The following is a 115343-nucleotide window of genomic DNA, read 5'->3' as shown; positions in this document are numbered from 1 at the left end:
ATGGTAATGCGGACCGCTTTTTCTCCTAAATCCTGCGCATAGAAATGAATGTTCTTATAAATATGTACGGCAATGTGGGGGTATGCCAGAACCGCCGCCTTAAAGTCTTTATCCAACACGTGTAAAATCATTTTACCGTAGACTGTTGTTACAAAGTCGCGGAAGCTAAGACTCCCGGTATTAAGCATTTCGGTTTTTACGGACGCGGAGGTGGTATCTTTGAGGGCCTTGAGTACATGCCTAAGAATGGCCTTATCTCTGGCAATCGGGATGTCAGCAAAAGCATTGAATTCAAGCTTATCACCATATTCTGACTCCAGGCGTACAATAGCATCTTCACCTTTTTTCTCTCTTAAAAGATTGATATGGCTATTGACGAACATCCCTTTAATCATTGGATTCTTATTGCGGTAGCTAGTGCTCATCTTGTTCCTGCCATTGCCATCTGAGGCATGGCTTTTCGTGGTTCACGCACGCTATTGAATTCTTATTCATAATCTCCCAAATATTTCACTGATTACCGATCTATATTCAACCTATCGTACAGTGTCTGAATATAGGTCCTGCTCACCGGCACAGTTCTTTCTCCAACCTCAATGATCTCACCATCCACTTTACTTATCTTTTCAAGGTTCACAATATAGGATCTGTGCACCTGCATGAATTTGCCCTCCGGTAAGCGATCAACAATATCTTTCAAGCGCATGGGGCTTTCGAACGATTCATCTTCGGTCTTTACGATTACACTGTTATTATGGCTTTTGATCAGGCATATTTCAGTGAATGCCAATCGTTTCCACAACCCATCAACCCTGATAAATAAACTGGCGGATATATTTGGTTCCTTATCCAGTTTCTCCTCCATCACCTTTTGTACCTTCTTAATTGCTTTTACAAATCGCGAGAAGGTGATCGGTTTCTGAAGGTAATCAACCACATCATAGTCAAATGCCTCCACTCCATACTCGCGCTTTCCGGATATCATCACCACCTTAGGGGCGGTATCATCGAATGAGGCGAGTAACTCAACACCGGTCATTCCCGGCATTTCCACATCCAGGAACAAAAGATCCAGTTGCTGGAATGCACGATCGTCACTTAGTGCCGAGAAAACGTCATGGTAGGTACCTTCCAGATGAAGGAATTCTATTTTACTGATGTAATGTGTAAGGATTTCGCAAAATACCTTATCATCATCCAGTATGGCTGTTTTAATGAGCATAGTGCAAGCGCCGCTTTGCTTTAAAATAACCGGAGGAAAGGATTACTTGAATAAAATTACATAATCAAAACCTACCCGGCTAATTTTACGACGCATGCGTTACGCGGTTTCAAACAATTTGTTACTCCGTATTTTTTCAGAGCAACCAGCCACCCAATGCCAATCCAACAATAAAACAAAGAACGCCTGCAAGCATCATCCTGTTTCTTCTTCGGACGGCTTGCTTTTTTTCCTTAAATATTCTGAGCACGGCTTGCTCAACCCTCACATGGCATGCGTGCTCCTTGGCCACGTATTCGGTAATACCATTATTAAACAGTTCAGCCACAATCATTACCTCCTGCTGGCTGCTCATCATGATCACATCCGTAGAGGGAAGCGTTCGCCTGATCGTGCGAAGCAACGCCAAACCGTCCATTGCCTCCTGATTCTGATCATTCAGAAAATAATCCAGGATGACAATGTCCGGTTTGAGACCAAGGTGTTGCAGACACTCCTCGCCACTTTCAAATGAGTAGATCTCGATTTTTGGTTTTTGAAGATCCTGACATCTGGGCAGCCGCTGGAGATAATGAGCCAGGAGGGTTCGCGCAGAAGAAGAGTCTTCGACAATAAAGATTCGGTATTGCGCATCCGAATCCCAGGTCAACTCTCCGAGGTAAGGTTGGTTGGTTGTTGTTGCTAAGGTTTCCATAACGATCCTCCTGTTCCTTCTTAATGAGCCATGGTGTAAATCAAACCAATTGCAAAGACGACCAGCAACACCACGGCATAATACATCATGTTTCGTCTTTTTTTGCGTTTCGAATTTTCTTTATCCACAATTACCTTGCGGACCGAATTCTGTACTTTTCTTGCACTGGCCGGTCCTTTTTTCTTGATGTAATTGGATGCACCGGCTTCAACAAATTCCCTGACAACCTCAACATCCTGCTGGCAACTCACAATGATCACTTCAAGTTTGGGCAGTTCACTTTTCATGGATTTAAGGAGTTTCAGCCCATCCATGTTGTAACGATAACCGTTGCCGTCCAGATGATAGTCCAATACAAGCACATCTGGTTTCAACTGTAGATTTTGCAAACATTCTTCTCCGGATGAATAGGCATAGAAGTGACAGTTGTCCAGTACGTCCTCTTCATGGGTATTTTTCATGGTTTGCACCAGCATGGTGCGGTACACATCCGAATCATCGACAACAAATACATTATATGTGTCTTTTGTATGCATATGGTTGGAGTCGACACTACAGTTGTTATTCCTGATTATTTAACCTTAAATCTTTTTCTTTTGAAAGAATCCACCAAGGAAGGTATCACCATGGTAAATACGATTCCCAGAAAGAGTGCGCTTACGACAAAATAGGGCAGCAACTCCGAAAAAGCATAGCTGACAACGAACACACTTCCCACCAACACGATTAGAAGGGCAATGAACCCGGCCCTGGCCCTCTGCTCCTTATAACCATCCACAACCTGGTTCATTTGTTTGGAAACAACCCCACCAATCCGTTTCAAAAACCTTTCGTCACGAGGTATAAAATCCACCGCCCCCCGCTTCATCAAGTTCACAGTCAGATCCACGCTGTTCATGGAAGAATACATAACAACCGGTACGCTGGGATGTTTGGATTTGATCTGTACCAGCATGTGATCACCATTCATTTTATGTGAATAACATGCATCCAGATTATAATCGGCCAACACCAGATCCGGCACTTTCCATTCAACTGTTCTCAAACAATCTTCTGCAGTATTGAATGTACGCACCTTGCACTTCACTTCACCCCTTAGTTTGTGCTTGATGATTTCCAGGTTGGTGGTGTTGTCATCAACCAGGTAAACGGTCATGTTTTCTAGCTTTTTCATTTCGGACGACTTGTTGATTCTATCCTATTCAACGCCAAAGTTTAGGCACCGATCACACCGAAGGGGTGAACTGCAAAAATCAAATGGTGAAATTCTTCAATCATCTTGTGAACAACACCAACCCCGCAGGCAAGGATATTGCAAGAAACTGAAGAACAATTAATTAACAATAAAACTAAGGTTCCCAATCGTGTCCTTAACAAAGCCCGTAGGTTAATTCTGTTAAAAAAAATTTCAGGGTATTTTGAATTATTGTTGGTGAGATTGATGAAAATTTATATCTTGTTTTCCTGTAATGACAAGGGTTTTAAGGGGGAAATGAACCCGATAATTGGATCACATGTATTGCGCAACCCTTTTGAAATTAGCCCGTATAATTTTCTGTCCAGTCTTGGCATGGGATTATACAATTAGGTTTCTTTTACAATTGATTTTTAGGTAGTGATTACAAGTACGGCATGTTGCCATACGTTATGTTGCGTATGCCAATGTGAGGTACAGCAGGATTCGTATGCCTGGCCTGGACATGTTAGCTATGTTCAACTAAAAACTAGGGCCATGAAAAAACTGTTGATTCTCAGTGCAGCTTCTCTGCTATGGTTGGGTAATGCTTGGTCTACCACTTATTATGTAAACACCGCAGGGAGTAATTCAAATTCAGGATTATCGGAGGGAAATGCGTGGCGAACCATCACATTTGCCGCCGGATACAATTCACCGGTACGGCCGGGTGACATTGTTTATGTAAAGGCCGGTAATTACGGAGCGGAATATGTCAGTTTCATTCAGAACGGAACATCAGGCAGCCCGATCACATTTGAGGGCTATACCAATGTACCGGGAGATGCTCCGGATCTTAACTTTTCCATGGGTGATGCATTGGATGCATCCGTCATGCCGTTGCTCGACGGAGGAAACCGGGCAAACGGCAAGATCGGAATGAATCTCGCCGGTGGACATTCCTACATTGTCATCAAGAATTTTCAGATTACCAATTATTCATATGGTGTCAATTCGGGAACAGCCCATCACATCACACTGGATAATGTAATCACCACATCCACGGGCGATATTAATGATTCCTATTCCGGCCGTGGGATCCAGTTCGGTTCCTGGAGCACAGCCGTGTCCAGCTATAATACCGTTCGGAATTGTATTGTGGTAAATTCGGCCGCAGAAGGCCTCAGCATCAACGGAGATTTTAATACGGTTTTCAATTGCAAGGTGTACTGCAACGAAGGAGAAATCGGGTCAGGCAACAACGCAGCCACCGACTACTACTTACTTGTTGACGGTAACAACAACACCATTGAAGCGTGCTACGTTGAGCGCATCGGAGATTTGGCCCACTATGGCCATGGCATCGGCGCCAAATGGGATTGCCAGAACAACTACTTCCTGAACTGTACCGCTGTGAACATGACGGAAGACTTCTATGTTCGACACAGAGGTGCCAAGTTCAACACTTTCAAGGGATGCCACGCCATTACCGGTCGTGCATTTGTGGTGCGAGACGGCGCCAGCTACAACCATTTCATTGATTGCCGTGCCGATGATGTCAAATCCGGTTTCCGCTTCATGGATACATCCGAAGACGGTGGTGCACAATATGCAGGAAGACACAACACCTTCGAGAACTGCATCATCAATTCCGCATACCTGGGCATTCATTTTGATGATTACGACCAGGTTTCCATTGCAGACAGCAATACGTTTGCATACTGCACCTTCAATAACATCGATTACCTGTTCTATTGCGGAAGACAAAATGCCAACAACCAGATGATCAGTTGCATCGTTGCCAATTCAGGCAGCCTGAAGGGCGGTTCGTACGCATTGTCATTCGCTTGCTCTTATACCAATTTCTATGCAAATAAATTTTCTACTCCTTCCGGAAGCGGTAACATTTCCACTGATCCCTTGTTCGTAGATGAGGCCAGTGGCAACTTCCACCTGCAACCGGGAAGCCCTTGTATTGACAAAGGCGTACCAGCACTGAACGTATCCAATGACTTCGACGGCACACAACGCCCTTATGGAAGCGGATATGACATGGGGGCATACGAGTATGCACCGGTACAACCTTTTTCGGTAAAAGAAAACACCACCAACGTTAAATGTAATGGTGGAAGCGACGGAACAGCTACTGTCATTGCCTCTGGCGGCACCATTCCTTATACGTATTCATGGAACAATGGTCAGGCCACCCCATCAATCAGTGGCTTGAAAGCCGGCAAGTATACAGTAACCGTTACCGACGCAAAAAGTCTGGTGAGTAGCATTACCATTACCGTTACTGAACCCACGGCCATATCCGTTACCAATATCAACAAAACGGATGTAACCTACTGCGGGCTTTCAAATGATGGCGCCATGCAGGCCAACATCACAGGTGGCGTTGCACCTTATAGCTATGAGTGGAACACCGCACCGGTACAAAACTCGGCAACTGCAACCGGTTTGGGATCCGGCGCCTACACATTGGTCGTAACAGATGCAAACGGATGTACCCGGTCATTCACCGACAGTGTTCCTTGCACACCACCGGTGGACCTGACCTACAGCCACACCAATGCAAAGTGCAATGGCAGTAACGACGGCACGGCAAGTGTAAACGTAACCGGAGGGTACCCTCCCTACACGTACATCTGGACAGACGGCCAGACCACCGCCACAGCTACCGGACTGAAGGCAGGCTCATACAGGGTAACTGTATCCGACTCTAAATACGGCGGCTACCTCCAAACGGTCAATGTAAATGAGCCAGCGGCCATTGTTGTGGAAGACATGATCCGTAATGAAGTTTCTTCCTGCGATGCCAACGACGGCTCTCTCCAGATTGCCATATCAGGCGGTAAACCCGGCTATACTTACCTGTGGAATACCGTTCCGGCACAAACCACATCCAAAGCTACAGGTTTGACCACCGGTACATACACCGTTGTTGTAACGGATGCAAGCGGATGCAGCATTGAAGTTTCTGAAACACTTTCATGTGCTTCACCTTTTGCCGTAACATATGAGCAAACCGATGTAAAATGCAACGGTGGATCCGATGGCAATGCCACTGTAAATGCAAACGGTGGAGCTGCACCCTATTCATACCAATGGAGCAATGGGGAGTCTACCCAATCGGTATCAGGACTGAGTGCAGGAAACTATGTGGTCACCGTCACCGATGCGGTCGGTGCCAATGTTATTGAGAACATTTACATCAGCGAACCGGATGCCCTGCTTATCGACAGTGTGTCACACAAAGATGCCAGCGATTGCAATATCAGCGACGGCGAACTGGAAGTACACATGTCCGGTGGAGTACCTGCTTACAGTTACGAATGGAATACAAATCCGACCCAATACGGAAGCGTAGCAACCGGACTTCTTCCCGGAATGTACACCGCCATTGTTACGGATGCAAACGGATGCGTAACCGAAGTAACAGACAGCGTGGGATGCCCTCCACCGGTAACCGGAACAGATGACAATAACTCCACCGGCATGTTTCGGGTATACCCCAACCCAACCCACGGTGTGGTTCATATCAAGGGTAGCGACATGCAGTCTGTATATCTGACAACGCTTACGGGCACCGTAGTCACCCGCGTTGAGCCCAACAACCCGACCAGGGTTACGCTTGACCTGGATGCACTTGGATTGCCCCCTGGATACTACTTATTGTTTATTCAACAATCTGATCGAACGATTTCGGACAAGATCGTTTTGAGATAAGCAGCGATCCTTTCGCACGCAACATTCACCCTTGTGTCCGGATGTACCCCCTCCGGCACAAGGGTGTTTTTTTACCCCGGGCATCAATCATGCAAAGCATCCGAATTGCAAGAATGCCACAAAGGCTCTAAGGCAATGGTTCGTTGTGGGAACTTTTCTTGGCGACCTTGTGCACCTGGTGGTAAAAAATCGGACAGAGCCTTCAGAACCTACCTGTCGATGCACAGGCCAGTGTCATGGCAGGCAGGCATGACCACCGTCTTAAACGCCGGGTTTCTAAGTTGAACTAAAAACAACAAGGGTTTGTTGAGAACTCCCTAGCGGGCACCGATGGCATTTGCTGCTTGATCCATGGTCAGCACCTTTACCTGCTTTTCTTTGCAATAGGCTGCAGCTCCCTCCAACATGGCCGGGGTACATCCGTAAATGGAAGGTTTATTTTCCACATCATGGGTAAAAAAAATCAGCCATCCCTTGAGTCGAATGGCTTCATCGATCAGGTTGTACACATCCTGCATACGCATCTGCTCACCCAACTGATAGGCCCTGAGATTGATCAGGTCTATCACACCGTGATTGATTCCGCTGTTCACCCCCCTTGCGGTTTTAAACCGGTTCTTCACCGCTTGTTTGGCTGTGATGGTTTGCTCTCCGTATGGGTAGGAGAAATTGGTAAAGGACAGACCCTCGATGCATTCCTGCATCCGTTGGCGGTTTTTATCCAGATCTTCCCTGATTTGCGCTTTGCCAGATTGATAAAAATGGATGTGATTGTATGTGTGGCACGCCAGCTCTCCTCCTCCATCCACCACTTGTTTCAGGTATTTCGGGTTGAACTGCATTCCGTCGGTCCGGTTGTGATCGTAAAAACTCAGGGCCACGTAATAAGTCCCCTTGTAGCCAAATGTATTGAGGATACGCATGCCTTCTTCCATACCGGAATCAGGCACATCATCAAACGTAAAGGTCACAATAGCCTCAGACAGGTTCAACGGAAGCTTCCTGTTCACGATTCTTTTGGCTACCGCCCTTCTGACCTTGTTGTAAATGCTCATGATTTTTCTTTATCCAGAATCGCCTTCAGCTGTGCCACAAATGTGTTTGCAATCACCCGATGGGCAGCATGGTTCCAGTGCCCTCTCTCATTGCTCACTTGCCAGAAATACGGATCCACACCCTGATTTTCCAATTCTTTCAACGCGGTTTTCACATCAATGATGGGTGCGCCATTCACCAGGGACCGGATCTGTTCCTTTCGCTTTTCATTGATATCCAGCAGGAAGATCACCCTTTTATCCGAAGCAAATTTACGGATCACGGCGGCATCCACCTCATCTACTTCCCTGTCGATCTTCGCATCCGCTTCTGCTTCATTTTCCGATGGGTAGAATTTATCCAAAACGATTTCCTTGAACTCTGGAATGCGATTCTTTGCCCGATAAGTCAGAAACACGAGTGACGAACTTGTCAGAAACTCCAGCTTGGAATAGTTCTTTACAAAGGGTTTATGCTGAAAGTCCGTGTTCAAGGTGAGGGAATCGCCGGTAAGCTCATAAAAAGGAATGTAGCGGCCTTCGTTGCCCAGGCTTCTTTCGTTAATGAAAACCACAAAATAATCCGGGTGATATTTTTGTTCCAGTTCTTCCTTGATATATAATGCTTCCCTGAGCGGCATGGTTTCCTTGCCGAAATTGAAGAGATGCACATTCCGCCTTTCTCCCTGCAGTATGGCTTCGGAGAGCGAAAGAAAATTATGTCGGTAAAACACCTGTCGTGCCGCAATGAAGCTATTTCCCAGCACCGCAAGTGACACATCATTTTCGCCATTATCATGAAAAGCAGGTCCGAACCAACCGTCTTCATTGGTCCTGGCCAGCCCGAATCCCTCATAGTTAAAGATGGAACAGCACATTTTATCCGGCATGTACCGTTCGCCGTTTTCCTGATCAATCATAAGGATGGGCGACATAATTCCACCGAATTTCAGGATCAGTCCGAACGTCAAACAAACAATACCGAAGCCGATTCCGAACAGCAATATGGATTTGATTTTTTTCATTTCTCCTGGTACCGCTTAAAATTTAAAGTAAATGAACGGCATCGGTTTCGACTGGTAGAGATACATCATTGTAAAGAAAAACGTTCCGGCCATTACACCATACCGGAGCGGCACCGACAATATCCTGTCCAACTCCGTTTCCTTCCGCGTGGCATACAACACCAGGTCCATGGCCACGATCAGTACCAGGTAAGTGAGTGTGGTCAACACAAACCAACCGGTATATTCGCTTGTTTCCCAATGCCACATCTTGGAGAAGAAGATGCGCGTTGTTTCCCAGGATGTGGATCTGAAGAACAACCACGTGAACAGCACCAACACATATGTTCCTGCCATACTCAGCGCGGAACGGAATGAAACGGGCCATACATTCTCCGCCTGAATGGATCTCCCTTTTGAATACATCTTATGCACCGCCAGGTACAGACCGTGAAGTCCGCCCCAGATCACAAAGTTCCAACTGGCACCATGCCACAGTCCGCCCAACAACATGGTCAACATGAGATTCACGTATGTGCGGGTCTGACCTTTGCGATTACCGCCCAGCGAGATGTACAGGTAGTCGCGTAGCCATGAAGAAAGCGAAATATGCCAGCGCCTCCAGAATTCGGTGATGTTATGTGACAAATAGGGTTGTTCGAAGTTTTTCATCAACTCCACGCCAAAGAGTTTCGACGTGCCCCGGGCCACCATGGTATACCCGGAGAAGTCGGCATAGATCTGGATGGAGAACAAGACAAGGGCACTCAGCAGTTCAATGCCTTTGTAGGCTTCCATGTTTTCGAAAATGTGATCTACGAACCGGCCGGTTGTATCGCCTATCATCACTTTCCTGAACAAACCCGACACGATCAACGGGATGGCTTCATACACCTGTGCGCGTGTGGGCTTCAGGTTGCGTGACAATTGAGGCAACAATGCACTTGCCCGACCGATGGGACCGGCCACCAATTGAGGAAAAAACGTTACGAACAAACCGAAGTCGATGATGTTCTGCGAAGGTTCGATCTTACGACGATAAATATCTATGATGTACGAAAGGTTATGGAACACGTAAAATGAAAGCCCCACGGGCAGGATGATGTTCATGTGAATGAAGTCGAGTTTGAACCCCAATCCCGCTGATACATCCCGGATGTTATCAATAAAGAAATTGAAATACTTGAAGAACCCAAGGATACCCAGGTTCACCACCAGGCTAACGATCAGGAGTCGTTTCCGCTTCGCCTCCCCTTCCGTCCTATGAATAGCATTGCCGATGAAGTAATCCACCAGCGTTGTAAAAGCGAGCAGCGAACAAAACCGCCAATCCCAGTAACCATAAAAGAAATAACTGGCGATGAGCAGGAATACGTTCTTGCTTGTTTTGTTGGGCAGTAAATAAAATACGGGCAGGACTACGCCCAGGAAAACGAAAAAAATAAAAGAATTGAAAATCATGGGAAATAACTATCTCAACGGTTAATGAATATCCGGAACCATTCTTCCAGGTTAATCCACTTCCAAATGTCTTTGGAGAAATTGCCTTTGCCTTCAATGTGCGCCTGGTACTTTTTCTGGCAATCTTCCACATTGAAATATCCCCTCTGTTTGAAAGCGGCGGAATGGAGCATATCCTGAATGTAGGCCTGGAAAGCCTTCGACCTGAACCATTCATCAGACGGGGTGGTAAAACCCTTCTTATCCCTGCGGTTGTAAATGGCAGCCGGTAAAATATCCCGCACGGATTCACGCATGATGTATTTGCTCACACCGTTTTTCAACACGAGGTCGGGCGGCAGTGATAACGTCTTCTCAACGAGGTTGTGGTCAAGGAACGGCACCCTGGATTCGATGGAAAACCGCATCGAATTCAGATCGTCCCATTTCAGCAAATGCTCCAGTTTATGTTCAAAATGTTGCAGGAACGAATCATGCAATGTCCGGGGATCATACAGGTCACTGGAGATGGTTGAAACGTTCTTGTATTTTTCATAGAATTCGGTAGAGATGCTTCCATACGTCTTGCGACCTGCGTACTTCTTCAGGCCCTGCGGCAACAGGTAAAACAGAAAATACGCATAGGCATCTTTGGAAGGGTTGCGTTTGCCATAACCGATCAGTTCCCGGCAAAGCGTGATCCATTTCAGGCTGCGAAGCAGTTCCTTGAAATACCCCCCGTAAAAGTAGTTGTATCCGCCCAGCATCTCATCAGCCCCTTGCCCATCGAGTGTGACCGACACGTTCTGGCTGGCCAGCTGCATCACCTTGTATTGCGAGTAGGGGCTCACGCCCGGAATGGGTTCACATTGCGCGGTTACGAAACCCTTGAACTCATCATAAAACGTTTCAGCCGTGGGCTGTATGTAGAACATGTTGTTCAACTCAGCCTGGAAGGCGTTGATGAACGGACTTTCATCCGCCCAGGAACCCTTTTCGAAAACAGCTGAAAACGTTTTGACTTCCTTCAGGTTGAAATCGTGATACAACACGGAGGTAACAGCTGATGAATCGATGCCGCCACTGAGACAAACTCCCACCGGTACATCGCTCCTCAGTCGCAACCCAACGGATTTCCTGAATTCTTCCCTGTATTGCCCGGGTGTCATGGGCGACGGGTAGCGTACCTGTTCTTTGAGATCGTACCACTTTCGGATATCCACCTTGCCGTTGCGAATGGTAAAGCAGTGGCCGTGGTGAAGTTTGTGAACGGAATCGAAGAAGGTCTCGTCCGACTGATCCGTGCGGTTATAAACCAGGTATTCGTAGAGCGACTTCTCGTTGGGGGTCAGTTGGTCTACCAGGGGCAACACCGACTTGATCTCGGATGCGAACACGAACCTTTGTTCATTCCGGTAGATATAAAACGGCTTGATTCCAAAACGATCCCTGGCTCCGAAGAGTGTTTTCTCCCGGGTATCGTAGATGGCAAATGCAAAATCACCGTTCAGACGCGGCAGGCATTGCTCACCCCATTTGATGTAAGCAGCCAGTAATACTTCCGTATCGGTTTTGGATCTGAAGCTGTACCCGTCCTTCAACTCTTCGCGGAGTTCCACATAATTGTAGATCTCGCCATTGAACACGATGGCATAACGGTCGTCGTTGCTGAACATCGGTTGGTGCCCGGCGGAAGAAAGGTCGATAATGCTGAGCCGCACATGTCCGATTCCCACGTGATCGCGAAGGAACATACCTTCATCATCCGGACCGCGATGCTTGATCCGGTTCATCATGTCTTGTATCGCTGCCGGATCAACAGCTTCCGACGAAAAGTTCACTATACCGGCTATCCCACACATATGCTATCCATCGTTTTGTACATTGCTTTAAAGGATGTACTCACCGTATGATCAACCATTTCACCAGGTTCTTGGCATTCTGGTATACCAACTCCGTCACCCATGGCACCATAGGGTCGTTCCATCTTTGGGGATGAACGGTAATCATGACCTGTTCCGGCAATGCATCTATATTCTTAATGATATCCTTTGTCTTTCTGAAATTGAACTGATGCGGTGAGTGGACCTTATCCCGTATGCTCACCTGGTCGCCGTTCCATTTCCGGCCGGTATCCGTCAGGTAGCAAAATGAATTGAAGTTCAGGTCGAGATAAGGTTCACCGATGATATCGAAATCCTTGTACTTGTATTTCTCCCAGACCTTCCTGTTGTCCCATTTACTGGTGGGGCTACCATGCATACAGATGGTACGCACGGGATAGAACTCCCTAAAATACTTGAGGTTCTTTTCGAAATTCTCCATGGCTTTTTTGAAATCCCCACGGGCCAGTGCAAGATCCTCGTAATGGTATCCGATCTCATGCCCCATCTCGGCAATGGCACGAATCACTGCGGGATCATTGCTCTGGCGAACAATCCGGAAATAGTATACCCCCCGGATCCCCAGTTTGTGTTCGATCTCAGCGGTATGTTGAGAATTGAGGGGCTTATCGTCCACATCATGGCGCATGATGACGATCTTACCTTCCGGTGATGTGGTCAGGAATTCCTCGAACGTAACAAAGCGGTAGCCTTTCTGCTGAAGGGCAACCAACAAATGTTCATATGATATTAATGTAAAATCTCTTGCCATAAAACGTGGCTACAAATGGACGCTAAGATAAAACTTAAGCAAACTTCTTTTCCTTTAATGTTTGGTCCGGGAGCAATTGCGCATCGTGCATGCTGGCCGGATAGTTTTCCACGAAATTGACCATCCAATCGGTCAAATCGGTTTTTTGTTTCAAAATACTTCTTGTCTTTTCGGCGAAAGCCTCCTTGTACGAAGGCTGTTTCACCAACTCCACCGCTCGCTCAACCAGTCCGGCACTTTCCCTGAACAATTCAATCAGGCCCAGTCTCACCTCTTCATCCAATGTTCCGGCCTGCGCAGTACTGATGCACAGCGAAGGTGTACCCAGGAAGGCAGCTTCCGCAGCCATGGTCAGGCTTTCACTCACAAGCAGGCTGGCATTGTGCAACACGTCATGCATCATGGCGGGGTGCACCCTGAATGCATATTCTTTCAGGTCGTCCGGCAAAGCACTTTCCGAAGATATGATTATGCGGGCATATTTCGATAATTCCCGGACAAGGTTGTATTTATCTTGTTCTGAAAGCCCTTTCAATCCTATATCATGACTTGCGGTCCAGGAAACGAAGCGCAGGATCACATACCGTTCACCTGGCGCAAAACCTTCCGGCAGTTGTTCTGCAGGTTTGAACCTGTTGGGGTGCAAGGCACCTAGTTCAAGAAAACCATCGAAACGTATGTGTTTTTTTCCGAAGTCCTGCTGGAACACCTTCGGGGTCAGGATGGCTTTGGTGAATGGAACATACAGCATGTGCTGCATTTTGTTATGGTCAGTATCATCCAGGGCGATGTGGGGTTTGCGCATCAACCAGGCCACATGAGCCGCATACATGGAGCCGGCGCTGATAAACATGTCGGGTTTGAACTTCATGGCTTTTCGCCAAACGAACCAATCCGCCTGCAACATATACATCATCTTGCCTATCAATCCATCCTTACCTTTTCCACGGTTGAGATAGGGCAATTTGTAGTAGTCAAGCAGTTTGAACGCAACCTCTTTATCTCTTGATATCAGGCAAAACACGTGTCCTTTCATCTGCATCAGCCAGATAAAATGCTTGAAGTAATGCACGTGGGCAGGGTGGCCTATGTCGATCAGGATTCGCACAGAATCAACGAATATATTTATATAATTTCATTCCAGCTTTACCCACCTGGAACAACAGGGGTTTGTGAACCTTCATGTACCTTCCGAAACTCAGCAATTTCCCACCGAACTTCAGTTTGTACGTCCTGACGGCATATTCCTTATCCGGTTTGCCGGCACCGGCGAAGTCATAAATCTTGATACCCTGCTCCTTCCCCCACAACATCATCTTCCAGGGAGTGATGTCGCTGGGCTGGTATTTGGAATACTCCCTATCGATTGCCGCGTACCAGTCGTACATGCTGTCTTTATAGATCAAGTACACCCTGCAGCCGATCATCTTATCATCCATAAAGCATCCGACGAGGTGGGCCTTCTCTTTCAGAAAGTCTGCAGTATTCAGGAACAAATCCGGATGAGGCGCAGGCAGGTTGACCCGTTCGTAGGTATCCACGATCATCTCGTAACCGCGCATAATTTCTTCTTTGGAAGTAATCTGTCGCACCACCAGGTTTTTATTGATGGCCCGTTTGATGTTGGAGTATCTTCCCCGGTGCAGCGTCTTTCGCATATCATCTTCAGACAATTGCAGGTCGTTGTGTATGGTGAGGTGTTCCACATAAGAGAACCCGGCGTCGAGAAAAGCCTGGTTCAGGGCACTTATATCAAACAGGTTGCGAACCTCGGTATAGATGGCGCCTGCTTTTTTGATCTTCTTGCAATAGGCTGTGAACAACTGGCGGGCAATGGCAAGGTCATCGTTTTTCACCAGCGGTCCGCCGGTCACGATGGACCTGGTGGAGAAGAACTTTTTCACACCGGGCTCCATCAGGATGGTATAGACCATCAACCCGGCAATGTCGCCGTTATCATCCACGAGCGCGATCACCTCGGCATGGTTATCGGATGTAGCCCTGAATACATCGTACAGTTCTGGCGTTTGAAAAATATTTCCAGACGGATGTCCCAAAACAAAATCCGCCCACTTCTTCCGATCCGGTGTATCTGTTATTTTCATGATCACTAGGAAATATTACACGCGTTTAATTGGTTATTTGAATGTGTTTTGATAATCCGGATCCTGTTTCATGACCTTGAAGCTTTCCGGGTAGTTTTCAACGAACCACACCATGAAGGCGGTTACATCAATCTTGTCCTTGATCACATCGATCGACTTCTGTTCGAATTTCCTTTTGTAATCTTCATCTTTCACGATATCAAGCGCCCTTTCAATTACGCCGTCGCTTTTGCGGAAGATCTCAATCAGCCCCAGCCGAACCTCTTCATCCAGGGTACCTGCCTGAGCGGTGCTGATGCACAATGAAGGCGTACCCAGGAACACAGCCTCCGCCGACATGGTGAGGCTCTCACTGACCAGCAGGGAAGCACCTTTGAGCACATCATGCATGTATGCGGGATGGGTGCTGTATGCATAGCCTTTCAGGTCATCGGGCAATGCCGCTTCGGAAGAGATAACCACCCGGGCATACTTCGACAGCTCCCGCACCAGCCTGTATTTTTCTTCGAGTGACAGGCCGGTGAGCCCGATATCATGACTGGCTTGCCAGGACACGAACCGAAGCACAATGTATTTGCCGTCTTTGCCCAGCTCGGCTAGTTCTGCAGCTGCCTCCGGATTGGGTTTGAATCTTTTGGGATGCAGGGAACACAACTCCATGAACCCGTCGAAACGAATTTGCCGGGAGCCCTGGTTCTTCAGGTATACCTTGGGAGTAAGGATGGCCTTGGTGAAGGGCACATACATGATGTGACCGAACATGTTGTGGTCGGTGTCATCAAATGCGATATGCGGTTTTCCAGAAAACCATGCCACCTGCGCGGCATAGGGCGAAGCAAAACTCAGGAACACATCCAGATGTTCGTGTTTCGCCTTTTTCATCAGGAAGCGGTCGGCTTTCAGCATATAGGAAAGCTTGCCCCGGATACCGGTTTTCCCTTTCCCCCTGTTCGTATAAGAAAAGCCGTAGTAATCCAGCAGGGTCAGCGCCACTTCCTTATCCCTGGCTGATATGGTCACCTCGTGCCCTTTCTCCTTCATGATCCAGATGAAGTTCTTGAAATAATGCACGTGGGCCGGGTGCCCTATGTCGATGAAGATTTTCACGAAGGTTGATTTGATTGTTTGGGAGCATAATGGTCGTAAAACCGGATCAGCGGTGCAAACTCCGCGTTCCGTTTCAGCGCCGTTTCGATGATACGTTGGTAGGCAGCCTTGTATCCCGGGTATTCTCTATCGTTGTAAACCCTGTGGTGGAAGTTCACCACCAGCACCGCATCGTTGCGATCCACTTCATCCAGCAGGGCTTCGTATTGTTCCCACTTGTCTGCGGCCGGCATGAAAGTCACATCCATAACCGCCATGGGGAACACGGTGAATGCGGTTCCGTTGGGTTGGAACGGTTTGATTTTCCCATCCACAAAACCGATGTCATAGTTGGAGCCCCAGGATGTATCGTACACGAAGCCGAGTTCTTCGTGGATCTTCCACGTGGTATCGTCCATGTTGAGGTGGTGCTGACGGGTGCCCTTCACCGGGTGCCCCAGGATAGACTCGAGCCGTTGCTTTTCCCTGCCCAGCAACTCCTTGTTGTTATAAGACAGGAAAGAACCATGCACCCCGATCTCCCAACCGTTGGCATCCAGGTAACGAACGGCTTCCTGGATCTTGGGTTCAAACAGGTCATAACGACCGACAGCCAGGGCGAAGGTGGAGGGCTTGAAAGGATTGAAGCGGATGCTTTCATCCAGCATAAAAAAGGTAGAGCGCACGCCGTAGGAATCTTCCAGGGCGGCGATGTCGTAGATGTTCCAGTACGGCTCCTTTTTGATGGGAGGCGTCATGTGGTACAGGGCATCGCCGATTTTCCCCTTCATAAGGCTCTTGGCAAAACCCGTCAGGTATTGATAGGTTTTCCTGGTGCGATCCACATCGTGTGTCAATGATACCCTCAGCACGTCTCGGTTGATTTATCGTTTAAAACTGAACAAGCGTTGATAATGATACGTCCGGATAAACTTCCCCAGGCCCTTGTCGACCAGCCTGGGTTTTCTCCGGATCCACGAGCCGAAATATCCCCGAAGGTAGCTCATACTTGCCGATATATACGGCTTCTTTTTCATCATGAAAGCACCACGAACCAAGGTAAGCCATACGTCATTTCGTTGGCGGTAATGGGTGATCCCGTTGTTGTAAAAGAATTTGAGCGACTTATACTCCGCCGCTTCAGGCCGGTGGTGCTTCACCGGAACGGGTATGTTGGCCACCTTCCAGCCCAGGTATTGGGCATGCAGAAGGTCGAGTCCGTCCCAACCGTTCTCTTCCACAAATCCGCCGATCGCATCCCAGCAGGGCTTACAGATCGCTTTCAAGGCACCCTCCACCCTGGGATGGCGTGCCACCTTCATATCAAAATCACCTTCATTTTCTACGATGATGCCACCGCAGATGCCGACCTTGGGATCTGCATCAAAGGCTTTGGCAATGTATTCGAAATAGCTCGGAGGGAATGACAGGTCTGCATCCAGCTTTACAATGAAACCATAGTCTCCGGCGGGTACATTCGCATAACCCTTGTTAAAAGCCCGGATCACCTTTGAGCCGTAGGAACGTTGTTCACCTTTATTGTCGAGGGTCATGACCGCGATCCAGGGGAAGCGGTCGGCATATTCCTTCACGATCTTCCCGGTATTATCGGTGGATCCGTCGTCCACAATGATCCACTTCTCAGGCTTCAATGTTTGCTGAGCCATGGAGTCGAGTGTGAGCCGGATGTAGGCTTCCTCGTTCTTCGCAGGTGTGATCACATAGTATTTCATTCCTAATTCCTAATTCCTAATTTCTAATTCCTAATTCCCATCACTCCACTTCCACCGGCGTCATCCCCAAACGCCCCAGCCTGTCTTTATAAATGATATGCATAAACATGATGCTGAGGAAGAACGGGTACTGAAACAGCGATTGGCTGAACCCCAGTAGCAGGATCACGGCAAAAGCCAGCGGTGCGAATCCTTGAGGAAATGAGTGCGACAGGCACATGGTTTTGAGCGTTCTGAAATAGTTAACCAAAAGCGTAATGAATGCAAAGATACCGTAAGTTGCGAGGAGATCGGATAACCCATTGTTACGATGTTGGTCATCACTGAAAAAAGTGAACTCCCGCCCTCCAAACCGCATCTCTCCTTTTCCCCATCCGATGAAGGGGCTGGTTGCCCAGTCCTGCACGTCGGCATAGGCGCTTCCGAACCTGGAACTTGGGTCATCTTTCAGCTCCATGTTCTTTTCCACCTTCTGCCCCAGAAAATCGAAACTTACGAACATGAGGATGGATACGGGCACCAGCATCGACACCATGAACAACCGGTTGGATATTGTGCCTTTCACGAGGTAAAAGGATGTAACAATCACGAACAATGCCGCATACCCCGTGGTAGAGATGGTGGTGATCACAGCGATGGCGAACACGATGTTTTTCTTGTTGATCAGGGTTCCGGTGCGGATCACGTTGAAGATGATCGCAAACAACAGGAACACCCCGTATGCACCGGGTTCCCAGAACGGACCCGAATTGCGGAACTCTTTCAGCACAGGGTGAAACGTGTATATCATCACCGTGGGCTGATGGTCATAAAACGGGTTGTCTTCGGTACCCAGTCCGAGTGGCGGAAAAAACGGACATATGCTGCTTTCGAAAAAGCCCCTCACATTATTGGATAACACGGAAGGCACGTAGAACACAAACCCGATCAGGGTAAGCACATAAATGATGTTCACGTAATACCGGGTAAACTTCCTGTCGCAAATTGTAACGGTAAGAATGGCCAGAAAGAACCGGGTATAACTTCCGATGAAAGTGGCAATGGCAATGTCATAGATGAAGATATCCTGCAGCACCTCCACGAAAAAGAACACTGCCACAATGGCCAGGTGTTTCGGATTGAAGGGAATGCTTCTTTTCAGGAACACGAACAGCACAAACATGCAAAGGAATACAGAATTCAGTGCCGACTTGAAAAAGAACGGCATACCGCTAACCGCAACCAAGCCGAACACCGCGGCGTAGTTGACAAGTTCTTTCATCGGTAATGCCAGTATCCTTCTGAGCATAGCGCTAATTTTTTCCGTCCACCACCTTATTCAGGGATGAGTGTTTGTACTTGATGTAGACGTACGGGATCACAGCCACTGCCACGAAGAAATAAAACGGGAACAACAGTTTGTACCCGAATCTCCACGACATATTCAACTGGTTGAAGAAGTAATTGGAGGAATACCGGTTTTTGAAAATATTGCGCAGGTAGGCACCGAAACTCTTCACCAGCCGGGGATTGCCGCCGCTGGTCAGCTGCATGTTTTCCAGCACGTATGCATCATAGCTCACGAACACTTTCACGCCTTTGCGGGCGGCACGGAGCACGAAATCGTAATCGGAATTGTATTGAGGAAATGTCTTGTCGTCAAAATAGTTCAGGCGTTTCAATACATCGGCCGGCATCACCACGCCACGGGTGGGTAATGTGATGGATGGCACATAGCCTGTAAGTTCACCCGGTTCCATGTATGTGAACGGGGGCACGTATTTGTGGTACTTGAGCAGCAGGCGGTTCTGGCTCTTGAATCCTGAAAAGGTGATCAGTCGGGGTGTACTCACGGAAAACGACGCCGATCCCATGATCACGTTTGCCCCTGCATCGAAATAACTTTTGGTGATGTCGCGCAGGTAATGATCCGGAAGTTGAACGTCGTCATTCAGGGTGAGGATGATATCCGACTTCAGTTGTTCAACGGCATAGCGGCATCCCTCGTTGATGGAGCGTGTGAACCACCAGTTGCCGTCGCCGGATACCACGTGCACCTCGGGGTATTCATCCCGGAGCATTTCCAGGGTACCGTCGGTGGAACCATCCACCACTACCACCATATTGAACCGCACGTCGGGCTGCTGTTGTGCCTTGAGCTGCCCGAGCAACTGCGAAAGCTCCCGCTTGCGGTTGAACGTAGGAATAACGGCTGTCAGTAATTGTTGATTCGTCATTGTCTTCATTGCTTTTCGGACTGCATCGCTTCTGCATTCCTTAATATCCTCCTCACCTGCCAGGGCGCGATCACCGGCCCGTAAAAACTACAAATGATGGTGGCCAGGATGATACCTGCCACGCCCATGCCCCACATCACGGCAAACAAATAGGAAACCGGGAAAAAGGCTGCCATGCCGATCAGGTTCACGATCATCTGCAAACGTATATCTCCGATGCCGTTAAGCAACATGATAAAAATGTTACCAAATGATGTGACCACCACAAAAATCATCATGAACAAAGAAATATCGAAATCCACCGTCACTTCATCCTTCACCCAAAGGAAGTACATCTGCTTGGAAAAAATCAACATAACTACCGCCCCGACAACCATAAGCAACCAGATGCGCAAAAGCTGCCGGATAGACTTGGTGATCCATGCAAAATCCCTTTTGGTATAGGCTTCGGTATAGGCCGACCAGAATGGCGACATGATGATGCTGAAAGCCATGGTGAGGATACCGAAATAGCGGAATGCCACCGTGTATGGCGGCACCATTCCGGGTCCGAAATAGCGACTGATAAGAAAGTTGCTCATTTCATAAAACACCAGGATCGTCACCTGGATGATGAAAAACTTCACACCCAGGTTCAACACGTCGCCGAGCGCCTTGAAATCAATGGCACTGAATTTCGGATAGTACGCACGGAAGCTGGTTCTGTAGTAAAAGAGATTGATGACCAGCAACACAAGTACTGGCATGGTAGAGAACAGCAAAGCCACCTGGTAAAGCGATCCGTCTCCGAACTGCTTCAGCAGAAGCACACCCACCAGGATCAGAATGTTACCGAGCATGGCGTTGAAGGAAACACGCGCCGGTTGTTGGTTGGCCAGGAATATGCTGTTAATGAGCTGCAAAATGAACTGGATGCAAAACATTAGGAACACCAGCAAGGTAATGGCATGCATGTCTTCATCAATATCGGACGGGATATTGAGCAACTCGTACCAGTTGATGAAATGATTGGCAATGCTGAAGATCAGAAACACCACCATGCTGAGCGCGGCAATGGAAACATACGCTGTACTCACGTAGGACTGCGCCTTTTTCATATCATCCTTTGCAAAAGATTCTGCCAGCTTGTTTCGCAAACCGTGTCCAAGTCCGATATCGAAGAAATTCACCCAACCCATGATGGAGCCGATGGTAAGCCATAAGCCGTATTTGGTAGGGCTCAGATAATGAATGGTCAACGGTACAAGAAGGATGTTGATAACCATGCTCACGCCTTTGATGGCGAAGGAGCTGATGATGTTCTTGATCGCTTTGACGGATCGGGCGTGCGTGCCGGAGAGGAATTTGTTAAAGAAGGATAACATGGCTATTCATAATTGACCCGGCCTTTCAGCTTGGCTTTCAGGACATTTTTAAGCACGCGAAAATAATGAAAAGATGAGCGCGGATTGATGGGCACATCCAGTGCTTCCGGCCACAATCGCATCACGATGTTGCGGAAGAAGGTGAAATCGGGTTTGCTTCGGAAGGCAGGATCAACGGCCAGGATGATATCCAGCAATTCCCGGTTGTTATAAGGTGTTGCCGATTCATATACCATATCCGATTCGAGCTGGCTTTGTGCCTGCCAGCTACCCATTCGGTGTTCCCAGTAAAACATATCCAGGATATCGTAGCCATGGAGGGCATCGGACGTTGTCAGTTCTTCGTACCATTCATGCATGCGTACATTCACAAATGGCAGCTTATCCCAGTGCGGAATCCTGTTCACGATATCGGAAGCAGATGTCACGGGTTCGTGCGTACCATGCTTATAGTAAAAGCAGCGCCCAACTTCAGCACAGTTGCCTTTCACAGCCACCCTGTCAGACGGGTATTCTGCTGACATGCCGTGCGAGATCACGCCCCAGTCGCACAGATGCGCCATATCCGAATTGGCATTGTATACCGCTGCAAACCCGGGATCCACTTCCTTGCGGCAATCGATCACATGGTGTTTGTAACCGAATGCGGAGAGGATCTTCCGGGGCACTTTCAACTCAGTCGAACCCTTCTTCAGTTTGCGGTACTGCAGGGTATAGAAGTAAATATCATCGGCAACGGGCTTGCAGGCACTCAGGATGGTTCGGGAATCGAAACCGGCCGTGAGGGCCAGGGCAAGTTTAAACCTGTGGTGATATGCCACTGCAGACTTCCTCAGCAACTCGGACGCCTTCTCCACCGCTTCCTGCATGTCCATTCTTTGCAACTGTCGAACGGGCCAGAAACGCACCTGTGTGTAATTCCTTACATCCAGGTAGTGGTTGGGCACCAATTGCTGAACATCTTCAAACAACGATATTCCACAGGGAATCCAGTGTTCCAGTGTAGCCTTTTTGAAAACGGAAGCCTGGTACTCATCGAACCGTTCTCCTTCCTTCAATGGCAACACATGTTTCAGCAGCAAGGGCTGGGATGCCATATACAGCTGACCGTTTGTGCGCGTATAAAAAACGGATTTCAGTCCGCATGCATCATGAAAAACATACCATTGATCGGCTTTGCGAACGATCAGCACAAAGCGCCCCGGATAGCGGTAAAGTTTCTTTGTGATTCCGTCAACGGTTGTATCACCTGAAAGGAAATCTTTGAGGATGTCTTTGTTCTGGTGGTTCGGCTGGTCGGGATCTATGATGTGACCGACAAGTGCGAGTTCGGTATCCGTTGGTTCATTCCCGGCAACATCCACCTGGATCAGGGGATGCGCATACAGGTGGTTCCCTCCCAGCCGCACATGCTGCCAGTGTTCCAGTTGATCACAGGTAACCGGTGAAAACAGAAATTGTCTTGCGCCGAATAATTCATGTGTAGAATTTGCCATAGCCTGTTGCGAATGCTGTACCGGGATTTAGTGATCATCCCCCATCTCCATCACATCTTCATTCGCGATTCTTCACTTTTAAGTTATAAGACACTTCACGGGAACCAACCGACGGGTTCATGCACATCTTACCTTAACACGGCATAGCAAGGCTATGCTTTCTTATTAAAGTATTTGTTGTCTCTGCCGTAAACGGTTCCTGTCACATCCACGTCGTTCAGCAGGCAGTAGACATCTTCCATTTCTTTGGATTTAATTTCACCAACCAGGTTGGAAAGACCGGACCGCAGGGTTACGCCCTTGCGTGCGACAATGATTTTCATGTCGCTGTATTTCATCAACACAAATGTTTCACTGACCAACCCGGCGGGGGCGGTATCGATCACCACGTAGTCGTATGACACCTTCAACTGATCGATCAGGTATTGCGTTCGTTCCGAGTCAACCAGCTCTGCTGGGTTTTCCGGCACATCACCTACGCTGATACAATCAAAACCCGGAATACCGGTGGGTGCGATGATGGCATCCACATCATCTGTGTCACCATTCAGGAAAGCGACGAGTCCGGGTCGTTCGTTATTGAACGGTTCGTAAGCATTGGGACGTCTCAGGTCAAAGTCAATGATTACCGTTTTACGCTTAGCCAATGACAGGCTGTGCGCCAGGTTAAGCGAGCAAAACGATTTACCTTCTCCGGACATGGATGAGGTGAACAGAATCACTTTATGTTGTTGGTCGGATGCGAAAAACTCCACGTTGGTACGCAATGAACGAATGGATTCGGAAACCGGTGATTTCGGTGAATCTTCGAGGATGGAGAGTTCTTTCTGGCCTGACTTCCGGTACACGCGTCCGATCAGTGTCAGACGTGTTACGGACAGCAGCATCTGCTCATCCAGGATGGCGTTATTAAGTATGGTTTTGATGCCCAGGAAGAAAAACGGCAGTGTAAATCCGGCGAATATGGCCACGAGGTAGTTAATGGCTTTTTTCGGGGCCACGGGATCCATCTGGGTCAGCTTGGCACCTTCAAGGATATCGTTGTCCGGGAGATTGGCGCCTCTTGCGATCTGTGCATCCGCCTTTTTGCGAAGCATGTATTTGTAGACCTCGTCATTCAGGCCTTTCTTACGCTCGATGCCCCCCAGTTCCCTTTCGGTTCCCGGCAGCCGGGTGATCTTTGAGTTTTCCTCATTCAGGCGGCTATCCACTGAAGCCAGCAAAACGTCATTGGTTTTCACCATGTACTGAATGTACTCCATCAGGGCTTTTCTCCGGCCCATCATTTTGTCCTGGATGGTTTTGAAATAAGGGTTCATGGTTTTATCCCCTTCCACCATGTTGTTCTTTTCGATGCTCAGCTTCAGGTATTCTTCAATCATTCCCGCGAGCACAGGATCATTCACGCCCATGGAAGAGGGCATGGCAAGGTTCACCTTGCCGTGATCACCGTCAACATTATCGAGTACATAATTGTAGTATTTGTCACGGGATTCCAGTTCAGCTTTCTGGCTTTCCAGGTCTTCCACATTTTTAAATGCCTGATCGGAAACGGTTTTCATTTCCATCACTTTGTGGGCTGACCGGAATTTTTGCAGGTCTGACTCATTTTCGGTCAGTGTTCCTTCAATGGAAGCAATCTCGCGATCAATATATTTGATGGAGTTCTCAGCCATGGAACTTTTCTTATCCAGATTGCGCAGGACATAAGCTTTGGTAAGCTCATTGATAAAGTCGATGCCACGTTGCGGGCGTTTCACCTTCAGTTTGATACTGATGGCCTGGATATCTTTCCCTACCTGCTCCACGGTAAGTTCCTTTTGAATATCGTACATCAACCGGTTCAGGTCATTGAACTTGAACTGGTACCGGGTTTCATTGGCAAAATGGGCGTTTCTTTCAAGGTTCCGGTAAACGATCAGGCTAAGGGCCGGGGTTATAATGGTGTCTCCGTACTTGTACTCTTGATCGATGCCGAAAGGGTCGGTTGTTGACTGCTCTTCCCTGGCGTAATTATAGAGATCTATTTCGCCATCCGGCTTCTCAAGATGTAACCGGAACTTTTCATTTGATACGGGAACAACATCGAACTTCACCCCGAGCGGCTGCACATGTTCCCGATCAATCACCACCCGAAAGGGACAGTCATCGTAGAGTTCGATCTTTCGGATCGTGTTGGTCACCGCATTGTAACTGACTTCCGCATGGGTTTGCTCGAGGGCCTGATGAATCAGCTCAAAGGACTTCAGCTTGCGGATTTCCTTGTTGATATCACTGGTCGGGGTAAAAATGGAGAACGACTTCATGAACTCATCCGAGGGGTCGCTGCTGTGCCATTCATCAATCAGAATCAGGCTTCCCACCTCATATACCGGCTGCAGATACCAGTTCACGAAGTACGCAAGGCTACCGAACCCTACAACCGATAAAGCGAAAAAATACCAATACTGCTTGAGTTTCTGCAGGGCATATTTGACGTAATAAAAACTTTCGTGCGACTGTCCGCTCTCCATTCTTCTAGCGCGAATTAATATAGTTCAAATAAAACACCAGTACAACCATGGCGGTATTTCCAACCGACAAAATGAGTGAATACGGTACCTCCTTCATGCCGAAGCGGCGAATCTTCAAGGGAGACACATAAATAACATCGTTGGGACGCAGGTAATAGTATTCCGACTTGAACACCTGGTCTTTGGTGAGATCAATCCGTCTCTTCTGGATTTCACTTCCATTCTCGCGAATCAAAATCACTTCGTTTCTGTTACCGTATTCTGAAATGTCTCCCGCCATCCCAATGGCCTTGAAAATGTTCAATTGTTCGGATGTATACGAATAAGTTCCCGGGTTGTTCACCTCACCGAGGACGGTTATGGAATTATTGACAAAACGAATGGAAACAATGGGAGAACTGAGCACAGCTTTCAGATGCTCCTGTAACACTTTTGCGGCCTCTTGGAGGGTATAGTCACTCACTTTCACCTTGCCGATAACCGGAAGCAGGATATACCCGTTTTCATCCACTGTATAGGAGGTGACTGCAAGACTGGCATCTGTGATCGACGTATTGATCTTATTTTCTTCATTGAAGAAATTGTACTCCGGGTTGTCAATAGATGTCACCCGAACGTACAGCATGTCAAATGGGCTGATCTTGAGTCGTTGTTTTGTACCCGTCCAATTTTCCAGACCACTTTTGGTCTCATTGGTGGATTGTACATAAACTGTTTTTCGCTGGGGAACGCAGGAAGCCAAAGCAAATAACAATAAAATCGCGGCAAATAATCTGTTCATAAAAGCACCTCCGGTATCAAGGGATCAATCAAGTATGGCAATTGGTTTTACTATCGTTTTTCTGAGTGACTGATTTCAGGCACTCAACTTTCTTTTTGTGACCATATTGTATATGGCCATCCAAAAGTATTTGAAGTTAACCAAAACACCATACTTTTTCCGGCTATGCAGATAAATTCTTTCTGCCCGGACGACGCCATCAAACCCCGTTAACCCCAATGCAACGTTAGGCGGAATGCAGCCGGGACGGTATTTGATACGTTCCTTCTGAAGATCCTCAGGAAGCGATTTAAAGCCAAATTGAGTCAAGGGTCTCACCCCCACGATCGCCAGCTCACCTTTCAACACATTAATCAACTGTGGTATTTCGTCTATATGCAGCTTGCGAATGAGCTTACCCCAACTGGTAATGCGGAAATCATAGTTTGGTTTACCCACGTCATTATAACCATTCATCTTCACAACATAATCCTGAATGTATTCTGAATAAGGGTGCATCGTCCTGACCTTGTAGATACCAATCATCTTTCCACCTTTACTTACACGCCTCATTTTAAGCAGCAGGCCATCGGGAACATTCTTCTTCTTGCTCGGAAACCCTGTCTTCATGGCCGAGAAATACATCAAATTATTGGCTTCTTCATAACCAATGATCTCAAAACCGGCATGACTCAACCTACCCAGTACTTCTGCTTTTGAAACCACAAAATAGCGGTTGCGAGACAGAAGAGAATAGACCGACTTGGTGAAAGACAACCTGGCAAAAACCCGGTTCACCATAAAATCAAACATCCACATGACTTTAGCCGAAATCCAGCGATGTCCTTTGCTGAACCGGATCCAACGATGCTTGGTGGTTTCCACACAACCAATATAGATGCCAGCATCCGGTAACACACTGTTCACCAAGGGGAAATAAGTATTCAAATCATTCTTGTAGTTAATCACACCCAAATCAATGACAGTCTTAATCTGACTGGAATTTGAGAGCGACACCTCATAGGTAATATCCGTTGATGAAAGCAATAAGATCGTCCGGTCACTATTGAGCGGAGCCTGTTCAGTTATAAACCTAAGGATGTCTTCCCCGGCCTCATCCTGAATAATCTTTTTTAGTTTTTGTTCCTTTTTGCTGAATTCCTCATCATGACTACTGGCTTTGCCCTGTCGGGAAAAAAACTTCAGCACCTTTTCAGTGCTCTCGGAAAGAAAAACCTTCTTTATCTCCTCATCCAGTTGAGGAGAACCAACCGACGCTACCATCTTCTCTTCCATGTTAACTAAGATCTTTTGACATTCAACTGCATCAAACGACAGGTAAAATTACGTACACTGATAATGACACACACTTCTCACCAGTGGATTTTCACACCTGACAAATTCCATTTTGAATGTAATTATCTCAACTGCTAAGTGATAATTTACACAAAAATACGACATACACATCTGAAAAAGAGAAGCATCAACTGACAAATTTCCTCTTTAGCGTTGCTCTTTTTCATTTTTGAAAAGGCAGGTTCATCTCAATGAACACCGGATATGCATCTGCTTTATTTTTTAGATCAACACAACCTTAACCTCGATCAAAACCAAACACACCTTTCCAATAGAGTAATTCTACTTTGTCAAATATCCTGATCGATTACGGACGCAAACTACCATATCTAACAGAAAAACAATAAATTACATTTAATTTTATTCAAAAAAAACGGTTATTCTTACGCATGGCAAACACATAAGTTACCTATATGCCAAAAAGAACGAACCACAAAGCCTTCAAATGGCCAATTTTAACTTTTTTTTGCATCTATTTCTTTCTAGTCGAATTTAAATACAAACAGGAAAGATCACTCACAAAATATCCATACATATCAGATAACCAGCAATATAATAGAAATTAATGTATGATGGAACCACACTTAAAACATGCCATTTTCTTGGTAACAAAAAGACATAAACAGATTCCTACGCCCGGCACAGATTTTATAGGTAGTTCGCTTAGGGGAGTATACCATAATAAGGATTCAAGGTTTCACGAAAGAATGAATAAATATTTTTGTTATTTTTTTTAAACGTGATGTATTTTTTAATCACTTTTTAACCTACCGGAGATCCTAAGAATTAACCAAAACTAGCTTGATCAAAAAGCACCTTGCACCTTGCTTACATTTAAGCCCCCTGAAACCGCTTATCTTCATCCTTCTCAAACCACAATACAAACACATCTCAATCCCCTACTCCTACTGGCCGTGTTTGTTCATTACCCGATTTTCCAGTAGATTTAATAACGGAATATTCCGCCCAATGAGCTAAATATCAAATTGGTAACACAATCTGCATGCTGAAAAAACTTCTGTTTCAAGTGGTATGCGTTTACCTAAGCTTTCAAGTTAAAGCACAGGAATTGCAATGGATTGATGCGTCAGTAAGGATTGACCGATCCATTGCCACTGCTGTTGTACGCGACGAATCTGACCGCATCTACATTACGGGCAACTTCCGAGACACCCTTATTTTTGATACTGATACCTTTGTAAGTCGCGGCAACAGTGACATTTTCGTTATGGCCCAAGATACGTTGGGCTCAACCCTTTGGGTCCGCACCATTGGTAGCGCCCTTAACGATGAAGCTTCAGCACTGACGATTGATAAACTTGGGAATATCGTAGTTACAGGAGGAATCAATGACTCGGCTTTCATAGACACAACCTTAATTTCAACCCAGAGCCCAAACCAAACCTTATTCATTGCGAAGTTTAACCCTCAGGGTCACTTGCAAAGCGAAGTCCACATCCCCAACATGATCTTTTGCATGCCACAGGATCTGCAGGTGGATACAGACAATAGCCTGGTCCTGACCGGACAGTTCTATGGAAACATAAACAAAGACAATGTTTCACTGCCCAATCTGAGTGGAAAAACATTCTTCATACTGCAGGTGGATCCCTCCGGTATTTTCCAATGGGGAGCCATGTGTTCCGGCAGCGGAAATAACGGATCCAAAGTAGCTATTTCACCTGACGCCTATTATGTTACAGGGAGCTACAGCGACGGCGCCACCTTCGAATCAACTACACTGCACGCGTATGGCAGCAACCACAACCTATTTGTTGCGCGTTACGAAAAGAACGGCTCCTTGAGCTGGATCCGACATGTAACCGGCCCCGGAGAAGTTCACGGAAACACCATTTCAGTAAACAAAAACAATCGCATCATGGTTGGCGGAGATTATGCCACTTATTTGGATAGCCTCGATTATCACAACAAGGGCAGCTACGACGTGCTTCTTCTTGGATATACCAATAATGGAAAAATGATATGGGCCAACCACTTTGGCGGCATCAATCAAGACATCCCCAGGGCAGCCTCTACAAATGGCAACCTTTTCTCAATAACCGGCATGTTCAGTGACTCATTGCACCTGGATGATACAACATTGGTATGCCCAGGCGCGAATTCCGCATTCATATACACGGTCGATGAGAACGGCAAGCGAGTATGGATCCGGCAACTGGCTGGCACGGCAACGGTTGACCCATACGGAATTCATTACCGTGAAAATAAGATATACGTATCCGGTTACTTCTACGACAATATCATTGCTGAAAACCACAACATTCCTTTCGATACCATCAATGCCGGCGATTTGAACAGTCACTACTTTTCAGCATGCCTTCGCGATGAAACCAACCTCATCAATAGCGCACCGGCCACAGAAACAGCCAAGCAAGCCATTCGGGTTTTTCCCAATCCAAGCCATACAGGCAATTTCCACCTGGTGATACCAAGAGAAAATGTAGCAGAATCCATTGTAGTGAGAGACATACTTGGACGAAAAGTACCATGCAGTATTCACCCTCAAACAACATCCGTTTACCTCATATCTCTGCAGGAACCCTTTCCTCCCGGATGGTACTTTGTACAAACCTCCGGAAAGAATGATTTTTCTGCAGCAACCAGAGTCATGATTGAATAAACTATGCTATCAGAAATTAACATAGTCAACTTTTTACGAACGGGAATTTTTGTCACACTCCTTGTTCTTATGGCTCAATCCAGTACTTGGGGGTGCGATGGACATAGTGCTATTTTTAACGGATATAAAAATCTGGGTAATAATATCTACCGGATACAATTCAACATTTGTATTGATGAAACAAACGGCAAAAAACCCAACAAAGGGTGGCTATTATCCATAACCGGGGGAACAATTCTATCCACATCACCAGACACAATTAGCAACATTCAAAATGGTGGGAACACTTCATTCACACCCGTAATTACTGGAAACGAAATCCAATGGGGTTGCCTGGAGTGTATGCATGATTCCACCGGAAATATTTTCATTCCAATACTTGGCAACAAAGAGTGTTTTGAAATCACGGTTGACATCCAGGGAATTCCATCTGAATGGAGGTTGCTTGGAAACTATATTGGCACTGAACAGGGGTGCATCGTGGATGGCCCCGGTTCGTGTGATCATCCAAATTGTGTAAGCCAATCTACATCCGGAGGAACCTGCCTTTGTAAAGCATGTTATGATATTGTACATGGATGCATCAGAAATGGATATGAATATTGCTGCGCCAGCGGATTCTTTCCAGACTTTGTGGGTGTTCACCCCCCTGCATCACCTGCAGAATACTTACTAAATGCGTACCCGAATCCTAGCAAAACAGGAACTTTCCAGCTGACAGCGCCTACTGACAACACGATAATGAATATTGTTGTTCGCGATGTTTTGGGAAGACTGATACCATTTACATCAAAAACCATCCAACCGAACACGTACGAGATCTCAATCAATACCGATTCCAACACCGGCTTGTACTTCATACAGGCAACCGGCGAAAATGACTTCAACGCTTCAACACGCATCGTGATCCAATAACAAACCCAGGCAACATGAACCACGCAACGCACTCCTCCAGCATCAAATGGTTTGCAGTACTTTTGATGCTTATTTCCATGCATGCACGCTCTCTTGCATGTGATGGAAACAGCATGGTATACAACGGATATTCCGACCTAGGCGGCTGCGTGTATCGCCTTCGATTCCATGTTTGCATTGACGAAACCAACGGAAAAAGAGCCAACAAAGGATGGATGCTTTCTATCACTGGAGGCACCGTTTTAGCCGCTACACCTAATCCGCTGGTGAACTCCAATAATGGAGGCGGCACATCACTGACTCCCAAAATAACCGGCAATGATATTGAATGGGGCTGCATCGCCTGTATGTACCCCGCCACAGGTCCCACATTTATCCCGATCCTGGGCAACCGCGAATGCTTTGATGTAACGGTGGATATTCAGGGAAGTCCGACCAGCTGGATTGCCTACGGAAACCTGATCGGCGTGAAAGAAGGTTGTGTGGTGGACGCACCAGGTTCATGTGACCACCCCAACTGCGTAAGCCAATCCACCACCAATGGCACATGCCTCTGTAAACTGTGTCAGGAAATCAACCATGGCTGCATCAAAGGCGACTATGAATACTGCTGCGGCCAGGGCAATTTCCCTTCCTTCCCGACCTGTTGCATTTTACAAACCTCTACCTCCACAGTCGACATCCTTTGTGACGGTGACGATGATGGAAGCGGCACCGTTACGGTTTCTGCCGGTACCGGACCGTACGATTATCTCTGGAGCAATGGAAAAACCACATCCACCATCACCGGATTGACTCCGGGCACCTACACAGTAACCACCAGCAGCAGCGACGGCTGTGAAGACATTCAAACCATCAACATCATAGCTCCACCACCACTTACGCTTTCTCTCACACCAACTGACATCCCATGCGCAGGCGATAACAGCGGTTCAATTACATCCGATTATGGAGGCGGCACACCTGGCTATACCTATGTCTGGAGCAACGGCGCCACCAATTCCAACGTCTCCAATGTTGGTCCGGGAACCTATGCGCTCACGGTAACCGACGCCAATGGTTGCACCATCACCTCGGATGCAACCGTAACAGAACCCGACCCTCTTACCCTGAACATGCCTTCAGATCTGTATGTATGCTCGGATGACACCCCTACAAGCGACCTCACCTGCACACCGGGTGGCGGCACACCAACATACACATACAATTGGTCGAATGGCGGCACGTCTGCCACCATCACGGTCACCAATGTGGTCAACACGAGTCCAACATATACAGTCACCATTACGGATGCCAACGGATGTACAATTACAGACCAGGTAACCGTATACGTTTCATGCAACCCATCCGTCGTACTCAACGACACCACCCTGTGTGAAGGTGAATGCGCCACGGTGAAAGAGAACGCATTCGGAGGCGATCCGCCCTACCAATATCAATGGAGCGACCCCAGCCTGTCAGGACCCGGCCCACATTCGGTGTGCCCTCCTGCGACCACCCAATACTGCGTAACCATTACAGACGGCAATAACGTTACCGCAGAAGCTTGCATGACGGTAAACATCAATCCCCCACCCACCCTGACCACTTCAGGCACAGGTTCGGTTTGCGGGCAATGCAACGGATCCGTTTCGGTTTCTGCAAACAGTACAGGACCGTACTCCTACATGTGGAGTGATGGATGCACATCAGCAACCTGCAACGACAAGTGCCCGGGGTCTTATGACGTAACGGTGACCGACGGAAACGGATGCGTTAACCAGGCCAGTCAAACCATCGGCAATATTGGTGGCCCCACTATCTCAGCAAGCGCAACAGACGCAAGTTGTGGTGGAATATGCGACGGAACCACCTCGGTAACCATCACCTCGCAGGGCACGCCGCCTTACACCTACATATGGAGCAATGGATGTGACCAGACCTCTTGCACAGCCGTTTGTGCCGGCACCCATACCGTAACAATCACAGATGGCAATGGATGCATTGATGTGGCCACCACCACAGTAACCGAACCTGTACCGGTTGTCAGCTCCGTTACCACATGGGATGAAACTTGCGGAAATTGCCAGGGCGCCGCGTCTGTAAGTGCATCCGGTGGCATACCCGGCTATCAGTTTGTATGGGACTCCGGCAACACGTCTGACAACCAAGACTCGCTATGCCAGGGTATTTATTATGTAACCGTAACAGATTCACACGGGTGCCAGGTGATTGATACCGGTGTTGTAAACAACATCATTGTTGATCCGGCCGCAGATTTCCTACCCGATCCTGTGACCGTTAGCATCATGAATCCGGTGGTCAACTTCATCGACAAATCCTCAAATGCAATCACCTGGTTTTGGGATTTCGGTGATTCCACAACATCAACCAACACCAATCCGACCCACGTGTTCGCAGACACGGGTTGCTATCTGGTTAGCTTGTTTATTGAGAACCAATACGGATGCCACGATACAATCCGGCGTACCGTATGCGTAAAAGACATCTCAGCCATCTACGTACCGAATGTCTTTACGCCCAATAAAGATGGCGTGAATGACTACTTTACCGTGGGATCATACAATTACTGCCAATTTGAAATGTACATCTTCGACCGGTGGGGCAACCTCATCTATTCCACCACATCCCTCGCGGGGTGGGACGGAACCGCCAATGGTAGTACGGAAATCGCGCAGGAGGATGTATATGTGTGGTTAATCAAGGCACAAGATTGCAATGGCGAACAATGGAAACGTGTAGGGCGTGTGAGCCTGATCCGATAAAGATTTGATTAAGACCAATTTCTCATCCAGTTGACGCATTAAAAACAGTTTGTATGAAAACACCTAGAAACAATGAGGACTTTGGGGTACTCCTCTCCAATCCACCCCGATCCGAGTCCGTTGACGTGACTCCCAAATCAGGCTATACAACCGCCTGTTACCGCAATCAAAAATCTCCCATAGAAAAACACATCAACCTGATGCTAGCGCTGGTGCTCACATGGGGCATGAGCATGTTCTGGAGCCCCACGATACAAGCTCAGCAGGAAACGGATGATTTCGAAGCAGGCCAGATTTATGTCAAGCTCAAAGACAATGTCGCCTGTCGTTTTGCCAAACAAACCAGCGAAAGCGTGGCGATCGAAAGCCTTCCTGCATTGGTACCGCTGACTGAAAAGTACGGAGTAACAGCACTGGCCAGGCCATTTTACTTCTCCAAATCGGATGTACTGGCACGCACCTATACGGTCACTTTCTCAAAATATGAAGATGTGATGCAACTCATCCACGATCTGGAACAGGATCCGACTGTTGAGTATGCCGAACGCATACCGGTCAAGCATCTCGACTACAGTCCGAACGACCCCCTTTACAGCCAAAGCAACATGTGGCACCTGTTCAAGATCCGCGCGGCCGAAGCATGGGACATCACCAAGGGCGACCCGAATATCATCGTTGCCATGGTAGACGGCGCCATTTCTGTTGAGCATTCCGACCTGAAGCCGGTCATATGGAACAACGCCGATGAAATTCCCGGGAACGGAAAAGATGATGACAACAACGGTTTTGTGGATGACTACCGCGGATGGGATTTCGGCCAGAGCGACAACGACCCGAGTCCGGAATCAACCACGGGAAACAACTGGAACCACGGCAGTCATACATCCGGCATTGCCGGGGCTGCTACCGACAACAACAACGGCATCGCCTCCATCGGTGCAGGCATCACGCTGATGCCACTCAAAACCGGATATGAATGCGGAGGCGTTTGCCTGAAGAACACCACCCAGGCCATCACCTATGCCGCTGACAACGGTGCGAACGTGATCAGCATGTCGTTCGGTTCAACCAGTTCCAGCCAAACCGAACAGAATGCCATCACATATGCATACAACAAAGGATGTGTACTGGTGGGCTCTGCCGGCAACACCGGAAGCCAAAGCAACAACTATCCAGGCACGTATACGGAAGTGATCGGGGTGGCAAATACCACCGAGAACGACACCAAGAACTCGGGATCAACCTATGGAACATGGGTGGATCTTTCAGCACCTGGCACCAACATTTACAGCACCGGATACCCGAGCAGCTACTACAACAACACGGGCACTTCCATGTCAGCTCCACTTGTATCAGGGTTGGCCGGCCTGATGCTTTCCGCCAATCCGAACCTGACACCGGCGGAAGTGAAGCAATGCCTGAAAAGCACTGCCATCAATATCGACAACCTGAACCCAAGTTATGCCGGCAAACTGGGGTCGGGACGTATCGACGCGCTGGGAGCTGTTCAATGTGCATCCCAGGGCACAAGCCCCACAGCTAACTTCACCTCCTCAACCGGTGGAAGTTGTGACGGTGTTATTTCCTTCACCGATAAATCATCCAATGCCACCAGCTGGAGTTGGAATTTCGGTGACGGCGGGTCATCCACCCAACAAAATCCAACCCATACCTACACCGCCTCCGGAACCTACACGGTCACGCTCACCGCTACCAATACCAATGGTTCCGACAGCAAATCGCTGACGGTCACCATTTCCCTCCTCACAACACCCACTACACAAGGAGATGTGACATGCAACGCAGGAACAGTCAACCTTTCTGCAACCGGGGGCGGTACAGGTATTACTTACCACTGGTATGATGCCGCTTCAGGTGGCAATCTGGTGAACACCGGCACCACCTACAACCCGAACATCAGCTCAACCACTACTTACTATGTGGCTGCAACGGATGTCCAGGGTCCGCAAAGCGCAGGGCCTTCCGACAACTCCATTGGTGCCGGCGGCTATTTCACGGCCAATTCAGATCACGGGTTGTTCTTTGATGCGTTGCAGGACATCAAGCTGAAGTCGGTAAAAGTGTATGCCAATACTGCGGGATCGCGCACCATTGAAGTGCTGGATGCACAAGGCGGCAACGTGCTTCACACCATCACCCTGAACCTGCCGGCCGGGGAAAGTCGTGCAGATCTCAACTTTGACATTTCCGCAGCATCCGGCATGTTCATTAAGATATCCGGTGCAACGATTGACCTTTATAGGAACAGCGCCGGTGCTTCTTTCCCGTATACCGTCAGCAACGTGGTTTCCATCACAGGAAACAGTGCAACGGACGCGGGCTACTACTACTATTTTTATGATTGGGAAGTACAGTTGCCAGGCTGCGAAAGTGCCCGTACATCCGTAACCGGTACGGTGGTAAACCTATCCAAACCTACGATCACTTCAGATGCAACCACCCTCACTTGTGACCAGTCCGGCTTAACATATGCCTGGTACATGGGGGGCAGCGTGATCAGCGGAGCCAACGGCATGGTATACACCCCTGCACAGAACGGTTATTACCAGGTAATGATCACTGACGGAAACGGGTGTACGGCACTTTCCGATTCGGTGTACTGGCAACAGGTGGGCATTGCGGATGATGACCTGGCAAAGTCCATCCACCTGTATCCCAATCCCAACCAGGGGGTATTCAATATAGATTTCAACCTGGGGGCTCCCGCCCACTGCAGCGTTGTTGTAACCAACCTGCTGGGTGAAAGGGTGTATGCAAGTGAGCAGGAGGTAAACGGACACCTGCATCAGATCATTGAAATGAGCAAATTAAACAAGGGCATGTACCTGGTTCAGATTCAGGTCGACAGCCGGTCGATGACTAAAAAACTGGTTATCAACTAACCGCTTGCATGATTTCTCCCGTAAGGGCCTTCCCGCTTAGGTGGGAGGGCCTTTTTGTTTCAAAAAAAAGGCGGACAATGTCCGCCTTTTCATTTATTCACTTGTCGTTCATCACGCCACTTCCTTTGAAAGGAAGCTGAGGATCTTGTTCAGGGTTGCACTCGGGCGCATGGCTTTTGAAGCAAGTGCATCGTTCGGGTGATAATACCCGCCGATGTCCACCGCGTTGCCCTGAACGGCCAGCAGCTCTTTCACAATCTGCCCCTCGTTTTCCGTCAGGGATTTTGCAATCGGCGTGAAGATCGTTTGCAGCTCCTTGTCCTTTGACTGAGCGGCCAACGCCTGCGCCCAATAAAGGGCCAGGTAGAAATGGCTTCCACGGTTGTCGATTCCACCAATGGAACGTGTGGGCGATTTATCATTGTCGAGGAAGGTACCGGTGGCTGCATCCAGCGTTTCGGAAAGCACCTTCGCCCGTTGGTTGCCGGTTACATTGGCCAGGTGTTCGAGCGAAACGGCCAGTGCCAGGAATTCTCCCAGTGAATCCCACCGGAGATAATCTTCCTGGAGGAATTGCTGCACGTGCTTCGGGGCTGAACCACCTGCTCCTGTTTCGAACAATCCGCCTCCGTTCATGAGAGGTACGATAGAAAGCATCTTGGCACTTGTTCCGAGCTCCAGGATCGGGAACAGATCGGTGAGGTAATCACGCAATACGTTTCCGGTCACAGAAATGGTATCCTTGCCTTCCTTGCTTCTCTGCAATGAGAACTTGGTGGCATCCACCGGAGACATGATGCGGATATCCAGTCCGGATGTATCATGATCTTTCAGGTATACTTCCACTTTTTTGATCAGTTCTGCGTCATGGCTTCTGTTCTTATCGAGCCAGAAGATGGCGGGGTCACCGGTTGCACGGGCGCGACTTACGGCCAGTTTCACCCAATCCCGAACGGGAGCGTCTTTTACCTGGCACATACGGAAGATATCACCGTTGTCTACAGGTTGCTCAAGAACTACATTACCGGACGGATCCTTCACCTGCACTTTTCCTTTTGCTTTGATTTGGAAAGTCTTGTCGTGAGAACCGTATTCTTCCGCTTTTTGCGCCATCAGTCCGACGTTGGAAACACTGCCCATGGTTGCCGGGTCGAATGCGCCGTTTGCTTTGCAAAAGTCAATGGTGGCCTGGTACACGCCGGCATAGCAGCGGTCGGGGATCACAGCTTTGGTATCCTGTTGTTTTCCTTCGGCATTCCACATTTGTCCGGATGCCCGGATCATGGCTGGCATAGATGCGTCTACGATCACGTCGCTCGGCACGTGCAGATTGGTGATGCCTTTATCGGAATCCACCATGGCGAGGGCGGGTCTTTTGGCATATTCTGCCTGGATAGCGGCTTCAATTTCATTGCGTTTGTCGGCTGGCAGGCTTTGTATCTTGGCATACACATCGCCGATGCCGTTGTTGGGATCCACACCCAGCTGTTCGAAAGTGTCTTTGTAGGTATCAAACACATCTTTATAAAACTCATACACGGCGGCTCCGAAAATAATCGGATCGGAGACCTTCATCATGGTTGCTTTCAGATGCACGGAGAACAGCACGTTGTTTGCCTTTGCGTCGTTGATCTGTTCAGCCAGGAATGATTTCAGCCCGCCCATGCTCATCACGGATGTGTCAATCACCTCTCCGGCTTTCACCGGGGTTTTATCTTTCAGCACGGTTGCACTTCCCTGCTCGGGAACGAACTCAATGGTGAGGTCAGCGGGTTGTTGAATGGTGACAGATTTTTCGCTGCCGAAAAAATCACCGGATGTCATGCTTGCAACGTGGGACTTGGAGGCCGACTTCCATGCGCCCATGCGATGCGGGTTTTTCTTCACATAATTCTTTACGGACTTGGGAGCCCTTCGATCGGAGTTTCCTTCGCGCAGCACGGGATTCACCGCACTACCCTTGATCTTATCGTATCTGGATTTGATGTCCTTTTCTTTATCGTTACCGGGTTCTTCCGGGTATTCGGGCAAGGCAAAACCCTGCGCCTGCAGTTCCTTAATGGCTGCGTTCAATTGCGGCACAGATGCGCTGATATTAGGAAGTTTGATGATGTTCGCCTCAGGGGTCTGCGCCAGTTGTCCGAGTTCAGCCAGGTCATCCGGGATGCGCTGACCGTCTTTAAGGAATTCGGGGAAAGTGGCCAGTATCCGGCCTGCCAGGGAAATATCCTTGGTAATCACTTCAACACCGGCGGGTGCGGTGAACGCCTGAATGATGGGTAGAAATGAATAAGTCGCCAGGGCCGGCGCCTCATCTGTCTTCGTGTAAATAATGCGGGGTTCTTTGCTCATGATTCGGATTATTTTCAAACACTAAACAACTACAAAAGCAACCTGCGGCTGCTGTAACAAGGCCATGAAGGTACCAATTTAAGCGATGCATCCGATTCTGAATTTGGATTTAACTCCGAAGTCTGAGGCAAAAAAAAGACCGGCCTCAGAAGAAGCCGGTCTTTTTACTTTACTAACCAATCCAATTTATTTTACGGTGTAGATATCACCCGGATCATCAGGATCGTTGGGGTCGGTTCCGCCGTCGCCACCCGGACAATTCAGGTTGCCTTTGTTTTTTGAACCGTCTACATAGTTTTCGTTGATCGTACCAAGGGCGGCGTGTACATCTTCCAAAGTATATGCACTTACACATCCGCCCAGGATTTTATTTCCTTCAGCAAGCACCTGATCGACGGTCATACCGTCCATTGCACCACCTATGATGGTTGCATCACCCAGACGGTTGGGGCTCGGAGAGAAGTTGCTGTCATAATCATCCATGGTTACGCTGATCGTGGCTGCCACGAGCTGACCTGCCAGGTTACCCATGCCTGCAACCGGATCGGTATAGCTGGCGGTGAGCACCACTGAATTACCTCCTTGCGGAAGGAAATCAGAAACGGCCTGTGCACTGGTCAGCGTGATGGTATTTCCACATCCAACCGTAAGCCCGATTGGGAATGCTGCATCAAAGTTAGCAGCGAGATATGCGCCCGGGTTGTTTCCATGAGGCGTAGAACCCCAGCCACCCATGGTTTGGGTGCGGAACTGGCAGCTATCTACAGTTGTGCTGTCGTTGGTATTGTCATTATCATCGTCATCGTCCTTGTCATCTTTCGGGCCAATCACGTGATCTTTACTCTTGCCTTTGTTATTGTGATTGAAAAATTCACCTTTCTCGCATGCTCCGAATGCAAAGAGAGCGGCCAGCAAAAATAAAAGATATTGCTTTTTCATAGGAGAATGGAAAACCCAAGTTGGTTACGTAAGTCAAATATAAGAATCTTCGCATTTTTATAAAAACAAAAACCAATCTTGTTCTACAAAAATTAGGATGCCGTTTTTACAGCCCCTTGATCCAGCCCCCGTCAACAGCTAAAGAAACGCCTGTTATGTAGCTGGCTTTTTCACTAACAAGGAATAAAACTGCGGCTGCAAACTCATCGGGACGTGCAAATCTCCCCAGTGGTATCTCGGATGTTGCATTCGCAAACTCCGGATTGTTGGCAATCAATTTTTTTAACCGATCCGTTTCCGTATAACCAGGCATCACGTTGTTCACAGTGACCCCATATGCACCCCATTCGTTCGACAGGGATTTCATCAAACCTACAACTGCGGTACGGATGGCGTTGGATAACATCAGGGTATCGACCGGTTGTTTAACTGCCTGGGATGTGATGGTGATGATTCTTCCCCACCCCCGTTCTTTCATGCCACCTGAAAATCCGCGGATAAGTCCGACCACACTTGCGAGCAACAATTGATAGGCCTGGTCCCAATCCTGTTGTCTAAGTTCATCAAAACAGCCTGCACGCGGTCCGCCACTATTGGTCACAAGGATGTCTACATGGCCGTATTGTTCAAGGGTCTGGCGAATCATGTGATCCCTGTCTTCTTGAACCGACAGGTCTCCGGCCAGCGCCAGCACAGGATGACCGCCTGTCTTTTCAATCTCCTTCCGGGCCTGCTCCAATACATCGGTATGCCTGCCGCTGATGATCACATGAGCACCCTCAAGCGCGAGTTCGAGCGCGACAGCTTTTCCCAGTCCCTGGCTGGACGCGGCTACGAAAGCCACCTTGTTTTTCAGTCCGAGATCCATGGTTATTTTCTGAGGTAATCGTCGGTACCATCCAACCAGTCCTGCCTGGGTGGCGACCAGGTATCCACCTCTTCTACATCACCGATCATGAGTGCTTCATGCGGAAGATTGGCGGGAATCACCACCACATCGCCGGGGTTCAGGTCGAGTGTGTATTCCTTATCGGCGCCGAACCAAAACCGCATGGTACCGGATATGCAATGCGTGATCTGTTCGTTTTCGTGGCTATGCAAGGGCACGAGGAATCCATCTTTGAACTTCATCCGGGCCACCATGGTTTTTTCTCCGGAAATGATTTTGCGGTGCATGGAAGGTGTGACTTCTTCGGTTGTCACATCTTCCCAGTTTATTTTTTTGATCATGCTCAAGGCTTTGTTGCGAAAATAAACAAACCGGCTTAGTGGCAGTTTTCGCAATAGGTTTGTCTGAGCTTATCGTCGCCCAGAAGTTGGAAAGTGATCCCACCGTTAAGATTGGATCTGAACATATCACAGAACCGGTCGCGATCGGTATTGATGGCATTCAGCAAAATAGAGCGATATATCTTATGATGCGTCCGTTCGGGGTTGATAATGGTCAGGTTCAGGTAAAAGAAAAGCGGTTCTTCGTGGGCACCGATCTGTTGCACATACTCATGTAAAATGCGAACAGCAAGATCAAACTGCGCATAATTGCTGAAGTACTTGGACAGATTGAAGCGGTCGCTGTGGCTCAAATCCAGAAACCGGTAATTATCCTGAACGAAGTGGATGGATGTATTCTTGGCTGTATAGTCCTTCTTCCGCATCAGGTAATCGGTCTCAATCATATGAAAATTGATAAGCAACCGCTTGACCAGTGTTTTATCGATTCCCCTTGCCGAAAGTCTTGTGATCTGTGTAGATAGCTTGTTGGGATCAACCCTGTTGTCGTCTTTCAGCCAAGCCATCAACTGAAGTACGCTCAGGTTATAAGACACATGTGCATCTTCCGGAAGCAACATTTGCAAACGTTCGAAAGTAGCCAGTGCGGTATCCAGTTCTTCGGGGTGCATTTCAAACCGGAAGGCGGCACGGTTGGCGTGAAGAGATCCATACTCAGCCGTCATGGGCATCTCCACGGATTCAATGAAGTTTTCAGGTAGTTCCTGGTTGGATATCTTTGAATAGATAGCAGCCTGAAGGGCGATGGCCTCCGCCCGATCGTGTCGCTTAATCGCCGCTTTAAAAGCTTCTTTGAGGGAAGCTGCATTCATGTCTTCGTAGTGTGTTTTGCGGTCCATCTCGAGGCGAATAATGGCCTTGCGATGTTTGGCAAGCATAGGTTCCAGGTCTTGCTCCACCTTGTCGTCCTTGAATTTTTCCTTGATTTCCGGTTTGGACAACTTGGCCATGGAAGCGTACGGTGTCTTTTCCACATCCCGGAAAAATTCCACCCAGTTCTCCATGGCCTTCACGGTAGGCTGGATGTCATGGTGCTGCAATTGCTCAAGGGCTTTCACCATGCTTTCCGCCCGTTTGTTCTGTAGCATGATGTTACGGTCGGTAGGCCCTTCTACTGAGGAATACGCCTGAACATCCATCTTCCTGATCACATAATCGGATAACCTGAGGGAATCATAAAGGGGCTTGATATCTTCGGGACGATAATCATACCTGTCTTTCTGAAAAGGCACTACGAATGTCAGCTGCTTCGTAGACACAACCTCCCATTTCTTCCCGGTGGCTTCCTTGACATATGCAGGCGGAGGCAGCGTATCACGGTAGAGGCCCATGCTCAGCAAATCCCATTTGAGATAAGGCAACCGATAAAACAGCGAATAATGGCACAAGCTGCGTTTCTGAAGCAAAAGAAGATTCAACTCAAGTTCCTTGTCGCTAAAGGCAGCCGGAAGCGGCCCCAACTCAACCCTGACCACGCCTTTGGCATCTTGTGTCTTTTTGGCGCGAAGCTCTTTGCCATAGAGCGGCTTCATCAGGGTTCCCTTGTGCACATATGAATTGGCAAAATTCGGCTCACCCTGACAGGCAAACTGTTCTTTGGTTACGATATCCACCGCCAGTCCCGTACTATCTTCCGCGAACAATGCATCGAATGCCTTGACATCGGTCATCATGAAAACCACTTTCCCGTCTTCCACCTGCAAACTGTATTGTTCTTCGACCGGGAACTGTTGTAAGACCTTAATAATAGGAGCGCACACCACTTCCTCCAGAACGCCGGGGTCTTTAAGTCCGAAGTTCTGGTCGTTCTGTGCCTCGGTGGGCGGGGAAAAAAATAGAAAAGGGCATGTAATCAGAGCAATGGAAATCGATCGTGCAGCTACTTTCATCATACGGGGGTTTATTCATATCAACAACAAAAAAGCCAACTATTGATCACCCGGTTTGGCAGGTGCCGGAGTGCTCATAGACGGCGCCTGGTTCTGGTGAAGGTGACAATACCCGTTCAGATTACGGGTCATATTCTTACATCTTTTTCCGGAATTGGTCAATCCTTTGCATTGTACAGCCACATCCCGTTTATCTCCATCATCGTTGTCGTCAGACGGGGTGCCTGCATCAAGCCATTGGAAAGAATACAGGGGCAATGAGGATTCAATCAGTTGCTCCTGGTCATCAGGAAGTGCAGGAAAGAAGTCGATGCCGGTTGCTTTCTCCACGCTATCAATGGTTACGGCAAATTCCATCAGGCTGCCATCCGAGCTTTGCGCAGGCAAGATAAACCCTATCCCTTTTGCTCCGGGCGCCTTGTATTCCAGGATTACTTTGAAAAACGCGTCGGGTACCGAAACGCTGTCGGAACCGATAACTGGTAAACCATCCTTGAGCAAAGGCCCCGTAACTACATACACGGCACCTTCCTCTTTTGCCCATGCGCGCACCTGCGTTTCCAATCTTTTCCATATACCGCGGTTGAACCCGGCTGTTTGTGGCGACACGTTGCTATACAGGAACGACTCTTTCATGGTAATCTCCGTAGATGACATGTCCAAAGCCGGAGCCATATGTCCTCGGTCATAACCAGCCCCCTGATAGTCCTGATCACTTGCAGTGCCCGTAGTCACCAATGCATCTTCCTGGAAAGTTGCATTCCGCTCCACCGGATTTGCCAGGGCCTCAGCTGTAAGTATGTACGCCACCCATTGGGGTTGTTCGTGCGGTTCCGAGTATCCCAGCGAGTATCCGGTATGATGTACTACCTGGATTCCCGGCAGTGCAGAGGGCTCCATGGACAACGGCGAAACGGACGGCTGGATCTGAAAAAGCGCATCATCTTTAGCATCCTTCCATGTATGGTTGCTATACAGCAATACTTGTCCACCTGTTGTGATAGTAGCTTGTTGTTGGGCACTGATCCCTGAGAAGAGACCCGGAACAACCAAGAAAACCATTGCATAAACCGGGGTGCGCAACCAGTGTTTTGCGATGCTGAACATCATGGGAGCAAAAGTTGATTGAAGGCCGGAAGTTAGCACTTTCCTTGCATGATGTTCCCAACGGAAGGGATAAACAGGTGAGCAGGGCTGAAAAACATTGACGTGACAAGGATTTTAAAATGATAAAATTTATCTCAAATTAAAGAAAACATATTGATATTATTTATCGTAATCTTACAACAGCAAAACCACAACCCTATACCCATCAGACAAAAAGCAAACGCAGTTAGAGAATGAACCGACACATCATTCATATGGACCTGGACACGTTTTTTGTGTCATGCGAACGCCTCCTGGATTCCAGGCTGAATGGGAAACCGGTACTGGTTGGCGGGGGTGGAAACCGGGGCGTGGTGGCCGCATGCAGTTATGAAACACGTGCCTATGGCGTTCATTCAGCTATGCCCATGCGGCTGGCTCAGCAGCTTTGTCCACATGCCATTGTGATCCGGGGAGATGCTTCCACTTATAGCAAGTTCTCCAACATGGTTACGGACATCATCCGGGAAAATGCACCGGTGTACGAGAAATCATCCATTGACGAATTCTACCTGGACGTCAGTGGCATGGATCGTTTTTTCGGTTGCTACCAGTGGGCCCGTGAGTTGCGTGAAAAGATCATGAAGGAGACAGGACTACCCATTTCATTTGGCCTTTCCACAAGTAAAACCGTTGCCAAGGTGGGTACCAACGAGGTCAAACCCAACAACCACATAGAGATCAACAAAGGACTCGAACAATCGTTTCTCGCCCCACTGACCATCAACAAGCTCCCCATGGTCGGGGAACAAACCCACAAGATCCTGAGAAGCATGGGCATTGAATTCATCCATACCATGCAGAACATGCCCCTGGAACTGGTGGAGCGCGTGCTGGGAAAAAACGGGAACATCATCTGGAAAAAAGCCCGGGGCATTGACAACAGTCCGGTTGTCCCCTACCATGAACGCAAGTCCATTTCGTCGTCACTCACCTTTGAACACGACACCATCGATGTGCGGAGACTCCGGGAGATCCTGACAACCATGGCTGAGAAACTGGCATACTACCTCCGGAACGGTAACAAGCTTACGTCATGTGTAGCCGTCACCGTGCGTTATTCCGACTTCGACACCCGCAGCAGGCAGAAACAGATCCCTTACACCTCATGTGACCACACCCTGATTCAACAGGTACTGGAGCTATTTGACCAGCTGTATGACCGCAGGGTACTCGTCAGACTAGTGGGCGTGCGGTTCAGCCATCTGGTCGGAGGAGGTTATCAAATCAACCTGTTCGATGACACGGAAGAAATGATCAACCTGTACCAAGCCATGGATAAGATCAGAAACCGGTTCGGACAACAAGCTGTCAAACGCGCATCCACAATGGATACAAGGGGTGTGGGCATGATGACCAATCCGTTCAACGGAGAACCACCTGTGATACCTGCCCACCGGCGGCAATAAAACACCATGTGATGCTGGTAAACTGCCATACTTATTACAGCTTCAAATACGGCACCCTTTCCCCCAGGCAACTCCTGCAGGCACTTTCAGAAAGAGGCCACAACATTGCAGCACTCACAGACATCAACAGCACATCTGCCTGTGTGGACTATGTTCGCCTGGCACCTGAATACGGCATCCAACCGGTGCTTGGTATTGATTTCCGGAACGGCGCACAACAACAGTACATAGGACTTGCCCGGAACAACAACGGATACAAAGCACTGAACGAACACTTCATCCTGCACAGCCACACCCAAACGCCGTTTCCAAACCACGCACCCTCCATCCCCGACACCTTCATCATATATCCGCTTCAAAACACTTCTCCCGAATCATTACAGAAACACGAGTTTGCAGGCGTAAGACTCTCCCAACTCAGACATCTGCCCTTTTCCACCTGGAAGAACCATGCACACAAACTGGTGCTGCTGCAACCCGTCACCTTCCTGGACAAGCGTGGATACAACACCCACAGGTTGCTGAGAGCAATCGACAACAACACCCTGCTCAGCAAACTAGCAAAACAAGAAGAAGCACCACCCGATGAAACCATGCCATCCCTTCGGGAATTGCAAATCATGCTTGAACACCATTCTCTGATTGCAAACAACACCTGCCGGATCCTGGAGCAGTGCACCATTTCATTCGAGTTCAAAACCCCTAAAAACAAAATGCACTTCACCTCTTCATCCACCGAAGACATCGCTTTGCTTCGCCAACAATGTAAAGAAGGGATTACATACAGATATCCGCACATCACCCCTGAGATCATTGCCCGCATGGAGAAAGAGCTTGATGTAATCTGCCAACTCCAGTTCTGCGCTTATTTCCTGATCAACTGGGACCTGGTACGCTTTGCACGCCGGCACAATTACTACCATGTGGGAAGAGGAAGCGGCGCAAACAGCATGGTGGCCTTCCTGATCGGCATCACAGATGTAGATCCGCTGGAACTGGACCTGTACTTCGAACGATTCATCAATCCCAGCCGCAACAGTCCACCCGACTTTGATATCGACTTCTGTTCCCGGGACCGGCAAGCCATCACCCAATACCTCTTTGACCGGCACGGCTGGAAGCACACCGCGTTGCTCGGGGCATACAACACATTCCAATATCGGTCGGTGATTCGTGAACTCGGCAAGGTATTCGGACTTCCCGCACAAGAGATCGACAAACTGCAAACACTTGACCATCCAAAGCAAGCTGATGACATGGGAAAACTGGTATTGCAATACAGTCATCTCATCCACGACTTCCCCAATCACCTTAGCGTACATTCGAGCGGCATCCTGGTTTCACAGGAAGCGCTGCATACGTTCACAGCCACCACGATCCCTCCCAAAGGATTTCCCACCACACATTTCAGCATGCTCGAAGCGGAAGACCTCGGCTATGCCAAGTTCGACATCCTTGGGCAACGGGGCTTGAGCAAGATCCAGGATGCCATCACCATCATAGAGAAACAACGAAACACCAGAATCGATATCCATGACATTCAACGGTTCAAAGAAGATGAACAGGTACGCCACCTGCTTAGAACCGGCATGGCCATCGGTTGCTTCTACATTGAATCCCCGGCCATGCGCATGCTGCTTACCAAACTCCAGGCAGATGATTACCTGCGGCTTGTAGCCGCCAGTTCCATCATTCGGCCCGGCGTTTCAAAAAGCGGCATGATGGGTGAATACGTGCGCAGGTACCGGTATCCCGAATACAGGGTTTCAGCCAGAGAGCAACTCCCCGAGCTGTACGACCTGCTCCATGAAACCTATGGCGTGATGGTATACCAGGAAGATGTGATGAAAGTGGCCCACTACTTTGCGGAGCTGACGATGGGAGAAGCAGACATCCTCAGAAGGGGCATGTCGTGGAAATTCAAACAACGCAATGAGTTCCACAAGGTACGCGACCGCTTTTTCTCCAACTGCAAAGCGAAAGGTTACTCCGAACCCGTTATCGCAGATATCTGGAAGCAGATCGAAAGCTTTGCCAACTATGCCTTCGCAAAAGGGCATTCCGCGTCTTATGCGGTGGAAAGTTTTCAGGCACTGTATCTGAAAGCTCACTTTCCCCTGGAATACCTGACGGCTACCATCAACAACGGAGGCGGGTTTTACCGACCCGAACTTTACATCCATGAAGCCGTTATGCTCGGCGGAAAAGTGGAAGCGCCCTGCATCAACAGCAGTCACATGGCCGCCACCCTCCATGGCAACAGCATATACCTGGGATTGGGAATGGTCAAAGGACTGGATGAGCAGGTGATCCGTAAGCTCCTTGCAACACGCGACTACGAAGGTCCGTTCGGGAGCCTGCAGGACATCACCAACCGCATGGAGATACCACTGGAACAATTGCGGATACTCATCCGGATAGGCGCGCTGCGGTTCACCAAAAAACCTGCGAAGGAACTCCTATGGGACGCGCATGATTTACTCGGCAACCGGAAGCGCTCAGCGCCCACCCCTTCCCTTTTCAGGGAAACCGCACGGAAGTTCACCCTTCCCGAACTGTTTCACCACCCACTGGAAACGGCCTACACAGAAATGGAACTGCTCGGATTTTCCCTCTCCACATCGCCCTTTGAACTGGTCACACAACTTCCCGAAGACAAGATCCCCGCCGACAAAATGAAATACCATGTGGGCAAAATCATAGAAATCACGGGCTACCTGGTACATGTCAAACATACCCAAACGGGAAACGGACAAAAGATGAGCTTCGGCACTTTCATTGACAGGCAGGGGCATTGGATTGACTCGGTGCAGTTCCCGAATATCTCACAAAGGTACCCCTTTCGCGGTCCGGGCTGTTACCTGATAAAGGGTAAAGTGGTGGATGACTTCGGCTTTATCACGCTTGAAACCATCCAGCTGCACAGACTTGAATACAATCACATGGACGAGGTACCTCACCGGCTGAAACTTCCTTCTTCCTATGACACGGGCCGTGTGATGCCATCATCAAAAAAACGTTAAGCAAATGCATTCATCCCGGCACAAACATCACTGTTCGAACAAACCAAACCGGTCTGGCTATAAAATAATTTGATCCTCATTCATCGGCTTGTCATCCAATCATACCGCTGCAAAGGAACCCAAGCAGGCCATCATCGTAAAAAGTTCACGTTTCATACATTCGGGCATTTCCATTAAATTGGTCAAATGAGAAAGGGAATTTATTTCATGATGATGGGCCTCATCGGAATGGTTGGGTGCCAGCGGAACACCAGTTATACAATCATAAACAGAACCGAGAATTTCTCATCCATCAATGGCAAATGTCATGTGGAATACAATTACCCCCTGTTGTTGCAAGGGAAAGGAGACACTGTTTCACTGGCGTTGACAGGCATCAGGGGCATCGAAGAGTTTGAGCGGTTCATCCAACGATTCAGTGAAGGTGATTCGGCCCTTTCCGTACACGTAAATTACGAAGTGCTTACCGAAGACGACACCCTTATCTCCATTGAATACCTGACCAAAATGGAGGGGCACGCGCTCAACATTTACCACAGCGTTACCATTGACCCGCGCAACATGAAACGGTACAGCCTGAACGACTTGTTTACAGGTGATTTCATGGGTGTCATCCGCGAACATGTGCAAAACTACACCCAGCAAAACAGGGTAGACATGGATTTCATCACCTTTGAACAGGAAGCGGCATCAGCACCGAAGAATTTCACCATCACCCCGGAATACCTACAGCTGTATATAGGCGCAGAAGGAGAATTTCATGGATATCATCGTTTGAAGATCCCCCTGAAAGAATTAAGCCTGAAGCAAGGAAGCCCTAATCTTCCAAAGTAAGGCTGACCGGACAATGGTCGGAGCCGTGCACATCATTCAGAATTTCCGCCTCAGTGATCCGGGACTTCAGCATGGAGCTTACAAGAAAATAATCAATCCTCCACCCAACATTTCTCGCACGCGCACCAAAGCGAATGTTCCAAAAAGAATACTTGATTTCTTCCGGATGCAGCGCCCTGAAACTATCCACCCATCCCGATTGCATGAACTGCTCAAAGCCATCTATCTCCACTTGTGTGTAGCCCGCCGTTTTGTTGTAATTGTCTTTGGGCCTGGCCAGATCGATCGGTTGATGGGCCACATTGAAGTCCCCACCAATAATCACCGGCTTGGATGCTTCAAGATTCTTAAGGTAGGCAAGAAACGCGACATCCCATTTCTGCCTGTAAGGGATTCTCTTTAGTTCCGCCGATCCGTTCGGAACATAGACGTTCACCACAAAGTAGCTATCAAACTCCAGGGTGATCACACGCCCCTCCTGGTCATGTTCGGTATCACCGATACCGTATTTAACCGACAGCGGCTGATGCCTGGTCAGAATCGCCGTACCGGAATAACCTTTCTTTTCAGCCGATGTAACAAACAATTCATACCCGTCTATCATGCCAAACAGAGCTTCGCGCACCTGATCATCCTGGGCTTTGGTTTCCTGCAGCATCAAAACATCTGCGTTGAAACCTTCCAGAACGGGAAAGAAATCCTTTTTTATGACAGCCCTTATCCCATTGACATTCCACGATATAAAGTTCATCTCCGGTTTTGTTTTGCGACGAAGGTATGATTTTCATGCCAATCGATGAATTGCAGACCCCCAGGCGCATACCTCATAACACTTCATACAAGGATCTATCCTCCATTCCCGAAGTGTTCCTGTTTTGTTCACAAAAAATCAACTTTTTATTAAGCAACGAAAACCCGTACCGCAACAGCATTTTATTCAAATCCGAATTGACAAATATTGTATGTTAACAACTGACATAAAACGATTTAAATTAACAAAAAAAACTCGATTCGGAAAATTTATTCAATTAAAAAACTAGCTTAAGAGAACCTGATTTTCTTTCTTTGCCCGGTGAAAAATTTACACCATTAATATCCCTATCTCACATCACATTTAAACCAAGGAAGTTTATGAAAAAAGGATTCTTGTCTGCCCACAGGAGGACGGTTGCCTCTACCTTTTCTGTAGCCGCCATGTTGGTCGCTCCTGCCGCATTTGCTCAGGAGGGTTGGACCACATTGGCCACACAGGACGGGGTAACAGCAAGCGCACAGATCCAGGAATGCGACGGCGCATCTTACTTCGTCGTTCGGCTGGAAAACACCAATGGAAGTGCACAAACCGTGGGTTATACACTGACCCTTGCCGATGCACCGGTGATCCCACCCATTTCCGATACCAAAGAAGTAGCAGCTGGTGCTTCGGTTGAAGGAGAATGCGGCAACACAGCCAATACGCTGACCATTGCCACACTCGAAAACGCCGACAGCCTTGATAAGCTCTCCGTAACCCTAACCGTATCTGAATAATATTCAAACAAAACGACCCATGAAAAAAATAAGTTGGCTTTTCAAAACCGTCTGTGCAGTGATGCTGGCGGTGATGGCCGTACCGACTTTGTCTCAGGCACAATTGCCTGATAGCAAGGGGAACGATTTCTGGTTGGCATTCCCGCGTAACTACACGGCAAACAGCCCACTGCAGTTGTTCATCAGCTCTGAAACCGCTTCAAGCGGAAATGTGAACATCCCCGGTACAGGCTTCAGCACTTCATTCACCACCACGCCTGGTGTTACCACAACGGTCTCCATTCCTGCTTCAAACCAGGTAATGACTTCCAACGGTGTTGAAAACAAAGGAATCCACGTTACTTCCAACAACGAAGTAACCATTTACGGTCTGAACCAGATCAGCTATACCACAGATGCATATCTGGGTATGCCTACAGACATTTTGGGTACAGACTACATGGTGATGTCATACACAGGATTGAGCGCAAGCTATCCTTCGCAAATGACTGTTGTAGCCACACAAAATGCTACAACCATCACCGTTACTCCCAGCACGTCTGCTGGCGGTCACGCCGCTGGCGTAGCCTTCAATGTAAGCCTGAACCAAGGCGAGGTGTACCAATTGGGTGGCACAAATGGCGCAGACATGAGTGGCAGCACCATTACCTCCGACAAACCCGTAGCGGTTTACGGAAGTGTGGTTTGCGCCAACGTACCTACCACCTGCTATGCATGTGACCACTTGGTAGAACAAATGCCTCCTTTGTCTGCATGGGGTAAGAACTTCGTTTCCGCTCCCCTGAAAAACCGCAGCGGCGGTGACGTTTTCCGTATCCTCGCTTCTCAGAACAGCACCAGCGTAACCGTAAACGGCGCACCGGTAGCTACGCTGAACAAAGGACAGGTACACGAAATGACCATCGCTACAAATGCGGTGATCACTTCAAACAAACCCGTATTGGTTGCTCAGTTTGCACGCGGCAGCAGCTGCGATGGAGCAGTAGCGGATCCCTTCATGATGTTGATCCCTCCCTACGAGCAATTCCTGGGTTCTTACACCGTATCTACACCTGCAAGCGGTTTCTCTTATCACTTCATCAACCTGGTTGTGCCTCAGATCGCAATCGGTAATGTAACGCTTGACGGTGGTGTGATCCCTGCCGGTAGCTTCTCAGCCATCGGAGCCAGCGGCTTTTATGCAGCTCAACTGACCGTTGCAGCCGGAACACACAACCTGAACAGCAACTACCCGATCGGTGTACACAGCTACGGTTTCGGTAACTACGATTCTTACGGATACCCCGGCGGTCAGTCACTGGCCCCGATTGGTTTCGTAAGCTCAATTACCCTTGCTCCCGTGAATGGCGGTACTTCCACTGTTGGCGGTCAGCACTGTGTAACCGCTACGGTTCTGGACCAGTACGGCAACCCCGTTTCAGGTGTTCGTGTTGACTTTGCCGTAACCGGCGCCAACAATGTTTCAGGTTTCGCATTCACCAATGCAAGCGGTGAAGCATCTTATTGCTACAACGGCAACATGAGCGGCACTGACGACATCGTTGCCACCACCGGCAGCCTTACCAGCAACCATGGTTCCAAAACCTGGCAGTGCGGTACGGTTACCTTCACTTACGCTTCTGCAGTATGCGACAGCAGCAATTCCAGCTCCATCACCTTTACTGGTGTATCCGGTGGTGTTGCTCCGATCAGCTACTCAATCAATGGAGGCACCACCTATAGTGCCAGCGCATCTTTCACAGGCCTGGGCTTCGGCTCTTATGACCTGATGGTGAAAGACGCAGCCGGTTGCACTTCCGCTACTTCAGGTGTTACATTGGCTGATGGCGAAGCACCGAATGCTGTTTGCAAGAACATCACTGTTCAGCTGGATTCAAGTCACCTTGCATTCATCAATGCATCTGATGTGGATGGCGGCAGCACAGACAACTGTGGCATCGCTTCCATCAGCATCAACAAATCAACCTTCTCTTGCGAAAGCCTGGGCGCCAACACGGTGATCCTGACTGTTGTAGACGTAAACGGGAACTCTTCTACCTGCGCTGCAACAGTAACTGTGAAGGACGATTTCAACAAATGCTGTCAAGGTCCTTCGGCTGTTTGCCAAAACATTGCGGTTTACCTCGATGCTACCGGCAACGCTACCATTTCCGCGGCTGATGTAGATGGCGGAAGCACTGCTGAATGCGGTCTGGCTTCCATGACCATCAGCAATTCCTCTTTCAATTGCAGCAATGTTGGCCCCAACACGGTTGTACTGACTGTTGAAGATGTGAACGGCGAAACATCCACCTGCAACGCAGTTGTTACGGTGAATGATTCTACTCCTCCCACTGTGATTGCACAGAACCTCACCTTCTATTTGGATGCTGCCGGCAACGCTTCGGTAACAGCCAATGATGTAGACGGCGGTTCTAGCGACGCATGTGGCATCGCCAGCCTGGTTCTCAACAACGGTTCATTCACCTGCGCAAACGTAGGCGACAATGAAGTTGTTCTGACCGCTACCGACAACAACGGCAACGCCGCTTCCGGTAAAGGCACCATCACCATTCTGGACTCTCTGCCACCCAAAGTGGTTGCCCAGAACATCGTTGTGTACCTGAACGGATCCGGCAACGCTACCATCACCGCTGCTGACGTAGACGGTGGTTCAAGCGACAACTGCGGTGTTTCCCTGTCTATCGATAACAGCTCATTCGGTTGTGCCAATGTTGGTGCGAACACTGTTGTGCTGACCGGCACTGATCCTAGCGGAAACACTGCGTCTGCAAGCGGCACCGTAACCGTTAGAGATTCCACCAAACCGGCTGTTATTGCGCAGGACATCACCATCTTCCTTGACGCTACCGGCAATGCTACCATTACCGCTGCTGACGTAGACGGTGGTTCAAGCGACAACTGCGGTGTTTCCCTGTCTATCAACAACGGCACATTCAGTTGCGCTGACCTGGGTGCGAACACTGTTGTTCTGACCGGCACCGATCCAAGCGGAAACACTGCGTCTGCAAGCGGCACCGTAACCGTTAGAGATTCCACCAAACCGGCTGTTATTGCGCAGGACATCACCATCTTCCTTGACGCTACCGGCAATGCTACCATTACCGCTGCTGACGTAGACGGTGGTTCGAGCGACAACTGTGGTGTTTCCCTGTCTATCGACAACAGCTCATTCGGTTGTGCCAATGTTGGTGCGAACACTGTTGTGCTGACCGGCACTGATCCTAGCGGAAACACTGCGTCTGCAAGCGGCACCGTAACCGTTAGAGATTCTACCAAACCGGCTGTTGTTGCACAGAACATCACCATCTACCTCGATGCCACAGGCAATGCCACCATTACCGCAGCCGATGTAGACGGCGGCAGCACTGACAACTGCAGCATTGCTAGCCTGTCTGTTGACAGAACAGCATTCACCTGCGGTCACACAGGTACCAACATTGCAGTTCTGACTGCCACTGACAACAGCGGCAACAACGCTTCTGCCATGTCAATCGTTACCGTGCTTGACAGCACCGCTCCTTACATCAGCTGCCCGGGCGACATCTCCGTGGTTTCTACCCCGGAAGATTGCGATCCCCAGGTATCATGGAGTGATGTGGTAGCCGGTGACAATTGCTCTTACGCTGTAAGCAGCACACACAACAGCGGCGATGAATTCCCGCTCGGAACCACCACCGTTACCTACACAGCTACCGATGCTTCAGGAAATGCTTCTTCCTGCTCATTCAATGTGACTGTTACTCCACAAACGCTGACTGCTTCTCTGAGCAGCCCGACTTACAATGGCTATAACATCTCTTGCAACGGCGGAAGCAACGGCAGCATCTCTACCACCGTTGGTGGCGGTTGCCTGCCTTACGCTTATGCATGGAGCAATGGTGCTGCAACTGCAGATGTTAGCGGACTGTCAGCTGGTGATTACCAACTGACCGTTACCGATGCAAGCGGACAAAGCGTTGAATTGTCCATCACCCTCACCGAGCCTTCAGAACTGGTGGCCGATGCAGGCAACAATGGTACCGTATACTACGGTTACCAACCTTATGGCTGCACAAGCCTGAGCGCCTCTGCTCAAGGTGGTGTACCGGGATACTCCTACAGCTGGAGTACTGGTGAAACCACTGCTTCCATCAATGTATGTCCTTCCGCAACTTCGATATACTACGTAACAGTAACCGATGAAAACGGTTGCACCGCAGTAGATTCAGCCACTGTTTGCGTAATTGACGTACGTTGCGAAAAAGGTGGTAAAGCCATTGTCATGTATGAAGGCGGCAAAGTAATGGTTTGCCATGTAAGCGGCAACGGCAAAACCCAAACACTGTGCATTTCACCAAATGCGGTTGCCGACCACCTTGCCCACGGTGATGCGCTTGGTTACTGCAACGACGTTCACAATTGCGATTACGTGAACGAAAAGCAAACCAACTCTATGGTATGGGAAGGTATCCAGAATGGTGCCGACCTGGAAGTATTCCCGAATCCTTTCAGCCAGCAAACCACCATCCGTTTCAACATCGACAACGATGATCACGCAACCATCACTGTCTACAACATCAGCGGACAGCAGGTTCAGGTGATCTTCAACAAAGACGTTGAGGGTGGATACATCTACCAGGCTCAATTCGATGCACAAAACCTGCCCGACGGCATCTATGTGTACCAATTGATCACTGAGTCAGGTCTGGTGAAAACAGGCAAGATGGTACTCCGGAAGTAATCCGGGATCATGTCTCCTGACATAATAAAAACCCCTCCGTCATTGTGACGGAGGGGTTTTTTATTTGTATGCTTTCAGAATTGAATTACCGGTTCGAAAGTCCGTGCTGCCGGATCAGATCCGCTTTCGTGGCACGGTAAGATCGATTCACCAATGTGCGTACGGATACAATGCCCGAAATGGCATTGGTAAGAAAGATTTCATCTGCGTCGTACAATTCATCCGGCACCACTCCCCTTTCCTCTGTTTCCATTCCAAGTTCCTTACCCCAGACCAATACCTGTTTGCGCATCACACCCGCTACACAACCCTCACCGATGGCAGGCGTAACCAACCGATTCCCGCAAACCAAAAACAGATTCGACGAAATGGCTTCCGCCACCCGTCCTTTCCCATTCAGCAGAATAGCATCATCATATCCTCCTTTGCTGGTTTTTACCGCGGCCCACACTTGTGGCAATCGATTGCATGTTTTCAGATGAGACAATGGGCCGGAATCCACCTGTGCATCCAGAACCATCACCCTTCTTTTTTCTCGCACCAGCACCTCCGGTAAAAGGCCTGCTTCCATGATCCATGATGCAGCATATTCCGTTGGCAGATATAACCCACCTTCATTGCGATACACCTGCAGCCGGATGCGGGCACGTTCCAGGCCTGCCCGAGCGGTCAGTAGCTTCACCTGCTCCGTCCAATACGCCGTATCACCACATTTTTCCAGCGTCATTTCAAGAACGCCCAAACCCTCATTCAACCGGGCCACATGATCATTTGCGAACCACAGCCTGCCATCAGACCAATACATGGTCTCAAACAAACCATCGCCATAACGGAATGAGCGATTGAAGGAAGATAACACCGGTTCTTCCGAAGAACGGATTTCACCATTTACCAAAATAATGGAAGGGTTCATGACGCCTGAAGGATGCGGTTTGTAACAGCCGTGATATCTTCATTGGATGCCACCAATATGCCCTTTACCCCTACCGCTTCAGCCGCCCGGACATCCCGTTCACGGTCACCAATAAGAAAAGACTTACCCGCATCCACATCAAAACGTGCAAGGGCTTTTTCAATCATTAACGAGCCGGGCTTGCGGCATAGACATTGACCGGAATCGGGGTGATGCGGGCAAAAATAAAACGCTGCTATTTCGATGGATTTTTCCCTGCAGGCTGCGAGAAACATCTCATGCAGCCGCAACGCGTCCGCTTCCTTGTACAAGCCTTTAGCTATACCACTTTGGTTGCTAACCACGACCAACAGGAAACCCGCCCGTTGTAATCGCCATAGGTTTTCCAGCAATCCGTGGTTCAGTTCAAAGTCTTCCGGCAAGTAGGTATATGCTCCGCGTTCTTTATTGATTACGCCGTCCCTGTCCAGAAATATGGCTTTGTTTTTCAACCGAAATACTTGTATTTGATCAGCTCCCAGAAGTTAACAGCTATCTGCTTATCCAACAACACGGTAAACAGCATGCCATATACAGCTCCGAAAAAATGAGCATGGTGGTTGATGTTATCGCGGCCTTGCTTACCCATGTACCATGAATACCCGAGGTAAACCACCGCAAAAAGAATTGAAGGCATTGGAATGATCCCATACAATGCAACCTGGCCGAGCGGATCAAACAACACCTGCGCAAACAGCACGGCAGATACCGCACCGGACGCTCCCACACTGTTGTAAACCGGATTGTTCTTCTGTTGCTCATAGCTTGGAATGATGGACATCACCACCGAACTCGTATACAACAACACATAAAAGAGCATGCCAATGGGACCGAAGTAAGCCCGATATTCCAACTCTACCTGTTGTCCGAAGGAATAGAGCACGAACATGTTCACGATCAGATGCATCCAATCTGCATGCAACAATGCATATGACCCAAGTCGGTACCATTGTTTCTGATTGCGGGTTACATAGGCATTGAAACGCAACCTAAGAAACAGCTCATGATTGGAAAATGCCTGAACCGATACCAGTCCTGTAATGACGATAATGACTAGGGTTATCATGGCTCTCCCTTATTTACCTGAATGATTTCAGCGCAAGTGCCACACCCTGCTTACTTAGAACGTTCCAGGGCCTGTTCGATATCCTTAATGATATCTATGATGTTCTCAAGCCCCACGGAGACACGCACGAGTCCGGGTGTAATTCCCACCGCCATACGCTCTTCATCGGAAAGTTTGCTATGTGTGGTAGATGCGGGATGTGTGGCTATCGTACGACTGTCGCCCAGGTTGGCGGTCAGCGAAGCCATTTCCAGCGCATCCAGGAATTTCTTTCCACGTTCAAGTCCGCCCTTCACCTGAAAAGTCACTATGCCGCCGCCCAATTTCATTTGCCTTTGCGCTATCTCATACTGGGGGTGTGAAGTCAGGAATGGATACCGCACCCACTCTACTTCGGGATGACTGTCCAGGCAGGTTGCCAACTTGTGGGCATTGGAACAATGTCTTTCCATCCGAATAGCCAATGTTTCCAAACTCTTACTCAGCACCCATGCATTAAAAGGCGACATGGACGGGCCGGTGGTACGTGCAAACTGGTAGATCTCGTCTATGTATTGCTTGCGGCCCACCACCACACCTCCCATCACACGACCCTGACCGTCGATATACTTGGTGGCAGAATGAGAAACAATGTGCGCTCCGTAATCCATGGGTCGTTGCAGGTAGGGCGTAGCAAAACAGTTATCTACATTCAGGATGAGGTTGTGCTTATCCGCCAGGTTTCCCGCCCACTCCAGGTCAACAATATCCAATCCGGGATTGGAAGGAGTTTCCAGGAAAATCATCCGGGTGTTGGGTTGAATGGCCGCTTCCCATGCCTGTGGTTTATCTGCATCCACCAGGGTATGTGTGATCCCAAATCGTGAGAGAACATTGGCGAGCATGGTATGAATGGCACCGAAGATGGATCGTGAGGCCACGATATGATCACCTGCCTTCAGCACACCGGCGAAAGACGCAAAGATCCCGGCCATACCGGAAGCGAATGCAAATCCCGCCTCCGCCTCTTCCAGGGCACACATTTTTTCTACCAGCTCTGAAGTGTTGGGATTGGAGAAGCGACTGTAAATATTACGATCTATCTCTGATGCAAAAGCAGCGCGCATTTCTTCCGCATCATCGAAAGTAAAGCTGGAGGTGAGGAACATAGGTACCGCATGTTCCTTGAATTGGGTTTTTTCTGCCTGGTTCCGGATGGCCAGGGTTTCGAATTCTTGAAAATCACTCATAACACTAAGCTTCGGAGTGAACCTCCTGGTTGTTTACAAATACGGAAAAGGTGATATGCGCGTGGGCCTCCAGTGTTTTGGCGACCGAGCAGTACTTATTCATTGACAAGTCGACCGCACGCCACGCCTTTTGTGGGTCAAGCGGGCCATCCAGGTAAAACTTCACATGAACTTCCTTCCACAGGGAGGGCTCTTTGCCAGCTTCCCGTTCACCTTCTATCTCCATGTGAAAATCATCGATCTGCTGTTGCTGTTTTTTAAGAATCATAACGATATCAATACCGCTACAACCGCCCAATCCCATCAACAAAGTCTGCATGGGACGAACCCCTTTCCCCTGGGCGCCCAGGTTGGGGCCGGCATCCATAATAATGCTGTTTCCGTCTTCGCTGGTCGCTTTGAATCGGAAAGCGTCATCTAGTCTGTTCAGTTCAATTTTCATGGCTGGAAATCAAGGCTCCAAAGATACGATTATTGAACACATCCGTGTGAATCCGGGTCTTATGAAGAAAGTTCACGGGTGGTTTCCTAATCGGATAGCATTTCAAAGCTTATATTTGTGCCCCAAAACAGGTATTATTTTACCATCGCAATTGCATGAACCCGGCGCAAACATATCACCATGCCGAAACTTTCGAGCTGGAACGCGGAGGACGGTTACCGGCCCTCGACATTGCCTATCACACCTACGGCGAGCTAAACGCCATGGGCAACAACGTGATCTGGGTCATGCATCACCTGACCGCCAATTCCGATGTGGCAGACTGGTGGTCGGTGTTGTTCGGTGAAGGAAAACTCCTTGACCCGAGCCGGCATTTCATTGTATGCGCCAACAACCTCGGCTCATGCTACGGAACCACCGGTCCTTCCTCCCTCAATCCTGAAACGGGCCAACCCTACCTGGACACCTTTCCTCCCATTACAATCAGGGATATCGTTCATGCACACAGGTTACTGAAAGACCACCTGGGTATCCGAAAAATCCATACGGCCATCGGAGGTTCCATGGGTGGATACCAGGTATTGGAATGGAACAGCATGGAACCCGGTCTGTTCGGATGCAACATCCTGCTGGCCACCAATGCAAAGGAAACATCGTGGGCCATTGGTGTTCATGAAACACAGCGGATGGCCATTGAACTGGACCCCAACTGGAAAAAAGGGAACATCGGTGACGCTGCGCAAGGTTTATCTTTGGCCAGGGCCATCGGCATGCTGACCTACCGCAGCTTTGAGATATTCAAACAGGCCCAGACCGATGATGACGACCGCCTGGACAACTTCAAGGCCAGTTCTTATCTCCGTTACCAGGGAGATAAGCTGGTCAAGCGCTATAATGCATATTCATACTGGGTGCTGACCCATGCGATGGACAGTCACAACCTTGGTCGTGGCCGAGCTTCCATTGAAACCACGCTTGCAACGATAACCGCACCAACACTCATCATGGGCATCAACAGTGACATCCTGTGCCCGGTCTCAGAACAACAATACCTGGCCGACCACATGCCCAACGCCACACTTGAAACCATTGATTCCACTTACGGGCATGACGGTTTCATGGTGGAATCCGACCAGATCCAGCAAAAGGCACAGGCCTTCTTTAAGAAATTATCTACCTTGCCGGGCTGATGATGTCACCCGATGGTCCTGAAGGATGGGAACCTTTGAAATAGCCATATACGTTCTGATAGGACTGGGTACGATCCTGGCCTTTGTCACCTACAGGCTTCTGTCGGAAGACAAGAAGCGGAACAAACGTGATGTGCGCAAAATCAATGCGATCTATGTGTACATCATTTTCTTCATGGTGATTTGCCAGGTGGCGATCCTGGATCATTTCTCCAACAATTCCAAAATCACCGTCACAAACATGGACGGGCGGAGCATTTCGGTGGCCAACCGCAAAATCATTTTACCCTGGGACGAATTCTTTCACGAAGACACCACGCAGTTTTATTACAGCAAAGAAGACGGATTCAGCTTCAGACTACCGGAAGGCATCAGACCTGAAATTGAAAGGGTCCACGGTTTCGATGCCTACCTCAAGGGCGTTAATTTTGAAACATCTCCGGAAAACATGGATGCATTCCTTTCATTCAGCCGGATGAAAATGGCCCTGGGCTGCCTGGTATCGGATTACCAGGAGCGTCCTTACGAAGAAGCATTGACATGCTTCCGTGAAAGCACAGGAATTTCCAAGTTCGGTTCCATCCTCAAGAAAAGTGTTTCCACCAAATGGGAAGTGGCGGCACCGATTAAGATCGGCCTGGAACCACGCAGCCGCCCGATGCTGGCCAACATATTCCTGTTGACCGACTCCAATGCAACGGACAGCAGTGCCAATTCGCTTTCCCTTTCCTTCATCCCCTACTTCGGCGTAACGGTATTCGAAAGGTCTGAGAATGAAACCACCGATCCGGCTTTTTCACTGGCCAACTACTTCATCTCCACCGCAGCCAACCTGATTTATGACGTGGAAAAGCTGGTTGCGGATGAGAACAACATCCTGATGGCAAGCAAGCTTCAACTCAAACATGTTCACTTCGGAAGTAAAACAACAACACTGGATATCCATCGCTGGATGGAACTGGTGCAGCAGGAAAACAAGGTATATCTGATCGAGATTGCTTACAGTCCGCAACTCGACCCACGTGGCATGATCTGGGACGACCTCAAGCAGGCCTTCGAGTCGTTCAAATGCTACCACTAGACCTATCAATCCAAGCCCATTTGCCACCCTTGCATTATTTGGAATCCAACACCAATTTTCTACCTTTAGGCCTTTCCCAAGGATTCATGCCAAACGCATTCCAAATGAAGAAACACATTTACTCATCGGCTTTGCTTGCACTCCTGACATTGGCAAGCATACAGGTATCTGCGCAGGAGGAAGAAGAAATGCAACATGTCGGGCCAGACATGCGCATTTCAGCAGGAATCACGTTCGGCAGCTTGTCATACTTCGGTGACATCGGCTATGGCACACACAATGACCTGGTCAGTTTCGCCACGGAACGAAGGATGTTCGGACTCATAGGGCAAAAAAGACTGACCGATTACATAGGCGTGTCCGGGAATCTTCTTTTCGGAAGAATCAGCAAAAGTGAACGCTCCAATCAACCCAGCAGAAATAAAAATTTCCTGAGCAACATCATCCAGTTGGACGGACAGCTCATGCTACATTCCGACAACGACCTCACCCTGGCCTATGACATTGAGATGGCTCCCTACCTGGCCGCCGGCGTGGGATTCATGTATTTCAATTCCAAGACCGACCTGAAAGCCGGAAACACCGACTATTATTACTGGACGAATGGCAAGATCATGAACAGGGCCGAAAACGCCCCGGATGCCATCAATGCCAAAGAGATGAACCGCGACTATGTTTACGAAACCAAACTGGATTCATCCCATGCGGCATTCACGTTTCCGCTTACCCTCGGTGTTACCTTCAAGCTGCACGAGAATGTACAGGCCGACATCAAAGGCTCACTCTATTTCACCACAACCGACTACCTGGACGGATATGACAATGGTGTGACCGGTGGCGTGGACATGTTTTCCATGGTGGGCGTATCCGTTCGCTATTTCCTTCCCGAATTTTAATCGCCTACACCCGGAACTCCGGTATTTTCACATACAAAAAGGCCTTCCGTCAATGACGAAAGGCCTTTTGCTTTATAAGGGAAAAGATACTTTGAAACTTAATAAGGTGTAACGATGTTACCGCCATCCAACACCTTCTCGGGAACCAGGGATAACACCGGAATGTCAGACTCACTGATGATTCTCTGGGCCGTGGATCCCAGGAACAGGTCCGTCATTTCAGTCTCTTGCTGGGTCATGATGACGATGAGGTCGCCTTCTACCCTTTTGGCATAGTCCACAATAACATCCGCCTCTGTTTCCTGGCCCTTCAAACCTTTCACAATCTCTGCATTGCATGAAATACCCCGTTCCTGGATGAAGGCTTTTACTTGTTGCATCTGGCGGTTCAGCTTGTTCACAATGAACTCATCCTTGGTGAACATCGCAGAAACGATGGCGATCTTGGCATCGAACATTTTAGCGAACATCACCGCCTTGTCAACCTTTTGCTTGGTTTCCTTGGTCAGATCCAGGGGCAACACAATCAGGTCACACCCATCCCGGTGGTGTTTGCCCCGGATGGTGATGACAGGACAGCTGGTTTGTCTTACGATATGCAACGCATTGGATCCGATCAACATGCCTTTCAGACCAGGTGCTCCGCCACTGGTGCCCATCATGATCAAAACCGTGTTGATCATTCCGGCTACCTCCAGTATCTTCTCATACGGCTTTCCTTTGGCAATCAACGAATTCACACGCACTCCCGCCTTCTCTTCAGTTTGCTTTACCAAGGCATCCAGTTTCGACTGGATTTCAGCGGTCACTTCATCCTCATGTTTCTGAAACAAACCGGACAAAAAACCATGCTGCTCAATCACTTTTAACAAGGTGATCTCGGCATCCAGCATTTTCGCCAGTTTGTATGACTGGGACAAAGCAATCAACGACTGATCGGTAAAATCAACCGGTACCAAAATTTGTTTTGTAGACGCATCCATGAATCAACAGTTTTAGAATAGGGCACAAAATTAATACATCGGCATGTGGCACACAAATAAATCGGTACATTCCCTCATTCATCAATATATACAAGCAATTGATTTTAAGTTGATTGTGCAGCAAATAAGGTTCATATAAGGTATAAGGATTCTCATTTAATCAAAAGACCGGTGTTGAAAAAATGGAAACGGGCAGTCACTTGTACCCGACCGATGAACCTAATTTTGTAACAATTCAATTGTTCATGATGCAAAGTGTTGATGCCCTGATTCAATTACTCGACGACCCTGACGAAGGGGTATTTTCGCATATAGAAAGTGTTTTACGGGGTTATGGTACCGCCGTGCTTCCACAACTCAGTGCTGCTCAGGACGGCAGCAGGGATAAGCTGCTCAAGCACAGGATATCCAACCTGTTGAAAAGGATCTACCAGGGAGAAGCCTCACAACTCCTGCAGGACTGGGTGATTAGTGATCACCGCAACCTATTGAAAGGTGCACACCTGGTATCCCAGATTGCAGCCCAGGATGCAGACTACGACAAACTGAGCGATCGCTTTAACCGTCTCACAAGGGATGTTTGGATAGAATTCAATGAAAACCTCACGGCGCTTGAAAAGGTAAGAGTTCTGAACTATATCCTGTTCGATGTACATGGATTCAGTGTCACACAACCGCCGTTCCATGCCCCTGAAGAGCATTGCATCCACAGAACCCTTAAAAGAAAATCAGGCAGCCCGGTGGTATTATCCATCCTGTACGCGTCCCTGGCCAGCAAACTGGGCATGCCCGTACACACCATCAGTCTACCCGGACAATTCATTCTTGCCTATATGGATGGAGAGTCTTTTATCCCTACAAAAACCAAGTCTACCGATGTGTTGTTTTACATCAATGTATTCCACAAGGGTACGGTCTTTTCTGCAAGGGAAATCAAAAAGTATCTGCGCAAGATGAATGTGAAGCCAGACCCCAGTCACTTTTACCCGGGTTCGAACATCCAGGCCATTCAACAACTCCTCAGAAGCCTGGAGTTCTCCTTTGAAACAACCGGCAGGCAGGATGAAGCCATGTTGGTAAAAAATGCCCGGGAAAATATGCTCATCCCCGTACCATCCGGAGGAATGTCCTGAAGAGGATACCCAGGTCCGTCATCAGATTGTGGTGGTTCACATACTCCAGGTTAATGGCCAATTTCTTGGGCATGATTTCTTCAATGTAGGTTCGCTCAGGGTCCGATGACTGTGCAAGCAATTCATTTTCCTCAAAATAGCGTATGGATGCATGATCGGTGATTCCGGGCCTTACATCCAGCACGCGTTGTTGAACTTCATTGTACATGGCCACGTAGCGGGGCACCTCCGGGCGGGGACCTACCAAACTCATATCTCCCTTCAACACGTTAATCAGTTGGGGCAGTTCATCAAGCTTTGTCTTTCTCAGAAATCTTCCCGCTCCTGTGATGCGGTTATCGGCGAACCCAACGGTTAGCAACCCTTTCTTGTCAGATCCCGGTCGCATTGACCTGAACTTCAGCAATCGAAATACCTTCCCCCCTTTTCCGACCCTTTCCTGTTTATAAAATACGCCGCCCGGACTATCGAGCCCCACCCAAATCGCCAACACCAGCAAAACCGGAGAAAGCACCATCAGAAGGATCAGGGAACATATAAAGTCAAAAAAACGCTTCATCCGTTACCGTTAGGCGTTGGTCAGTATATGCTGCACGCAAGATATCAGTGTATCGGTGACCCGTTCCGCATCCTGATCAGACAAGTCATAGTAGACGGGCAGGGATATCTCATGACTGAAGAGATCATGAGCAACCGGGTAGTCATCAATCGTATACCCCAACTGTTTGTAGTATGCCAACATGGGCACAGGAATGAAGTGCACATTAACCGACACGCCCCTGGCAAGCATTTCCTGGAGCAAACGATCTCTTTCCTCTTCCCTGAAACCCTTCAGACGCAGGGCAAACACATGAAAGGAAGATACGCGATCTGCCGTACGAAAAGGAGGTAAAACCGCCCAATCCTGCTGAGATAGCGCCGCAGCATATCCCTTAAATATTTTCTCACGCCTTGCCAGGGTTTCATCATATCGTTCCAATTCCACACATCCCATGGCGGCCTGAATATCCGTCATGTTGCATTTATAACCGGCTTCGATTACATCATAGCGCCAGCTGTTTCCTTCCATTTTAGCACGAGCATCTTTGTTCTGACCGTGCAATGAGAATATGTTAAGGTAATTGTACACCTCCTGCGGATCAAATGAATCCGGCAAACTGAATGCGATGGCACCACCTTCCGCAGTGGTCAGGTTCTTCACTGCATGGAAAGAAAAGACGGTGGCATCTGCGAGTGCTCCCACCATCCGGTTCTTATAGACACCTCCCAATGAATGGGCGGCATCCGCAAGCAGCATGGGTCGTCCTAATTTTTCCTGGTTGGGGTGCGCCGGGGTAAACATCTCGCAAACAAGGGGCTCACTCAGCAATGCAAGCAACGCATCGTAGTCGCAAGGCCATCCCGCAATATCCACAGGAATGATCACCTTGGTGTGAACGGTCAGGGCCTTTCTCACTGCTTCGGGATCCAGCGTAAAATCTTCCAGCACATCCACAAACACCGGAGTAGCTCCGCAATGAACAATCACATTGGCCGAAGCACAATAGGTATAAGCCGGAACAATCACCTCGTCACCCGGGCCCACACCGTACCATCTCAGCATCAGTTCGAGTCCGGCCGTGGCAGAATTCAGGCACAACACCTTTTCCACATTGCAGTATGCCGCAAGCATCTGTTCGAACTGTTTTGTCTTGGGGCCGGTGGTGATCCATCCCGAACGCAACACTTCTGTCACAGCATCAATGGTCTTCTGGTCAATCCGAGGTGGCGAGAATGGTGTTTTTTTCATTGGAATTGAGCATCAGCAGATATGGCATCCTTCGGTTGCCTGTCTGCATGACACCAAAAGAAGAAAAAAGCATTAAAGAATGCAAAATACACAACCCCGGCCTGTTTTTCCAGCATGGACTCGGAGAGCAGGTTAAAAATGAATGTGATCAGAAACACGAGGTAGATGTAATTGCTTTCCCTGATTGCACGTCGAAAGGGATAGACAAGCATCAGCAACAACAACACGATACCGGGTATACCCAGGGCACACCATGTTTGCAGGTACTGATTGTGGGAATTGAGTTCGTGCTTCAAGGCACCGGTCATTCCAAGCCGTTTGTACATGGCCAGCAATTCATCCTTCACATCGCCTGTTCCCGTTCCCCAGGGTTGATGTTCTTTCAACACTTCTTTTGACGCATGCCATACCAACACGCGCACGGCCGTGCTTTCCACTGTGGTTTTATCCAGCTTGTCATGGTTCAACAATGATTCTTTGATCAGGTGCAACCGATATGCCGTATGAGGAACGGCTACATAAATCAGCACCGAACTCCCTACCGTAATGAGCAACATGGTAACGATGGTCTTCCACCAACCGAAACGTTGTTTGGCAAAATATGCGAAGGTGATCAGATGCACCATCACCATGGTTGCCATCCCCGCTTTGGAATAAAGCATCAACACAAAACCGGAGAACACCACAACCAGCGACACCCACATAGCATAAAAGCCTTTTCCTTTTTTGCTCCGGTTTGCACGAAGCAAAAAGTAATAAGCCATGGCGATCGCGAGCGAGACATACAATGCAAAATATGTGGTGTGTTGATGCAACGACAGGTCGGCGTAAAAGAAATGATTCTCTCCTGTTCGGAGCCAGTGAACACTCGCAACCCCCAGGCATTCCAACATAGCGGTAAAACAACCGGCTATGTATGCCAGCATCACCTGGTATACATCGCGCAACACCGGCCTGGGTATCCAGGACATCAGGATGGGCAGGAACAAAAGTGCCGACTTCGTTTCAAGGTCGTGCCGGGCATATTCCATGTTCTGCGTATACAACAAGCCGATGCCGTGAAACAGGAAAAACAAGGGAAACACAATCAAGCCCTTCCTCCTGGCGCCCTTCCCCAGACCCTGGCGGTAGTATTGTTTCCAAAGCGTTACGACAAAAATCAGCACGATGAGCGAAGGCAGAAACCAGGGCATGCTGGGAATTGCAAATGCAAGTGCTGCCACTGCAAACTTCCACGGTTGTTGTCTCAGGATCTGCAACCAGGTTTTCACCGCGAGCTCTTTTGATGTTTGGGTGAAGGATTCTTCTGCAGTAGCAGAAACCGGAACACGCCTTCCAGGTACCCTGTTCCATATGCCAGGTGAAGAATCCAGAATGTGAACCATACCCTCAATGCCACCAGGGGATTCCAGGATTTCTTAAAAGCGAACAGCAACCCAATTCCCAGGTAAGACAGCATCACACCCGCCCATGGACGCGGGAACGTGAACAGGGCAACGGGAGTTGTTAGCAGGAACAATACAAAGAAGGCTGGCACCAACTGTCGGATAGAGGTCACCGCGCGGTGCTTCCGGTTGACAAAAACCTTCCAGTATCCGTATTGATAGTATTGCCGGAAGAGATTCCGGTATCGGGCCCTGACGTGGTATTTGGCACGTATGGCAGGTGAAAGGTAGATCCCGAATCCGCCTTTCTTCACACGATAGTTGAATTCGTCATCCTGGTTGCGCGTCAGATCCGCATCGAACATCCCCACGCGCTCGAATACTTCCCTTTTATAAGCCCCGAAGGCAACCGTATCCACAAAGCCTTCTTTGTTACCCAAACGGAAAAAAGCATTGCCCACACCGAACGGAGACGCCATCGCCAATGAAACGATCCTGGAGGTTTGGTTTTGATATACATTCTCCAATACACCTCCCACACAGCCGATGTTGTCACCTTTGGTGAATGCCTCCACACATTGGTTGAGATAATCCGGATACACCTCAGCGTGGGCGCCCAGGATCACAATCACATCCGAACCCATTGCTTCACGGATCCCCGTATTGAGTGCATTCGGCGTTGTTTTCAGGGGATTATCCAGCAGGTGAATGAAGTGATGCCGTCCGGCATATTCGATCACAATGCCCCGGGTACGATCACCGCTCAAACCGTCACAAACATATACCTTCAAATTGTCTTGCGGATAGTCGAGCGCAAGGATGGCATCCAGGCACCGACCGATGTATGCCTCCTCATTCCGGCATGGAATCACCACGGATATTTCGGGCAACACGGTCATACCACTTCCAGGGCTTTTTTATAAAACTTCACCAACTTCTCTCCTTCCTGATGCCAATTGTACATCTCGAGAACAGCACGCCTCCCGTTGCGACCCATGATACGCGCACCTTCATCATCCGATAGGATCTTTTGCAAAGCGGCAGCTATGTCACCGGCATTTTGCGGGTTTGCGCATACGCCACATTGATTGCCTTCCACAATGGCCTTCCACAATGGAAAGTCGGAAGCCACAACAGGCACACCTGCCGCCATGTATTCAAACAGTTTGATCGGCAATGATTCCCGGTAGTTGTCTTGCGGGTAAAGGGTTACCACGCCCACTTTACTCTCCGCCAGGATGGAGGCCACTTCCCCCCGGTCCACAAACCCGAGTTCCTTCACCTTCTTCCAACCGGGTAGTTGTTTCACTTCATCTCTCAGGGAGGCCGGTGAAAACAATCCGGCCAATACAAGTTGCGCATCCACGTGTTCCATGGCCTGCACCAGTTCAACGATTCCCCTCACCCGGGTTATGCTACCCAGATACGCAACCTGCCGGCGGCGGGATGTCCAGGGAACATCTTTGTCGAATTCAACCAGCAAAGGGTAGTTGCAAACCGTGACGGTGTTGGGATTGACTTGCTTAAATCTTTTCAGGATAAGCGGAGTAGCAGCCACAACGCCCCAGATACGTCGAACCACCTTGTTCTCGTACCGTTCCAGGTAACGCGAAAGCGGGTCACGCATCCAGCCTGGGATGTAGTACTTGCTTTTCACCTGTCGCGGCAGATCTTCGTGGGAATCGTATATGACTTTGGCACCTGTCTTCGTCATCTTCCCGGCATAGCGCAACAGGTCGGGGTCGTGAAAATGGTAGATGTCGGCATTCAGCGAACGCGCCTTCCTCCATACCGCACCCGCCGATCCGAGCAAACGTTGCCTGCGAGACAGGTTATCGGGCAATCCGGCACCTATGATGGTTACGCCGTTTTTCACCTCATTGATCTTCCAGGGCACCACAAGAAAAACGTCGAAGCCGGCAGCAGCCAGCGTACTGCATTCTTTATGAAAAATGCGAATGTCTCCAGGCTGATGTGCGGAGGTGATATGACAGATCTTAGCCAAGTTTCACATCAAATGCTCGTTCCCATTTCGCGAGGTTCACCAGTCGCCACAATTGATTCAGGTCCATACGATCTACCGGCAAATCATTCGTGATCTGTCGCACCAGATCCGATGCCGCCAGCCACTTGCCCAATTGTTTCCTGTCCTGTAACCATGTGGATGCAGGTGCCTCGAACCCAAATTTATGTTTTCTCCATGCAATTTCATTCGGAAGAATCTCAGCAGCCACCTGCCGCAAGGCATATTTGGTCCACCCTTTTCTGATCTTCTGCTCAAGGGGCAGTGACACGGCAAATTCCACAAGGCGGTAATCCAGGTAAGGCAACCTGCTTTCAATGGCAAAATGCATTGAGTTACGGTCTTCATAGCGCAGCAGGTGCGGAAGCTGTGTTTTTGAGAGTTCAAGCACCTGCAGCGACTGCACATTGGCATACGATGCGCTGATCTCCCTTAAGACATTGGCATCCGCCCGGTCCAGCCATTCGGACTTCACGAATGAATACCGTGTTCTTTGTCTGCGCCATCTCACTTCAGGCATGGAAAAATACACCTGATAAGCCAGCATGCTGGGCAAACTGATCCGGGAATGGCGCGCTGCCTGTATCATGAAAGATGCCCTTCCCATGGCATTGCGGGTGCGAGCCGCCGCCGGGTAATAGCGTTCATATCCGAGAAGGGTTTCATCGCCTCCCTGTCCGTCCAGCATCACTACCAGACCGGCTTCCCTTGCCGCCTTCATCACAAAATATTGCATGATGATGGAAGGGCTTCCGAAAGGTTCTTCCTGGAGTTTCACCACCTCATCCAGCAAGGCGTCAAAATCGTTTTGTCCGGGCTCGCACACCCGCCAATCCAGGTTGCTCTTCTGAGCCACCATCTGTGCGTAGCCACTTTCATCATTGGCTTTCTCTGTGGATTTTGCGGTGATTGCCCGGAAGGGTTCCGTGGATTTCTCCTTGTGCAAACCCGCTGCCAGTGTGGCAACCACCGAACTATCGAGTCCGCCACTCAGACAAGTTCCCACGGGCACATCCGACCGAAGGCGCAAACGAATAGATGACATCAGCAACTCCTTGTAGGATTGCACGGCATCCCTTTCGTTCATTTTAGCCACATCAGACAGCACCCGTATATGATAATAGGCATGCACCTCCACGCGGCCTGATCTCAGATCCACTGACATGTTATGCCCCGGCATCAGTCGCAAAACACCGGAAAAGAAGGTGTTTTCGGTGTGCTCTTCCAGTCCGAGCACCAGGTAATCTGCCAACACTGAAGGGTGTACGGTTCGTGACTCCGAACATGCAAGCAGTTGCCGTATCTCCGAACCAAAGCACAACCGCTGCTGTGTTTGCAGGTAATAAAAGGGCTTGATCCCGAAACGGTCCCTGCTGCAAAACAGGCGGTGTTTGTTCCTGTCAAGGATAGCAAAAGCCCACATGCCATTGAAGTGATCCACACATCGGTCGCCCCACTGTGCGTATGCGGCCAAAATCACTTCCGTATCGGTATGGGTATGAAAGATGTGTCCGTACCTGCCGAGTTCTTCTTTTATTTCAAGGTAATTGTAGATTTCGCCATTGTGCACGATGGATAGATCGCCGAATGTCATCGGTTGTGCACCGGCATCGCTAAGATCGAGGATGGCCAGGCGGCGATGCCCCAACGCTACGGTCCCTTCCACCAGCATTCCTTCTCCGTCGGGGCCCCTGTGCGCGATCAGATCCATCATGGCCTGCACCTGTTCCCTGGCGGGCTGGCTTCCATCAAAATTTACAATACCCGCTATCCCACACATAAGCGTTTGCGGTTATCGAAACGGAGAACAGGAAGGTAAGGGTTGAGGACCATGAAGAGCAGGTTGATCACCACCCACCCTCCGGAAAAGAGCAAGGTGGAAACGGCTGAGGAACTCAGCATGATCACAGGAAATAAGTTGAAAAGAATCAGGTACACTTCGCGGTTGTGATATAAGCGCGTCAACAGGGTAATCAGCACAGCCAGTACAATACCCGACAGGAATACACCCCTCATGCCGAAGTTGGCATAGTCATTCACAAAGCTGGCAACATTCACCGTTCCGGTAAGGCCAAGGGCTTTGTACTCGGGAAAAAGCTCATCGTACAGCTTCCGGGAGTAATCCACATATTCGCAACCGGTAAGGGGTTGAAGGAAGCGATAACCACATCCGTTCAGGTAAGGATAGTGCGCCGGAACCAGGTCGAACCACTCCCCCGTAACCTTACCCGGCACATAAAGCACCCGTTTCGCCAATCCTTTGAGACCGGTTCCGAAGGGGTTCTCGATCACGGGCAGATCCCTTGCCTTTCCTCTCCCAAGGAGCTGGGGATTTGTCACCAGCAAAAGAATCACAATTCCCAAGACCGACAAGCATGCAACTCCCGCCAGGCGCAACCACTTGCGTTCAAGCAACAGGATGCATAGCAACGGCATGAAGATGGTCACCATGAAACTTTTCTGCATCAGCATCAGGGCGTAAAACATTCCGATGGCCGTCACCAACCCCAACATCATCTTCCGTTTTCGCAAATACATAAACACAATGGAAAAAGGCAGGATGGCCTTGATCACAAAACTGGACAAGTAGTTCATCAGGGCGCCTGAACGCGCGATAATCGACTGCCTCACAAGTGCGGTTCCTACAATGTCTTCCTGGAACCATGCTTCAACCAGCGGCCATCCATGGAGTTTGATCAGGTGTACAGTTGTGGCCAGAAGAACGAAGGACACGAGCCCCCATTCCACCCAACGGGCACGGACCCAGTCGGGCATTCGCACCCGGAAAGGGTTTCCGAATCCTTTTCGATCGCGAAGCAGCACCACCACACATCCGAAGGTAAGCACATGAATGCTCCACTTTTCGAAATGCCGGAAACCGGAAAAAGTGGCCAATCCGATCAGGATCCAAAACATGACCGCACCATAGAGCAACGGCAGGATAAAATCTTTTAATCGCAGGTTACTTGTCATTTGGTCAGGGAAGATTCATAACGGTTCACAACCAACAGGGCAAGATACAGGTAAATCAGGTACATCACCGACTCAATGGCCACATACAACCACAAAAACTGGCGGATGCTCAGGACCCCAGCGAAGAACAAAACGGCGATTGCAAAGAAGTACACACCCTGCCAGATGCTTCCGGTTTTGATGGCACCCAACGCCGGGAATACAATGCTTAGGGGAGAAATAACAAACTTCAATGCAAATGAAATGGCCAGGAAACGTGCGTGGTAGCCGGCCATGCGCCAGGGTTCGCCGAATGCCCACGCAAACAGGTCTTCCGCTGTGAGTTCAATCACTGCAAGGTATACAAGTGCCAGCAGCGAAAGTACGCCCAGGGTTGACATGAGCATCTTCCGGATGGACTCACCCGCCTCTTTTTTTCTGGCGATGCGCTGGAACAGCACTTGTGACAAAGAACCGGACACCAACAGCAACGGGCTCCCGATCACCTGTCGGGAAAAATTAAAGAAAGACGTAACCTGCTGCCCGAAGAAATTAAACACCATCATCACGGGTATGTTCAGGCTCAGGCTATCCGCCAAAGCAGGCAAAGCATTGTATTTGGGATATTCGGCGTAGCGGCGAGCCATCTCGCGCATATGACTCAGGTTGATGTTGCGCATGGCATAACCTATACGTTTCACCTGAACAAACCCGGCAATGAAAAGCAATCCTTTGCCAATCAGATCAGACCAGATCAATCCACCGAGGTTGGCATTTTGCCAGCCCATTCCAACAGAAGACGCACCGGTGGCAGATGTCTGGACCACCTTATTTACAGATGAAAGCTTGTACTTCTCATCCCTGATCAACAAAAAGGAAACGCAGCGGTAAGATGCCATGAAGAATACGGCAACCGGCACCCATATCAACCAGGGTTCCACATCCGGGCTTTCAAACTTCAGGCTGATGAAATGGGACAACGGCCACACGAGAATGGCAGTGATCAGCGATAGCAAACCGGCAACCACAACCCCGACAGCGGCAACATGAGCGGCGTCCCGCTTCTCAGAAGGCAACATAACGGCCATGTCGTACCTTCCTGAATACACAACAGCCAATGGAGCTACCATGCTAAGGAAAAGGTAGTACGTACCGAAGTCGGCCGGCGAATACAAGCGGGTAAGCACCGGGGACAGCAGAAGCGGAATCACCTGTGCAATGGCCGTACCGGAAAACAGCACGGCCGTATTCCTGAAAAGACCGGAGCCTATCAGATTGCGATTTCCCATCAGGGCTAAGATAACAAGCGTACCCCTGGAACCAAACCTACAATGAGCAATTGACTACTTGGCAATGCTCACCGACCGCTTTTCGCGGATCACGGTTACCTTCACCTGTCCCGGGTAGGTCATTTCCGTTTGAATCTTCTGAGAGATTTCGAACGAAAGTGTGTCGGCTTCTTTATCGGCCACCTTGTCGGCATCCACAATCACACGCAATTCACGACCGGCCTGGATGGCATAGGTATTCTGAACACCCTTGTAGGACAGTGCCAACGCTTCGAGATCTTTCAATCGCTTGATGTACGACTCCATCACCTCACGACGGGCGCCGGGGCGGGCGCCGGAAATGGCATCACACACCTGAACGATGGGTGAGATGATGCTGGTCATTTCCACTTCATCATGGTGAGCACCGATGGCATTACATACATCAGCATGTTCCTTGTATTTCTCTGCGAGCTTCATACCCAGTACGGCATGCGGCAATTCCGGTTCGTCGTCGGGAACTTTTCCTATGTCGTGGAGCAGTCCGGCACGCTTGGCCTGTTTCACATTCAGGCCCAGTTCAGAGGCCATCACAGCGCACAGGTTCGCCACTTCGCGGGAGTGTTGTAACAGGTTCTGTCCGTAGGAAGAACGATATTTCATTTTACCCACCATGCGTATGAGTTCAGGGTGAAGACCATGGATGCCCAGGTCAATGGTGGTGCGTTTTCCGGTTTCGGCAATTTCTTCTTCCAGGTTCTTGCGGGTGCGGGCCACAACTTCCTCAATGCGGGCCGGGTGTATGCGGCCGTCGGTTACCAGCTGGTGTAAAGACAGGCGCGCGATCTCACGGCGAACGGGGTCGAAGCATGACAGCAGGATGGCTTCAGGCGTATCATCAACGATGATTTCCACACCGGTGGCTGCTTCCAGGGCACGGATGTTCCTTCCTTCACGGCCGATGATGCGGCCTTTGATCTCATCACTTTCAATGTTGAATACGGTAACGGCATTCTCAACTGCCTGCTCGGTGGCCACGCGTTGGATGGTTTGCACCACGATCCGTTTGGCTTCCTTGTTGGCAGTCAGCTTGGCCTCATCCACGATGTCCTTGATATAGGCCAGGGCTTCGGTTTTGGCCTCTGCCTTGAGGGCTTCCACGAGCTGGGACTTGGCATCCTCGACAGACAAACTGGAAATGGCTTCAAGTTGCTCCACCTGACGGCGGTGCATTTTATCCAGTTCTTCCTGTTTCTTGTTGACAATTTCGAGTTGATGAGACAGGTTGTCCTTTACCGCCTTCAGTTCGTTCTGACTTCTTTGAAGGTCTTCCTGTTTGCGCGACAGATGTTTTTCGTTCTGCCGGGCTTTGTTCTCCGAAGCCTCCATTTTACGGGTGCGTTCATTGATCAGCTTCTCATGTTCTGATTTCAACTGAAGGAACTTTTCCTTTGCCTGCAGGATCTTCTCTTTTTTGATGACCTCGCCTTCGGCTTCCGCATCTTTCAGGACTTGCTCGCTTTTCTTTTCAATGGCCTTTCGCAGGAATACGGACGCGATCACACCACCTAACACGAGCCCCAGGATGACCGAAACGGCCACGGGAATAATTGCTATTTCCATTTCTACAATTCAATAATTGGTTAAAAATCACTTGTGGTGGGGTAAAAAAAAACCGCACCGTTCATTCGAGGCGTTTTAAACCCCGTATAGACATATATGGAGCTGCCAGATGCTTCGAACTTCCACTGTCCCGAGGGATCCCGCAAGCGGGTGAGGCCTGTCCTAGGCACCTATAAGCTTGTCTCCAATGAGTAATGTGTTGAGTTTAAATACTCATTCAAATGAAGCGGTGCGGATATGTTGCGGCTGTGGCCGCTTATACAAAGAACGTTATGTATCAGGTTTCCAGAAAACGATCTGCGAGGGATTCGGTTTCATTCAGTTTGTTTTCAACCTCCTGCCGCTCGTTGTTCCATTGATCCTTTGTTCTCAGACAATCATGAGCGAATTCAAGCGCACACATGGCCAGCAGGTCCTGCTTATCGCGATGTGCATATTTGCTTTCATAATCCTTGATCCGCTCGTTAATATCGGCTGCGGCTTTCCGCATACCGTCCTCATCTCCGTGCTGAATACTAAGAGGGTAAATTCTTCCGGCAATCGTCAGCTTTATGGAAAGAGTATCCTGAGACATCGGTGATCCGTTAATTGTCCAGTAACGCTATACATTTATCTACTTCCCGCACCAGCTCCGTGATCTTCTTTTCCATCTCTTCCTTTTCCATTTGCACGGAAGACCCGCTGATCTCATCTTTTACCTTGCTTTGCACATCAACACTCATTGCCTTGATTCGCATTTCCTCCAACTCTTTTTCCAAGTGATTCACCTGGTTCACCAACGCCTCTTTTTCCTGCAACAACCGGCCATGCAATGCAATCAACCTGTTTACTTTTTCTTGAACCCTCTCTGCCGTTCCAATTAAAGTCATTTCGTACGTGTGAAATTTACGAGTATTTCCACAGGTCAAATTTAAAATTAAATTTTGAATTTGATCACCCCTCCCTTTCAAGATCTGGTTGTTGAAACATTGGTGAAAATTTGCGTCCGACAATGTATTCACAAGATTACATTTGTGCAACCCGAGGTATTTATCACCAGAATTGAAGATGGGCAAGAAGATACGAGGCATATTGCTGATAACCACACTGACGTTCTTTTCGGTCGGATTTGTTTTCCAGGAACGTGACCGGATCGAGTTTCCTCAGGGTTATTTCATTTCTCCGCTCAAGATACCGATCCTTCTGGCCGGTAATTTCGGCGAGATCCGCAACAATCATTTTCATGCCGGACTCGACATCAAAACAATGAGTCAGGAAGGGCAACCTGTGCTGGCCATTGCAGACGGCTATGTATCGCGCATCAACATTTCCTCAACGGGGTACGGAAAAGCATTGTACATCACACACCCAAACGGATTTACTTCGGTGTATGGCCACTTACAGCGTTTTGAAGAACCAATCGCTTCTTACCTGAAACAACAACAATACGAACGGGAGTCTTTCGAAGTCGACATCAATGTGGATTCGAGCCAGCTAAAACTCCACCAGGGACAAGTTGTTGCTTATTCCGGTAACACCGGTGCATCCGGCGGGCCGCACCTGCACTTCGAGATTCGTGAAACATTAACCGAATTCGCCTGCAACCCGATGTTGTTCGGTTTCGATATCGAAGACAACATCCGGCCGGTGATTACGGCACTGAGGATGTACCCGATCGGAAAGAATTCCACGGTCAACGCCCAGACCGGCCCGCGAAAAATCACCCTGATGGGCTACCGCGGACACTATACCGCATCCACGGTGACTGTTCGCGGCCCCTTTGCACTTGCCATTGAAGCCCGGGATGTGATCAACAAAACAGACAACACCCAGGGCATTTTTTCTATTGAAGTGCAGAAAGACGGTGAACGTGTATTCTATCACGACCTGGACAAATTCGGATTCCACGAGAGCAGGTACATCAACAGTTTTGTGGATTACGGGGAGAAAAAGCGGACCGGCCGTGTGTACCAGAAATGCTTCCTGGACCCCAACAACCGACTCAGCACATTCCGTAACGTAATCAACCGGGGCATCATGTCCCTGGAAGATGACAGCACCCACCATATCAGCGTAATTGTGAAAGATGCCTATGGCAACACTTCCGACATCGACCTCAAGGTGCGAAATACGGCCGGGCCTCCTCCTCCTGCCAATGCCACCCTGGAAGCGGTACCACAGGCCATCTTCCCTTACCAACAGTCGAACGACTTCGACACAGCAGGTTTGAAGATGCACATGCCCCCGAACATCTTTTACGACACCATCTATTTCAACTACCACAAGGCACCACCCAAACCGGGCAGCTGGTCTGTTACCCACGAATTGCAACAATCAGATGTTCCCGTGCATGGTTTTTACACCCTCTCCATTGAAGCCCCTGATCTGCCGGAAGCACTCCAGCAGAAGGCATACATCGCCGCCGTGGAAGACGGCGGTTACAAATCATACCAGGGAGGAACCTACCAGGATGGATGGGTAACCGCATCGGTGAGAAGCTTCGGCAACTTCGCCGTGATGGTGGATGAGACAGCACCCTATATCAACGCCATCAACATCTACAATGGCAAAAACCTGAAGGGAAGTCCATGGATCCGCATGCAAATCTCCGATGGCGCATCGGGCATCGCATCATATAGGGGCACCATAGACGGGAAATGGGTGCTGATGGAGTACGACAAGAAAACGAGCCTGTTGGTGCACTACTTTGAAGACAGCCTGGAAAGCGGCGAACATACCTTTGAACTAGCCGTGCGCGACAATTGCGGCAACATCCGTGAATTCAAAGCCAAATTCACCCGTTGACCACAACCGCATACTTCCCAACCACATCACATAAAAGCAGCAACAGGATTGTGCCCAAACCTGCCTGAAGCTTGCGTATACCTCCATGCATAAGGTATGTGCAAACCAGTCCTAGCGCCAGATACATGAGGCACACATCCAGCATGTCAAACCTGATCCTGATCACAGCACCGGGCCAGTCCGCCATCCACCCCACGCCCCTGATCAAGAGGTACAACATACCATGAAGCACCTCACCCAGAAACCCACCAACCACCGGTATATGCACCATCAACAACAACCCTACACCCGCATACACGCACACCGCCACGAAGGGAACCACCCACAAATTGGACAAAAGAAAATATGTCGGGAATTGACTGAAGTAATACGCAACCAATGGGAACGTCGCCAATTGAGCAGAAAGAGACAATGCAGCAAGCGACCATAATTTGTTCGCCCAATCGTATCGAAAACGGATGCTGCGCTGAAGCGGACCATGTAACCACAGGATACCACCGACAGCAAGGTATGACAGTTGAAAACCGGGTTCAAACAAAAACATGGGGTTCACCAAAAGCAACAGGAATGCCGAAGACAACAGCACATTCATGGGACGGCGTCCTCTGGACAACCGGCTACCGATCATCCATAAAGTGATCATGGTTGTGGCCCGACAAACAGAAGGAGAAAAACCGGTGTACCAGGCGTAGAGCCACATCAAAACAGCCTGTACAACCAGGGAAGCCCATGACCATCCCGAACGAACAGGCAGCCACGAAAACACCCGGCTCAACAAAAGAAACAGGATGCCTACATGCAGGCCCGACAATGCCAACACATGAATCACCCCCGCATCGGAAAAAGCACGACGGATCGACGGATCCAATTCACTCCGATCACCTATCAGCAACGCTTTTAAAAATCCGCCCGTTGTTGGAGACAAACCAAATCCTTGCAAGTCGGGAAACCCGGGCCATGTTTCTTTATCATTCATATTGGCACCATGCAGCACCCTGGTCTTTCGGCTTTGCACTTTCACATACCCGAACACATTCTTTCTCCACATATAGCCGGCATAATCAAAGTTTCTACCGGAGGAGAAAGGTTGGAGCATACCATCCACATCCAGCCAATCCCCTTTGACCGGTTGCACCCAAGCACCGTCTTTGGGAAAATGCAATTCCAACAGCCCGTTCCTGGCAGGAACATCACCCGAAGCAGGTAGATATACCCTGGCTACGGTGCTGACGAAGTACTTTTTCTTCACTGGCTTTTCACATATGTACGCCCATCCGTGTACCACCACCGCTGAATCAGGAACAAGGATACGATCTGAACGAAAGGCATCGGAATGCGAAAGGACCGACTGGTACCCCATCAAGCACCACAGGCAAACGGCGGATAGCGCCATGACATAACGCAGGGATCTCCGGTTGATCAATGAAAGGCAGGCGAAGAGTGCAGCAAAAAAAAGCACGAGAACCGGTATGGCCTCGTGCTGTATTTTCACCAGGAATGCAAGACTGATCCCTGCGATGAATGGAAGTAGTATTTTGAAAAACGGTTCGGAGGTGATGGGGGGCATTACTCTTCGAGGAAGAACTTCAGCGCTTCGATGCTGACAAGATTAACGCCCTCATAGTAGTATTCCAGAATTTCTTTGTAGTTCTTGCCTAGCAACGCCATGCGCATGGCACCTTCCTGGCACAATCCAACCCCGTGTCCATATCCTCTTCCGTTCAGGATAACGTGTTCACCTTTTTCGACCACGGAGAAATAGGTAGACTTCAGGTTCCAATCCGACCTGATATTCTTCAAAGGAATATCGGTACTGGCATAAAACACCTGGCGTTCGTTTTGTGGAAAAGAACATGCGACACGGTCCAGCGCAGTATCATCGATGGATTTATCCTGATGTGTTTTCAGGTATTGTTTCCAGTCGCTCTTGCTGACCTCCAAGGTCCAATGTGCATTGTGCTGGCTGGTGCAAAAGGTATCTACAACGGATCTGAGATAAGGCTTTTGCGTCAACCACACATCTTCCGAGTTGCTTGTTTGTCCGCCACAATTGCTGTGAAATGCGGCCGTGATCATGTGCAGGTTGTTATCAATCAGCACCATCCCCTTGGTTTCCCTTACAGCATCCAGGATGTTATAATGAATGGTTTTGTGTGCATATACCTGGCAATGCACATCATCACACAGATCGTATCCGTCATTGACATGGCGGGAGGCATGGGAAAGCGCATATGTGCGTGCCAGGATCGCCTGCACTTTCAAAAACTCGTGAGCGGCTTTGTATCCTACCTCTGCTTCTACCACCCCTGCCACGTAATCTTCCAAAGCAACCTTATTGGTTAACAGCAAGCTGCTGTTGTTGGCAGTGATTTCTAGGTGATCATCGTATTTCTTGATGGCCATATCCGGATACACCGGCTTCAACCTTAAACTGTTGTCTGCGTTTTCCGACAGAAACATGATTTTGTGATAACTGCCCATGTCCTGGTCGAAGCTACGTACACGCACGCGACCATCGTCAAGACTCAGCTGGATCATGCTGGAAGTACCCACATCCAGTATCTTATGCCCGTCGGCAAAGAGGTAATAGCCACCTTCATCGGGTGTCACCACAATCGACTTGATGACCTTGCTGCGCATAACACCAATGCTCATGGTTTCAGCATGAATCCATGATGTACACAAACATATCCACAGGAAGATGAATACGGACTTACGCGTCATGCTACAAATATAGAAATCCCCCAATCGCTTCATAACCAGCCTTTTTATTGTCAGGACGCTTTGTTACGGGACTCTACGGCGCGGGTTTCATTTTTTTTAACTCAACCGTTGCAGATGAACTCAGCTGCCCGCCCTGAAGCTCCTTTACCACCAAGGGTTTTGGCCAATTCCATATAATCTTTCAAGATGCGCTCCCTTTGATCGCCGCCCGGCAGGATGCGCGCAAGTTCGTTCAACACTTTATCCGGATTGCAATCCTTTTGAATCAGCTCCTTCACAACTTCGCGGTCCAGAATAAGGTTTACGAGGGAAATATAGGAAATGTTTACAAGTTGTTTCGCAATCAGGTAAGATAATGTAGCGCCTTTGTAGCACACCACCTGAGGGATACCCAGCAAGGCGGTTTCCAGGGTGGCCGTTCCGGAAGTCACCAGGGCAGCCGCGGAATGGCGAAGAAGCTCATGGGTATCAGGCGCCAGAACGGGGGAATGCACCCCGCAAACCTGCTGGTAGAAATCATCATCAAGAGAAGGAGCCTTACCGATTACAAACTGGTAACCGGGGGTTTTTCGGGCGGCCTCGAGCATAACAGGCAACATTCGTTGCACCTCCTGTTTCCTGCTTCCGGGCAACAATGCAACAATGGGCCTCCCATCCAAACTCAGCCGGGAGCGGTATACATCCGATGGTTCCGTGGATTTTTCATGGGCCAGTGCATCAAGTAGCGGATGTCCGACAAAATCCACATGGTAGTTGTACTTCGAATAAAATTCCTGTTCAAAAGGAAGGATCACCAGCATCCTGCGCACATCACGCCTGATCTTCTTCACACGCGAAGCCTTCCAGGCCCACACCTGTGGTGAGATATAATAATAAACGGGCAGTTGGCGGGATTTTGCAAACGTTGCGATCCGTAAGTTAAAGCCGGGGTAATCAACCAGGATCACTTTATCCGGAGCGTAGCCTACCAGGTCTTTCTTACAAAAACGGATAAGGCGCAGGATCTGGGGCAGATGCCGGATCACTTCAAAGAAACCCATAAAAGCAGTTTCGCGGTAGTGTTTCACAATCTCCACACCAGCCGCCTGCATCCGATCACCACCCCAGCCGCGCAACTGTGCGTCCGGGTCAATACTTCGAATAGCCTTTACCAGGTTCGCCGCATGCAGATCACCGGATGCCTCACCTGCGATGATATAATACTTCACCGAATGATATGCTTAATGAAACTTGAGATACACCACCAACGGTGCCCATGCGAACATGGTCATCGTCAGCACGCCGCGGGCGGCCAGATCCATCTTTTTCCAGATAAAAAAGAAAAAGAGGGCCAGGTTCATAATCAGGCTCAGGCTCACCACCGGCGATTGCACGCTGGGGGTATTCATTACAAAATGCACAAACCCCATGGGAGTATGTTTCATTTGCCCACCCATCAAAGTAATGAAGTAATAGAACCAGAAACCCAGGAAGGGACCCAACGTTCCGAGTACCACACCCAGGCTTACCCGGTTGTATCTGAGCTTCCAGTTCATTCAAAGTCCCATTGGTTCAATGTACTGATCGAGTGATGAGAAGTCATATCAAATTGCACAGGCACCACAGATACATAGTGGTTCTTCAGTGCCCATTCATCGGTATCCTCTCCGTGATCCTGTATGCGGAAAACACCTGTCAGCCAGAAATAGGGAATACCCATCGGGTCGCGTCTTTCTTCGAATTCCTCCTCGTATCGCGCCATGGCCTGACGGCATACTTTGATACCTTTCAGTTTTTCTTCCGACTTACGGGGGATGTTCACATTGAGGCAGGTTCCCTCCGGAAGTCCATGCTCCAGTACCTGTGACACCACCTGCCGCACCACATCCTCCGCTTCGGAAAAATCAGCCCCTACGGAGTGATCCAAAAGAGAAAAACCAATGGAAGGAATGCTTTCAATGGCACCTTCCACCGCTGCCGACATGGTACCGCTGTAGATCACATTGATCGAAGAATTCTGACCATGATTGATGCCGGACACACAAAGATCCGGTTTGCGATGGAGCAGTTGGTTCACCGCCAACTTCACGCAATCCACCGGGGTGCCGGAACACTCATATTCACGGTGTCCGTTGATCTGTACCTCCTGCAACCTCAGGGGAGAATGAATGGTGATCGCATGCCCCATTCCCGATTGCGGTTTATCGGGTGCCACAACCAGCACATCGCCGAATTCGTTCATGATGCGGATCAGTGTCCGCAATCCCGGGGCCTTGATCCCGTCGTCATTGGTGACCAGAATAACCGGCCTCTTAGAAGTGTCTTGCATTGTCGCAAAGCTACGCAATTCAACAAAACACCTTCTTCCGTCGCATCAATAAAAAAGGGTGCAACGGGTGCACCCTTTTCTGCGATTACCTGCAAGCATTATGAAATTTTGATCTGGCGTGCAGGTGATACCTGGGTCTCTTCCTTCTTGGGAAGATCAATCTTCAGGATTCCATTCTCATACTGCGCCTGAATGGCATTGGCATTAACGCTTTCGGGTAAACTGAAAGAACGTTTGAATGAGCCAAAGCTGAATTCTTTGCGGGAGTAGTTTTTTTCCTTCCCTTCCTTTTCAGCTTTGAATTCCGCCGAAACAGTTAGTGTTTCGTTTTCAACCTTTACATCAAAGTCTTCCTTTTTGAATCCGGGCGCGGAAAACTCCACGTGGTATTTGTCCTCCGCCTCCGAAATATTCACGGCGGGCATGGAAACCCTGCCTCCGTTGAAGACGGCGGGCGAGAGAAAATCATCAAAAAAGTCTGAAAGTGCAGGATGAAATGCGGGGTCGCCCTTTTTAAATTTAATGAGTGTCATATCAAATCCTCCTTATATTTTTGGTTGGTGAATGATTGAGTTTCGTCATTCACCGAACAAGTCGTGTACCAGTCCGAATCCGCTGACACAATGACGGGAAAATTGGGAATTTTTAACGATCATGAATGACATTTTTACACATCAAGTGAATACATTTGGGGAGATGAAAGTTTGGACATTGCTTTGATAGCAACAGATTACAGAGATTTTTAACAACCATAGAAAGGACACCATGTTTTTTATCATCATCATCGCATTCGCATTGGTAGGAGCTGCAGTAAGTAGCAGGTTGAAGAACCGTTTTGCGAAGTACAGCAAATCAACATTGAGTTCCGGAATGACCGGCAAGGAAGTAGCCGAAAGAATGCTACGCGACAACCGCATCACCGACGTGCAGGTGATTTCAGTAGAAGGTCACCTGAGCGATCATTATAACCCTGCGAAGAAAACCATCAACCTCAGCAAGGAAGTATATCATGGAATGAATGTGGCTGCCGCTGCCGTTGCCGCCCACGAAACAGGACATGCCGTTCAACACGCAACCGAGTATGTCCCACTCCGATTCAGATCTGCCATGGTACCAGTGGTTTCATTCAGTTCACGCTTTATGAACTTCATTATCATCGGCAGCATTTTCCTTGGCTTCACTTACCGCATGTACATGGAGCAGATCATCTGGGCAGTCATCATCGCCCAGGGCGCATTGGCCCTCTTCAGCCTGATAACCCTTCCCGTAGAGATTGATGCGAGCCGCCGTGCTTTGATATGGCTGGAAAGTTCCAGGATCACATCCGGTACGCAACAAGAAGAAGCCAAGGATGCACTCAAGTGGGCGGCCATGACTTATGTAGTTGCAGCCCTTTCTGCTGTTACGATGCTCCTGTACTATGTAGCGCAGCTCAGCGGACGGCGGAGTTAATCACTCATCATCCGGGAAAATCTTTCCCGGATTCAGAATACCCTTGGGATCAAACACACGTTTGATCCCTTTCATTATTTCCAGCTGGGTTTTCCCGAAGGCGATGTCCATGTATGATTTCTGGACCCAGCCGATTCCGTGTTCACCCGACAATGTTCCGCCGAGTTCTACTGTTAACCTGAATATTTCCCGAATACCTTTGGGTAAGTCCACATTCCAGGCTTCATCGCTCATGTTGTCTTTGAGAATATTCACATGCAGGTTGCCATCACCCGCATGACCGTAGCACACCGAACGGAAACCGTATTTCTTGCCTATCTCCTTCACCCCGTTCAACAACTTCGGAAGGGCTGCGCGGGGAACAACGGTATCCTCTTCCTTATATACAGACACATGCTTCACGGCTTCCGCCACTTTTCTCCGCATGTACCAGAGTGTTTCTTTCTGGGCTTCCGATTCGGCAAATAGCACCTCCCCCGCATCAAACCCTTCCAATACTTCTGATATCCGCTCACAATCGCGAATCAACACCTCTTCTTCAAATCCATCCACTTCAATCAACAAATAAGCTTCCGCCTCTCCCGGATCTATGGTGATGTTGTCATCATAGCTGCGGGCACACAACAAGGCATCCCGTTCCATGAATTCCAATGCCGATGGCGTGATGCCAGCTTGAAACACGGCGGCCACAGCAGCACAAGCCTTCTCAGCAGATACAAAAGGCACAAACATCAGCAGCGTGCGGGTCGGATGCGGGATCAACTTCAACCTGATTTTGGTGATCACACCCAGCGTACCTTCACTACCGATCATCAGCTGGGTCAGATTATATCCGGTTGAGTTCTTCAGCACATTGGCTCCCGTCCAAATCACTTCACCGGTTGGAAGCACTACTTCCAGGTTCAGCACGTAATCCCTCGTAATACCATATTTGACTGCATGCGGACCTCCGGACGACTCGGCCATGTTCCCACCCAGAAAACATGACCCCTTGCTGGCGGGATCAGGTGGGTAATACAATCCCTTTGCAGCCACAGCCTCCTGGAACACCTGATTGATCACACCGGGCTCCACCGTGGCCTGGTAGTTCGCTTCGTCAATCTCCAGGATATGGTTCAAACGATCCATGGCCATCACCACACCGCCCATTACAGGTAACGCACCACCGCTCAGGCCGGTCCCGGCTCCCCTCGGAGTAACAGGTATCCCTTGGGCATTGCATAGTGAGAGGACTGCTGAAACCTCATCCACCGAACCGGGCCTCACTGCTACATGAGGCAAGAACACAAGGTCTTCGGTTTCGTCTTTGCCATAAACCGTCAACCGTTCCCGGTCTGTGTACACATATGTATCTCCTACAATTTCCTGCAACGCCACCATAATTTTGGCGTCCATTTCCTTGCGGACATTATTCGTACGCTCCATTTGAATCCTTTTAAAATATCCTCTACTTTCGCGGGACCTTCCCGTAACTAAAAGAAGTCGGAAATTAGCAAGAATATCAAAGAAACACGTTGCAAATGAGCATAAAAATGACCCGTACGGGCGCCAGCGCATGCGCTTTGTTTTTACTTTCCACCACATTGGGATTTGCCCAGAAAAAGTTGACCTTGGAAGACATCTGGACGAGTCCCAAGTTCAGGCAGGACTACGTTTGGGGCATCAACTCCATGAAAGACGGCAGCAACTATACATCCATGGCGTACCTGTCTGACGGGTCGAAAGCCATCGTTCAATATGCCTACAAGACCGGCAAAGCGGTAGACACTTTACTAAAGTCGACCTGGGTGAACCCGCCGCTTGATTTTGATGACTATGGGTTCAGTCCGGATGAGTCCAAAATTCTTGTATCCACAGAAACCGAGAAGATTTACCGGCATTCCTCCATGTCCAATTACTACATATACGACCGTGCCACCAAGAAGGCATCCAAGGTATCGGAAGGAGAAAAGCTTCTGTTTGCTACCTTTTCACCTACCGGCAACAGGATCGCCTTTGTAAGGCAAAACAACCTGTTTGTGATTGACCTGGAAGGCATGCTGGAAGAACAGATCACAACAGACGGAACCGAGAACCAGATCATCAACGGCCGCACCGACTGGGTGTATGAGGAAGAGTTTGCATTCGACAAGGGTTTCTTCTGGTCGCCGGATGGCAACAAGATCGCCTTTTACCGGTTTGATGAATCTGCCGTACCACAATACTTTTTCCCTAAATATGAAGGCAACCTTTATCCTGAGGAATACAGGTTCAAATACCCGAAAGCAGGCGAAGAGAATGCAAAAGTGAGTGTACTTGTCTACGACCTTAAAAACAAGAAGATCACACAAACAGGTATCCGCACCTCACCCGATGAGTACATTCCGAGGGTGAAATGGACCCACGATCCGAACCTGTTGTGCGTGTACTTCATGAACCGCCATCAGAACGAACTGGAATTGATCGGTTACAATACCACCACGAAGGAGCGCTCCTCCCTGTTAAAGGAGACTTCGGACACCTACATCGACATCGATGACGACCAGTACTTCCTGAACGACGGACAACACTTCATCTGGACAAGTGAGTCCGACGGCTACAAGCACATCTACCTGTACGACATGAAAGGCACCAAAGTGCGCCAGATCACCAAAGGCACTTGGGAGGTCACTTCGTTTTACGGGATCGATGAAAATACACAGACCTTATATTATAGCTCTGCGGAACCGGGTGCCACCGAACGCCAGGTGTACAGCATCAAGATTGACGGAACAGGCAAAAAATCGCTGACACCGGAGAAAGGATGGAATGAAGCAAGCTTCAGCAACGGCATGAAGTACTTCATCAACTTCTGGTCGGATATCAATACGCCAAGCAGAATCTCCCTACACGAACAATCAGGCAAACTCATCCGCGACCTGGAAACCAATGATGAATTAAAAAAGACCCTCTCCGAATACAACCTACCCCAAACGGAAATGTTCAAGTTCATGACCCAGACAGAAACCCTGCTGAACGGGTACATGATCAAACCGCCAAACTTCAATCCCGACAAACAATACCCGGTGTTGATGTATGTATACGGAGGTCCGGGTGTACAAACCGTTACCAACCAGTGGGGCGGCCCAACGCACCTGTGGCACCTGTACATGGCCCAGCAGGGATACATCGTGGTATCGGTAGACAACCGCGGAACCGGTGGCCGGGGAGCGGCATTCAAAAACTGCACCTACAAGAACCTGGGCAAACTTGAAACGGAAGACCAGATCGAAGCTGCACGTTTCCTGTCAAGCCTCACATTTGTAGACAAGGATCGCATCGGCATCCAGGGCTGGAGCTTCGGGGGCTACATGTCTTCACTATGCATCACCAAAGGGGCCGATTATTTCAAAACCGCCATCGCCGTGGCGCCTGTCACCAACTGGCGTTACTACGATTCCATCTACACAGAAAGATACCTGCAAACCCCTCAGGAAAACCCCAGCGGATATGACGACAACTCCCCCATCAATTTTGTGGATAAGATCAAAGGCAAATACCTGCTCATTCATGGCATGGCGGACGACAATGTGCATTTCCAGAATGCAGCCGAAATGATCCGCGCCATGGTCGACAAGAACATTCCTTTTGAGTTGGGTGTGTATCCCGACAAGAACCACAGCATCTACGGCGGTAACACACGATTGCACCTGTATTCCAAGATGACAGAGTTCCTGCTCCGCAACCTGTAAACAACAATTGGGATGCTAACGGAAGAAAAACGTGGGGAAAGGCACGAGCGGAACGATTGATAATTTTTATCTATCTTTCGCCGCACCGAAACCATCAGATACCCGCATCTAATTCTGGTTAAACACCAATAAACATGGAAAAACAGGAAACCCTATTCGGCCATCCCAAAGGTCTCTACATTCTGTTCCTCACCGAAATGTGGGAACGTTTCAGTTACTATGGCATGCGGGCCATTTTGACATTGTATATGTACACGGAAGCAACCGCACAGAATCCGGGCCTTGGTTGGGACAAAACCTTCGCCCTCTCCATTTACGGATGGTATACCATGGCGGTGTATGTCATGTCCATTCCCGGGGGCATCATCGCCGACCGTTTGTTGGGACAAAAGAAAGCGGTGATGCTGGGCGGGTTGCTATTATGCATCGGACAAAGCGTGCTGGCATTTGAAGGCATCTATTGCTTTGTCTCCGGCCTTACCCTGATTGTCTTTGGCGTGGGACTCCTCAAACCGAATATCTCTACCATCGTTGGCGGACTTTACAAACAAGGCGACATCCGTCGTGACAAAGGCTTCACCATTTTCTACATGGGCATCAACTGTGGTGCCCTGCTGGCGGCTCTGATCGCCGGTGGCGTGGGAGAAAAATACGGATGGCACTATGGGTTCGGACTGGCAGGTATCGGCATGATCATCGGTCAGGTTACTTTTATCCTGGGGCAGAAATACCTGAAAGGCATCGGAGAATCTGCCAAGGACCTTGAGAAATCCGGCGTGGACCTCAAACGCCCGCTGACCAAAATCGAACGGGACAGGATGGTCGTCCTGCTGCTTTCATTCATCATCATCATCGTATTCTGGGGCGCTTTTGAACAAGCCGGTGGTTTGATGAATATTTATACCAATGAGAAGGTGAACCGGAGCCTGTTCGGGTGGGAAATGCCCACCACCTGGTTCCAGGCTTTCAACCCCGGATTTATCATCCTGTTCGGTACGCTGGTGGCCAACTTCTGGGCCAACCGCCAATTGAAAAACAAAGAGGCTTCAACCTTATTAAAAATGGCATCCGGTACCATCATCATGGGACTTGGATTTCTGCTGATGACCGGCGCATCCATGGAAAGCAGTTCTTCCGCTGATGGAAAGGCAAGCCTGTACTGGCTCATCGGCGCCTATCTCCTGCATACCATTGGCGAACTTTGCGCATCGCCAACCGCCCTTTCATTTATCACGAAACTTGCACCTGTGAAATATGCCTCATTTATGATGGGGGCCTATTTCGCAGCAACCGGACTCGGAAACAAACTCGCCGGCATCCTGGGCGAACAAGCACAGTCAGCAGGAGAGATGGAGATCTTTCTGGGCATATTCATCTTCACGGTTGCGTTCGGTTTGTTGCTGAGGGTATTCCTCAAAAAACTCAAAGCCCTGACCCACGGTGCTGAAGACATCACGGCTGACGAACATGAAACCGAAGGCTTTGAAGTGGCCGACACCGCCACCGCATAGGTAACCGGAAACGCAGAGAACGGAAGTAGAATCCTAATTTTCTTGTTTTGACTTTGAATCAGTTTGGAGGATCGGAAGACAACCAGAAAACCATCATTGGTCACCCGGTAGGACTATTCATTCTTTTCTTTACGGAAATGTGGGAACGCTTCAGCTACTACGGTATGCGGGCGATCCTGGTGTTTTACCTGGTCAGTGACATCAGTAAACACGGTTTCGGCTGGGACCAGAGTTCAGCGCTGATGCTCTATGGCACATACACCAGCCTCGTGTATCTGACCCCCTTGGTGGGTGGCTGGCTGGCCGACCGTGTCATGGGTTTCCGGAATGCTGTCACCGCAGGTGCCCTGCTGATGACCCTCGGGCACGTTTCCCTCGCCTTTGAAAGTGTACCGACATTCTACCTGGGCTTGACCCTGCTGATCCTGGGCAACGGACTTTTCAAGCCCAACATTTCGTCCATTGTCGGAAACATGTACCCCCCGGAAAACCGAAAGAAAGACTCGGCTTTCACCATCTTTTACATGGGTGTGAATGCCGGTGCATTCCTTGGCATGCTGATCTGTGGATGGCTCGGAGAAACCTACGGCTGGAATTACGGATTCGGTTGCGCAGGTATCTTCATGTTCTTCGGTATGCTGCAATTCTATTTCGGTCAGAACATTTTCGGCGAAATCGGGTTGCGCCCTACCAAACTGAAACGGCCTGACCGCCCTTCTTCTCCAGAACGCACGGAAGAAAAAGTACCCTTCACCAAACGCGATGTGACCTTATTGGGGGTTAGCCTGACCGTGCTGGTCGCCACCATTATTGCCTGGTTCAAGGTGCCCTATGCATCCATCGCCATTCAGTATGCAAGCGTGTTGCCATTCATTTGCATTATGCTATTCTTTGTCTTGAACCGCCTCAAACGCTACCCCAAAGTGGAAAAGGACCGACTGGGCGTGATTGCGCTCCTTGCCTTTTTCACCGTTTTCTTCTGGTTGGCCTTTGAACAGGCGGGTGGCACCATGGGACTTTTTGCCAAAGACTTCACCAATCGTTCGTTGGTGAGTGAAGGTGAAATCCGGGCGTTTCAGATCATCAGCATTGCATTGACGGTTATTCCGATGCTCATCCTTACCTGGGTGCTGGGGAGCCTGGCCGTGCGTATCGCCAAGCAATATCCGCTGACCATCGTCTTTACCGGACTGAGTTTTGCTATCATCTGGGGGGTCATTTACATGATCAACGAAAAGAATTTTGATGACAAGACATTGGAAATCCCTGCCAGTTGGTTCGGAACGCTGAACTCGTTCTTCATCATCTCACTCGCGCCGTTGTTCTCCAATGCATGGGCATACTTGTCAAAACGCAACCGGAACATAAGCGGTCCGATCAAATTTGCCATGGGGCTCTTTCTTCTCGGTGCAGGATTCCTTGCACTTTCCTTCGGGGCATCCTCCATTCCTCAAGGAGCTACATCTGCCAGTGTAAGCATCATTTGGCTGGTTATGGCTTACTTCCTGCACACGGTAGGAGAACTGTTCCTGAGTCCGGTAGGATTGTCGTATGTAAACAAGCTTTCACCGAAACGATTACTGGCTTTCATGTTCGGCGTCTGGTACCTGTCTAACTTCGTAGCCAATTTCCTGGCAGGATTGATCGGTAGCTACATGGAAGAGATATCCAAGAAAAGCTCCATTTCCAATTTCTTCTTCATTTTTGTGATCAGTTCCGCCGTCGCCGGTATCGCCCTGCTGCTGCTGAACAAGAAAATGAAAAAGATGATGCACGGTATTGACGAATAAGTACCGTTGTAACATGTGACGAAGGGCTCGGAATACCTCCTTGAAAAAAGGGCCCGGATTTTGTACCTTTAAGAAGCAAACTTCGTACCCAAGTTATGCAGAAGACAATGAAATACAGCGCTATCATTGCTTTGACCAGCATGGTCATCGGCTTGATGGCATTCAGATACAGATCCGAAACAACCATTCAGGAAGAGGGCATTCACTGGATCTCTTTTGAAGAGGCCGTGAAGCTGAACAAGAAGGAAAAGAGAAAGATGTTTATCGATTTCTATACCAGTTGGTGCGGATGGTGCAAGCGGATGGATGCCACCACATTCAAGGATCCGGGTATCGTTGATTATGTGAACAAGCATTATTATGCCGTTAAGTTTAACGCCGAACAACGCGACTCGCTGGTGTTCAATGACCATACCTTCAAATATCTTTCAGATGTAGGTAACAGAGGTATCCACGAATTCGCACTCAGCGCGTTGAACGGCCGCCCATCCTACCCCTCCATCGTCTTCTTCGATGAAAAGATCAACCGGATCACCATTGCACCCGGTTATAAAGATGTGAAGACCATGGAATCCATGCTGAACTGGATCTACGACAATGCTTATATGAAGCAATCGTGGGATGATTACAACAAAGAGTTCCTGGCAAAACAAAACAGCAACTCAAGCGAATAAACCTTGAACCGTATCCTGCATATCCTGCTTGCCTTCATGGTGCTGACATCCACCATGGGCGTTACCATCGGCACGCACTACTGCCACGGCAAGGCGGTGAACCGGTCGCTTGTGATCACCGGTCCGCAGGAACCCTGTTGTGGCATGGCCGGTTGCTGCAAGAATACATTCCAATATAACAAGGTCGCCGCCGCATCTTTCCAGGTGAACGACCACACTGAAATTTCCTTTCCTTCCTTCATTACACATTCCCTGGCAAATGCAGGCACCCTGCTGCCCTTTGCCAACCACACCTGCCCGGATCATTCCCGGTTCGGCGCTTTCACCAAACCACCGCCTCCCTGCACAGTTGGCCACAAACTGGCCCTCTTGCAAACCTACCTTATCTGACATTGTTGTTGCTGAGTACGATCCTTTTGTCTCATCATTAACAACCATGTTATGTTTACCTATATATATAAGTGGCTACCGGCCCTGTTGATTTTCATCGGCCCGGTCGTTCATGCCCAAACACCCATAGAAGGCCGGGTGTTGGAAAAATCCGAGGAGGGCTCAAAACCCGCAGCCATTCTCTTTGCCAATGTTTACTGGGCAGGTACCCAAACGGGAACCGCCACAGACGCCGACGGTCATTTCAGCATTCCCCAGCCGAGTGCATATCCAGCTCATCTGGTAGTCAGTCACATCCAGTACGGCAGCGACACCATCACATTGAGCAAAGCGCCGTCTGAACCTTTACAGATCTACCTCACCAAAAGCACCATGCTACAGGTGGTAGAGAAAATAGAACGCCGCAACACCACCGACATATCCACGCTTGACAGTCGGGGTGTGCAATACATCACATCCGCCGAACTTCAGAAAGCCCCTTGCTGCAACCTCAGCGAGAGCTTTGAGACCAATGCCGCGGTGGATGTGGTTTACTCGGATGCGGTATCGGGGGCAAAAAAGATCCAGATGTTGGGACTGGACGGCATTTATACACAGATCCAGTTAGAGAACATCCCTCTCATAAGGGGCATGGGCGCCGCGTACGGACTCTCATTTGTTCCCGGTCCGTGGATCGAATCCATCAGTATCAACAAAGGAACCGGGTCTGTGCTGAACGGTTTCGAATCCATGACCGGGCAGATCAACCTGGCCTATGTGATGCCAGGAAAAGGTGACCGATACTTCATCAACCTGTTCGGCAACCACCAGGGGCGCATGGAGTTCAACGGCCATCTTCAGTCGATGCGCAAAAGCAAATGGAAGGCTGTGACCCTCGCCCACGCCAGCTATTCGGGCATGAAGGTGGATAACAACGGGGACGGCTTCCTGGACATGCCCACCGGACAACAAGTAAACCTCATGCAACGCTGGAAATATCAGTATGAAAAGATGGAAGGACAGTTGGCCGGACAATTCATGGACTGGCATACGCTGGGAGGACAAACCACATACAACCCCGATCTGGCATCCGACAGTACCAACGGATACGGTGTGGATGTACACATCCGCCAGTACGGAGCCTTTTCCAAAAACGGTTTCCTGATGCCATCGCACCACGACCATAGCCTGGGGCTTATCACTTCTGTTCGCAGAACCGAACAAACGGCACGCTTTGGGAACCGGACGTATGACGGAAGTCACAACAGTGGTTATTTCAACAGCATCTTCCAGGTGCAGGGCCACCACCACAACCTGTTGAAAACCGGGGTCAGCCTGCAGGTGGATGACTACAAGGAAACATTCGTTGATTCGATCTTCAACAGTACCGCTTGGGCCGCCGGCCCATTTGTGGAATACAGTATAGAAGACAGCGATAGGTTTTCAATGATCGGCGGACTTCGTGCCGACTACCATAACCTGTATGGAATTCAGGTAACACCCCGACTGCATGTTCGCTGGAGCCCATGGGACCTCACGGCGTTGCGTATTTCTGCCGGCCGAGGCTTCCGCAATCCGCACCTCTTTATGGAAAATCCTGCCATTTTTGCCAGTTCCCGCAAACTTGTCATCACCGGGGACCCGGGCATGGAGGATGCCTGGACCATCGGGGTTTCCCTGACACGCAAGTTCACCCTGTTCGGGCGCAAGGCATCACTGAATGCCGATCACTATTACACGGTATTCATCAACCAGGCGGTGATCGACCTGGACCGTAACGTGCATGAGATCGTGTACGGATCGTTAAACGGCACCTCCAGGTCACATAGCTCCCAGGTGGAACTGACGTTCGAACCACTGGAACGCCTCACATGCCGCCTTTCCGCCAGAAGGTATGATGTACAAACCACAACGGCAGGCCACCTGCAATCGCGGGCCCTGGTTCCGAAAAACAGGGGCATGATGAACCTGGCATGGGAAAGCAGGAATGGAAAGTGGCAGATCGATTTCACCATGAACGCTTTCGGAACAACACGCATCCCCGGCACAGAAACCAATCCCAACGCCTACAGGCGTGACAACCACTCGCCCCGGTATGTCATCCTTCACAGCCAGGTTTCCAAAGAATTCAAATGGTTCAGAGGCTACATCGGGGTCGAGAACCTGACAAACTATACCCAACCTGATCCCATTATTGGCAGTGACGCACCATTTGGTCCATACTTTGATGGCAGCCTCATCTGGGGACCATTAAACGGCAGAAGCATTTATGCAGGCATCCGCACCCATTTTAACTAACCTAAAACCCAATACCATGAAGACATATGTTAAAGTATTTGCCCTGATTCTTTTATTCGGTCTTTCATTCTTGCAGCCCGCGCAGGCACAGGCCAACCGCGACACGGTGGTCATCAAAACCTCCGCCATCTGCGGTGAATGCAAAGAGCGCATCGAGAAAGCCGTACGGTTCGTCAAAGGCACGATTGAATCGAATGTAGACCTTGACACCAAAGAGGTGACAGTGGTTTATAAATCCGACAAAACCAATCCGGATGAACTCCGAAAAGCCATTGCTGATGCGGGTTATGATGCGGATGATGTAAAAGCTGATCCGAAGGCATTCGGCAAACTACCCGGATGCTGCCAGAAACCGGGAGGTAAACATGAGTAATGTGCGGGAATTCCGGTTCAAGACCAACATCAATTGCGGCAGATGCGTGGGAGCGGTAACGCCGTTGCTGGACGGAAGGGAGGAAATAAAGTCCTGGAAGGTGGATATTGCATCACCTGACAAGGTGCTGACGTTGCAAACCGAGCCACAGTTCATTCCCGGGATATCGGCCGCGCTCGCCGACATCGGTTATTACATAGAACAGATGTAAAGGTACCCGGAACGGGCAGGACCGGAAGCATTTATTTTGCTAATTTCGTTCAAACCATTAAAAACAAATGCAACAATGAAGAAGAAGCACCTTCAACTGATTCTTTCCGGACTGTTCATCAGCGGAAGCCTTTTCCTTGCTTCCTGCGGCGGCGGCCACGATGAAAGCGAAGGAGACGGAACAACCACCGAAGAACATGCGGGTACCGGCGAAGAAGCCGATCACCATGACCATGGAAATGCCGACTACGATGACGCAGCCGGCGTGTATGTTTGTCCGATGAAATGCGAAGGAAATAAAACCTACGCGGAAGCCGGCAAATGCCCGGCCTGTGGCATGGACCTGGTTCTCAGCAAAGATCAGGCAAAGGAATCGGAAGAGACCAACATGTAAAAGGACAATTGATCCACATATAAAGAAAACCGCCTTGTGCGGTTTTTTTTATGTTCAACCCAAAACCTTTTCACCCCATATTCGTATAAGCAAAAACCCGGGCAGGGTTGATTCGCTTTCTACTTTACTTACTTACGATTAGCTTTTCGGACGCAGTAAATTTCACCGGAGGAGTTTTTTTTGCAATTCCTTTGATTACTGAAGTCCCAAAGGATTTGCTCGCTTTCTTCCTTAGGATTCAAGCTTTAATGGGACAACCACTGATGGAGAAAATCAAACTACTGATCGTGTGTATCGGACTTTGGATCCCTACCCAGGGCATGACAGTACCTTCTGACAGCACCGAGTTGGATAAGGCCCTGGCGATTGCATTGCAGACAGATGCCAGCATCAACAAATTCGATATCATACAGAAGGTTATTTTCAAAACACCGATTGAAGAAGAAACCCAACAATTCGCAAAGCTGGGGACATCCCTGATTGATGCGGTTTATAACGAAAACAAGATCATCAAGCTGACGGTGCAAAGTGAAGGTGAAAGTGAAATCCTCGTCTCTGAATACTATTTCCGTGAAGGCCAATTGTACCTGGTGGTAAAAGAACTAAGTATCTACGACAAGCCCTTTGATCAAGGTGGGCGGATGCACCAGCAAAAGAAATTTCAGTACTATCTGCAGAACGGGAAACTCCAAACCTGCGTTTACAACAACGCCTTGAATGTAGACTACAGCCAATCCGAATCCAACAACAAAGGAGACCGGCTCATTCAAGAATCCATGGCTTACACCGAGTTGGCTTCCAAATAACTCAGCGGGCGGCCTGGTACCTGGCGATCCACTGATCATCACAGAGGTCATGAAGAAGGCGGTACATATCTTCGCCTTTGATCACATCAAACCAGTTTTTGATTCCGTACTTTCTCAGGATGGCCATCTGCCCAGGAGAAGGCATTTGCATCCCGTTCTCCATCTTCTTTCCCCAACCCGGTTCTCGGTCATCGCCATTTTCCGTAAAGAACGGGTTGTCTTCGTATCGAAGTTTCCATAGTTGTGTGATCAGCGGACACTGGTAATCTTTTTTGTTCATGGCCGAATCCAGATACACCAGTTTGCAATACTTTACTTCGTACACCTCGAACCAGTCCACATGCTCCGGATTGGCAGGTGAATCTTCCAGTCCCATGATCTGCAGGATAAAACTTTCACGGGTGATCGGTCTCGAACTCTTGAACTCACTCCCGTGATACTTCAGAAGGAAGTAAGAAACCATCTGGGTACCCATCGACTGGGGTTTGAGTGAAAATCCGAGATAGTAGGTATACGGGTCTTTATTTACCTGGGCAAATCCGGCGGTACCCAACAAAAAAAACACACCGATGCATATGGAGGTGAAGCGTCGCATGGCAAAAGATTGGTCGTTACAATAATGATACAATTTTTTTGCCAGAATGCGGTATCATTCCTCTTAAACGGTAATTCTTCCTTCCAGGTAAGTGACGGCACGCCCTGAGATAAGCACGCGATCACCCTGAAGTACACAAGACAACGCCCCTCCCCTGGCCGACAGTTGGAGTGCCTGCAACGAATTTCTGCCTAGGCGTTGTGCCCAGTAAGGGATCAGTGTACAATGCGCCGAACCCGTCACAGGATCTTCATCAATACCTGCCGCCGGTGCAAAAAAGCGAGATACGAAATCCACCTTATCTCCGGGGGCGGTGATGATAATGCCCAGGGAATCGACCGATTGCAACAAACGAAAATCCGGGCAGATCGAACGCACATCACTTTCCGACGGGTACACCACCAGGTAATCCCTTGATTTCAATATGGCCATAGGTGCTAATCCCAATGCATCTGTCAAGGCCTGTGGGGGAACATCAACAGCCTCCGGCGGACGTGATGGGAAGTCCAGGCTCAGTTGCTCACCCTCACGGATTACTTTCAGGATTCCGCTGGCCGAAGAGAAACACAATTCGCTGCCACTGTGGGACAGATGCCGAAACAACACATGGGCTGCAGCCAGGGTGGCATGCCCGCAAAGGTCCACCTCTCGGGCCGGAGTGAACCAGCGGATTCGAAAACTTTCTCCCTCCTTCACGAAAAAAACCGTTTCCGCCAGGTTGTTCTCCATGGCAATGGCCTGCATCGTTGCATCCGGAAGCCATGTTTGGAGTGGCACAACGGCGGCAGGATTGCCCCCGAACACATGGCTTGTAAAAGCATCTACCTGATATATGGAAAGGGTATTCATAGAGAAAGCAAATTGGTGGGCTTCAAAGATAACAGCTACCGGCCAACAAAAAAGCCTTCCGCCGAATGACGGAAGGCTTTGTGTTATCCTTATTTAAGATATCAGAAATTGTAACGGGCACCTATACCGAACTGTCCCCAGGGGAAGAAAGGCGTATCATAGACTTCCATCAACAACAGTGCATCCATGAACACACCGATGGGCACATCGGGGAAATTGTATTCCAATCCAATCACCCAATCCACACCGGCTTCCCAGAATTTTCTTCTTACCGTATACACACCGGTATTATCGGAATAAGTATAATCAACCGGAAACATGCGCACCTGCGCACCCAGACCGTAATACCAACGAAGCGGATCTGCAAAACTAATGGTACGATGGCGAAGGTAATGCAACTGGACAGCCAGCGGGTAATGCAAACTCGAATACTTGTATACATATGTATCCTCGTTATACGCTTTGTAATGGTAAAACCAGTCTTCGTAACTGGGATGGCCAAAGCGCAGGAGGCGCCCGACACTCAATTCCATGGCATTGTCGCCAAAGTTGGACTTAAATGAAATACCGCTCAAATCCCCCAACCTGAACCCAACACCTATTTTGGGCTGAGCATAGCTGCTAAAGCCGATCAGGGAGCATACGGCAAGCAAATACAGGGCCTTCTTCATATATGTTCTTTTTTTTCAAAGATATGGGGTTTTCAAATATCCTCAAATACCTGAAGGCGCCTCATCCTGCTGCTTCTCCTCCTTATTCTTTGAAGGTGAAACGGCGGATTTGGGCACCAGTTGGTGGATGGCAAGACCCAATACAAATACGGTGGATGCCAGTCCGATCAGTGACCATTTGACCTGGTTCACCACCATCACAAATGGATCCACCTCCTGTTTACCGTCGGGCACAAAAATCAGGGCTATGATTAGGGGAACCAGCAACATCAGCGTATTGCTGTAAGCCACCCAAAACCTTGCCTGGCGGTCTTTCTCGCCATTCAGGTCCAGGATCAGGTTGCGAATGAAGCCACGAAGGAGGATCACCACCAGGGTGCTCAACATCAACACAACACTCAGACCGAACAGGAATACAAGCAGATGTTTAGGAATTGCCATACAAGCTTGGATTGATAAGCGAATATAGCCTTTTCGCGGGTGCTTTAAAAGTAGCAAACCGACCGGAAACAAAATCATTCGTACATTTCGAGATGGCCGTGCGGTACATTTCCGTTATTTCCCTGATGTTTGCCTGCTCCGGCTGTACGATAAACAAATACCCGGCGGCAGGCTTGGAGCACGAAAACCACGTGGCTGAAATCACCCTGGAAAAAGAGGGCTGTCCTTCCGGCTGTCCGGAATACACGATGACATTGACACGACCGAAACGGGTTATACTCACGGGGCGCGCCAACATGGAGCACATCGGCAACTTTCATTTCAACCTGAACCGGTCCCTGCAGGATTCTATCTGGCGGGTGATTGATCAGGCGAATTTCATGGAGATGAAGGATCAATATCACATCGATACCGAAGACACCCAGATGCGCATCCTTCATATCAAATGGGACGGCACCAATGAAGAAAAACGCATCCTGTTCAAAGCCCTGATACCACATGACCTGACCGCCGTTGAGAAAATGCTGGACCGGCTGGCGGCATCGGGCGAATGGAAAAGGGACTGAGTCCGCGTTGGAAATAAGATCCTTCCTTCCTGTATTCGCTGTACTCTCCCTGTTTGCAGTAACAAAACCGTTCCCTATGAAGCACGTCGTCTGTGTAGTGATGATGCTGGCTTGTATGTTGCCCACCCAGGCACAGGAATTCCTGCCCGCACCCCAAACCCAACCTGAACTTCCACCTGTAGGAAGGTATCAGGCCGCCTTTCAGAAATGGGCGGAAGGCAAAGATCTTTCCCAAACCAAAGGCTGGAAATGGTACCGCCGCTGGCTGGATTACCAGGAACGCAATGCCAATCCCGATGGTACCTTCGGCGACGAAAACATCGGTCTGATGGAAGCCGCAAGGATCAGCGAATGGAAGGCCGCGTTGACTGCCTCCCGCAAAAACCTGGGCATTCCCAACTGGATGCCCGTAGGCCCCGAACAATTTCCCGGCAACGGCATGGGAAGAATCAACTGTGTGACCTTCCACCCTACCGACCCCAATACCCTATGGATAGGCGTAGCCCAAGGCGGCGTGTGGAAAACCACAAACAACGGCCAAAGCCGGACGCCCCTCACCGACGACCTCCCGATCATGCGGATCAGTGACATCGCCGTGGATCCGAACAACGACCAGACCCTGTACCTTTCCGTGGGTGATTATGAATACCTCGGGGTGGCCCTCAACACCGACGACCGCAGGCGCCATACCCATTACGGCATCGGCGTGTACAAAACCACCGACGGGGGACAAACATGGCAACCGACCGGACTTACCACCCAGGTCACCCAACTCGACCTGTCACTTACCCGTCGCGTTTTCGTAAGCAGTGACAGCTCGGACGTGGTGGTGGCCGCAGGCACCTACGGTGTGATGCGCTCAAACGACGGTGGCACCACCTGGACCAAGCAACTGAATGAATGGATGTGGGACATCGAACAAGACCCTGTTCAACCGAATACGCTCTTCGCCTGTTCAGGATATGTGAGCAAACTCAATACCGGTAAAACCGGCGTTTACAAGAGTACAGACTTCGGACTTACCTGGACATTGCTGAACACCGGCATCACAGCAACCGGCGGCGCCGAACGCATGGAGATCGCAGTGTCACCCGCCGATCACAACCGGGTCTATGCCAGCGCCTGCGATGCCAGCGGTGCCTTATATGGGTTCTACCGTTCCGATAACGGCGGCACAACCTGGAGCAAACTTTCCGGCACACCCAACCTGTTCACATGGGGAAGCAGCGGCAGCGGCGGACAAGGCTGGTACGACCAGGTACTGATGGCTGACCCTACAAATAAAGACAAAGTGTATTGCGGAGGCGTGTACGTATGGGGCTCTTCCGACGGCGGCTCGTCATGGGATGCCGTAGGCGCCAGTTTTCATGTGGATGAACACCAGCTGAAGAACAACCCCGTATCCGGAAAAACATACCTCTGCGGCGACGGCGGCATTTCCTGGACCGACAACCTGAAGATCGGCACCTGGAGTCCGCAGAGCTTCCCCACCCAATGGAACAACATCAGCTCAGGCTTCATCATCACTTCATTTTACCGGTTGGGCTTGAGCAAAAACAATCCGGGCTACATCATCGGCGGCGCCCAGGACAACTCTACCTATTATTTCAATACGAACAGCTGGGTAAACATTTTTGGTGGCGACGGCATGGAAGCCATGATCCACCCCGACAACCCGGGCACCATCTACGGATCATCACAGAATGGCAGCATCCGGAGGTCTTACAACGGCGGACAAACCAGCAGCGGCATCACCGGCTCGGTCAGCGAAACCGGTGAATGGACCACACCTTACCTGATGGATGCAAACGACCCCAAAATCCTGTACGCCGCTTTTGGCAACGTATGGAAATCCGCCAACGAAGGAACCAACTGGAGCAAGATCTCCAGCTTTCCGTCGGCCCCCGGGTTCAGCGGCCCCACACCTGCATCCGCACTGGGCGTGTGCAACAACGACCCCAAGTACATGTACGTGGCCAACCGTGTGTATTTCAGCAGCGGCGCCATGGGCAAAGTGCGCATGACAAGCAATGGAGGTTCAAGTTGGACCGACGTGACCGCAGGCTTGCCCGACTCACTGTACTGCACCTACATGGAAGCGGACGACAGCGTAGGCACAACGGCGTGGGCAACCTTCGGTGGTTATGTAGCCGGCATGAAAGTATACAAGACCACCGACGGAGGACAAAACTGGAATAACATTTCCATGAACCTCCCCAACCTACCGGCCAACTGCGTGGAAGAAGATGAAGCCTCCCTGTACCACGACATCTACGTGGGAATGGACGTGGGTGTATTTCACCTGAACGACACCATGACGCAATGGGAGCTTTTCAGCGACGGACTGCCCAATGTCATCATCAGCGAACTGGAGATCCACCAGGGCGAAAGAAAACTGTATGCAGCCACCTTCGGACGCGGCTTCTGGAAAACCGACCTGCCGCCCCTCATTGACCCGACCGGGCAACCGGATGCCGGGGTTTTTGAACAGATGACAGCCCACATCCTTCCCACCATCAATAAAGGTTCCTTTCAACTGGAGGTATTATGTGGAGAGAGCCATGACCTGCAGGTGATGATTGTAGACATCAGCGGAAAAACCATTCACCAAGACGCATTGAAATTGAAAAAGGGCCGCAGTCTGCATGCCTTCGACCTATCCCTTGCACCGGGCATGTACTTCCTCACCCTTACTTCAGGGCATCAGAACCGGGCCATCCGGTTTGTGGTGGAGTGAAACACGGACGAAACACGGACGTGGACATCCGCGTCAGCCGGGAACATAGACGTAGACATCTGCGTCAGCTGGAACATAGACGTGGACATCTGCATCAGCTGGAACACAGACGTGGACATCTGCGTCAGCTGGAACACAGACGTGGACATCTGGGTCAGCTGGAACACAGACGTGGACATCTGCGTCAGCTGGTATCGGGAGTCGCAAGTTTCCTGCCTTCGCCAAAGCTACGAGCGGGCAAGCAAGTTGGTATCCGGTAAATGTGAACAATGCACCACCTCTTATCTAACATCTATCGTCAAATATTCTGCAGTCCTGCCATATTGCTCCGGCAGCAGCCCGATGCCACTAACCATTTACGCGACCGAAGGAAGCCAATGACCGCGAAGCGCATTTACGGCGCAGCCTCCTTACGCAACCGAAGGGCGTCTGTGTGAGTTCTGAGGGAAAAAGAAAAAGAGCCCTGGCTGCTGCCAACGCTCTTTTTCTTTTTGTGCCCGGGACTGGACTCGAACCAGCACAGCCGAACGGCCACTACCCCCTCAAAGTAGCGTGTCTACCAATTTCACCACCCGGGCAATATGTATTGACACAGGCAATCACCTGTTTCGTTGAGGGCATGCAAAGATAAAAGAAAATTCAAGAGAATACAGGGAGTTATTGATCCATCATGGATTGGATGATTTCCTCCACTTTCATACCTTCCGCTTCCGCTTTGTAATTCCGCACCACCCGGTGGCGCAAAACGGAAACAGCCACGGCATTCACATCTTCCATATCCGGAGAGAACTTGCCGTTCAAGGCTGCATTGCATTTGGCAGCCACGATCAGGAATTGGGATGCACGCGGACCCGCTCCCCATGAAAGAAAAGAATTGGCGGATGCGTGCGCACCCGCTGTATTGGGTCTTGTTCTTGAAACCAGTTTTACAGCATACTCAACCACGTGGTCGGTCACCGGAATGCTTCTGACCAGTTCCTGTATGGCGAGTATTTCCTCTCCGGACAGGACCTTGTTTACGCTTGCTTCCTGACCGGAAGTGGTGGATTTCACAATCTCCACTTCCTCACCGGGCGTGGGATAATCAAGCCATAGGCTGAACATGAACCGGTCCAGCTGGGCTTCCGGCAAAGGATAGGTACCTTCCTGCTCAATCGGGTTTTGGGTGGCCAACACAAAGAACGGCTGATCCAGTTCGTAACGGTGACCGGCCGCCGTTACCGCCCTTTCCTGCATGGCTTCCAACAGGGCCGCCTGCGTTTTGGGAGGAGTTCGGTTGATTTCATCGGCAAGGATGATGTTTGCAAACAGGGGGCCTTTCACAAACTTAAATTGCCTGTTTTCGTCAAGAATTTCCGTACCGATGATATCCGAAGGCATCAGGTCCGGTGTAAACTGTATGCGTTTGTATGTGAGACCGAGTGACTGTGCGATGGTATTCACCAGAAGGGTCTTGGCAAGACCGGGAACCCCCACCAACAGGCAGTGTCCCTTACTAAAGATGGAGATCAGTACCTGATGGACGATTTCTTTCTGTCCGATGATCACCTTTCCGATTTCCCGGTCAAGGGCATCATATCGTTTGCGTAGTTCCTGTACTGCTTCTACACTGCTGCTTTGCTGAGATGTTTGCATGTGCCGACGGCTAAATTAGTGCAGATCTCAATTGACCCAGTTGTTCATGAATGAACAATTCTTGAAATCATCTGCAATGTGAATATACATATTGTCTCGTTTCTTCTCGATCCAATCCGATACTGCTTTGGCCTGTTTGTCCATCGTTGCCATATCCATCACCTTTTTGTAATCATCTTTCAGATTGAGCTGATGTGGTGATGTACGTGTTTTCAGAAGGATGATGCGATACCCCTCTTTTCCATCCGGTTTCTGAAACTGGATCGGGTTGGATATGTTATCCACCGACATGGGGTTAACGGTGAACGACAACATGGGATCAAGCTGATCCATTTCAAACTTGGTGGTTCCTGTGGCCGGGTTTACGATGTTTCCGTCAAAGTACCGGGTATCCTCATCATCCGAGAATTTTTCCACCGCTTCAGCGAATGTGTATTTACCATTCATCACCAGGGTACGCACGCTATCAAGAAACTGCTGTGACTTCAGCTTTTCTTCTTCAGTCAATTTGGGGCGGATCAGGATATGCCTCACGTTGACCTGCTGCCCTCTGCGTTCGATCAGCTGGATCAGGTGGTAACCGAACTGCGATTCCACCACCTGAGAACAACGCATGTTCTTCAGGCTATCCAGATCGTGTTGTGTTTGATTGAGTCTTTGCTCCAGATTTTCCCCGCCCATTTTCTGTAGTTGGGTAAGCACGGCCTGTGTGCTATCCACTTTTTGGTCTACCGTTTCGATGGGTGTCAGCCGAAACGCCACTGTTTCGAATTCAGGCACCAGATCACCCCGGCTGACAAACCCGATCTCGCCACCTTGTTTATAGGATGGATCTTCGGAATAGATCCTGGCCAGTGCAGCAAAAGAGGTAGACCCTGAGATCACCCGTTGCCGGTATTCTTCCAGTTTAGCCAGCACCTTGTCTTTCTCCTCCTGGCTGACCTCCGGCATTTTCACAACCTGGGCCATTTCCACTTCGGAGTTGATATACGGCAAGCTGTCTTTGGGGATGTTGTTAAAGAACTGCTTCACTTCGGACGGACTCACTTTAACATCTTTGGTGATCTTCCCTTGCATGGTTTGCACCAGCAACTGGTCTTGCACCATGTCCCTGAACTCCGCTTTGATTTCAATGATGCTTTTTCCATAGTATTCCTCCAGCGCTTCTTCGCTACCGATCTGCTTAATGAAATACTCGATTCGTCGGTCCAGTTCTGATTCCACCTGGTTATCGCTCACGGTTACACTGTCCAGCTCTGCCTGGTTCTTCAGGAGCTTCTGGAACAATTGATCTTCGAGGATTCGGCAGCGGGTATCGGCGTCCGGCGTCATGCCCTGGGCCATCATCTGCAGGTACTGATTTTCCAGATCGGATTGAAGCACTACATCGTTGCCCACTGTGGCAATGACCCTGTTTACGGGTACCCCACTGGGTTCGTCATTTTGGGCAGCAGCCCGCGAAAGTGGCAGCAAAAGAACAACCAGCAGTCCGATACGAACTCGGAATAAATAAGAATTGTACTTGGTTGATTGGGTCATGGTATCAGAATATCTCAATTTGATTTTTTCGAACCGCCTCCTGGTAAAGGTTCTCTTCCAGATCTTCCAGCAACTTTACTTTACGCTGATTGATCAGAATTTCGCGGATCCGTTCTTTTTCAAACGAGAACGGCGAAATACTCTCTTTTGATTTAAAGCTCCGGATATGAACAAAATACTTCCTTAGTGAGTCTTGTTCTTCAAAATACCCCATGTTGGAAATATGCTCAGGAAGGATCGGGATGGCTTTGCGGAGGCTTTCCACCATCACCCAGGATGAGTCGTTGAGGTAATAGCTGGACGCATAACTGAAACAGTGGTTGCGATATGCTTCCATATCCTGCGGGTCTGAAGATTTATACCACTTATCCAGTTTATCCAAACCGGGTGTTTTCATATCGAAGACCGCATAGGATACCTGAACAATGTCATCTTGAAGCTCAAACTTTTCCTTGTTGGCTTCATAATAGGTTTCCATGTCCTTCTGAGAGACGACGGTATCCAGTTTCTGACGCACCAGTTCACGCTTGTAAATATACTGGAGTAAATCCTGGCGGTAGTTTTCAATCAGGTTATCAATGTCGTACTCGCCCGGGTTGAGGTTCAGTTCTGCTTTTGCAAGAACCAGTTTTTGCCGGATCCAGTTCTCTATATAACTCCTGACCATGTTGGTGCTGTCATCGGGGGCTGTGTTGGCGGGAATAATATCTTTCAGATCATCCTCGTACAGATATTTATCGTTGACCCGCGCAATCACCTTTCCGTGATCACTTTTCGGCTCATCCCCCGTGCTACAGGCGGAAAGCCATACGCTTCCTGCCAGTACAATACCCAGCACAACATGCTTATACATCCGATTTTTCGGCATGTGTTACTGCACCGACTTCAGCACTTCCCTGTGTACAGTCACCGGGTACTTTGCCTTCAATTCCTCAATCCATTGCTTTTCCAGGTAATCCTGGTAAGCTGCAGTTACCAGTCCTTTCGCTTCCTTCAGCGATTTGGGCTGGGGAGGATCGATACCCAGCACACGAACGATGTAGACCTTCCCTCCTTTTTCAATGTTGCCGGACAAACCAGCAGACCATGCCACACGGTCCATATACCCGTTCTCATCTTTTTGGAACTTTCCTTTTTCCTTCAGCAGAACACTATTGGCGATTGTTGCATTGGCCTTCTCTACCGCTGCGGAAGAAGCGATTCCCTTCTTCTCACCTTTCAGCAATATCTTGCGGAGGTTTTCCGCACCCGCCTTATCGGAACATTCATACACCTCGATATCGGCTCGTTCACCCCACATATAGTCGTTCTTATGTTCCTGGTAGAAGGCTTCCAGTCCTGACGTATCCTTCACCGCACGGGACCATACCTTTTTATCCATCATTTCGAACAGCAGGATTCCGTCGTGGTACTCATTCACCAGGTCCCTGAACTCCGGGTACTTTTGCTCAAGGCGTGCATCTTCATATGCCAGACAACTGAACTCAACGAAATCATGGTAAAGCACATTGATGAAGTCGGCAGGTTGCATGTTCTTCGGCCCCATCCGTTGGTTTTGCTCAATGAAATCCGCAAAATCCGATTGTGTGTATTCCTGCTTACCCAGGGTAAACATGACTTCACTCAGTCCGTTTGCACGGTCGCGATTCCACTTCTTTTCATAGATCGATTGGTCGGCGAGTTTCCTGAATGGAGCGATGGTTTTGGTATTTTCCTTGAATCCGTATTCTTGTTGGATCTGCGCTACCCTTGAATGCGTGCTGATTTTCGACCGTTCGTCCCTTGATATTTTTTCTTTCAATTCGGGCAGCATGGTTTCGAAATCACTTACCCCCTTGCGATCGAGTAGCTTTATCACATGCCAGCCATAATTGGTACGGAAGGGTGCGCTGTAGTCACCGATCTCCGCAAGTTTAGCAGTCGCATCTTCAAATTCTGACACCATGCGTCCTGTGCGGAACCATGGAAGGTTGCCGCCACGCTCGGCTGAATTCCGGTCACTGGAATATTCACGCGCAAGGTCAGCGAAATCTGCTCCATCCTTCAATTTCGCGTACGCCTCATCAATCTTCATTTTAGCACCGTCTTCAACAGCTTTGGGAGCGCCTTTTGGGACACTGATCAGGATATGGGCTACCTTCACCTGACCCAGGGCCGGTCTTTTTTCGCGTACGAGGATCACATGGTAGCCGAAGCGGGTGCGAACCGGCTTCGTAACCTCTCCAACATTTGCATTGTAAGCGGCGGTTTCAAAATTGTATACCAGAGAAAGCGCAGTGAATGTCATATCTTCCCTGATAATGGGTCCATTGGGATCAGCTGCTACGGAAGATGCCACCTGATCAAATGTTTCTTTTCCGCCGCTGATACGTTGGTACAACTGCATCGCTTTCTTGTAAGCTGCCAGTGTATCTTCCGGCTTTGGGTAGCGATCGAGTTTGACCAACATATGCGACACCACCAAATCATACTGGGAGCGATCGAAAGCTTCCTTGATCAAATGATCGGTCACCTCGTTATCGGTCAGATACGGTTTGGCAAGCTGTTCTCGATACCCTTTGAGTTCGGTAACAAATGACTGGCTGGTATCCAAACCCTCAGCCATGGCCTCATTCACCTTCAGTTTAAAGTTGATGAAAAGCCCGAGGTAATCATCTACCGACGTTTCATTGGCACTGCCCTTGGGGTTGTTCTTGCGGTAGATTCTTTCGAACTCTGATTTCCGGATTTCTGATTTACCAACGGTAAGCAAAACCGGGTCCGCCTCCTGTGCCTGGATGGCTGCAAAGCCAGCAAACAGAAGGGGAATAAGTAACATTTTTTTCATAACCATGCACGTATTTTGGGAAATTACAAATGCAATAACGGATGGCAAAAGTAAATATTTGCCTAGTGGGATTCAAACGTTTCCATTGGTTATCAACGGCTGTAGTTCGGCGCTTCCCGGGTAATGATGATATCATGCGGGTGGCTTTCCTGCACACCAGCAGATGTAATCCTTATGAAGCGGGCCTCCTGCAGCTCATCAATGCTTCGCGCACCGCAGTATCCCATACCTGCCCTCAGGCCACCGATGTATTGGTAAACCACCTCTGTCAATGTTCCTTTATAAGGAACCCTTCCCACAATACCTTCCGGCACAAGTTTCTTGATATCGTCTTCCACGTCTTGGAAATAACGGTCTTTTGAACCTTGCTGCATGGCTTCAATGGATCCCATGCCGCGATAGGTCTTAAACCGCCTTCCTTCATAAATAATGGTTTCACCGGGTGACTCTTCTACACCTGCAAAAATGGATCCTGCCATAATAGAATCAGCGCCGGCAGCCAAAGCTTTCACGATGTCTCCGGTAAAACGGATGCCTCCGTCGGCAATCACGGGGACACCGCTTCCTTTCAGGGCTTGAGCCACTTCATACACAGCGGTCAACTGAGGCACACCCACACCGGCAATGATGCGCGTGGTGCAAATAGAGCCGGGCCCCACCCCTACTTTCACCGCGTTGACACCTGCCTTCACCAAAGCCTTCGCTGCTTCACCGGTGGCGATATTTCCGGCAATGACCTGGAGATCGGGGAATTGCTTCCTGATCAGCTTCACCATCTCTATCACACCTTTTGAATGACCGTGAGCAGTATCAATGGCGATGGCATCCACACCTGCTTTGCGCAGGGCGTCTACCCGATCAACCGTATCCTTTGTAACCCCAACTGCAGCGGCCACACGAAGTCGCCCCAGCTTATCCTTACATGCATTGGGTCTGGCTTTGAATTTAATGATGTCTTTATAGGTAATGAGCCCGACCAGCCGGAAAGACTTGTCAACCACCGGCAGCTTCTCAATCTTGTGCGCCTGAAGGATGTCTTCTGCTTTCTCGAGATCGGTCACTTCTTCTGTGGAAATAATACCATCGCGGGTCATCACTTCATCAATCCTGCGATCCAGGTTCTTTTCGAATCGCAGATCACGGTTGGTAACAATGCCCACCAGCGTGCGGTTCTCATTGACAACCGGAATACCTCCGATCTTATTTTCCTTCATGATCTGAAGTGCATCCCGCACCAATGCATCCTCGTGCAAGGTTACCGGGTCGTAAATCATTCCACTTTCGGATCGTTTGACTTTACGTACCTCACCTGCCTGTTGCTCGATCGTCATGTTTTTGTGCAGCACACCAATTCCACCTTCCTGGGCAAGAGCAATGGCCATGGCTGATTCGGTGACGGTATCCATCGCTGACGAAACAATGGGTACATTGATTCTGATCTCGCTGGTAAAACGCGTGGAGATATCCACGTCTCTCGGGAGCACTTCTGAATAGGCAGGGATTAGCAATACGTCGTCGTACGTCAATCCTTCATTCGCAAATTTATTATCGGGGGATGCCATAATGATTATGTTATGGCATGCAAAAGTAACAATTTCTCATTCAGCAGATGCAGCATAAGCATGAAGTTTTGCGACGAATCCCCATCATTCGCCAAAAACATAAAGCCCCGTGAAAACACGGGGCTTCATTAGCGCCAGAATCGGATGCAGACCTGAGACTCTACCACCGGACACCACCCGGTTGATTCATTGGCATATTTTATATCTGGAATGACCAGATATCCGGAAAAGGCCTTGCATGATCCTGTTTGGCCTTCTCATTCCTAACCTTTTTTTGTCTTTGAATTTCCTGGCGGTTCACATATCGAACACGTTCTCCCTCCAAGGATTTAACGGTTCCGGGTAATCCTACTTCCCGCATAATGCGCGTAGCATCCTGAAAATCCCGGTCTGGAACCATCAGTACTTTCTGCCTCTTCCCACTTTCCTTCAAGCGACGCACGGCATTTTCCATCAGCACCCTGCTTCCGCTTGTTACCACTTCCACTTCGCGGTCAGATCTTTTGTATGAATGTATTCCGTTGGTTATTTTTCGATCTTTTACCACCTTGATATTTATATATAGTATTGATTTTATGATCTATACATAAATTTTTTTATCGGTGTCTATTTGCACACAGTTACACCTAACTAAAAAATTATAACATCAATTTTTTCAATTCAAACCTAAATAGTATTACTCACGGAAGCAAACTAATTTGATTCTTTTTTTACATCTCGATCCAGATCATTATATTTGTATAATTCTATTTAACAATAAGTTACAAGATCTTAATTTACAGTTCGATGAACCCTCAATCCGACCTCGTTCAACTGGTAAAATCCTTGAGCCGGGCTGAAATCGTGTACTTGCGTAAACGAATGCAAGAACACGCCCGGGGAAAATCTGCACTCCACATCCAACTGTTCAACAGCATACTAAAAGACATTAACCCGGACCAAGCATCTTCAAAAAACCGGAAAGCCCATTCATCACGAACCCGCAATTACCTCTACAATACCATCATCGGCTTGCTGAGCAAATTTTATTCTGCACGCAGCATTGACGGCCAACTCCATAGCCTTTCCCAAGAAATTGATTTTCTTTATGAGCGCTCACTCATTCAACAGGCCAGCAAAAGAATAGATCGCGCCCGTAAATTGGCCTATCGCTACGAAAAGTTCACCATGCTTCTTTCGTTGTTTTCAACGGAGAGAAAAATAATGGCCAACCTTCCGAACTCGCCATTGTTAAATACCATAGAAAAACAGGAAATCTCCACCAATAAGCAACTGCAGGAACTGCAACATTTGCAAAACCTGACCCTGAAAATTTACACCCTCCACAGAAGCATCAAAAGCAAAGCAGACCCCGGGTTAACGCTAACGCTCCGGAATTTAATGACGCACGAACTACCTACAAACGACCATCAACTACAAAGCTTTCTTGCCATCAGGCAATATCATCACGGAGCCAGCTTGGGACATCTGGCATTGCAGGAATACCCTACCGCCTACGCACACAGGAAAAAGGAACTGGAATTGTTCGAAGCGCATCCGCACATGATTGAGGAATATCTCAAGTTCTACCAGACCGGATTAAACAACATGCTGGAATTATGCCGCCTGATGAACAATGAAAAAACATACGAAAAGGTGGTCAGCACCCTGGAGGAAACACATCACAAATACACCATCAACCAAACACCATTTCAAAGAGACTACGGACTCACATCACTATACGTAAACCAACTCGGCTGGTACAACAGCAAACACAATTTCAAAGCCGGCACCCACCTCATTGAAACGCTCGAAACCGACGCCATCGAACGGCTGCCTTACACATACCAGGAAAAGAAACTTTACACCTACTTCAACTGCATGTTGTGCTACTTCGGAAGCCAACAATATGCATTGGCTCTCAAATGGGCAAACAAACTATTGAACCAGCACCCGGACGATCACCTGGACAAGGCAACATGCAGTACCATCCGACTGCTGAACATATTGATACATTTTGAACTGAAGCATTACGACATGCTGGAATACCTCACCAGGTCCTACGAATACTACCTGAAGAAAAAGAAAACACTGAAATCCGAATTGGAATTGATGCGTTTCATGAACAGCCTGGACACTATAAACAGCCGCGGCCAGAATTCGATGCGGAACCTCCATGAACAACTCTTGAAACTCACATCCATTGAGTCGGAGAAAGCCTTCATTGAAGGATCATTGATACTAATTTGGCTGGGCACCAAACAGAACAGCCTACAAAACACATAACAAACCTGCTTGAAGCAGGCAAAAAAAATCCACCCAGGTTAGTCCGTCTCCAGTCGCAGATATCAGTTCAAGGTGGTATTGCTGTTTTCTGAGCATTCGCAGTCGGACCATACGGAGCAGTAAAATCTGAACGTTGCCAGGACAAATTTCTAATTTACTCCGGCGATGCCGCCGACAACCGGGTGGCCGTAAAGAAGTAGGTTGTCAGACATCCGCAGGTTCTGTTCCATGCAGATGTACCGTTTCTAACCGAACCCCGAAAACAGTTCGCCTCATCGGATTAACCCAAGGTGGATGGGTAATTATCAGGCATCCGCAAAACAGCAGATACCCTTATGTCAAAGAATGTGATTCAATACTGGTGCCTGAAAGGCAATGTTTAATCGGAATAAAATCAGCCACTATACACATCAAAAATACCGCCCTGCCAAAGGGCTCCCAAACAATATTTTCTATAAATTTACATCTTCACAGTAATAAAAATTAATCTAATAAACTATTTAACTGATAGTTACCTAAATATAAATTCTATTCTCACCTAATCAGACCCCCTTATCTGCGTGTCGAACCTGAACCGCCATGCCTAAAAAACCCTCCTCCGACCTGTTTGACCTGATCGGCTCACTGAGCCGCAATGAGAAAATCTACTTCCGCCGCTTCGCCAAACGACACGCCGATCATTCCGACAACAATTACATCAGGCTTTTCGACCAGGTAGACAAGCTTTCAACCTACGACGAAAAAAAAATGATCCGCGGAGGCTTCCCTGCCAATCAACTGCCACGAACAAAAAATTACCTGAATAAGATCATCCTGGACGCACTCCAACAATACCACGCTTCCAATAAAGTTGAAACCATTCTGAAGAATCAATTGGACCAGATCCAGATTCTTTACGAAAAGGGCCTTTTCCTGCAAACCCGGAAATTGGTCAGGAAAACCAAAAAGCTGGCCATGGCTTATGATGAATTCCCCGTGCTGCTGGAAGCCCTCAAATGGGAAATCAGGCTGTACGGGAATGACCTGAACATCAAACGCATCGAACGCATCAATACAGAACAAAAGAAGATCATCGATAAGTTCAATGAATTCCTGGAGATGGAAACATTGTCAAACATCATGTTCGGCATCTACCGCAGCGAAGGATATACAAGAAAAAAATCAGTCATCAACAAAGCAAAAGAGATCATCCGCCATCCGAAACTTCAAGGCCGGGAACAAGACCTCACCTCCTTCCTCGGCAAGTATCACTACAACATGATCTTCGGGCTTTTCCACTACATCACCGGTAACTTTCATGAATCACTCAAATACAGGGTCAGGAAAGTGGCCATCTTCGATGAACAACCCAAGTACATTGCAGAATACTTCCAACGCTACTGGCAATCCATTTTCGAAGCCTGTAACATCATTTCACTGTTGTACCGTGAAGATGATTTCAACAGAATGAAGGACAAAGCCAGTCGCATTATTTCCTCTCAGGGGAAGTCAATCACCCGGGAAAACAAAATGCTGATTGAATATTTTCTATTCACCCATGAACTCCAATTTGAGAATCATGCCGGGCGATTCGACACGGCTGTTCAAATCATCCGCTCAAAATCACACCTTGCCAACAAAGTTGCGCACATGCTTGCCAAAGGAGACCGCATCAATTTTCTCAATCAAATGGCCCGGGCATATTTCGGTATTGGAGATTACGGATTGTCCTTAAAATGGACCAATGACATCCTGAGTCATTCCGATCATGATATCCCTGCCCATACCCGCAACATGGCCATCATGCTCAAAATACTGAACCTGTTCGAACTGGGGCATATGGACACGCTCGAATCTACACTCCGATCCTCCCTTGATTACTTCACCAAACAAAAAAGCACTTATAAAGTTGAATACGCCCTGATTCGCCTTTTCCAAAGCCTGCTTACCGCCCCTCCCGGGAAAGAACAAACCCGACTTTTGCAACAAGCCCGAGACCAATTGATCCAACTGCGCTTGGAACCCAACCAGTTCATGTTCTTCCACGACCTTGATATCACTGCATGGATCGACGCCAAAATCACACAACAACCCTTTGCCAAACTGGCCCTGGAAAAAGCTTCTTCACTTCAAAAAAGAGCATGAACCACCGGGGAACATGTCCGTCAAAAAAGGCATGATGTTCACCGAACGTTCAGAACTATTGATCGATTTCGACCGCCTGGTTTACGTGTTTTTCTATATTTGTGAAACCCACCCTGATATGTGACAGTATCAACAGACAGTTTGTATTACTATGGCAAGAAAAACCGGAAAGGCACA

General features: G+C 49.1%; 93 protein-coding genes and 1 tRNA gene (2 of these 94 cut by a window edge). 31 read left to right on the top strand and 63 right to left on the bottom strand.

The features are described from left to right. The 5 genes from H6585_05485 to H6585_05465 form a co-directional block, all read right to left on the bottom strand. Positions 1-425, bottom strand: the 5' portion of a protein-coding gene (locus tag H6585_05485) for a DUF2378 family protein (GenBank protein MCB9447782.1). It extends 136 nt beyond the left edge of the window; only the first 425 of its 561 coding nucleotides appear in the window; the start codon lies at positions 423-425; its stop codon lies beyond the left edge, outside the window. A gap of 92 nt (positions 426-517) precedes the next feature. Further along, positions 518-1222: a response regulator transcription factor gene (locus H6585_05480; protein ID MCB9447781.1), complete on the bottom strand. Its 705-nt coding sequence runs from the start codon at positions 1220-1222 to the stop codon at positions 518-520. Positions 1223-1358: 136 nt separating this feature from the next. Continuing rightward, positions 1359-1916, bottom strand: coding sequence for a response regulator (locus H6585_05475; GenBank protein MCB9447780.1), 558 nt, complete (start codon positions 1914-1916; stop codon positions 1359-1361). Positions 1917-1936: 20 nt separating this feature from the next. After that, complete coding sequence (locus tag H6585_05470) at positions 1937-2452, bottom strand: response regulator transcription factor (GenBank protein ID MCB9447779.1); 516 nt, start codon at positions 2450-2452, stop codon at positions 1937-1939. A 35-nt stretch (positions 2453-2487) separates the two neighbouring features. Continuing rightward, positions 2488-3090 (bottom strand): response regulator, encoded by a 603-nt coding sequence (locus H6585_05465; GenBank protein MCB9447778.1) that lies wholly within the window; start codon positions 3088-3090, stop codon positions 2488-2490. Between the two features lie 558 nt (positions 3091-3648). On the opposite strand from H6585_05465, the gene H6585_05460 reads away from it, so the two are divergent. Beyond that, complete coding sequence (locus H6585_05460; protein MCB9447777.1) at positions 3649-6819, top strand: T9SS type A sorting domain-containing protein; 3171 nt, start codon at positions 3649-3651, stop codon at positions 6817-6819. A 317-nt stretch (positions 6820-7136) separates the two neighbouring features. On the opposite strand, the gene H6585_05455 is transcribed toward H6585_05460, so the two are convergent. From H6585_05455 to H6585_05375, 17 genes are all read right to left on the bottom strand, one after another. Continuing rightward, on the bottom strand, positions 7137-7874 hold the full coding sequence (locus H6585_05455; GenBank protein MCB9447776.1) for a polysaccharide deacetylase family protein: 738 nt from the start codon (positions 7872-7874) through the stop codon (positions 7137-7139). Beyond that, the gene (locus tag H6585_05450; protein ID MCB9447775.1) at positions 7871-8878 is read right to left on the bottom strand and encodes a hypothetical protein; all 1008 of its coding nucleotides are present in this window, start codon (positions 8876-8878) and stop codon (positions 7871-7873) included. Before H6585_05450 ends, H6585_05455 begins: the two co-directional genes overlap by 4 nt. A gap of 15 nt (positions 8879-8893) precedes the next feature. Further along, complete coding sequence (locus H6585_05445) at positions 8894-10318, bottom strand: MBOAT family protein (GenBank protein MCB9447774.1); 1425 nt, start codon at positions 10316-10318, stop codon at positions 8894-8896. Between the two features lie 14 nt (positions 10319-10332). Continuing rightward, entirely contained in the window at positions 10333-12159 is a 1827-nt protein-coding gene (gene asnB, locus H6585_05440) for an asparagine synthase (glutamine-hydrolyzing) (GenBank protein MCB9447773.1), read from the bottom strand. A gap of 40 nt (positions 12160-12199) precedes the next feature. Continuing rightward, positions 12200-12952, bottom strand: coding sequence for a hypothetical protein (locus H6585_05435; GenBank protein MCB9447772.1), 753 nt, complete (start codon positions 12950-12952; stop codon positions 12200-12202). A gap of 34 nt (positions 12953-12986) precedes the next feature. Next, entirely contained in the window at positions 12987-14060 is a 1074-nt protein-coding gene (locus H6585_05430) for a DUF354 domain-containing protein (GenBank protein MCB9447771.1), read from the bottom strand. A gap of 4 nt (positions 14061-14064) precedes the next feature. Next, positions 14065-15057, bottom strand: coding sequence for a peptidoglycan bridge formation glycyltransferase FemA/FemB family protein (locus H6585_05425; protein ID MCB9447770.1), 993 nt, complete (start codon positions 15055-15057; stop codon positions 14065-14067). 33 nt (positions 15058-15090) lie between these two features. Continuing rightward, complete coding sequence (locus H6585_05420) at positions 15091-16164, bottom strand: DUF354 domain-containing protein (protein ID MCB9447769.1); 1074 nt, start codon at positions 16162-16164, stop codon at positions 15091-15093. Beyond that, positions 16161-17015, bottom strand: coding sequence for a polysaccharide deacetylase family protein (locus tag H6585_05415; protein MCB9447768.1), 855 nt, complete (start codon positions 17013-17015; stop codon positions 16161-16163). Before H6585_05415 ends, H6585_05420 begins: the two co-directional genes overlap by 4 nt. A gap of 12 nt (positions 17016-17027) precedes the next feature. Next, on the bottom strand, positions 17028-17876 hold the full coding sequence (locus H6585_05410) for a glycosyltransferase family 2 protein (GenBank protein MCB9447767.1): 849 nt from the start codon (positions 17874-17876) through the stop codon (positions 17028-17030). A gap of 40 nt (positions 17877-17916) precedes the next feature. Continuing rightward, positions 17917-19164 (bottom strand): hypothetical protein, encoded by a 1248-nt coding sequence (locus tag H6585_05405; GenBank protein MCB9447766.1) that lies wholly within the window; start codon positions 19162-19164, stop codon positions 17917-17919. Between the two features lie 4 nt (positions 19165-19168). Then, complete coding sequence (locus H6585_05400; protein ID MCB9447765.1) at positions 19169-20092, bottom strand: glycosyltransferase family 2 protein; 924 nt, start codon at positions 20090-20092, stop codon at positions 19169-19171. A gap of 5 nt (positions 20093-20097) precedes the next feature. After that, positions 20098-21456, bottom strand: coding sequence for an MATE family efflux transporter (locus H6585_05395; GenBank protein MCB9447764.1), 1359 nt, complete (start codon positions 21454-21456; stop codon positions 20098-20100). Between the two features lie 2 nt (positions 21457-21458). Further along, positions 21459-22952 (bottom strand): hypothetical protein, encoded by a 1494-nt coding sequence (locus H6585_05390; GenBank protein ID MCB9447763.1) that lies wholly within the window; start codon positions 22950-22952, stop codon positions 21459-21461. A 152-nt stretch (positions 22953-23104) separates the two neighbouring features. After that, the gene (locus tag H6585_05385) at positions 23105-25465 is read right to left on the bottom strand and encodes a polysaccharide biosynthesis tyrosine autokinase (protein MCB9447762.1); all 2361 of its coding nucleotides are present in this window, start codon (positions 25463-25465) and stop codon (positions 23105-23107) included. 4 nt (positions 25466-25469) lie between these two features. Beyond that, positions 25470-26090 carry a polysaccharide export protein gene (locus H6585_05380; GenBank protein MCB9447761.1) on the bottom strand — a complete coding sequence of 207 codons (621 nt, stop codon included), beginning with the start codon at positions 26088-26090 and terminating at the stop codon, positions 25470-25472. 231 nt (positions 26091-26321) lie between these two features. After that, positions 26322-26870 (bottom strand): sugar transferase, encoded by a 549-nt coding sequence (locus H6585_05375; GenBank protein ID MCB9447760.1) that lies wholly within the window; start codon positions 26868-26870, stop codon positions 26322-26324. Between the two features lie 2149 nt (positions 26871-29019). On the opposite strand from H6585_05375, the gene H6585_05370 reads away from it, so the two are divergent. From H6585_05370 to H6585_05355, 4 genes are all read left to right on the top strand, one after another. After that, entirely contained in the window at positions 29020-30222 is a 1203-nt protein-coding gene (locus H6585_05370) for a T9SS type A sorting domain-containing protein (protein ID MCB9447759.1), read from the top strand. A gap of 69 nt (positions 30223-30291) precedes the next feature. Next, a complete protein-coding gene (locus H6585_05365) occupies positions 30292-31137 on the top strand; it encodes a T9SS type A sorting domain-containing protein (protein ID MCB9447758.1) in 846 nt (281 codons plus the stop codon). 14 nt (positions 31138-31151) lie between these two features. Beyond that, positions 31152-33902 carry a gliding motility-associated C-terminal domain-containing protein gene (locus H6585_05360; protein MCB9447757.1) on the top strand — a complete coding sequence of 917 codons (2751 nt, stop codon included), beginning with the start codon at positions 31152-31154 and terminating at the stop codon, positions 33900-33902. Positions 33903-33955: 53 nt separating this feature from the next. Beyond that, complete coding sequence (locus H6585_05355) at positions 33956-36805, top strand: S8 family serine peptidase (GenBank protein MCB9447756.1); 2850 nt, start codon at positions 33956-33958, stop codon at positions 36803-36805. 111 nt (positions 36806-36916) lie between these two features. On the opposite strand, the gene H6585_05350 is transcribed toward H6585_05355, so the two are convergent. The 6 genes from H6585_05350 to H6585_05325 form a co-directional block, all read right to left on the bottom strand. Continuing rightward, positions 36917-39157 (bottom strand): NADP-dependent isocitrate dehydrogenase, encoded by a 2241-nt coding sequence (locus H6585_05350; protein ID MCB9447755.1) that lies wholly within the window; start codon positions 39155-39157, stop codon positions 36917-36919. A gap of 186 nt (positions 39158-39343) precedes the next feature. Beyond that, a complete protein-coding gene (locus tag H6585_05345; protein ID MCB9447754.1) occupies positions 39344-40096 on the bottom strand; it encodes a hypothetical protein in 753 nt (250 codons plus the stop codon). 106 nt (positions 40097-40202) lie between these two features. After that, complete coding sequence (locus tag H6585_05340) at positions 40203-40964, bottom strand: SDR family oxidoreductase (protein MCB9447753.1); 762 nt, start codon at positions 40962-40964, stop codon at positions 40203-40205. A gap of 2 nt (positions 40965-40966) precedes the next feature. After that, positions 40967-41326 (bottom strand): cupin domain-containing protein, encoded by a 360-nt coding sequence (locus H6585_05335; protein ID MCB9447752.1) that lies wholly within the window; start codon positions 41324-41326, stop codon positions 40967-40969. A 35-nt stretch (positions 41327-41361) separates the two neighbouring features. Further along, the gene (locus H6585_05330; protein MCB9447751.1) at positions 41362-43278 is read right to left on the bottom strand and encodes a hypothetical protein; all 1917 of its coding nucleotides are present in this window, start codon (positions 43276-43278) and stop codon (positions 41362-41364) included. A 36-nt stretch (positions 43279-43314) separates the two neighbouring features. After that, positions 43315-44385, bottom strand: coding sequence for a DNA/RNA non-specific endonuclease (locus tag H6585_05325; GenBank protein MCB9447750.1), 1071 nt, complete (start codon positions 44383-44385; stop codon positions 43315-43317). 230 nt (positions 44386-44615) lie between these two features. Between H6585_05325 and dinB the strand changes: the two genes are divergently transcribed. From dinB to H6585_05310, 3 genes are all read left to right on the top strand, one after another. Continuing rightward, complete coding sequence (gene dinB / locus H6585_05320; GenBank protein MCB9447749.1) at positions 44616-45830, top strand: DNA polymerase IV; 1215 nt, start codon at positions 44616-44618, stop codon at positions 45828-45830. Between the two features lie 11 nt (positions 45831-45841). Continuing rightward, on the top strand, positions 45842-48853 hold the full coding sequence (locus tag H6585_05315) for a DNA polymerase III subunit alpha (GenBank protein ID MCB9447748.1): 3012 nt from the start codon (positions 45842-45844) through the stop codon (positions 48851-48853). Between the two features lie 186 nt (positions 48854-49039). Continuing rightward, the gene (locus tag H6585_05310; GenBank protein ID MCB9447747.1) at positions 49040-49687 is read left to right on the top strand and encodes a hypothetical protein; all 648 of its coding nucleotides are present in this window, start codon (positions 49040-49042) and stop codon (positions 49685-49687) included. On the opposite strand, the gene xth is transcribed toward H6585_05310, so the two are convergent. Next, positions 49671-50438 carry an exodeoxyribonuclease III gene (gene xth, locus H6585_05305; GenBank protein MCB9447746.1) on the bottom strand — a complete coding sequence of 256 codons (768 nt, stop codon included), beginning with the start codon at positions 50436-50438 and terminating at the stop codon, positions 49671-49673. The genes H6585_05310 and xth overlap by 17 nt on opposite strands. Before the next feature lie 380 nt (positions 50439-50818). Between xth and H6585_05300 the strand changes: the two genes are divergently transcribed. Then, positions 50819-51217: a hypothetical protein gene (locus tag H6585_05300; protein ID MCB9447745.1), complete on the top strand. Its 399-nt coding sequence runs from the start codon at positions 50819-50821 to the stop codon at positions 51215-51217. Between the two features lie 19 nt (positions 51218-51236). After that, entirely contained in the window at positions 51237-55940 is a 4704-nt protein-coding gene (locus H6585_05295) for an HYR domain-containing protein (GenBank protein MCB9447744.1), read from the top strand. A gap of 85 nt (positions 55941-56025) precedes the next feature. Here the strand turns inward: H6585_05295 and H6585_05290 are convergent, their stop codons facing one another. From H6585_05290 to H6585_05270, 5 genes are read right to left on the bottom strand one after another with little or no spacing between them, the layout of a single operon-like run. Then, a complete protein-coding gene (locus H6585_05290; GenBank protein MCB9447743.1) occupies positions 56026-56853 on the bottom strand; it encodes an aminotransferase class IV in 828 nt (275 codons plus the stop codon). Continuing rightward, entirely contained in the window at positions 56850-57344 is a 495-nt protein-coding gene (locus H6585_05285; GenBank protein ID MCB9447742.1) for an HAD family hydrolase, read from the bottom strand. Before H6585_05285 ends, H6585_05290 begins: the two co-directional genes overlap by 4 nt. After that, on the bottom strand, positions 57341-57958 hold the full coding sequence (locus H6585_05280) for a rhomboid family intramembrane serine protease (protein MCB9447741.1): 618 nt from the start codon (positions 57956-57958) through the stop codon (positions 57341-57343). Before H6585_05280 ends, H6585_05285 begins: the two co-directional genes overlap by 4 nt. A 50-nt stretch (positions 57959-58008) precedes the next feature. Beyond that, positions 58009-59187 (bottom strand): O-succinylhomoserine sulfhydrylase, encoded by a 1179-nt coding sequence (locus tag H6585_05275; protein ID MCB9447740.1) that lies wholly within the window; start codon positions 59185-59187, stop codon positions 58009-58011. 4 nt (positions 59188-59191) lie between these two features. After that, entirely contained in the window at positions 59192-59629 is a 438-nt protein-coding gene (locus H6585_05270; GenBank protein MCB9447739.1) for an OsmC family protein, read from the bottom strand. A 155-nt stretch (positions 59630-59784) separates the two neighbouring features. Between H6585_05270 and metX the strand changes: the two genes are divergently transcribed. The 3 genes from metX (at position 59785) to H6585_05255 (ending at position 62796) form a co-directional block, all read left to right on the top strand. Continuing rightward, on the top strand, positions 59785-60819 hold the full coding sequence (gene metX / locus H6585_05265) for a homoserine O-acetyltransferase (protein ID MCB9447738.1): 1035 nt from the start codon (positions 59785-59787) through the stop codon (positions 60817-60819). A 25-nt stretch (positions 60820-60844) separates the two neighbouring features. Next, positions 60845-61900, top strand: coding sequence for a hypothetical protein (locus H6585_05260; GenBank protein MCB9447737.1), 1056 nt, complete (start codon positions 60845-60847; stop codon positions 61898-61900). Between the two features lie 104 nt (positions 61901-62004). Continuing rightward, positions 62005-62796: an outer membrane beta-barrel protein gene (locus H6585_05255; GenBank protein MCB9447736.1), complete on the top strand. Its 792-nt coding sequence runs from the start codon at positions 62005-62007 to the stop codon at positions 62794-62796. A 98-nt stretch (positions 62797-62894) separates the two neighbouring features. Here the strand turns inward: H6585_05255 and H6585_05250 are convergent, their stop codons facing one another. Next, a complete protein-coding gene (locus H6585_05250) occupies positions 62895-63779 on the bottom strand; it encodes a universal stress protein (GenBank protein ID MCB9447735.1) in 885 nt (294 codons plus the stop codon). Between the two features lie 245 nt (positions 63780-64024). Between H6585_05250 and H6585_05245 the strand changes: the two genes are divergently transcribed. Beyond that, entirely contained in the window at positions 64025-64912 is an 888-nt protein-coding gene (locus tag H6585_05245) for a hypothetical protein (GenBank protein ID MCB9447734.1), read from the top strand. On the opposite strand, the gene H6585_05240 is transcribed toward H6585_05245, so the two are convergent. The 11 genes from H6585_05240 to H6585_05190 all read right to left on the bottom strand — a co-directional run bounded on the left by H6585_05240 (position 64881) and on the right by H6585_05190 (position 76902). Continuing rightward, positions 64881-65471, bottom strand: coding sequence for a sugar transferase (locus H6585_05240; protein MCB9447733.1), 591 nt, complete (start codon positions 65469-65471; stop codon positions 64881-64883). The genes H6585_05245 and H6585_05240 overlap by 32 nt on opposite strands. Before the next feature lie 9 nt (positions 65472-65480). Then, on the bottom strand, positions 65481-66701 hold the full coding sequence (locus H6585_05235) for a DegT/DnrJ/EryC1/StrS family aminotransferase (protein MCB9447732.1): 1221 nt from the start codon (positions 66699-66701) through the stop codon (positions 65481-65483). Continuing rightward, on the bottom strand, positions 66698-67972 hold the full coding sequence (locus tag H6585_05230; protein ID MCB9447731.1) for an O-antigen ligase family protein: 1275 nt from the start codon (positions 67970-67972) through the stop codon (positions 66698-66700). Before H6585_05230 ends, H6585_05235 begins: the two co-directional genes overlap by 4 nt. Continuing rightward, positions 67969-68985, bottom strand: a complete 1017-nt coding sequence (locus H6585_05225) for a glycosyltransferase family 2 protein (protein MCB9447730.1) — start codon at positions 68983-68985, stop codon at positions 67969-67971. Before H6585_05225 ends, H6585_05230 begins: the two co-directional genes overlap by 4 nt. Beyond that, positions 68982-70091, bottom strand: coding sequence for a glycosyltransferase family 4 protein (locus H6585_05220; protein ID MCB9447729.1), 1110 nt, complete (start codon positions 70089-70091; stop codon positions 68982-68984). The genes H6585_05225 and H6585_05220 overlap by 4 nt, the downstream gene beginning before the upstream one ends. Then, on the bottom strand, positions 70084-71889 hold the full coding sequence (asnB, locus tag H6585_05215; GenBank protein MCB9447728.1) for an asparagine synthase (glutamine-hydrolyzing): 1806 nt from the start codon (positions 71887-71889) through the stop codon (positions 70084-70086). Before asnB (H6585_05215) ends, H6585_05220 begins: the two co-directional genes overlap by 8 nt. After that, positions 71877-73082 (bottom strand): hypothetical protein, encoded by a 1206-nt coding sequence (locus H6585_05210; protein MCB9447727.1) that lies wholly within the window; start codon positions 73080-73082, stop codon positions 71877-71879. The genes asnB (H6585_05215) and H6585_05210 overlap by 13 nt, the downstream gene beginning before the upstream one ends. After that, positions 73079-74350, bottom strand: a complete 1272-nt coding sequence (locus H6585_05205) for an oligosaccharide flippase family protein (protein ID MCB9447726.1) — start codon at positions 74348-74350, stop codon at positions 73079-73081. Before H6585_05205 ends, H6585_05210 begins: the two co-directional genes overlap by 4 nt. Before the next feature lie 54 nt (positions 74351-74404). Continuing rightward, positions 74405-75952 (bottom strand): ribonuclease Y, encoded by a 1548-nt coding sequence (gene rny / locus H6585_05200; protein MCB9447725.1) that lies wholly within the window; start codon positions 75950-75952, stop codon positions 74405-74407. Positions 75953-76229: 277 nt separating this feature from the next. Continuing rightward, positions 76230-76526, bottom strand: coding sequence for a cell division protein ZapA (locus H6585_05195; protein MCB9447724.1), 297 nt, complete (start codon positions 76524-76526; stop codon positions 76230-76232). Between the two features lie 10 nt (positions 76527-76536). After that, positions 76537-76902: a hypothetical protein gene (locus tag H6585_05190; GenBank protein MCB9447723.1), complete on the bottom strand. Its 366-nt coding sequence runs from the start codon at positions 76900-76902 to the stop codon at positions 76537-76539. Positions 76903-76999: 97 nt separating this feature from the next. On the opposite strand from H6585_05190, the gene H6585_05185 reads away from it, so the two are divergent. After that, a complete protein-coding gene (locus H6585_05185) occupies positions 77000-78736 on the top strand; it encodes a M23 family metallopeptidase (protein ID MCB9447722.1) in 1737 nt (578 codons plus the stop codon). Here H6585_05185 and H6585_05180 read toward each other — a convergent pair. The 6 genes from H6585_05180 to H6585_05155 all read right to left on the bottom strand — a co-directional run bounded on the left by H6585_05180 (position 78726) and on the right by H6585_05155 (position 84301). After that, positions 78726-80303: a ComEC/Rec2 family competence protein gene (locus H6585_05180; GenBank protein ID MCB9447721.1), complete on the bottom strand. Its 1578-nt coding sequence runs from the start codon at positions 80301-80303 to the stop codon at positions 78726-78728. The two genes, H6585_05185 and H6585_05180, sit on opposite strands and share 11 nt — an antisense overlap. Continuing rightward, positions 80303-81391 carry a SpoIID/LytB domain-containing protein gene (locus H6585_05175; GenBank protein ID MCB9447720.1) on the bottom strand — a complete coding sequence of 363 codons (1089 nt, stop codon included), beginning with the start codon at positions 81389-81391 and terminating at the stop codon, positions 80303-80305. Before H6585_05175 ends, H6585_05180 begins: the two co-directional genes overlap by 1 nt. A 170-nt stretch (positions 81392-81561) precedes the next feature. Next, positions 81562-82668, bottom strand: coding sequence for a lipid-A-disaccharide synthase (lpxB, locus tag H6585_05170; GenBank protein MCB9447719.1), 1107 nt, complete (start codon positions 82666-82668; stop codon positions 81562-81564). Between the two features lie 12 nt (positions 82669-82680). After that, entirely contained in the window at positions 82681-82995 is a 315-nt protein-coding gene (locus H6585_05165; protein MCB9447718.1) for a hypothetical protein, read from the bottom strand. Next, positions 82992-83768, bottom strand: a complete 777-nt coding sequence (surE, locus tag H6585_05160; protein ID MCB9447717.1) for a 5'/3'-nucleotidase SurE — start codon at positions 83766-83768, stop codon at positions 82992-82994. Before surE ends, H6585_05165 begins: the two co-directional genes overlap by 4 nt. A gap of 98 nt (positions 83769-83866) precedes the next feature. Beyond that, complete coding sequence (locus H6585_05155; GenBank protein MCB9447716.1) at positions 83867-84301, bottom strand: Hsp20/alpha crystallin family protein; 435 nt, start codon at positions 84299-84301, stop codon at positions 83867-83869. A gap of 232 nt (positions 84302-84533) precedes the next feature. Between H6585_05155 and H6585_05150 the strand changes: the two genes are divergently transcribed. Further along, positions 84534-85220 (top strand): zinc metallopeptidase, encoded by a 687-nt coding sequence (locus H6585_05150; GenBank protein MCB9447715.1) that lies wholly within the window; start codon positions 84534-84536, stop codon positions 85218-85220. Here H6585_05150 and H6585_05145 read toward each other — a convergent pair whose 3' ends face one another. Beyond that, on the bottom strand, positions 85221-86615 hold the full coding sequence (locus H6585_05145; protein MCB9447714.1) for an FAD-binding protein: 1395 nt from the start codon (positions 86613-86615) through the stop codon (positions 85221-85223). It lies immediately after the preceding gene. Between the two features lie 137 nt (positions 86616-86752). Here H6585_05145 and H6585_05140 point away from each other — a divergent pair, with 137 nt between their 5' ends. The 10 genes from H6585_05140 (at position 86753) to H6585_05095 (ending at position 97355) form a co-directional block, all read left to right on the top strand. Next, the gene (locus H6585_05140; GenBank protein ID MCB9447713.1) at positions 86753-88930 is read left to right on the top strand and encodes a S9 family peptidase; all 2178 of its coding nucleotides are present in this window, start codon (positions 86753-86755) and stop codon (positions 88928-88930) included. Between the two features lie 134 nt (positions 88931-89064). Continuing rightward, positions 89065-90441, top strand: a complete 1377-nt coding sequence (locus tag H6585_05135; GenBank protein ID MCB9447712.1) for a peptide MFS transporter — start codon at positions 89065-89067, stop codon at positions 90439-90441. 47 nt (positions 90442-90488) lie between these two features. Further along, entirely contained in the window at positions 90489-92231 is a 1743-nt protein-coding gene (locus tag H6585_05130) for a peptide MFS transporter (protein ID MCB9447711.1), read from the top strand. Positions 92232-92326: 95 nt separating this feature from the next. Continuing rightward, entirely contained in the window at positions 92327-92905 is a 579-nt protein-coding gene (locus tag H6585_05125; GenBank protein ID MCB9447710.1) for a thioredoxin family protein, read from the top strand. Between the two features lie 3 nt (positions 92906-92908). Then, entirely contained in the window at positions 92909-93295 is a 387-nt protein-coding gene (locus H6585_05120) for a hypothetical protein (GenBank protein ID MCB9447709.1), read from the top strand. 51 nt (positions 93296-93346) lie between these two features. After that, complete coding sequence (locus H6585_05115) at positions 93347-95572, top strand: TonB-dependent receptor (protein ID MCB9447708.1); 2226 nt, start codon at positions 93347-93349, stop codon at positions 95570-95572. A 16-nt stretch (positions 95573-95588) separates the two neighbouring features. Further along, positions 95589-95945, top strand: coding sequence for a heavy-metal-associated domain-containing protein (locus tag H6585_05110; protein MCB9447707.1), 357 nt, complete (start codon positions 95589-95591; stop codon positions 95943-95945). Further along, positions 95938-96156 carry a hypothetical protein gene (locus H6585_05105; protein MCB9447706.1) on the top strand — a complete coding sequence of 73 codons (219 nt, stop codon included), beginning with the start codon at positions 95938-95940 and terminating at the stop codon, positions 96154-96156. The genes H6585_05110 and H6585_05105 overlap by 8 nt, the downstream gene beginning before the upstream one ends. A gap of 75 nt (positions 96157-96231) precedes the next feature. Beyond that, positions 96232-96549 carry a hypothetical protein gene (locus H6585_05100; protein ID MCB9447705.1) on the top strand — a complete coding sequence of 106 codons (318 nt, stop codon included), beginning with the start codon at positions 96232-96234 and terminating at the stop codon, positions 96547-96549. Between the two features lie 248 nt (positions 96550-96797). Continuing rightward, a complete protein-coding gene (locus tag H6585_05095) occupies positions 96798-97355 on the top strand; it encodes a hypothetical protein (GenBank protein MCB9447704.1) in 558 nt (185 codons plus the stop codon). Position 97356: 1 nt separating this feature from the next. Here the strand turns inward: H6585_05095 and H6585_05090 are convergent, their stop codons facing one another. The 4 genes from H6585_05090 to H6585_05075 all read right to left on the bottom strand — a co-directional run bounded on the left by H6585_05090 (position 97357) and on the right by H6585_05075 (position 99911). Continuing rightward, positions 97357-97950, bottom strand: coding sequence for a hypothetical protein (locus H6585_05090; GenBank protein MCB9447703.1), 594 nt, complete (start codon positions 97948-97950; stop codon positions 97357-97359). Positions 97951-98013: 63 nt separating this feature from the next. Beyond that, positions 98014-98799 carry a PhzF family phenazine biosynthesis protein gene (locus H6585_05085; protein ID MCB9447702.1) on the bottom strand — a complete coding sequence of 262 codons (786 nt, stop codon included), beginning with the start codon at positions 98797-98799 and terminating at the stop codon, positions 98014-98016. A gap of 101 nt (positions 98800-98900) precedes the next feature. Then, positions 98901-99470 carry a hypothetical protein gene (locus H6585_05080; GenBank protein ID MCB9447701.1) on the bottom strand — a complete coding sequence of 190 codons (570 nt, stop codon included), beginning with the start codon at positions 99468-99470 and terminating at the stop codon, positions 98901-98903. A 42-nt stretch (positions 99471-99512) separates the two neighbouring features. Next, positions 99513-99911: a hypothetical protein gene (locus tag H6585_05075; GenBank protein ID MCB9447700.1), complete on the bottom strand. Its 399-nt coding sequence runs from the start codon at positions 99909-99911 to the stop codon at positions 99513-99515. 92 nt (positions 99912-100003) lie between these two features. Between H6585_05075 and H6585_05070 the strand changes: the two genes are divergently transcribed. Continuing rightward, on the top strand, positions 100004-100477 hold the full coding sequence (locus H6585_05070) for a hypothetical protein (protein MCB9447699.1): 474 nt from the start codon (positions 100004-100006) through the stop codon (positions 100475-100477). A gap of 76 nt (positions 100478-100553) precedes the next feature. Further along, a complete protein-coding gene (locus tag H6585_05065; protein ID MCB9447698.1) occupies positions 100554-103214 on the top strand; it encodes a T9SS type A sorting domain-containing protein in 2661 nt (886 codons plus the stop codon). A 494-nt stretch (positions 103215-103708) separates the two neighbouring features. On the opposite strand, the gene H6585_05060 is transcribed toward H6585_05065, so the two are convergent. The 6 genes from H6585_05060 to guaB form a co-directional block, all read right to left on the bottom strand. Next, a tRNA-Leu gene (locus tag H6585_05060) sits at positions 103709-103792 on the bottom strand. 79 nt (positions 103793-103871) lie between these two features. Then, entirely contained in the window at positions 103872-104849 is a 978-nt protein-coding gene (locus tag H6585_05055) for a MoxR family ATPase (protein MCB9447697.1), read from the bottom strand. A gap of 27 nt (positions 104850-104876) precedes the next feature. Then, positions 104877-106388, bottom strand: a complete 1512-nt coding sequence (locus H6585_05050) for a peptidylprolyl isomerase (GenBank protein ID MCB9447696.1) — start codon at positions 106386-106388, stop codon at positions 104877-104879. Positions 106389-106392: 4 nt separating this feature from the next. After that, a complete protein-coding gene (locus H6585_05045; GenBank protein ID MCB9447695.1) occupies positions 106393-107241 on the bottom strand; it encodes a hypothetical protein in 849 nt (282 codons plus the stop codon). An 18-nt stretch (positions 107242-107259) separates the two neighbouring features. Further along, the gene (locus H6585_05040; GenBank protein MCB9447694.1) at positions 107260-109215 is read right to left on the bottom strand and encodes a peptidylprolyl isomerase; all 1956 of its coding nucleotides are present in this window, start codon (positions 109213-109215) and stop codon (positions 107260-107262) included. A 92-nt stretch (positions 109216-109307) separates the two neighbouring features. Then, entirely contained in the window at positions 109308-110777 is a 1470-nt protein-coding gene (guaB, locus tag H6585_05035) for an IMP dehydrogenase (GenBank protein MCB9447693.1), read from the bottom strand. An 861-nt stretch (positions 110778-111638) separates the two neighbouring features. Here guaB and H6585_05030 point away from each other — a divergent pair. The 3 genes from H6585_05030 to H6585_05020 all read left to right on the top strand — a co-directional run. Beyond that, on the top strand, positions 111639-113042 hold the full coding sequence (locus H6585_05030; GenBank protein ID MCB9447692.1) for a hypothetical protein: 1404 nt from the start codon (positions 111639-111641) through the stop codon (positions 113040-113042). A gap of 579 nt (positions 113043-113621) precedes the next feature. Next, positions 113622-115166, top strand: a complete 1545-nt coding sequence (locus H6585_05025) for a hypothetical protein (protein ID MCB9447691.1) — start codon at positions 113622-113624, stop codon at positions 115164-115166. A 151-nt stretch (positions 115167-115317) separates the two neighbouring features. Next, positions 115318-115343 carry the start of a transketolase gene (locus H6585_05020; protein ID MCB9447690.1) on the top strand. 2398 nt of this gene lie beyond the right edge of the window, so the window shows 26 of its 2424 coding nt (coding positions 1-26); it begins with the start codon at positions 115318-115320; the stop codon falls past the right edge of the window.

This window comes from Flavobacteriales bacterium (assembly GCA_020635855.1).
Classification (GTDB): domain Bacteria; phylum Bacteroidota; class Bacteroidia; order JACJYZ01; family JACJYZ01; genus JACJYZ01.
Note: the sequence above shows the minus strand (reverse complement) of the source record. Positions and strands in the feature narration are given on the sequence as shown.

Bases quoted from the DNA above. Each gene is read 5' to 3' on its own strand.
- H6585_05480 (MCB9447781.1), bottom strand. From the start codon at position 1,222: ATGCTCATTAAAACAGCCATACTGGATGATGATAAGGTATTTTGCGAA.
- H6585_05475 (MCB9447780.1), bottom strand. From the start codon at position 1,916: ATGGAAACCTTAGCAACAACAACCAACCAACCTTACCTCGGAGAGTTG.
- H6585_05470 (MCB9447779.1), bottom strand. From the start codon at position 2,452: ATGCATACAAAAGACACATATAATGTATTTGTTGTCGATGATTCGGAT.
- H6585_05465 (MCB9447778.1), bottom strand. From the start codon at position 3,090: ATGAAAAAGCTAGAAAACATGACCGTTTACCTGGTTGATGACAACACC.
- H6585_05460 (MCB9447777.1), top strand. From the start codon at position 3,649: ATGAAAAAACTGTTGATTCTCAGTGCAGCTTCTCTGCTATGGTTGGGT.
- H6585_05455 (MCB9447776.1), bottom strand. From the start codon at position 7,874: ATGAGCATTTACAACAAGGTCAGAAGGGCGGTAGCCAAAAGAATCGTG.
- H6585_05450 (MCB9447775.1), bottom strand. From the start codon at position 8,878: ATGAAAAAAATCAAATCCATATTGCTGTTCGGAATCGGCTTCGGTATT.
- H6585_05445 (MCB9447774.1), bottom strand. From the start codon at position 10,318: ATGATTTTCAATTCTTTTATTTTTTTCGTTTTCCTGGGCGTAGTCCTG.
- asnB (MCB9447773.1), bottom strand. From the start codon at position 12,159: ATGTGTGGGATAGCCGGTATAGTGAACTTTTCGTCGGAAGCTGTTGAT.
- H6585_05435 (MCB9447772.1), bottom strand. From the start codon at position 12,952: ATGGCAAGAGATTTTACATTAATATCATATGAACATTTGTTGGTTGCC.
- H6585_05425 (MCB9447770.1), bottom strand. From the start codon at position 15,057: ATGAAAATAACAGATACACCGGATCGGAAGAAGTGGGCGGATTTTGTT.
- H6585_05410 (MCB9447767.1), bottom strand. From the start codon at position 17,876: ATGAAATACTATGTGATCACACCTGCGAAGAACGAGGAAGCCTACATC.
- H6585_05405 (MCB9447766.1), bottom strand. From the start codon at position 19,164: ATGCTCAGAAGGATACTGGCATTACCGATGAAAGAACTTGTCAACTAC.
- H6585_05400 (MCB9447765.1), bottom strand. From the start codon at position 20,092: ATGACGAATCAACAATTACTGACAGCCGTTATTCCTACGTTCAACCGC.
- H6585_05395 (MCB9447764.1), bottom strand. From the start codon at position 21,456: ATGTTATCCTTCTTTAACAAATTCCTCTCCGGCACGCACGCCCGATCC.
- H6585_05390 (MCB9447763.1), bottom strand. From the start codon at position 22,952: ATGGCAAATTCTACACATGAATTATTCGGCGCAAGACAATTTCTGTTT.
- H6585_05385 (MCB9447762.1), bottom strand. From the start codon at position 25,465: ATGGAGAGCGGACAGTCGCACGAAAGTTTTTATTACGTCAAATATGCC.
- H6585_05380 (MCB9447761.1), bottom strand. From the start codon at position 26,090: ATGCTGTACGTTCGGGTGACATCTATTGACAACCCGGAGTACAATTTC.
- H6585_05375 (MCB9447760.1), bottom strand. From the start codon at position 26,870: ATGTATTTCTCGGCCATGAAGACAGGGTTTCCGAGCAAGAAGAAGAAT.
- H6585_05365 (MCB9447758.1), top strand. From the start codon at position 30,292: ATGGCTCAATCCAGTACTTGGGGGTGCGATGGACATAGTGCTATTTTT.
- H6585_05360 (MCB9447757.1), top strand. From the start codon at position 31,152: ATGAACCACGCAACGCACTCCTCCAGCATCAAATGGTTTGCAGTACTT.
- H6585_05355 (MCB9447756.1), top strand. From the start codon at position 33,956: ATGAAAACACCTAGAAACAATGAGGACTTTGGGGTACTCCTCTCCAAT.
- H6585_05350 (MCB9447755.1), bottom strand. From the start codon at position 39,157: ATGAGCAAAGAACCCCGCATTATTTACACGAAGACAGATGAGGCGCCG.
- H6585_05345 (MCB9447754.1), bottom strand. From the start codon at position 40,096: ATGAAAAAGCAATATCTTTTATTTTTGCTGGCCGCTCTCTTTGCATTC.
- H6585_05340 (MCB9447753.1), bottom strand. From the start codon at position 40,964: ATGGATCTCGGACTGAAAAACAAGGTGGCTTTCGTAGCCGCGTCCAGC.
- H6585_05335 (MCB9447752.1), bottom strand. From the start codon at position 41,326: ATGATCAAAAAAATAAACTGGGAAGATGTGACAACCGAAGAAGTCACA.
- H6585_05330 (MCB9447751.1), bottom strand. From the start codon at position 43,278: ATGATGAAAGTAGCTGCACGATCGATTTCCATTGCTCTGATTACATGC.
- H6585_05325 (MCB9447750.1), bottom strand. From the start codon at position 44,385: ATGATGTTCAGCATCGCAAAACACTGGTTGCGCACCCCGGTTTATGCA.
- dinB (MCB9447749.1), top strand. From the start codon at position 44,616: ATGAACCGACACATCATTCATATGGACCTGGACACGTTTTTTGTGTCA.
- H6585_05315 (MCB9447748.1), top strand. From the start codon at position 45,842: ATGCTGGTAAACTGCCATACTTATTACAGCTTCAAATACGGCACCCTT.
- H6585_05310 (MCB9447747.1), top strand. From the start codon at position 49,040: ATGAGAAAGGGAATTTATTTCATGATGATGGGCCTCATCGGAATGGTT.
- xth (MCB9447746.1), bottom strand. From the start codon at position 50,438: ATGAACTTTATATCGTGGAATGTCAATGGGATAAGGGCTGTCATAAAA.
- H6585_05300 (MCB9447745.1), top strand. From the start codon at position 50,819: ATGAAAAAAGGATTCTTGTCTGCCCACAGGAGGACGGTTGCCTCTACC.
- H6585_05295 (MCB9447744.1), top strand. From the start codon at position 51,237: ATGAAAAAAATAAGTTGGCTTTTCAAAACCGTCTGTGCAGTGATGCTG.
- H6585_05290 (MCB9447743.1), bottom strand. From the start codon at position 56,853: ATGAACCCTTCCATTATTTTGGTAAATGGTGAAATCCGTTCTTCGGAA.
- H6585_05280 (MCB9447741.1), bottom strand. From the start codon at position 57,958: ATGATAACCCTAGTCATTATCGTCATTACAGGACTGGTATCGGTTCAG.
- H6585_05275 (MCB9447740.1), bottom strand. From the start codon at position 59,187: ATGAGTGATTTTCAAGAATTCGAAACCCTGGCCATCCGGAACCAGGCA.
- H6585_05270 (MCB9447739.1), bottom strand. From the start codon at position 59,629: ATGAAAATTGAACTGAACAGACTAGATGACGCTTTCCGATTCAAAGCG.
- metX (MCB9447738.1), top strand. From the start codon at position 59,785: ATGAACCCGGCGCAAACATATCACCATGCCGAAACTTTCGAGCTGGAA.
- H6585_05260 (MCB9447737.1), top strand. From the start codon at position 60,845: ATGGGAACCTTTGAAATAGCCATATACGTTCTGATAGGACTGGGTACG.
- H6585_05255 (MCB9447736.1), top strand. From the start codon at position 62,005: ATGAAGAAACACATTTACTCATCGGCTTTGCTTGCACTCCTGACATTG.
- H6585_05250 (MCB9447735.1), bottom strand. From the start codon at position 63,779: ATGGATGCGTCTACAAAACAAATTTTGGTACCGGTTGATTTTACCGAT.
- H6585_05245 (MCB9447734.1), top strand. From the start codon at position 64,025: ATGATGCAAAGTGTTGATGCCCTGATTCAATTACTCGACGACCCTGAC.
- H6585_05240 (MCB9447733.1), bottom strand. From the start codon at position 65,471: ATGAAGCGTTTTTTTGACTTTATATGTTCCCTGATCCTTCTGATGGTG.
- H6585_05235 (MCB9447732.1), bottom strand. From the start codon at position 66,701: ATGAAAAAAACACCATTCTCGCCACCTCGGATTGACCAGAAGACCATT.
- H6585_05225 (MCB9447730.1), bottom strand. From the start codon at position 68,985: ATGACCGTGTTGCCCGAAATATCCGTGGTGATTCCATGCCGGAATGAG.
- asnB (MCB9447728.1), bottom strand. From the start codon at position 71,889: ATGTGTGGGATAGCGGGTATTGTAAATTTTGATGGAAGCCAGCCCGCC.
- H6585_05210 (MCB9447727.1), bottom strand. From the start codon at position 73,082: ATGACAAGTAACCTGCGATTAAAAGATTTTATCCTGCCGTTGCTCTAT.
- H6585_05205 (MCB9447726.1), bottom strand. From the start codon at position 74,350: ATGGGAAATCGCAATCTGATAGGCTCCGGTCTTTTCAGGAATACGGCC.
- rny (MCB9447725.1), bottom strand. From the start codon at position 75,952: ATGGAAATAGCAATTATTCCCGTGGCCGTTTCGGTCATCCTGGGGCTC.
- H6585_05195 (MCB9447724.1), bottom strand. From the start codon at position 76,526: ATGTCTCAGGATACTCTTTCCATAAAGCTGACGATTGCCGGAAGAATT.
- H6585_05185 (MCB9447722.1), top strand. From the start codon at position 77,000: ATGGGCAAGAAGATACGAGGCATATTGCTGATAACCACACTGACGTTC.
- H6585_05180 (MCB9447721.1), bottom strand. From the start codon at position 80,303: ATGCCCCCCATCACCTCCGAACCGTTTTTCAAAATACTACTTCCATTC.
- H6585_05175 (MCB9447720.1), bottom strand. From the start codon at position 81,391: ATGAGCATTGGTGTTATGCGCAGCAAGGTCATCAAGTCGATTGTGGTG.
- H6585_05165 (MCB9447718.1), bottom strand. From the start codon at position 82,995: ATGAACTGGAAGCTCAGATACAACCGGGTAAGCCTGGGTGTGGTACTC.
- surE (MCB9447717.1), bottom strand. From the start codon at position 83,768: ATGCAAGACACTTCTAAGAGGCCGGTTATTCTGGTCACCAATGACGAC.
- H6585_05155 (MCB9447716.1), bottom strand. From the start codon at position 84,301: ATGACACTCATTAAATTTAAAAAGGGCGACCCCGCATTTCATCCTGCA.
- H6585_05150 (MCB9447715.1), top strand. From the start codon at position 84,534: ATGTTTTTTATCATCATCATCGCATTCGCATTGGTAGGAGCTGCAGTA.
- H6585_05145 (MCB9447714.1), bottom strand. From the start codon at position 86,615: ATGGACGCCAAAATTATGGTGGCGTTGCAGGAAATTGTAGGAGATACA.
- H6585_05140 (MCB9447713.1), top strand. From the start codon at position 86,753: ATGACCCGTACGGGCGCCAGCGCATGCGCTTTGTTTTTACTTTCCACC.
- H6585_05135 (MCB9447712.1), top strand. From the start codon at position 89,065: ATGGAAAAACAGGAAACCCTATTCGGCCATCCCAAAGGTCTCTACATT.
- H6585_05125 (MCB9447710.1), top strand. From the start codon at position 92,327: ATGCAGAAGACAATGAAATACAGCGCTATCATTGCTTTGACCAGCATG.
- H6585_05115 (MCB9447708.1), top strand. From the start codon at position 93,347: ATGTTTACCTATATATATAAGTGGCTACCGGCCCTGTTGATTTTCATC.
- H6585_05110 (MCB9447707.1), top strand. From the start codon at position 95,589: ATGAAGACATATGTTAAAGTATTTGCCCTGATTCTTTTATTCGGTCTT.
- H6585_05105 (MCB9447706.1), top strand. From the start codon at position 95,938: ATGAGTAATGTGCGGGAATTCCGGTTCAAGACCAACATCAATTGCGGC.
- H6585_05100 (MCB9447705.1), top strand. From the start codon at position 96,232: ATGAAGAAGAAGCACCTTCAACTGATTCTTTCCGGACTGTTCATCAGC.
- H6585_05095 (MCB9447704.1), top strand. From the start codon at position 96,798: ATGGGACAACCACTGATGGAGAAAATCAAACTACTGATCGTGTGTATC.
- H6585_05090 (MCB9447703.1), bottom strand. From the start codon at position 97,950: ATGCGACGCTTCACCTCCATATGCATCGGTGTGTTTTTTTTGTTGGGT.
- H6585_05085 (MCB9447702.1), bottom strand. From the start codon at position 98,799: ATGAATACCCTTTCCATATATCAGGTAGATGCTTTTACAAGCCATGTG.
- H6585_05080 (MCB9447701.1), bottom strand. From the start codon at position 99,470: ATGAAGAAGGCCCTGTATTTGCTTGCCGTATGCTCCCTGATCGGCTTT.
- H6585_05075 (MCB9447700.1), bottom strand. From the start codon at position 99,911: ATGGCAATTCCTAAACATCTGCTTGTATTCCTGTTCGGTCTGAGTGTT.
- H6585_05070 (MCB9447699.1), top strand. From the start codon at position 100,004: ATGGCCGTGCGGTACATTTCCGTTATTTCCCTGATGTTTGCCTGCTCC.
- H6585_05065 (MCB9447698.1), top strand. From the start codon at position 100,554: ATGAAGCACGTCGTCTGTGTAGTGATGATGCTGGCTTGTATGTTGCCC.
- H6585_05055 (MCB9447697.1), bottom strand. From the start codon at position 104,849: ATGCAAACATCTCAGCAAAGCAGCAGTGTAGAAGCAGTACAGGAACTA.
- H6585_05050 (MCB9447696.1), bottom strand. From the start codon at position 106,388: ATGACCCAATCAACCAAGTACAATTCTTATTTATTCCGAGTTCGTATC.
- H6585_05045 (MCB9447695.1), bottom strand. From the start codon at position 107,241: ATGTATAAGCATGTTGTGCTGGGTATTGTACTGGCAGGAAGCGTATGG.
- H6585_05040 (MCB9447694.1), bottom strand. From the start codon at position 109,215: ATGAAAAAAATGTTACTTATTCCCCTTCTGTTTGCTGGCTTTGCAGCC.
- guaB (MCB9447693.1), bottom strand. From the start codon at position 110,777: ATGGCATCCCCCGATAATAAATTTGCGAATGAAGGATTGACGTACGAC.
- H6585_05030 (MCB9447692.1), top strand. From the start codon at position 111,639: ATGCAAGAACACGCCCGGGGAAAATCTGCACTCCACATCCAACTGTTC.
- H6585_05025 (MCB9447691.1), top strand. From the start codon at position 113,622: ATGCCTAAAAAACCCTCCTCCGACCTGTTTGACCTGATCGGCTCACTG.